Source organism: Rhodococcus sp. JS3073 (genome assembly GCF_026810085.1).
In the GTDB taxonomy this organism is placed as follows: Bacteria; Actinomycetota; Actinomycetes; order Mycobacteriales; family Mycobacteriaceae; genus Rhodococcus_F; species Rhodococcus_F wratislaviensis.
In genome coordinates this window covers 6,053,307-6,168,649 of the sequence record NZ_CP113951.1, presented here as the reverse complement: position 1 = coordinate 6,168,649, position 115,343 = coordinate 6,053,307, and the positions used below count along the sequence as shown (strand labels likewise).

Genomic DNA, 115,343 nt, shown 5'->3' with positions numbered 1-115,343 from the left:
AACACGAGCATCGAGCCGGGCGCGACGTCGGGCATGGCCGCGTATTCGTCGACGGTGAAGTACCGGAGTTCGGCGATCTCGCTCGTCGGCCGCGGCTCGGCGCTCAGTTCGGCGAGGAAGCAGGTCATGTGCAGGTCGGTACCCTCGGGATGTCCGTACGCGGGCGCCTCGAAGACCCCCAGATGTTCGAGCGTCCCGTCGACGATTCCGGCGTCGAGTTCCTCCCGGATCTCGCGGTGCAGAGCCTGTTCGGCGTTCTCGCCCGGATCGATCTTCCCGCCGGCCATGTAGAACGCGGTCTTCCCCACCGATCGGGTCTGAAGGAGTTTCCGGTCGCGGATGTGGGCGAGCGCGGCGGTTCGGATCTCGGCAGGCACCGTCACAAGATAGAACAGTCAGGCCGGCCGCCCATAACACAATGCGCCCCATTAGTCCGATTTGCCGCGATTGTGAGTCCGAATAACCGACCCAGTAGGATGTACCCCGTAGCCCAGTTCGCTAGCTAAGCGAACGGTCTACACGACTCGGTTCGTTTCGTTCCGACACCCCGCCGCCCGCTGACCCCCGACGGAGTGCCTTTTGCTTGCTGTTCTGCTCGCCCATGCCGTTGCCGCCGTTCTGGCTCCGCTTGTGGTGCGCAAGTTCGGCCGCAACGGTTTCTACCCTCTCTCCCTCGTCCCGCTGGCGTCACTCGGATGGGTGATCGCGAACTGGGGCACCGAACAGACCCTGTCCATCGTGTGGGCTCCGGGCCTGTCGATGGACCTCGACTTCTGGTTCGATCCGCTCGCCGCGATCATGTCGGTGCTCGTGCTGGGTATCGGCACGCTGATCCTGGTCTACTGCGCGCGCTACTTCACCGACGACGAACCCCGGCTCGGCATCTTCGCCGCCGAGATGGTGGCCTTCGCCGGGGCCATGTTCGGCCTCGTCGCCAGCGACAACATGTTGCTGCTGTACATATTCTGGGAACTGACGACGGTCCTGTCGTTCCTGCTGGTCGGGCATTACGCCGAACGCGCGTCGAGTCGCCGGGCCGCGACGCAGGCACTGCTCGTCACCACCGCGGGTGGTCTGGCCATGCTGGTCGGCATCATCATCCTCGGCCAGGTGAGTGGCACGTACAACCTGTCCGAACTGATCGAGATCGCACCTCGCGGCTGGCTCGCCGGCGTCGCCGTCGTGCTGGTCCTCATCGGTGCCCTGTCGAAATCCGCGATCGTCCCACTGCACTTCTGGCTGCCCGGAGCGATGGCCGCCCCGACCCCGGTCAGCGGTTATCTGCACGCCGCGGCCATGGTGAAGGCCGGCATCTACCTCGTGGCCAGACTGTCGCCCGGGTTCGCCGATTCGGCGCCCTGGCGGTTCACGATCATCACGCTCGGCCTGCTGACGATGGTCCTCGCCGGGTGGCGGGCGATGCGCGCCTTCGACCTCAAACTGGTGCTCGCGTTCGGCACCGTCAGCCAGCTCGGTTTCATGATGGTGCTCGTCGGCCTCGGCACCCGCGACGCCGCGCTCGCCGGCATGACGATGGTTGTCGCGCACGCGATGTTCAAGGCCGCGCTGTTCATGGTGGTCGGCATCATCGACCACACGACGGGCACCCGCGACATCCGCAAACTCGCGCACCTCGGTGACCGCGCACCCGCGCTCACGGTCGTCGCCGCGCTGGCCGCGGCGAGCATGGCCGGGCTTCCCCCGTTCCTCGGGTTCGTCGGCAAGGAAGCCGCATTCGACTCCCTGCTGAGCACGACGGTCCTCGCCGACCCGGCGCGGATCGTCACCGTCGGCGTCGTGGTGCTCGGTTCGATCCTGACGCTCGCCTACAGCGTGCGGTTCATGTGGGGCGCCTTCGGTCGCAAGCGGCTCGCGCGGCCGAGCCCGGCCGTGCAGGGCATGCACGCACCCGGACCGTTGTTCCTCGCCGCGCCCGCCGTGCTCTCGGTACTGAGCCTGGCGGCGGGACTCGTGGCGCCGCAGCTCGAGAAGCTCCTGACGCCGTACTCGCAGACCCTGCCCGCCGAGGGTGTCTCCGACTATCACCTCGCACTGTGGCACGGCGTGAACACCGCCCTGCTGCTCACCCTGCTGGTGTTCGCTGTCGGCACCGCGCTCTTCGTGGCGCAGCGCTGGGTCAACCGGTTGCGGTTCGAGCATCCGCCGCTCGGCAACGCCGACCGCATCTACGACGCGACGCTGCGCGGCATGGACGCCCTGTCGATGCGGCTGACCGGCGCCACCCAGCGCGGTTCGCTCCCGCTGACGCAGGCGACCATCCTCGGCACCCTGGTGGTGGTGCCGCTGGTGCTGCTCGTCGTCGGCACGAATACGGGCGCCGACGTCCGGTTGTGGGATTCGCCGGTGCAGTTCGTGATCGGGCTGATGATGGTCGCGGCCGCGCTTGCCGCGACGGTGATGCGCAACCGTCTGGCCAGCGTGATCCTCGTCGGTCTCAGCGGCTACGGCTGTGGTGTGCTGTTCGCCCTCCACGGAGCCCCCGACCTCGCGCTCACCCAGTTCCTGGTGGAGACGCTGACCCTCGTCATCTTCGTCCTCGTGTTCCGGAAGCTGCCCGCCGAGGTGGACGAGCGCAGGGCCATCGGCTTCAAGATTCCGCGGGCACTGCTGGCGGTCGCGGTCGGTGCCACCATCACCACGATCGGCGCGTACGCCATCAATGCGCGGAACTCGGTGCCGATCTACGAGCGACTCCCCGACGCGGCGTACTACCTCGGCAACGGCAAGAACGTCGTCAACGTCCTGCTCGTCGACATCCGTGCCTGGGACACGCTCGGTGAGATCTCGGTGCTGCTGGTGGCGGCCACGGGTGTCGCGAGCCTGGTGTTCCGCAACCGTCGCTTCGGCAGCGCACCCCGGGTGTCCGACGCTCCCGCGGTCACGGCCGATTCGTCGGCGTCGCATTCCGAGACCACGTGGCTGCTCGGCGGCGAGCTCATCGATCCGAAACACCGGTCACTGGTCCTCGAGGTGACGACCCGGCTGATCTTCCCCACCATCATGGTGTTGTCGGTCTACTTCTTCTTCGCCGGTCACAACGCGCCCGGTGGCGGGTTCGCCGGCGGCCTCACGGCCGGTCTCGCGCTGGTCCTGCGGTACCTGGCGGGCGGACGGTACGAACTCGGCGAAACCGTCCCGATCGACGCGGGCAAGATCCTGGGCCTCGGACTCACGCTTGCCGCGGGCACCGCGCTGGCGTCGCTGTTCCTCGGCGCCCCGGCGCTGTCCTCCGCGGTGTTCGAGGTGACGCTGCCGCTGGTCGGCCACGTCAAGATGGTCACCGCCCTGTTCTTCGACCTGGGTGTGTATCTCATCGTGGTCGGGCTCGTACTCGACGTGCTCCGCAGTCTCGGGGCGCGTCTCGACGCACAGATCGAGGTGAACCAGCGATGAGCGCGAACATCGGATTTCTCGTCATCATCGGCGTCCTGGTGTCGGCCGGCGTCTACCTGCTCATCGAACGCAGCATCACCCGCATGCTGCTGGGACTGCTGCTGTTCGGCAACGGCATCAACCTCCTGATCCTCACGTCCGGCGGTACGGACGGCAATCCGCCCATCGTCGGCCGCGAGTCCATCCACGAGTCGATGGCCGACCCGCTGGCTCAGGCGATGATTCTGACGGCGATCGTCATCACGATGGGCATCGCCGGCTTCGTGCTGGCGCTCGCGTACCGGTCGTTCAAGATCACCACGCAGGACGCCGTCGAGAACGACCCCGAGGACACCAAGGTCCTGCGGCGCCGGTCGCCCGCCGAGGCCCCCGACCGCGACCGCTCCGACGACCCGGTCACCGGCGAGCCGAGTTTCAGCGGCGACGCATTCGACAAGGACGGAAACCCCATTCCCCTGGAAGAGCTGAAGAACCTCGAAGACCTCGAATGCTACGAAGACCTGCACGAGGGTGACTTCGACGACGAGGACTCCGACAAGGCCGGGATCGGGGAGAAGTCGTGACCATATCCCCGCACATCATCACGGCCCTCGCGCCGCTGCCGGTCCTCGTGCCGATGCTCGCCGCCGCGGCCACGCTGGTGCTCGGCCGGCGTCCGCGAGCTCAGCGGATCATCACGCTCGTCGCGTTGATCGGCGTTCTCGTCGTGTCGGGACTACTGCTGTACCTGGCCGACCGCGACGGGACGACGGCCATTCAGGTGGGTGGCTGGGATTCGCCGATCGGCATCACGCTGGTAGTCGACCGGCTGTCGGCGATGATGCTGGTGGTCTCGTCGATCGTGCTGCTCGCCGTCATGGCCTACGCCGTGGGTCAGGGTATCCGCGACGGCAGTGAGGACCAGCCCGTCTCGATCTTCCTGCCGACGTATCTGGCGCTGACGGCGGGCATCTCCAACGCATTCCTCGCGGGCGACCTGTTCAATCTGTACGTCGGCTTCGAGGTGCTCCTCGCCGCCAGCTTCGTGCTGCTGACGCTCGGTGCGAGCGCCGACCGTGTCCGTGCCGGTGTGTCGTACGTGATGGTGTCGATGGTGTCGTCGCTGATCTTCCTTGCGGGCATCGCATTCGCCTACGCGGCCACCGGAACCCTCAACCTCGCCGACATGGCCACCCGCCTCGACGGCATCCCGTCCGGCACGCGCACGGCCATCTTCGGTGTGCTGCTCGTGGCGTTCGGTATCAAGGCGGCGGTGTTCCCGCTGTCGACGTGGCTGCCCGACTCCTACCCCACCGCGCCCGCACCGGTCACCGCCGTGTTCGCCGGCCTGCTCACCAAGGTGGGTGTGTACGCGATCATCCGCGCGCACACGCTGCTCTTCCCGGAGGGCGAACTCGACAACGTGCTGATGGTGTGCGGCCTCCTGACGATGCTCGTCGGCATCCTCGGTGCGATCGCGCAGAGCGACATCAAACGTCTGCTGTCCTTCACGCTGGTCAGCCACATCGGGTACATGGTGTTCGGTGTCGCGCTGTCGACGCAGTCGGGGCTCTCGGGTGCCATCTACTACGTGGCCCACCACATTCTGGTGCAGACCACGCTGTTCCTGGTGGTCGGTCTGATCGAACGCCAGGCCGGGTCGTCGTCGTTGCGACGTCTCGGCGGGCTCGCCGCGGCGAGCCCCGTCCTGGCCGTCGTGTTCCTCGTCCCGGCCCTCAACCTCGGTGGCATTCCCCCGTTCTCCGGGTTCATCGGCAAGGTCGCGCTGCTGCAGGCCGGCTCGGCCGACGCGAGCGTGCTGGCGTGGATCCTCGTCGCAGGCGGAACCCTCACCAGCCTCCTCACGCTGTACGTCGTCGCACGCGTCTGGACCAAGGCGTTCTGGCGGGCCCGCGCCGACGCCCCCGAGGGTGATCTCGCGGACGTCAGCCCGTCGGCGCTGCTCGACGAGTCCGAGGCCGACATCTCGTTCGACGACCGCGCCGACGTGGGCCGTATCCCCGCGATGATGCTCGTCCCCACCGTCGCCCTCGTCGCCGTGGGGCTGGCGATGACGGTGTTCGCCGGCCAGATCATCCAGATCAGCGATCGCGCGGCGAGCGACCTGCAGAACCGGTCCATCTACATCGACGCCGTCCTCGGCGGGCATCCCGGCGGCGAAGCGCAGGAGGCACCGCGATGAAACGCGAGAGACTTCTCCAGTTCGGCGCGCTGCTGTGGCTGATGGCGGTGTGGATCCTGTTGTGGGGCAACGTCAGCTGGGGCAACATCCTCGGTGGGCTCGCCGTCGGCGCGCTCATCATGGTGCTCATGCCGCTGCCGCGGGTGCCCGTGGAGGGCCGGGTGCACGTCCTGCCGCTGCTCCGGCTGGCCGTGATGTTCGTGTACTACTCGCTCCAGTCGAGCCTCCAGATCGCGTGGCTCGCGCTCCGGCCCGGCCCGCCGCCCGTCACCGGGGTCCTGCGCTACCAGCTGGGGATCAAGTCGGACCTCGTCCTGACCCTGTGCATCGACGTCCTGAACCTCATTCCGGGCACCATGGTCCTCGAGATCGACCAGGTCCGGCGGATCGTCTACGTGCACGTCCTGGACATGGGCTCGCAGAAGGCGGTCAGCCAGTTCTACCGCACGGTCGCGCAATTGGAACGGCTGTTCATCGAGGCGTTCGAACGCGACTCCGACTGGAAACCGAGCCCCTGGCACAACCGCGACCTGCACTACGAAGACCCCACCCAGGAGGGCAGCTCATGACGGTCGTCTCGGTCATATCCGGAATCATCCTGGTCATCGCCGGGGTCCTGACGACGTTCCGGCTGCTCGACGGACCCAACTCGCTGGACCGTCTCGTCGCCCTCGACACCCTGATCGCGCTCGCGATGTGCGGGCTCGCCGTGTGGGCCGCGTACACCGGCGACACGACGATCGTGCCCGCCATCGTCGCGCTGTCGTTGGTGGGATTCATCGGCTCGGTGTCGGTGGCCCGGTTCCGGGTGAGTGACAAGTCGTGACCACCGCGCTGAACGTCATCGGGGCCACGCTCATGCTGTGCGGCTCGCTGCTCGCACTGACGGCCGCCATCGCCATCGTCCGGTTCCCGGACACCCTGCGCCGCATGCACGCCGCCACCAAACCGCAGGTGGTCGGTCTCATCATGGTTCTCGCAGGCGCCGTCCTCGAACTGCGCGGCAACGTCGACATCTGGATGCTGATCCTCGTCGGCATCTTCACCCTGTTCACCGCGCCCGTCATCGCGCACAGCGTCGGCCGGGTGGCGTACCGCGAGCAGCGAGATCAGGACGGGCTGTTGATGATCAACGAGTTGGAGCCGCCAGAACGTCGGTGACTGCCGCCTTCGCGCCGCTGCCCCACCGCGCGAGTGCGGTGTCGGGCCGGGCGAAGAACGTCGCGTAGAACCCGAGGCTGATCGCGGCGAGGGCGCCGAGCACGAGCGGTCCGGACACCTCGGGGAATCGGCCCATCGGCACCGCGAGGTAGCGGTAGCTGAGCAGCAGTCCGGCGAGCACCAGCGCGCCGCCTCCGACGAGGCGGACCCGGAACCAGCCCCACCCCCGCTCGGGGTCGCGCAACGCGGATTCGATGGTCAGGCACAGGACGGCTCCGGCGACCAGGTCGACGCCGTAGTGGTAGCCGAATCCGAGGGTCGCCGTCAGCGTGCACACCAGCCAGAACGTGCCGCCGAGGCGCAGCCACCAGGCACCCTGCCGGGAGTGGATGAACAGGGCGAGGGCCCACGCCGTGTGCAGGCTCGGCATGCAGTTGCGGGGGGTCACCGAATCGAACGACATCGGTTCGGGTGCGAAGTCGGGTGTCGGGACGAGGTTGGGCCAGTAGTCGCTGACCTGGAACCCCTGGCCTTCGGTGCCGAACGCGAAGATCGGACCGACCACCGGGAACAGCACGTAGAACACGGGACCGACGAGACCGATCAGCAGGAACGTGCGCACCAGGTAGTGCGACGGCCAGCCGTTCCGCAGTTGGTAGACGGCCACCGCGATGGCCGCGACCGGCAGTTCGATGTAGACCCAGTGGAGGATGCCGTACCCGACGGGACCGAGAGCGTCGACGAACTGCCCCAGGTGCCACGACGGGCTGCCCAGCGCATGATCGGCCAGTTGGGCGTACTCGTCGAGCACCATCGGCCCGGCCATGATCGTGACCTGCAGCCAGGCGTCGCCGAATTTGGTCGCGAGTATCAGCAGCGCACCGAGACCGACGCCTTGGAGGGCGCTGCGCCGCTGGTCGCCGGTCCAGCGGACCGCCGCGTACACGCCCACCGCCGTGAGTACCCAGGTCGCGCCGTTTCCGACGGTCAGCGGGCCGCCCGACAGGTAGCGTGCCGCAGCGACCACGACGTCGATGCCTGCTGCGGCGGAGAGTGCGACGACGCGCTGGCGATTGGTGAGCCCGACCATCGCGAGCGCGAGGCCGGCCCACGGGACGGACGCCGACTTGGGGGTCAGGACGTAGTCGTGGAACAAGCTTTCGAGGGGGCCCTGGAAACCCTGGGTGGACGCAACCACTTGGACCACCACCAGCAGGATCGCCACACCGAGCGCCCCGCTCGCGACGAACATGCGGTAACGATCGACGGGCCCACCCGGCCGCATAACGGCAACATCGTCGATCGACACCCGCCAAGTGTAAACAACACGTGAACGGGAAGTGGACGAGTGTCCTGCCCGAGACCGTCTTTCAGGTCCCGAGCTCCTTCACCAGCGCATCGACCACAGCCACCAGGTCACCGCCGGTCGCCTCCGCGACCTGACGTTGCCGCTGGTAGGACGCACCCCGGCGGGGAATCTCCGCGACCGCGGCCAGTTCGTCCGCGCAGCCGAGACGCACGGCGGTCGGGGCCAGCTTCTCGAGCAGGTCGTTCAGGTCGTCGGTGACGAGCCGCTCGTTGCTGTCCTCGTCGAGGATGATCTCGGCGTCGAGCCCGTACCGCGCGGCCCGCCACTTGTTCTCCTTCACGTGCCACGGCTGCAGGTTGGGCAGGTTCTCGCCCGCCTCGAAACGCCGGTCCAGGTCGACGATCAGGCAGTGCACGAGCGCGACGAGGGAACTGAGTTCGGCGCGGGTGGAGATGCCGTCGAAGACGCGGACCTCGATGGTGCCCCACCGCGGCGCCGGCCGGATGTCCCAGTGCATCCCGCCGATCTTGGTGATCACACCGGTCTTCATCTGGTCGCTGATGAAGTCCTCGTACTGCCCCCAATTCGCGAACTGGTACGGCAACCCCGCGGTGGGGAGTTGCTGGAACATCAGCGCACGGTTACTCGCGTACCCGGTGTTGACGCCGGCCCACATCGGCGAGGACGCGGACAGCGCGAGCAGATGCGGGTACCGCTGCAACAGCGCATTGAGGATCGGGAACACCTTCTGCGGCGAGGACACACCGACGTGGACGTGCACACCCCAGATGAGCATCTGACGGCCCCACCACTGGGTGCGTTCGATCAGCTCGTCGTAATCCGGTGTGCGCGTCACCAATTGGGTCGACCACTGCGCAAACGGGTGGGTGCCCGCGCAGATGAGATCGACGCCGAGCGGGTTCGCCGCCCGCCGCAGCAGGTCGAGCGACTCGTCGAGGTCGTCCATCGCCTCACCGACGGTGGAGTGGATCCCGGTGACCAGTTCGACGGTGTTGCGCAGCAACTCCTTGGTGATCCTCGGATCCTCGGGACCGGCGAGACTCGCCACCGCGTCGAACACTTCCGCGGCCGTGTTGGAGAGATCCCGCGTGACCCTGTCGACCAGCGCGATCTCCCACTCGACACCCAGCGTCGGCCGCGGCGAACCGGGAAAGGGAACTACCACGGTTTCGATCCAACCACAGGCCGCAGTGCGCGGCAGCGCACCGACATCCCGGCCGAAGCCGGGATGTCACGCGGCTCAGCTGGCGCCGATGACACCGCAGGCCACGCGCGAGCCTGCGTCCCCGGTGTTCAGGGTTTCCTGATCGGGGGCGGGTGCGTAACGAGTGGGGATGTTGGCGAAATTGTCGGAACCCGAGTGGATCATGACCGCGGTGCCGCTGTCGCCGTTCTTCAGGTCCTCGACCGTGAAGGCGTCGGTGGTGGTGACCAACTCGGCCGTGCCGTCGGCCAGAACCTGCAGCGAGGTGAGGTCGCCACTCGCGGGGTGGCCCGAGTGACCTTCGGCCTGGAAGTGCCCGCCCGCGGACAGGAAGTTTCCGGGCGCACCGCCGGTGGGTGCCACGGAGTTCGTCTCACACTTTCCGACGGAGTGCACGTGGAAACCGTGGAAGCCGGGCGTCTGATCCTTGACGGAAACGGTGACCTCGACGTGACTGCCTGCCTGCTTGAACGTGGCGGTACCCACGTCCTCGCCCTCGGCGTTCTTCAGCGCCGCGCTGACCGCGCCGCTCTCGGCGGATTCACCCGAACCGCTCTCGGCGTCGCCGGGAACGCCTGCGGCGCTGGGATCGGCGGCGCCGGTCCAGACGGGAGGAGTGGTGCCGGGAACGTCGGTCGGCTCCTCGTTGTTACTGCAGGCGGTCAGTCCGAGTGCTGCAATGGCCACCACCGGGGTGACAATGCGCCAGGACATCCGACGGGTAGAACTCGAGGCCATCAAACCGCTCCTTTGAGGTGGCGAAGAAGTGCATCTGATCATAACCGCGGCGATGGTGCACCGACCGTCCGGTCTACTGCGCGGAGGTGACGATCACGATCACACCCGCAGACGAATTCGCGATACCCGGGAACCGCGGCTGGGCCGACACCCCGAGCTGCGCGGCGATCTCCGTTGCCGCTTCCTTCTCAGCGGCGGAAGTCCCGTAGTACACCGTGGTTTCGGAGATGGTGCCGTCGCTGTAGTTACCCGTTTCCGACACCGTCCACCCCGAGGACATCAGTTCGGTGGCCGTCTGGCTCGCGAGACCGGTGACGTTGCTGTTGTTGAGCACCCGCACCGGGACCGACGCCGCGTCGGCGGACTTCGAGGTGCTCGAGGCGCCGGACGTGGTGCTCGCCGCGGAAGCCGAGGTGGCGCCCGCTGCTCCGGCGGCCGTCGTCGGGCGCGCGGCGGCGGTGGTCGTGGCGGCCGCCGTGGTCGTGACGGTGGCGGCGGTCTCCTCCGAGTCCGAGCCTCCCAGGGAGGCGAACCCGAGACCCGCGAACAGAATCGCGAGGGCGATCAGCACCATCGCGAGGGCACGTAACGGCGGGCCGGACGATTCGGGTTTCGGAGTACTCACGATGTCGACCTTAGCCACCGGGTGCTACGTGACGTCGAACCCGAGGCGACGGGCGGCGCGGGCCTTCTGCCTGCTTGCGCGCAGCCGTCGCAGCCGCTTCACGAGCATCGGGTCGGCGGCGAGCGCCTCCGGCCGGTCCACCAGCGCGTTGAGAACCTGGTAGTACCTGGTGGCGGACATGTCGAACAGCTCTTTGATCGCTTCTTCCTTCGCGCCGGCGTACTTCCACCATTGGCGTTCGAAGGACAGGATGTCGTGCTCCCGACGCGAGAGGCCGTCGTCGCCGACGTCCTTGACCCCCGCCGAGTTGTCGCCGTCGATGCGCTCGGACTGGTTCCGACTACGCGCTGTTGCGCCGTCCATCTCACTCCTCGACTACTAGCTCTCGCTCGACCTCAGCGAAACCACGTTCCCCCGGCTCCTCGATCGCGTGGCCGACCGAGCAACGAATTACACCGCTGTTCTTCAGCGACTATTCAACCATGACGAACGCCGCGGGCAGTGCGAACGGCTCGGGCGCGCCGCACTATCCTTGACGACCATGGCCATCCTCCCCATCCGGATCGTGGGCGACCCGGTATTGCACGAACCGACCGAGGCAGTGTCCCAGTCACCTGCGGAACTCGCTGAGATCATCGCCGACATGTACGACACGATGGACGCCGCCAACGGCGTCGGGCTCGCCGCCAACCAGGTCGGCCTGCCGCTGCGGTTGTTCGTCTACGACTGCCCCGACATCGACGGAGACGGCACGGCGCTCCGCCGCCGGGGTTGCGTCGTCAACCCGGTCCTCGAAACATCGGAACGACCCGAGACCATGCCGGACCCGGACGACGACGTCGAGGGTTGCCTGTCGGTTCCGGGCGAGCAGTTCCCCACCGGACGGGCCGAATGGGCGAAGGTCACCGGCACCGACGCCGACGGCAACGCCGTCGAGATCGAGGGACGCGGCTTCTTCGCCCGCATGCTGCAGCACGAGGTCGGTCACCTCGACGGCTTCCTCTACGTCGACATGCTGATCGGCCGCAACGCGCGCGCCGCCAAGAAGACCATCAAGCGCGCCGGCTGGGGAGTGCCCGGTCTCAGCTGGGTGCCGGGAACGGTCGAAGACCCGTTCGGGCATGACGACTGACATTCCGCTGGGAAGCCGGGTGGTGCTGCGATATCAGCTGCCGCCCGGCCACAGCCATCCGATGACCGATGTCATCGGGGTGCTGGAGAGCGTCGAACCGGTGGTGGTCGTCCGCGCCGCGGACGGCTCCGTCGTCGAGGTGGATCCGGAGCGGGTGATCGCGCTGAAGGCCGTCCCCGCACGGCCGGTGCGCGCGAGCGAGATCCGATCCCTCGAACTGGCCTCGGCCGACGGCTGGCCGGGTGTCGAGCACACGTGGATCGACGGGTGGCTCGCCCGCTACGGTCACGGCTTCACCGGACGCGCCAACTCGGCGGCCCCGCTCGGCGACCGTGGGTCGGTCGGCAGTCTGGACGATCTCTCCCCCGGCGGCACGCTCGACCGCCTGCGCGAGTGGTACGCCGAGCGCGACCGCCCGCTGCGGTTGCTGATCCCCGACCGGCTGGGCGAGGTACCGCTCGGCTGGAACGTCAGCGACGAAGTGGTCGTGATGGCGGCCGACATCGACAACCTGGCCCTGCCCGAGGGCCCACGAACCACCACCGTCACCGATCACCCCGACCCGGACTGGCTCGCCCTCTACCGCTACCGCGGGTCCGCGCTCCCCGACTTCGCGGTCGACGTGCTGGACTCGGTCCGCGGCGGCACCCTCGGGTTCGGCCGGATCGGCGCCGCCGACTCGACGCTCCTCGCCGTCGCCCGCGGATCCGTCACGTCCGCCCCCGACGACCGCCGGTGGGTCGGGCTCACCGCGGTCGAGGTCGCGGAGGCTCACCGCCGCCACGGGATCGGCAGCCTCATCTGCGGCGACATGATCAACTGGGGACGCGAACAGGGCGCGACCCACGCGTGCCTGCAGGTCGCCGTCGAGAACGAGGGTGCGCAGGCGATGTACCGCAACCTCGGCTTCGTGGCGCACCACCGGTACCGCTACGCCACCGAACCTGTCGGCTGACAACCTGTCGGCGACGGCCGCTAGGGTGGCTGCCGTGCGCATCGCAACCTGGAACGTGAACTCTGTTCGTGCCCGTACCGACCGGATCCTGGACTGGCTCCAGCGGTCCGACGTCGACGTGCTGGCGATGCAGGAAACCAAGTGCAAGGACGAGCAGTTCCCGTACGAGCGTTTCCGCGAACTGGGCTACGAGATCGCGCACGTGGGCCTCAGCCAGTGGAACGGGGTCGCGATCGCGTCCCGCGTCGGTCTCGACGACGTACAGATCGGGTTCGAGGATCAGCCCGGTTTCCACAAGGACCCGGAGGTCGCGCCCGCGCAGGAAGCCCGCGCCATCGGCGCCACGTGCAACGGCGTCCGCATCTGGAGCCTGTACGTCCCCAACGGCCGTGAGCTGACCGATCCGCACTACACGTACAAGCTCGACTGGCTGGCGAAGTTGCACACCGACGCGGTCGGGTGGCTGGAGCAGAACCCGGACGCGCAGATCGCGCTGGTCGGCGATTGGAACGTGGCCCCCACCGACGAGGACGTCTGGGATCCGGCGCTGTTCGAGGGCAAGACCCACACGTCCGCCCCCGAGCGTGAGGCCTTCCAGGCCTTCGTCGAATCGGGGTTCGCCGACGTCGTCCGGCCGCACACCCCGGGGCCGGGTGTCTACACCTACTGGGATTACACCCAGTTGCGGTTCCCGAAGAAGCAGGGAATGCGCATCGACTTCGTCCTGGGATCGCCTGCCCTCGCCGGCCGCGTCGACAAGGCCGAGATCGACCGCAACGAACGCAAGGGCAAGGGCGCCAGCGATCATGCACCGGTCATCGTCGACCTCGGCGACTGAGAACGCAGCACACCGAGCGCCACGACCGCGCACCCGAACCCGATGAGCACTCCGTGCCCGATGCGCAGTGGGGCGTCGACGTAGAACTGCGGGATGAACAGCGCGAACCCCACTGCCATCGGGATCCCCGCCCACCCGGCGAGCAGTCGGGATCGGGCGATCGCGACGGCGGCCGCGCCAGCGCCGACCGCGACGAGTAACAGTCCTGCGGCGAACAGCGTCGCCTGGGCCGCGCCCATCCGCACGCTCTCGGCGAGGGTCGTGACGGCCCCCTCGTCCAGGCTGCTGCCGCCCAGGGCGTACAGCGCGAACGTTTCGGCACCGTAGTAGGGCAGCGTCAGCCCGATCCCGATCCACGACGCCGCCAAGGAGACCACCGCCGCTCGTTCGCCACCCGTCCCCTTCAGCAGGCCGCTGAGCGCGACGAGCGCAAGACCGAACGCGATGAATCCACCGACGGCGGCGAGGTGGGCGACGAGCCACCACGGTGAGGCGAACTCGGCCCGTCCGTCGGGGGCCCCGCCCGCCGCGTAGGGACGCACCACGGGGTAGACGACGAACAAGGCGCCGGCCACGGCGAACAGCACTGCGGCGCAGGTCCCTGCGACCCCGGTACGACTCTCGATCCGATCCGACACGGTCATGACGACTCCTTCGAGCGTGAGCACTGCTCTCTATACAGAGCAGTATTCACAGCGGAGCCGCAGATGGCAAGAGCAGTGCTCTCGAAAGCGGGGCTACCCGGCAATCAGCACGTCGAGATGCTGCGGATTCAGCGCCAGGTAACGCTGGACATACGTGCAGATGGGACGGACCTTCCATCCTCGCCGACGTGCCGAGTCCAACGCCTCGCCCACGAGGAACGCGGCCAGTCCGCGCCCACCGAACTCTTCCTTGACGACCGTGTGCATGAATGCGACCACCTCGCCGGGCTTGGCGGTGAATCCGGGGATGTCGTCCTCGTCCCGATAGCCGAGGATGCCGACCAACTCGTCCCCCAGCCACAGATCGAATCGTTCGTGGGCAGGGTTGTCGAGCACGCGAGCATCAGCGGCCGCGATGTTCCCCGGCGACTCGGAACTGTTCGAAATGTGATCCATGCCACTCATGGAATCAGTAAGGCGGCATCCTCGCGAGCGGAATCGCCGCCCCCGCAACCGTTTCGTTGCCGACGAGTGCTCGATTCGTGCCCCGACCGCCGTCAGCCCTCCACCGGGACGACGAGGTCGCGGTACTCGGGGTGCGCCGAGACGAAGCGCTGCACGTACGTGCACACGGGCCGCACCTTCCAGCCGTACCCGCGGGCGAGGTCGAGGGAGCGACCCACCATGAGGGCGGCGAGTCCGCGGTGACCGAAGTCCTCCACGATCACCGTGTGCATGAACGAGACCACGGGTGCCTGCCGCCCCCGGCTCTTCGGGCCCGGCGGCCGGGCGGCCACCACTCCCACGCCGGCACCGGCGCCGGGCGGCGTGTCCGCGAGGTCGAAATACCCGAGGATGCCGACCAGGTCACCACTCAGTCGTAACTCGAATCGGTTCTGATCGGCGTTGTCGATCACGTCCACAACCTGCGCGTCCGTCAGCATGGCTATCTCCTGGGGGTATGTGTCGTAATCGAAATGTGATGTTCATCACCCTTTATACCGATGCCGGGAACCGCTGTCCAAGTTTCACCCGAATGTTTACTCAGAGAGATCTCGGTTACAGTTTGCGGGACAACTACACATCCACGGGGGCTCGCACCAGCGGGCTGAGAGGACGGCTAGGGCCGTCGACCGTCGAACCTGTCCGGGTAATGCCGGCGTAGGGAGCATCATCGATGAGCACAAACGTATCTACAGCCACGTCCGTCACCACGGGACCGATCGAGGGCAGCACCAAGCAGTACCTGCTGTCGGGCGACGACGTCCGGGTGCCGGTCCGGCGCGTCCACCTCACCAACGGTGAGCACCTCGACGTGTACGACACGTCGGGTCCGTACACCGATGCGGACGCCACCATCGACCTGGAAGCGGGACTGCCGCATCTGCGCGCGCCGTGGATCGCCGACCGCGAAGGCACCCAACTCGACGCCGCCCGCGCCGGCGTCGTCACCCCTGAGATGCAGTATTGCGCTGCACGCGAGGGCGTTTCATCCGAAACCGTGCGCACCGAGGTCGCGGCGGGACGCGCCGTGATCCCCGCCAACCGCTGCCATCCCGAACTCGAGCCGATGATCATCGGCAAGGCTTTCGGGGTGAAGATCAACGCGAACATCGGCAACAGCGCGGTCACGTCGTCGATCGCGGAAGAGGTCGAGAAGATGGTGTGGGCGACGCGGTGGGGCGCGGACACCATCATGGACCTGTCCACCGGCAAGAACATCCACGAGACACGGGAATGGATTCTGCGTAATTCGCCTGTGCCCGTGGGAACGGTGCCGATCTATCAGGCGCTCGAGAAGGTCGGCGGCGACCCGACCGCGCTCACGTGGGAGATCTACCGCGACACCGTGATCGAACAGTGCGAGCAGGGCGTCGACTACATGACGGTCCACGCCGGTGTGCTGCTCCGCTACATTCCACTGACCGCGCGCCGCGTCACCGGCATCGTCTCCCGTGGTGGGTCGATCATGGCGGCCTGGTGCCTGGCCCACCACCGGGAGTCGTTCCTGTACACCCACTTCGACGAGCTGTGCGAGATCCTCCACCGCTACGACGTCACGTTCTCGCTCGGTGACGGTCTGCGCCCCGGCTCCATCGCGGACGCCAACGACGAGGCCCAGTTCGCGGAATTGCGCACCCTCGGCGAGCTCACGGGGATCGCGAAATCGCATGGGGTGCAGGTGATGATCGAAGGCCCTGGGCACGTGCCGATGCACAAGATCGTCGAGAACGTGCGCCTCGAGGAGGAGTTGTGCGAGGAGGCGCCGTTCTACACCCTCGGGCCGCTCGCCACCGACATCGCGCCGGCGTACGACCACATCACGTCCGCGATCGGCGCGGCGATGATCGCGCAGGCGGGCACCGCGATGCTCTGCTACGTGACCCCCAAGGAACACCTCGGACTGCCGAATCGGGACGACGTCAAGACCGGGGTCATCACGTACAAGATCGCGGCGCACGCCGCGGACCTCGCGAAGCAGCATCCTCGGGCGCAGGAGCGCGACGACGCGCTGTCGAAGGCCCGGTTCGAATTCCGCTGGCACGACCAGTTCGCGCTGTCCCTCGACCCGGATACCGCGCGGGAGTTCCACGACGAGACGCTGCCGGCCGAACCGGCGAAGACGGCCCACTTCTGCTCGATGTGCGGCCCGAAGTTCTGTTCGATGCGGATCTCCGCCGACGTGCGTGAGTACGCGCAGCAACACGGACTCGATTCGGTCGAAGCCATCGAGGCGGGAATGGCCGAGAAGTCGAGCGAGTTCGTCGACGCAGGTGGTCGCGTGTATCTGCCCGTCGAATCCGTCACCTCAGAGAATCGGTAAGGTCCCCTTCGTGAAGCTGCTGCCCCTGACCCCCGACGGCCAGACCCCCGTCCGAGTCCTCACCATCGCCGGCACCGATTCCGGCGGCGGCGCCGGGATCCAGGCCGACTCGCGGACGATGGCGCTGTGCGGCGTCCACGCATGCGTCGCGGTCGCCGCGGTGACGGTGCAGAACTCGGTGGGCGTCAGCGGTTTCCACGAGATTCCGCCGGAGACGGTGGCCGCGCAGGTGCGGTGCGTCGTCGACGACATCGGGGTCGGGGCAGCGAAGACGGGCATGCTGGCGTCGACGGCCATCATCGAGGCCGTCGCCGCCGTGTGCACCGAGGTCGGGATCGGCCGCGACCAACCGGTCCCGCTGGTCGTCGACCCGGTGTGCGCGTCGATGCACGGAGATCCGCTCCTGCACGCCGAGGCGCTGGACGCCGTGCGGAACACGCTGATCCCGATCGCCACGGTGGTCACCCCGAACCTCGACGAGATCCGATTGATCACCGGCATCGAGGTGGTGGACGACGCGACCGCGCGCCGGGCCGCCGAGGCGCTGCACGCGCTCGGGGCCCAGTGGTCGATCGTGAAGGGCGGGCATCTCCGGACGTCGGCGTCGAGCACCGATCTGCTGTTCGACGGCGACACGTTCCGCGAGTTCAGCAGTCCCCGCATCGACACCGGCAACGACCACGGCGGCGGCGACACCCTCGCGGCCGCCATCGCGAGCGCTCTCGCCCACGGGTGGTCCGTGCCCGATGCGGTGGCGTTCGGCAAGGAATGGGTCACCAAGTGCCTGGAGGCGTCGTACGACCTGGGCGCCGGTCACGGCCCCGTCTCCCCCCTGTGGCGGCTCCGTCACTCGTGAGTACTTCTTAACGTCCGGCGGTTGAGAAGTACTCACGGGCGGCGGAGCCGCAACCGCCAGATACCGAGGTCGGAGGGCACCCCGTTGGGCGCGGGGGCGAAGAAGGCGCGTCGCCACGGTTTGACGCCGACACCCAGTTCGTCGAGGGTGCCCGGCTGCAGACTCTCCAGCGTGGCGGACGACGCCATCACGTTGCCGTCGCCGCCCAGTTCCATCATGCGCGCCGCGATCGTCACGTCCACGCCGAGCCAGTCGCTGCCGATCTGCCGGGGAACACCGGTGTGGATGCCGACGCGCATGCGGGGGCGGTAGCCGTCCACCTCCACGTCCGCGAGCGCTTCCCGTGCGGCGAAGACGGCGTCGATCGCGCGGTCCGGGCTGGGAAAGACGGCCATCACACCGTCCCCCAGGCGTTTCACCACATGTCCGCCCCGGTCGACGATGGGGGTCTCGACAGCACGGGCGACGTCGCGCAGCAGGGCGAGGGTGGCGCTGTCGCCGGCGGGCAGCGACCAACTGGAGAACCCGACCAGGTCGGTGAAGACGATGGTCACCTCCTGCGTTCCCCGACCGCGTCCGGTGCGCTCGAGCAGTGCCTGCCACACCTGCAGCGCCCCGAGGCTCATCTCGCGGGACGCACCCGGCTGGTGGTCGAGGAAGCGATCCGCGACGCGGGCGATGGCCCGTGCGCTTCCGGGTCCTGCCGTCGACAGTGGGTCGCCGAACGCGGGATCCCCGGGCAGGGCGCGACGGACCCTCCGCAGCCCCTCGATCAGCTGCGGCTGACGGTTCACCGATCCCACCCAGCCCAGAACCTTGTCGCCTCGTTTCGGTGTTTGCGCAGCGTCGAGTTCGGCACTGTTCTCGTCGGCCGGGTCGTCGCTCACGAGAGTAAGGGTAACCCAGCGTCACATGCACAAACCCGTGACGAATCGGACATCACTCCGCCGCCCGCGCCTTCTCCCGGTCCGCCCCGGTGGGGACGCCGTTCGGTCCGGCGAGGGACTCCGCGTACACCCCGACGGCGTATGCGACCGCGGCGGCATTCTCGGCGAGCGCAGCCCGGTTCACGTTCTCGAGGGTGTCGGTCGCACTGTGGTAGTTCTCGTCGTACACCACACCCGGGGTGCCGCCCCACTTCTGCGCCTGCTCCGGCGTCTTCGTTTCGTCGGCGCCGCTGAACACGCCGCCCGACGGGATGCCGTGCTCGATGAACGGACCGTAGTCGGATCGGCCGTCGAAGTCCGTGCCGTCCGCGGCGACGCCCTTGCTCTGCAGGAACTCGGTGAACGTGCGTTCGATGCCCGCGGAGCCTTCGGGTCCGGGCCCCTCGCCGACGTTGTCGGAGTTGTCGCCGTCATACGCCAGGTAGCCGGCATTCACGGAACCGAGCATGTCGAAGTTGAGGTACAGCGCGATGTCGTTCCGCTGGTCCTCACTGAGGCTGTTCACGTAGGCCTCCGAACCGAGCAGACCCAGTTCCTCGGCGCCCCAGAACGCGAAGCGCACCGCGTTGTCGATGTCGGGGGAACCGCCGAGTTGTACGGCCGTTTCGAGGGTCGCGGCGACGCCGGTGCCGTTGTCGTTGATGCCGGGACCGTCCGGGACGCTGTCCAGGTGGGCGCCGACCATCACGACGTCCTCGGCCGAGCCGGTCTTCGTCTGGGCGATGACGTTGCGAGCGGTGCTCGACTCGGTGGTGGTGTCGAGTGTGAGGGTGACGTCACCCCCGGCCTGCTCGAGTGCGGCCCCGTCCGCCTTGCTCACCCCGCCAGTGGGCACCTTGCCCACGTCCGGGTCGCCGAGGGTTCCGCCGCTCATCGGTCCGTCCTCGTTGTTGACGACGATCACGCCGGCCGCGCCGCGCTCGGAGGCCAACTGTTGCTTGGCGGCGAACGGGCACACCCCGCGGTTCACGAGGACGATCGCCCCGGTCACGTCGAGGCCGTCGTAATCGGTGACCTCGCATCCCGGACTCTCGTCCTTGGGTGCGGGCACCAGGCGGGCGGTGATCCCCTCCGGACCGGTGGACGGTGAGTACGACAGTGCACGCACCTCGAAGTCACGGTCGCCGGACCTGAGGGCCTCCGTCCGGACGTCGAACTTGTGGAACTCGAATTCCGGGGTCTGGACGTCGAAGCCCTTGTCTTCCAGCACCTGTGCGACGTAGTCGACACTGGCGTCGTAGCCGGAGGTTCCGGCCGCGCGGTTACCGTTGTTGTTCTCGGCGATCGTCTGCAGTTGCTCCAGGTGCCCCACCACGCCGCCCTCGGTGACCGAGGCGGCGAGAGCGCTCGCGTCGACCGGCGGCGAATCGGGTTCGCTCGTCGACGAGCACCCGGCCAAGATCATCGCACCGGCCACTCCGACTGTGAATGCTCCCCGTAGTCGCATGTCGGGAGCCTAACGCAGAAGCACCTGTGGGCCGGCGCGAATGGATTTCGCACCGGCCCACAGGCTCCCGCCCCGCTGTCACCCTCAGCCAGGTCTCCCGACGATCACCTGGCGGAGGAGCGAGGCGAAAGTACTGTATCGGGTGTCAGGCGTCGCGCTTGTTGACGACCACCAGGCCGGCCCCGAAGATCACGAAGACGAACACCGCGAAGTACACGAGGCTGCCCCACGGGCCCCAGTGGAATTCGACCCCCTGCGGCGCCCCCAGGAAGTTGTTGGCGTTGAGGAACGGCAGGAAGGGCATGATCTTCTCGCCGAACGAGCCGAACAGGTTGAACAGGCTCTCGATCAGCAGCGGCCACAGCAGCAGCAGGGCGATCGCGCCCGCCGACTGACGCAGCAGCGTGCCGACACCCACGGCGAGAACCACGCACAGGAACGCGTAGATCGGGACACCGTAGATCGACCGCCACGCGTCGTCACCCGACAAGGTGAGCGCCGCTCCGGCCTCGTCACCCGCGGTCGCCTTGGCGATGGCGTACGCGCCGAAGGTGAGTACGAACGTCAGCACGGCGCCGAACGCGCCGATCAGGCCGGCCTTCGCGACAAGGACGGACGCGCGGTTCGGGATGGCCTGGAACGTGGTGCGGATGACGCCGAACCGGTATTCGCTGGTCACGGCGAGCGCCGCGAGGATCATCAGGACCAGCACGCCGAATCCGGAGACACCGCCGACCGCGTCCGACATCTGCGGCAGGAACGGATCGAAATCCGGTTGCTTACCGTCGGCGATCTGGTTGTTGAAGGAGTTGATGCTGGCCTTCGCGCTCAGCCCGATGACCGCGGCGAGACCGAGACCCAGCACGATGATGATGACCGTGCACCACCACGGCGACCTCGTCGACGTGATCTTGATCCGTTCGGCATTGAGAACAGCCATTACAGTGCACCCCTCATCACATCTTCGACGCCCTCTGCGTGGTACTGCACGTCGTCTCCGGTCAACTTCATGAAGGCGTCCTCCAGCGATCCGCGCTGAGATGCCAACTCGTGCAGGACGATGCCCTGCGAACCGGCGATCCCGCCGACGACGTCCGTCGACGAATCCACCACGACGAGCGCCTGCTGCCCGTCGGATCCGTCCTCGCGCACGGTGAGCCCGTTGGACGTCAGCGCGCTCCGCAGCGCGTCCAGCTGTGGGCTCCGCACGCGCACCGTCGATTCCGAGGACTTGCTGACGAACTCGGACACGGTGGTGTCGGCGATCAGACGCCCCCGGCCGATGACCACCAGATGTTCGGCGGTGAGCGCCATCTCGGACAGCAGGTGGCTCGACACCAGCACCGTGCGCCCCTCCGCGGCGAGGCGCTGCATGAACTTCCGGATCCAGACGATGCCCTCCGGGTCGAGCCCGTTCACCGGCTCGTCGAACAGCAGCACCTTCGGGTCGCCGAGGAGCGTGGCGGCCAGGCCCAGTCGCTGGGACATGCCCAGCGAGAACCCGCCTGCCTTCTTCCCGGCCACCTCGGTGAGCCCGACGAGGTGCAGCACCTCGTCGACCCGGCTCTTCGGCAGCGAGTTGGACGCCGCCATCCACTGCAGATGGGCGCGGGCCGAGCGGTTGGGGTGCACCCATTTAGCGTCGAGCAGAGCCCCCACCGTCCGCAGCGGCTGCACCAGGTCGCTGTACGGTTTGCCGTCGATCAACGCGCTGCCCGCCGTGGGGCGGTCCAGCCCGAGGATCATGCGCATCGTCGTCGATTTGCCTGCACCGTTCGGGCCGAGGAAGCCGGTGACCATACCCGGCTTCACGTTGAACGTCAGGTTGTCCACCGCCTTCGTCGCACCGAAGGTCTTTGAAAGTCCCCTCACTTCAATCATGGTGAGAAGGATGCCGGAACCTGCGGCCGGCGCGCATCGGCCGCAGGTCTACACCCGACTCGTCCCCTGGTACCGGTCGGACCCTGAGCGGGACCCCGACGCGACCCCGTGGACTACGACGACGCCTGCGCCCAGAACCGCTTGGGAATGCGGCCCGCGTGACGCGCCTCGTAGCCCGCCACCACGGCCCCGCGCATCGCCGACGCCATGAGTGCCGGGTCCTTCGCCCTGGTCACAGCCGTGGCCAGCAGCACGGCATCGCAGCCGAGTTCCATCGCGAGGGTCGCGTCGCTGGCCGTCCCGATGCCGGCGTCGAGGATGACGGGTACCCCCGCACCGTCCACGATCATCTCGATGTTGTGCGGGTTCGCGATACCGAGCCCGGTGCCGATCGGCGAACCCAGCGGCATCACGGCCACGCAGCCTACGTCCTCGAGCCTGCGGGCCAGAACCGGGTCGTCGGTGGTGTACGGCAGGACGATGAAACCATCGTCGACCAGTTGCTCTGCAGCGCTGACCAACTCGATGGCGTCGGGCATCAGGGTGCGTTCGTCGGCGATGACCTCGAGCTTCACCCAGTCGGTCTCGAGCGCCTCGCGGGCGAGTTGCGCCGTCAGCACCGCCTCGGCAGCACCGCGACACCCGGCGGTGTTGGGCAGCGGCGCGATGTCGAGCCGGCGCAGCAGGTCCAGCACACCGGTGCCGCCGACGGCGTCGACGCGGCGCATCGCGACCGTGGTCAGCTCGGTGCCGGACGCGACGAGCGCCTCTTCGAGCACCGTGAGGTTGGCTGCGCCGCCGGTGCCCATGATCAACCGTGAACCGAACGTGCGGCCCGCGATCGTGAGGCCCTTCTGCACGCCGGGCGTCGCGTCAGCCACCCTGCACCGCCGTGAGGATCTCGATCTCCCAGCCCCGGACCACGAGCTCGTCCCACCGGGCGCGCGGGAACACGGCGCCGTTCACGGCCACCGCGATGCCCTTGGTGGGCAGGTTCAGCACCTCCAGCAGCCCGGCGACGGTCAACGGTTCCGTGAACTCGTGGTCCTCACCGTTGACGCTGATGCCGATCGGCACCACTACTTGCTGCTCACTCATCTCTACCTCGCTACTTTCTCGAAACGTTCGGGGTCGGCGGCTTTCGCCTCGACCAGTGCCGAGCCCTCCAACAATGCCACCGTCGCGTCGGCGGTCACCGGGGTGAGCAGGATGCCGTTACGGCCGTGTCCCGTCGCCACCACGACCCGATCGGACACCCGGCCGATCAGCGGCAGGTTGTCCGGGGTCATCGGACGCAGACCCGCCGAGGTCTCCCGCAGTTCGTACTCGCCGATGGCGGGCATCAGCGCCTCGGCGTCCGCGATCAGGTCCCGCACACCGGCCACCGTGACCTGCGTGTCGTTGCCCGACTCGTACTGGGTGGCACCGACGACGATGCCGTCGGCTCGCGGAACCAGGTAGGCGGGCCTGCCGTGCACACTGCCGCGGATGGTGCGGCCCGGTGCGGGAGTCACCCCCGGACGCGAGCGCAACCGCAGGATCTCGCCCTTCACCGGGCGCACCGGAAGCCCGGGCCACAGGGCCGGGGACGCGATGCCCGCGGTGACGACGATCTGGTCCGTGTCGAGCCGGTCGAGGCTGTGCACGGCCTCCCCGATCAGCTCCACTCCGGCGTCGACGGCGCACCGCTGCAACGCCTGCAACAGCAACCTGTTGTCCACGGCCAGTTCGTCGACGGCCAAGAGTCCCAATCGGACTCCGCGCCCCAGCATCGGCTCGAGGGCGCGCACTTCGGCACGGTTCAGGATCTGCAGTTCCCGCCCCTGGGCACCCACCCATTCGGCGATGGTCCGCAGGTCCTCCGCGTCGGCGCCGTCCAGCGCGACGGTGAGCGAACTCTCCGACGTGAACAGCTCGACGCCGGCTCCGGCCTCGAGTTCCTTCCCGAATTCGGGCCACCGGTCGAGCGACGCGCTCCCCAGTTCGAGGACGCTCTCCTCGCCGGGCCAGCCCTCGGACAACGGGGCGAGCATGCCGCCCGCCACCCAGGACGCCCCCGAACCGATCGACGGGTCGTACAGCTTCACCGACCAGCCGTTGCGGGCTGCTCGCCACGCAATGGACAGGCCGATCACTCCGCCTCCGACGACGGATACCGATCTCGCCATTGAACTCCACCTCACTTCCTGCGCCGGCATGATCCGGGTCAGGTATGACGGTCGGGCTCGGCGTGAGCCCCTCTCAGCCCCACGTTCCCCGGGACTCCCGTGTTGCACTTTCACCGTAGAGGCTACCGTCATGCCGTGACCACCTCGCATCACAGCAACCTCACGGACCGTCGGCGCCGCCTCGGAACAGCACGTTTGTATTTGTGCACCGATGCTCGGCGCGAGAAGGGCGACCTGGCGCAGTTCGCCGAGGCCGCGCTGTCCGGCGGCGTCGACATCATCCAGCTCCGCGACAAGGGCTCGGCCGGAGAGAAGAAGTTCGGCACGATGGACGCCCGGGACGAACTGGCGGCGCTGTCGGTGCTCGCGGCCGCGGCCAGGCGTCACGGAGCGCTGCTCGCGGTCAACGACCGCGCCGACATGGCGCTGGCGGCCGGGGCCGACGTGCTGCACCTCGGCCAGGGCGACCTGCCCGTCCCGTACGCACGGACCGTGGTGGGTTCCGACGTCCTGATCGGCCGCTCCACCCACAGCCGCGCGCAGGCCAGCCTCGCGGCGATCGAGGACGGCGTCGACTACTTCTGCACCGGACCGGTGTGGGCCACCCCCACCAAGCCCGGGCGGACCGCGTCGGGCATCGATCTGGTGCGATCGACCGCCGACTCCGAGCCGAACCGCCCGTGGTTCGCGATCGGCGGCATCGACGAGGCCCGGGTTCCGGAGATCCTCGCCGCGGGAGCCTCCCGCATCGTCGTCGTGCGGGCCATCACCGAGGCCCGCGACCCGCAGGCCGCCGCGCGCTCGCTGTCCGCCCTGTTGCAGCAGAACGCGTAGTTACGGCTGATCCAGCCAGTTCAGCACCGTGGCGGGCGGCAGGACCACGACGGTGGCCGGCAACTGTTCGATCAGGTCGGGGTCGGTGGTGACGACCGCCGTCATCGTTCCCAACGTGGTGCCGTGGCCGGCCGGTTCGGCGAGGCGACCGACTGCGTCCGGGGCCTCGAGCACCTCGACGCGCGGCAGCCACCCGTACGTGCCGTCCGGCAGGTGCACCGTGCGGGGCAGAGCCTTCGACAACTGCGCCAGCGCGCCGCGTTCGCCCAGCACGTCGTGCCGGTCGAGCAGCAATCGCACCTCGGTGGTGCGCAGTTGCGGCCACCCCGCTTCGAATCCCGGGTGCAGCGGGAGCCCGGCGACGTCGGTTTCCCGCACCCACCGCAGTTCGGTGCTCTCGCCGTTCGCGACGGTGGGTAGCGGGCGCTCGGCGTCGGCGATCACGGTGGTGTAACTCCAGCCGCTCGCGGCCTTCATCGTGACGACCTCGGTGCGGACGCGGATCGCTGCACTCTCGATGCCGGCTTCCTCGTGCGCCTCGCGTACCGCGGCGTGGGTGGTGGTCTCGTGGCTGTCCCGGGCACCGCCGGGCAACGCCCAGGTGCCGCCCTGGTGACTCCAGGCCGCACGGTGCTGCAGAAGCACGGCCGGCGTCTCGTCCGGGAGCGGCGCACGCAGCAACAACCCGGCCGCACCGTGCTTGCCCCAATGACGACTGCCGTCCGGCCCGGTTGCCCAGCCGTCACCGTCACCACGCATCGACTACCCCTGTCCGACCTGATGGGTCTCCCTGCAGTTCCCTCACACTAACGGTTTCTTCCGGAACTGCCCGTCGGCAGTCGGGAACCGACCGCTGCTTATATGCTCCCCACAAAGTGCGGCCATGACACGGGAGGGGTGCGAGGTGGTTCTGCGGGAGGCACCGTCGATCGAACCCCGGGGCAGCCGCGCATTGTCCGCCGCCGCGGACGACGACGTCGACCCCGCGGTGGCACGCCGCAAGGAACTGCGCGCGTTCCTGGTGTCGACTCCCGCCAAACTCACCGCCCTCGGCGCCCTCCTGGTCCTGCTCACCCTGACCGCCGGCCTCCTGGCCGCCTCGACGGTGAACAGCAGGGAGGCCACCCTCGACACTGTCCTCGCCGAGACGGAACCGCTGTCGTTCTCGGCGCAGAACCTGTACAGCGCCCTGTCGGTGGCGGACGCCGCGGCCACGACGGCGTTCATCTCCGGCGGTCTCGAACCTCCCGAACTCCGGGACACGTACACGCAGGCGATCGGCACGGCCTCCGCCGACCTCGTGTACGCGTCCGGCGGGCTCGCGGCGAGCGACGTGGACAGCCGGCGCCTGCTCGCCTCCATCTCCACCGACCTCAGCGTCTACTCCGGTCTCGTCGAGACCGCGCGCGCCAACAACCGCACCGGTCATCCCGTCGGCGCGGCCTACCTCAGCGAGGCGTCCACGCTGATGCAGACGAGCATGCTGCCGATGGCGCAGCAGTTGCACGCCCAGCAGGAATCCAACGTCGCGGACACGCAACGGGACTACTCCCGTCCGCCCTGGCTGGCGCTGATCCTGATCCTCGTTGCCCTCGTCGCGCTGCTCGTCGCCCAGATCGTCATCGCGAGGCTCAGTCGGCGCACGTTCAACCTCGGGTTGATCGTGGCGTCGTCGTGCACGGCGATCCTCCTGGTGTGGATGCTGGTCGCCGGGTTGGTCTCCTCCCTCGACACCAAGCGGGCACTGACCGAGGGCGCCCGCCCGATGCACGAGTTGACCGCCGCCCGCATCCTGGCCCAGCAGGCGCGCACCGAGGAGACCCTCAAACTGGTCCGCCGTGACTCGAACGGTGACTACGACGCCGTCTTCGAAGACAAGTCCGGTCAGCTCGACACCCTGCTGTCGAGCTACCCCCACGACGGCGACCGCGCCGTCGGCCACGACGAGGTGGCACGGGCGCAGGAGGCGTGGACGCGCTGGTCCGCGGCACACGACCGCATGAACGAGATCCTCGCCAAGGGCGACTTCGTCTCGGCGGCAATGGTCGCCATCGGACCGGGACCGTCGGATTCCGCGGCTCAGTTCACCGCCGTCGACGACGCGCTCACCGACGGAATCGGCGCCGCACGCGACCGGTTGCGGTCGAATGTCGAATCCGCGGCCCGGGTGCTGACCGCGCTCGGTTCCGGTGCCCTCGTCCTGACGCTGATCGCGTTCGGCGGAATTATCATCGGGTTGTGGCCTCGATTGCGGGAGTACCAGTGAGGCGGCGCCGGATCGCGCTGGTGCTGGTGGCGGCCACGTTGCTGATCGGCGGGTGCGCCGAGTCGAGTCCGGAGCACGTCGGATCGCCGAGCGTGTCGTACACCGAGCCCCCGCTTCCCGCGGCCGCGATGCCGGCGCCCGAAACCAGCGCTGCGCCGCCGACTCCCGAGAAGGACTGCGGCGATCCCACCGCGAGCCTTCGCCCGTTCCCCGACACCGACGCCGCGCCGCCGATGCCGACCGTCGACGCCATCCGCGCGCGGGGCCGTCTCGTCGTCGGCCTCGACACGGGCAGCAATCTGATGAGTTTCCGCGACCCGGCCACCGGTGCCGTCCAGGGCTTCGACGTCGACATCGCCCGGGAGATCGCGCGGGACCTGTTCGGCGACCCGGACCGACTCGAGTACCGCATCCTCACGTCCGCGAATCGTGAGAAGGCACTGCAGGAATCGATGGTCGACATCGTGGCCAAGACGATGACCATCACCTGCGACCGAAAGGAACGGGTGGCGTTCTCCTCCGAATACTTCGAGGCGCAGCAACGGGTTCTCGTCGTGAAGGGCTCCCCGATCCGCAGCGCCGCCGACCTGGACGGGAAGCGGGTCTGCGTCGTCCGCGGCACCACGTCGCTGACACGGTTGCAGCAGGTGGCGCCCACCGCGGACATCCTGACGGTCCCCATGTGGTCGGATTGCCTGGTGGTCCTGCAACAGCGGCAGGTCGATGCGGTGAGCACCGACGACACGATCCTCGCCGGTCTGGCGTCCCAGGACCCGTATCTCGAGATCGTCGGAGACAGCATGGGCGCCGAGCCGTACGGCGTCGGCATCACCAAGTCGAACGAGGACCTGGTGCGGTTCGTCAACGGCACGCTCGAACGCATCCGCCGTGACGGTACCTGGACCAGGATGTACGACCAGTGGCTGTCGATGCTGGGGCCGTCCCCCGCCCCGCCGTCCGCCGTGTACCAGGACTGAGGGGACGCATGCCGCACCATCCGAAGAATCCCGAGTCCACCGACCCGGACATCGCCACCCAGGCCGCCGTACGGGAGCCGGAAGAGGACGCTACGCAGGCCGCGGTTCGGGAAGAACCGGACGAGGGTCCGGCCACCCAGGCGGCACCGACGTCCCGGCCGTCCGGCGCGTCCGGCACCGGCCGCTCGACGCGCTCACCGCGCACCCGGTCCGGGCAGCGCCTGCGTCTCGGCGGCGGTCTCGTCGAGGTTCCCGTCGTGAAGACACTCGACCCGGCGTCCGCCGTGATGACCGACCCGAAAGTCCCCGAGAGCAAGCGCTTCTGCTGGAAATGCAACAAGCCGGTGGGCCGCACCAGCGCCACCTCCGAGGGCTCCGAATTCGGTCTGTGCCCCAAGTGCGGAGCCACCTACGACTTCCGGCCGCTGCTCGGCCCGAACGAGCTGATCGGCGGCCAGTACGAGGTGCAGGGCTGCATCGCGCACGGCGGCCTCGGCTGGATCTATCTGGCCATCGATCGCAATGTCAGCGACCGGTGGGTGGTCCTCAAGGGTCTGTTGCACTTCGGCGACGCCGAGGCTCAGGCCGTGGCGGTCGCCGAACGCCAGTTCCTCGCCGAGGTGGCCCACCCGAGCATCGTCAAGATCTTCAACTTCGTGGAGCATCCCCGGTCGGACGGGACCCCGATGGGTTACATCGTCATGGAGTACGTGGGCGGTCACTCGCTGCGGGACGTCCTGTCGACGCACGCGAAGCCCGAGCGCATGCCGGTCGAGCAGGCCATCGCCTACGTGCTCGAAATTCTTCCCGCACTGGCGTATCTGCACTCCACCGGCCTGGTGTACAACGACCTCAAACCCGACAACGTGATGGTCACCGAGGACGCCCTCAAATTGATCGACCTCGGGGCCGTCGCCGGCATCGAGGACTACGGCTACCTGTACGGCACGCCCGGGTTTCAGGCGCCGGAGATCGTCAAGACCGGCCCGACCGTGGCGTCCGACATCTACACGGTGGGGCGCACACTCGCCGTCCTGACGCTCGACATGCCGTCCGACAAGGGGCGGTACCTCGACGGGATCCCGTCCCCCGAGCAGGCGCCGCTCCTCGCGGAATACGAGTTCTTCCACCGACTCCTGTTGCGCGCCACCGACCCCGATCCGAGCAGGCGTTTCGCGTCGGCCGAGGAGATGGCGGGTCAGCTCACGGCGGTACTGCGGGAGGTGCTCGCGCAGCAGACCGGCGAGGAGCATCCCGGACTGTCGACCGTGTTCAGCAAGCAGAGAACGACGTTCGGCACGGATGAGGCCGTCGAGCAGACCGATGTGTACGTCGACGGCGTCGACCGGGACGAGAACCTCGATCCGCAGTCCGTGGCGCAGGCGTTGGCGGTGCCCCTGATCGACCCGACCGATCCCAACGCCCCGCTCCTGGCCGCCGCGGTGCACAGCGAACCGCAGCAGACACTGGATTCCATTCGGCACGCGCGCGAGAACGGTATCGAACGGGTCGTCGGCGACCTCGACGTGTCGTTCTCCCGGGAACTCACACTCGCCGAGATCAAGGCGCACCTCGATCTCGGTGACGCCGCCACCGCCACCGGACTCCTCCGCGACGTGGAGGGAGACATGGGCGGGAACTGGCGCGTCGACTGGTACGCCGGACTCGCGACGCTCATCGACGGCGAGTACGAGACGGCGTTCTCCCGCTTCGAATTCGTGCTGAAGGCGATGCCCGGCGAGACGGCTCCCAAGCTTGCGCTCGCCGCCACCGCCGAACTGATTCTGCAGCACTGGGAAAGTTCCGATCCCCACCAGTGGAGGGCGTTCGCCGAGAAGTACTACCGAACGGTGTGGCGGACCGACCACAGCATGGTGAGTGCGGCATTCGGGCTGGCGCGGCAACTCACCGAACGCGGCGACCTGCCCGGTGCCATCGCCGCCCTGGACCAGGTTCCCGCGACGTCCCGGCACTTCACCATGGCCCGGATGACGAGTGTGCTGATGCTGTTGTCCTGCAAACCGATCGAGGAGATCGACGAAGCAGCCCTCCGGGAGGCTGCACTCCGCGTCGCCGCGCTCGCACCCGAGGAGAGCCGGGCACTGCAGATGCGCACGCTCGTACTGGGCACCGCACTGGACTGGATGCGTGCCGGTCACACGTCGGCGACGGAACTCGAGCAGATCCTCGGTGTGCCGTTCACCGAACGGGGCCTCCGCAAGGGCGCCGAGGCCGGCCTGCGGGCCCTTGCCCGCAACGCCCCCGAGCGCACTCACCGGTACACGCTGGTGGATCTCGCCAACGCCATCCGGCCCAAGAGCCTGCTGTAACGCTCAGGCCCCGATCAGGTCCGCCGCCGCACGGGCGATCGCGAACTCCTCGTTGGTGGGCACGACCAGCACCTGCACGTCGGAGTCGTCCGCCGAGATACGGCGTGCGTCCCGGGAATCCGCGCCGTTGCGGTCGTCGTCGACGACGATGCCGAGGCGCCCCAGCCCGGCCAGGCTGTCGCGGCGGACGTCGACATTGTTCTCGCCGACTCCCCCGGTGAACGTGATGACGTCGACGCCGCCCAGTTCCACCAGGTAGGCGCCGATGTACTTGCGGAGTCGGTGCACGTACACGTCGTACGCCAACGCCGCGGCCTCGTCGCCCTCGCCGACGAGCGTCAGGAGCGCCCGGAAGTCGTTGACACCCGACAGGCCCTTGAGTCCGGAGTGCCGGTTCAGGAGGTCGTCGATCTGATCGACACCCATCCCGCTGCGGTGCAGGTGCAGGATGACACCCGGATCGACGTCCCCGGACCGCGTGCCCATGACAAGACCCTCGAGCGGGGTCAGCCCCATGCTCGTGTCTACGGCCAGTCCCCCGCGGATCGCGGACGCCGAGGCACCGTTCCCCAGATGCAGCACGATCTGGTTCAGCTCGGACAGGTCCCTGCCGAGGAAGTCGGCCGCCTGCGCCGACACGTACTGGTGTGACGTGCCGTGGAAACCGTACCGCCGGATGGAGTGCTCCCTCGCGACCTGCCGGTCGATCGCATACGTCGACGCCTCCGCGGGCAGGGTGTGGAAGAACGCGGTGTCGAACACCGCGACGTGCGGGATGTCCGGCAGTTCCTCCCGCGCCACCTCGATCCCGATCACGTTCGCCGGATTGTGCAGCGGCGCAAGGGCCGAAAGGTCCGAGATGGACTGCACCACCGCGTCGTCGATGATCGTGGGTTCGAAGAACACGTCGCCGCCGTGGACGATGCGATGACCGACCGCGACGATCCCCGCCTCCCTCAGCGGTCGGCCCACCTCGGCGACGATGTCCGACACCATCTTCAGCCCGGCCCGGTGGTCGGCGATGTGCACGTGGCGCTCCGCCAAACCGGTGCGGTGGTGATAGACGATGCGCCCCTCGGGTTCCCCGATCCTCTCGATGAGACCGGACGCCGAGGACTTACCGGTGTCCGGGTGGATCAGCTGGAACTTGATCGACGACGAACCGGAATTGACTACCAGTACGGACCCCTCGGTCACTGCTCTGCTCCCTGCGCCTGGATCGCGGTGATGGCCACGGTGTTCACGATGTCCTCGACCAGCGCCCCTCGCGACAGGTCGTTGACGGGCTTGTTGAGGCCCTGCAACACCGGACCGACGGCGATCGCACCGGCACTGCGCTGCACCGCCTTGTACGTGTTGTTCCCGGTGTTGAGGTCGGGGAAGATGAAGACCGTCGCCTTGCCGGCCACTTCCGAATCGGGCATCTTCTTGTCGGCCACGCTCTGCTCGATGGCAGCGTCGTACTGAATGGGGCCCTCCACCAACAGGTCCGGGCGACGCTCGCGAACAAGTTTCGTCCCAGAGCGCACCTTGTCGACGTCCGCACCGCTGCCGGAGTCACCGGTCGAGTACGACAGCATCGCGATGCGCGGATCGATGCCGAACTGGGACGCCGTCTGCGCCGAGGAGATCGCGATGTCGGCCAGCTGTTCGGCCGTGGGGTCGGGCACCACCGCACAGTCCCCGTACGCGAGCACCCGATCGGACAGGCACATCAGGAACACGCTCGACACCGTGGACACCCCCGGTTGCGTCTTGATGATCTCGAACGACGGCCGGATGGTGTGCGCCGTGGTGTGCGCGGCACCGGAGACCATGCCGTCCGCGATTCCCAAGTGCACCATCATGGTTCCGAAGTACGAGATGTCGGCCATCACCTCGCGGGCCCGCTCCACGGTCATGCCCTTGTGGGCGCGGAGCCGCGCGTACTCCTCGGCGAACGGACCGGCGTGGTCGGACGTCCGGGGGTCCAGCACCTGCGCGTCTCCGAGGTCGACGCCGAGTTCCGCCGCGCGGCGCCGCACCTGCACCTCGTCGCCGAGAATGGTCAGCGCCGCCACCTGTCGTTGCAACAGTCTCCCCGCCGCGCGGAGGATGCGGTCGTCGTCGCCCTCCGGCAGCACGATGTGCTTGCGGTCGCGGCGGGCGCGGTCGATCAGCTGGTATTCGAACATCTGCGGAGTCACCACCGAGGGGATCGGCAGCTTCAACCGCTCCAGCAGCGTGGGTGCGTCCACCCGCAGTTCCATGACGCTCAGGGCGGTGTCGATCTTGCGCTGCGAACCGACCGCCACCCGGCCACGGGTCTGCGCTGCTGCGCTGGCCGTGTCGAACGTGCCCAGTTCGGTGGTGAGGATCGGCAACCGCGGCTTCAGGCCGGCCATCAGCTTCGCGATCGCCGGGTGCGGCATCAGCCCACCGTTCATGACGATCCCCGCCAGTGATGGGAATCCCTCGGCCTCATGCGCGTTCACCATCGCCAGCAGCACGTCGGAACGGTCGGCCGGGGCGATCACCACCGTGCCCTCCGTCAGCCGTTCGAGAATGTGCTCTGCCGTCATTCCGCCCACCATCACGCGCAGCGCCTCGCGGTGGAGAAGCTCAGGGTCGCCACTGAACAGGCTGCCGTCGATCGACTCGAGAAGTTCGGCCATGGTCGGTGCGACCAGCAGCGGGATCTCGGGCAGACTCCACGCAGGCACACCGGTCGACGCCAACGCGGCGGTGACCGCATCGAGCTGATCCGGGTCACAGCGATTCGCGACCACGGCCAGCGGATGGGCGTGGTGAGAAGTTAGTTCACCGATCGCGAGATGGGCGAGTTGCGCGACCTCCTCGGGGGTGCGCCGGGCTCCCTTCACGGCGAGCAGCACCGGTGCGCCCAGGTTGGCGGCGATCCTCGCGTTGTAGCCGAGTTCGCTCGGGCTCGCCACGTCGGTGTAATCGCTGCCGATCACGACGACGGCGTCGCACTGCGCCGCCACCTGGTGATACCGGGAAACGATCTCGCTGAGCGCCCCGTCGGGATCGGCGTGGACCTGCTCGTACGTGACCCCGAGGGACTCCTCGTAGCCGACGTCGGCCGTCGTGTGTTCGAGGAGCAACTCGAGAATGTAGTCGGTTTCCTGCGTCGATCGGGCAATCGGACGGAAGACGCCCACCCTCGCCGCCGACGCACACAGCATCTGCAGGACACCCAGCGCGATGGTGGACTTGCCGGTGTCCCCCTCCGGTGAGGCGATGTAGACGCTCGACGGCTGGGGACGGGCGGGCGGATTCACGGGTGAGGGTGTCGCTGGCGCAGCCATGGCCATAGCGTATCCGGCCACCACCGCTCGGCGATTGACACCGCACCCGCCGGGCGGTCAGATGACCTATGGCCGAATCACCCTTCCCTGACGTCCGGTGGGGCAGCGAGAACAGCTTCCTCCGCGAGCCCGCAGCTAAATTTGCCGCCACTCGACCTGGATCGTGGGTGATCCGGAATCTCGCCGGAGTCGACCGCCGGCTCCTCCAGAAGAGCAGGGGACGCTTCACGATCCTCGGTCCGATCGCCGCACCGGTTGTCCTGCTGACGACGACGGGTCGTAAATCGGGGGCGCCGCGGACGAGCCCGCTGCTGTACTACCGCGAGGGTGAGCAGATCTTCGTCGTGGGCAGCAACTTCGGGCAGGATCACCACCCGGCGTGGTCGGGGAACCTCCTCACCGAGCCGAATGCGAAGGTCACGATCGGCGGGAAGGACATCCCCGTCACCGCGACCCTCCTCACCGAACCGGAGCGGACGCGGATCTATCGCGAATTCGACGAGATGGTGCGCGTCTACGGCGTCTACGAGCACCGAACGAACCGCACGATGCGGGTATTCGCTCTCACCGCCGCGTGACCCGACCGTCATGCCGCGCCCGGGAGCGGCGGCGCCGCCGAGCGGTAGTGGTGCCCGGTCGGGGTGCCGAGGTCGATGAGGTGGGTGCCGCCGGGGTTGTGTACCGGTCGGGCGGTCCAGCCGTCGCCTTCCTTCGCGTAGTTGCAGGCCTCGCACAGCCCGGACCCGTTGTCCGCCGTCGTGGCGCCGGATTCTCGGCGTGAGCGGATGTGGTCGTGATGCCGGATCGGCGCATCGCACCACGGGGTGCGGCACGTGCGGTCCCGGAGGTCGATCAGCTGTCTCAGGCTTTTCGGGAATGTGCGCGACGGCGATTCCATCGCCGTCAACGCACCCGACTGCGGGCACGAATACACCCGTCGCAACGACGTCTCCACGTCACCATCAAGGGCGTCCGCCACGAGTTGCCGGGCGATTCCGGCCGGTACCGGTCCGAACCCCTGCAGCTGTGCGGCCTCGTGCCCGCCGGCCAGGAGTGTCTCGTCGGAGAGCACGAGGTTCACCGCCACCGGAACACCCGATGCCACTGATGCTCCGGTGCCGCGATTGAACAACAGGTCCACCATCAGCTGATTGCGGGTGCGGCCGCCACTGTTGCCGGTGGCGATCAGGCTGTCCGCATCCCGGCCGAGCGTGGCCTGCAGGCACACCGCCTGCTCGACCGGCATCAGCACGCTCAGATAGGCCATCGAATCCGGCGCCGGACGGGTCGTCACCCGACGCTCGGACACAGCCTTCCGATGCCGCCGCATCACGGCCGCGGCGTCGAGTTCCACCGCCAACGCTTTCGCCTGCGCGATCAGCCCGCGGTCGCCGACCCCGTCGAGAGTGGCCGGGTCCGAGCACAACCGGCGGTCCACGTTTCCCCGCTCCGCGGCCGACAGGCACGCCGTTTCGCGCACCAGCAACGTGGCGCGCCATTCGTTCAACCGGCCCGACCGCAACAGGGCCAGGGTGTGCGGCATCTCGTGCACCAGGGCCTGCGCGAAATCGAGATGCCGACCGCCGCGGTTCGGGGATTCCCTGCGCGCCAACGCAATCTGCGACGCGATCCCGCGGCCCCAGTCCGCCCGCGGCAACCCCCGAGCCCTCCGATCGGCACGAATACTCGTCGCGACACCATCGGTGATCACCGCCTGCACCGCACACCCGACCGACTTCAACGCCTCGATCGCATCGAGCCACTCGATCCCCAACCCCGCATCCCCGTCGGCGGAAACCTCTCGCAGCCGTGCCGCGAACACACGCAACTCGGCCAGATCCGGCGCAATCACATCCCCCACGACCAACCTCCCCCAAGGTTCGAATGCACGTTCGACTCTAGCAACAGCACCTGAACAATGGCAATAGTCGGCCCTCGTAAAGCGCGTGCAGCGCAGCGCCGTACGGCGCTATACAAGAGATCGCGCACACCTGCGCCCGAGGGAATGGAGACACAATTGCCCACGAATGCCGCACCGGATCCGATGACCCTGCACCCAGTTTCGGGTCAGCCTCGGGTGGTCCTGCTCAAACCGCTGATCGAGAACCCGCTGATCGAGGTCGGGGAGTACAGCTACTACGACGATCCCGAGTTCGCGGACGAGTTCGAAACGCGCAATGTTCTGCACCATTACGGGCCGGACCGGCTGATCATCGGCAAGTTCTGCGCCTTCGCGACCGGGACGACGTTCATCATGAACGGCGCGAATCATCGGATGAGCGGAGTGTCGACCTTCCCGTTTCCGATCATGGGAGGGTCGTGGGCCCAGCATTCCGATCTGCTCGCCGATCTACCGTCGCGCGGCGACACCGTCGTCGGCAACGACGTGTGGATCGGAGGCAACGCGACGATCATGCCCGGGGTGCGTATCGGGCACGGCGCGATCGTGTCGACCGGTTCGGTGGTGACGCGGGACGTGCCGGACTATGCCGTCGTGGGCGGGAATCCGGCCGTCCACATCAAATACCGCTACTCGGAATCCGAGATCGCCGCGCTGATGCGGATCGCGTGGGGGACTGGCCGATTTCGGTCGTCACCGAACATGTGCGGACCATCGCCGCAGGTACTGTCGAGCAACTCCAGGATGTCGCCGACGGACTCGGCTGAATCAGCCGAGCGCCGCCTGCGGTGCGTCGGTGTCGAGGTCGAGTTCGCCGTCGTCGGCGAACACGAGGCGTCCGTCGTCGAGAGCGACGGCCCAGCGGTGCACGGGCGCCCAATCACGTCCGAGGAGTCCCTCCGACTGGGACAGGTCCGCGAAATCCTCGATCACGACACCGGGTGCGGGAGCGTCGGAGTCGCGACGGACCCGAACGCGGGCGCCGACGACGACGTCGTGGCTGTGGGGCTGTGCGGCACTCTTCTGATCAGACATGGGTTCATTCCGCTTTCTGCAGGGTGATGCCAGGGCAAGGGATCATCCGGGCCCGCTGCCGAGAACTCACTACAGACGATCGGCAAATTTTGAGCAAGCCTCGAGTCGGAGTTGTGGGGATCATCACCGAGGCCTTGACGCCCGAGGACCTACCTATTCTTTGTCCACTGTTTGTACACCAGAGGCATTGACGTCAAGGATCTTCTTCGACATGATTAGGTGTAACTGCTAGACACACTGACATGGAGGATCTCATGGCACGCTCGACGCTCGCTATCCGCAATCCGAAGATCACGGATCGCCAGGACACCGGCGCCCGGCTTCTCCAGTCCTCCGCACGCATGTCGTACGACCCGACCGTCGAGGTCGACTGGGACGCGCCCGTCCCCGACGACCTGTACGGCCTCACACCCGAGTGGTCCACGCTGTACGGCACGCCGATGTGGGACGAGATGACGTTCGAACAGCAGATCACGCTGACGAAGCACGAGGTGTCCTCGATCATGGGCACCGGAATCTGGTTCGAGATGATCCTCCAGCAGATGGTCATCCGGGACATGTACGCCACGGACGCGTCGCAGGCCCATTTCCAGTTCGCGCTGACCGAGGTGGCCGACGAGTGCAGGCACTCGGTGATGTTCGCGCGCACCGCCGAGAAGTTCGGGTGCCCCTCCTATGTTCCGCGCAAGTCGGTGGTGACGCTGGGTCGCGGGTTCAAGGCGCTCGCCTCGGGAGAGGTCGCGTACGCCGGCATTCTCGTCGCCGAGGAGATCCTCGACGTCATGCAGCGCGACTGGATGAAGGACACACGCGTCCAGCCGATCGTCCGCGTCACCAGCAAGATTCACGTGGTCGAAGAAGCGCGGCACATGCGCTTCGCCCGGGAGGAGACGCTGCGACGGGCTCAGGGCATGAGCAAGGCACACCGTGCGGCGAGCCGCGCGTGCATCGCGATCGCGTCGAACCTGATCGTCTCCAGCATGATCAACCCCGCCGTCTACGCGGCAGCCGGGCTGGACACCGAACGCGCGTTGCGCGAGGCGAAGAACAACCGGTTCCGGGCCGAGAAGATCCGTGAGAGTTCGCAGCCGCTCATGCGGTTCCTGGACGATGCCGATCTGCTCGGCGGTCCGTCCCGCCATCTCTACAAGCGCGTGAACATGCTCTGAGGCGCTCCGCGCCCGTGAGTGGTTGACGAGTCACTGCACTCGTTAACCACGCACGGGCGGCGAAGCCGCCTATCCCCGCAACCGCGGCGCGAGATCCCGCTCGAAGAGTTCCAGGAACCGCTTCTGATCGTGGCCGGGAGCGTGGAACACCAGGTGGTTCAACCCCGCATCGAGATACGGGCGGATCTGCGCCACCGCCTCATCCGGATCCGACGCCACGATCCACCGCTTCGCCACCTGCTCGATCGGCAACGCATCGGCTGCCTTCTCCATCTCGATCGGATCGTCGATCGAGTGCTTCTGCTCCGGCGTCAACGACAACGGCGCCCAGAACCTCGTGTTCTCCAGCGCCAACTCGGGATCCGTGTCGTACGAAATCTTGATCTCGATCATCTTGTCGATCTCCGCCACATCACGGTCCGCCTTCTCCGCCCCCTCCGCGACGGCAGGCATCAACTTCTCCGTGTACAGCTCCATGCCCTTACCGGACGTGCAGATGAACCCGTCACCGCTACGACCGGCGTACCGGGCCACCACCGGACCACCGGCGGCGATGTACACCGGAATCCCTCCCTCGGGCACGTCGTAGATCGACGCCCCCTTCGTGGTGAAGTACTCCCCCTCGAAATCGACCCGGTCGCCGAGCCACAGTTCGCGCATCAACCGGACCGCCTCCCGCAGCCGCGCGAACCGCTCCTTGAACTCCGGCCACTGACCCGCGAAGCCTGTCGCGATCTCGTTGAGCGCCTCCCCGGTGCCCACCCCGAGCATGATCCGCCCCGGGTACAGACACCCCATCGTCGCGAACGCCTGCGCCACCACCGCCGGGTTGTACCGGAACGTCGGCGTCATCACCGACGTCCCCAACTGCAACCGTGACGTGCGCTCCCCGACCGCCGTCATCCACGCCAACGAGAACGGCGCATGACCACCCTCGTGCCGCCACGGCTGGAAATGATCCGACACCGTCGCCGAATCCATACCGTGTGCCTCCGCCAGAACACCCAGCTCCACCAACTCCCGCGGACCGAACTGCTCCGCGGACGCCTTGTAACCGAGCTTGAGTTCGTGGGCCACCGTGTACTCCTTCGTCTTCACGTCCGGTTCGCGAGATGCAAACCTCTTCTGCAGGTTAGAGCGCGGCCACCAGGCTGGCGAGCGCCGCTCCCAGTGCCACCACCGTCAGTGTCACCGCGAACAGCCACAACTCGTGGGGCGGCGGCATCGGTGATCCGTCGCGCAGGGCCTTCTCGACCTGCGACCACCGCCGCATGCCGACGAGGGCCGCGGCTGCGGCGAGACCGATCAGGATCAGGCCGAGGGTCGTCCGCACCCACCCGGTGCTGAATTCGGGGACCAGGTGGATCATCGCGATGCCACCGGCCAGAAGTGCGAGCGAACTTCGCATCCAGGCGAGGAACGTCCGCTCGCTTGCGAGGGTGAAACGCTCGTCGGGCCGGTCGTTGTCGGTCACCGAATCATCTTTACACCGGTTCGCTGGAACCGCACCAAGCAGGTACCCCGCAGTCCTAGATTGGAAGGGCAGGCCACAGCCAGGGGGCGTCCATGCGACCGTTCGAAGCTCTGCGATCCGCGTTCTCTCTGCGTGTACTGGCGGTGATGCTGCTGGTCGTATCCGGGTGGGCGGTGCTCGGTCCGCCGGCGGCGTCGGCGGAGCCCCGCATCGCCAGGGTGGACGTGTATTCGGAGTCGATGGGCCGGTGGGTGGCCAACGACGTCATCTCTCCCGCATCGGGCGGTTCGGCGCCCACCTTCTACCTGCTCACCGGGATCGGCGGCGGGTCGGACGGGATCTCCTGGTTCAACAACACCGGTGTGCGGGACTTCTTCGCCGACAAGCACGTCAACGTGGTAATGCCGATCGGCGGCCAGTACAGCATGTACACCGACTGGGATGCCGACGATCCGGTCCTCGGCCGGAACAAGTGGCAGACCTACCTGACGAGCGAACTCCCCGCAGCCATCGACGGCCGGTTCGCGACCACCGGGGCGAACGCGATCGGCGGGGTGTCGATGGCGGGCGGCGCGGTACTCGATCTCGCCATTCAGGCTCCGGGTTTCTATCGTGCCGTCGGCTCGTACAGCGGGTGTGCCGCGACGAGTGGGCTGCTAGGTCAGGCGATGGTGCGGTCGATGGTGGAATTGCGGGGCGGCGGCAATGCGGCCAACATGTGGGGCTCTGCCGTGGACCCGCGGTGGCGGGTGCACGACCCGATGCTGAATGCCGAACGTCTGCGCGGCACAGAAGTGTTCGTCTCGAGCGGCAACGGACTTCCCGGCAGCATCGACAACCACGACCCCGTGCTGGTGGTGCCCCAGACGATCGGCGGCAGCGTCGTCGAGATGGTGACCAACGCGTGTGCGGCCGCGTTCCAGTCGCGGCTGCACTCGCTGGGGATTCCCGCCACGTTCACGTATCTCTCGCAGGGCACGCATTCGTGGGGGCTGTTCGAGACCGAGTTACGGGAGTCCTGGCCCGTCATCGGCGGTGCGATCGGGGCGTGACGCCAGAGACCGCTCCAGGATCGGCCCGATGACCGCGAGGGCTTCCGGTGTGGTCATCCGCAGGTGGTCACACTCCACCTTGTGCTCGACGATCACGCCGGTGACCGCGGGCTGCCAGACGCTCGGCGACGGCCGTTCGCCTTCCTCCCCGGCGGCGGACTGCCCGGCGCTGAAGAACAGCAGGTCGCCGTCGAACACCCGCGGCCTGTATCCGGTGGAGATCTGCTTCGAGTTCTCCAGGCCGGTGCTGATGCGTCCGAGGAGGGTCGACGCGAACGCGGGGTCGCGGCCGAAGGACCGTCCGAGCATCTCGACCAATTGCTCGCGGTATGACGTGCCGGTGTCGCCCTCGCCCTCGAACTCGACACCCAGCCCGTGCAGCCACTCCTCGGCGTTCACCTCGAGGTCACCGAAGTTTTCGCCCTCCGCGACGTAGCTGTCCATCATCGCGAGGGTGCCGACCTCGGCGCCGGACTCACGGAGTTCGACGGCTATGGCCTGGGCGATGACACCGCCGAGGGACCAGCCCAGCAGGTGGTAGGGACCCTGGGGCTGCACCGCACGCATCTCGACGACGTAGCGGTGGGCGAGTTGCGCCATCGACTCGAACGTCGTTCCGCCGCTGAGGATCGGCAGTTGCAGTCCGTACACCGGACGGTCGGGCGAGACGTACTTCATCAGTCCGGCGTATCCCAGCGCGAGTCCGCCTGCCGGGTGCACGCAGAACAGCGCGGGTTGTGCGCCGGACGCCCGGAACGGCACGACGACGTTCAGCACGTCGTCGGCCGGCATGCTTCCGAGCACCGACGGGTCGACGATGCGGCGAGCCAGGCCTTCCGGGGTGGGGTTGCGGAAGATCCACTGCAGGACGACGTCGGTGCCGAGCCGGTCGCGGAGCGCGGACGCCACCCGGGTCGCGACGAGAGAGTTCCCGCCCAGCTCGAAGAAGTCGTCGTCGGCCCCGACGCGGTCGATTCCCAGGATGTCGGCGAAGACTTCCGCCACCGCCTCCTCGATTGCGGTGGCGGGCGCCCGGAACTCTCGTGGCGCGAGAATCGGTGCGGGTAGCGCTCGCCGGTCCAGCTTGCCGGTGCGGCCGACGGGCAGCCGGTCGAGCACCACCAGCTGGGCGGGCACCATGTAGGGCGCGAGGTGGGATCCGGCGTACCGGAGTACCTCGGCGGTGTCGATGCTCGCACCGGCTTCGGCCGTCACGTATCCCACCAGCCGGTCGCCGGTGCCGCTGTGCACGGTGACCGCCGCGCGGCCGACGCCGTCGCAGCGGGCCAGCACCGACTCGATCTCGCCGAGTTCCACCCGCTGGCCACGGATCTTCACCTGGAAGTCGTTGCGTCCCACATACTCCAGCCTGCCGATCTCACTCCACCGGACGAGGTCGCCGGTCCGGTACATGCGGGAGCCGGGTTCGCCGAACGGGTTCGCCACGAAGGACGCCGCCGTCAGCGCGGACCGCCGGTGGTAGCCGCGCGCCAGGCCCGGCCCGGCGACGTACAGTTCCCCGATCACGCCCACCGGAACGGGCTGCAACCACGCGTTCACCACGATCACGTCGACGCCCCGCCCCGGGCCTCCGACGTTCACCGGTTCGTCGGGCGAGAGCACCTCGCTGACCGTGGTCTGCACCGTCGCCTCGGTGGGTCCGTATCCGTTGAAGACGAATCGTCCCGGGGTCCAGCGGTCGGCCAGTTCGGGTGGGAACCGCTCGCCCGCGACGGCGAGAATCCGCAGGGACGGAACGTCCTCGGGGCGGAGGGTGTCCAGGATCGTGGGTGTGAAGAATGCGTGCGAGACGTGTTCGCTGGTGAGGAGTTCGGCCAGTTCCCGCCCCCCGAGGACCGTCGGTGGCACGACGACCAGTGTCGCGCCGACGGCGAACGCCATCAGCAGTTCGAACAACGACGCGTCGAAGCTCGGTGACGCCAGATGCGACACCCGCGCACCGTGCATGGATGCGAACCGTTCCCGTTCCTCGACTGCGAGATTCGCGAGTCCGCCGTGCGTGAGCACGACCCCCTTCGGTGTTCCCGTCGATCCCGACGTATAGAGCAGGAACGCGGCGTGGTCGACTCTCAGCGGACGCAGCCGGTCGGCGTCGGTCACCGCGTCGCCGGAGTATTCGCTCGCCACCGCGGGATCGTCGAGCAACAACCACGGGACCACTCCCGGTAGCCGGTCACGGTGCGCCGTCGCCGTCAACCCGAGCACCGCACCCGAATCCTCGAGCATGCCGCCGGTGCGCGCGGGCGGCAGGGCGGGATCGACCGGCACGTACGCCGCCCCCGATTTCGCGACCGCCCACACCGACAGCACCCATTCGATCGATCGCGGCACGCCGATCGCGACGAATGCGTCCGGGCCGGCACCCCGACGGATCAGAGCCCTGGCCAGTCGGTTCGACCGCTCGTCGAGTTCCCGGTACGACACGGTGACGCCTTCGCACGACACTGCGGTCGCCCCCGGTGCGAGCGCGGCGCCCGCGGTGAGGACGTCCGGGAGTGTGCGCTCCGCGGCCGCGGGAAAGCCGCGCATGGGCACGAGTTCGTCCCGTTCGAGGGCGTCGAGGATCTCGAGGTCGCCGACCCTGATCGACGGGTCGGTGACGGCGGTGTCGAGCATCCGGACGAACCGGTCGGCCAGGCCTGCGACGGTTTCGGCGTCGAAAAGGTCGGTGGCGTAGGTGAAACCGGCCGTGATGCCTGCCGGTGTTCCGTCGTCCGTGTACTCCTCGGACAACGTCAGCTGCAGGTCGAACCTGGCGATCGTCGCACCGAGATCGATACCGCCCACCTCGACGCCGGGCAGCGAGAGGTCGGGGCGCTCCACGTTCTGGAACTCGAGCAGCACCTGGAACAGCGGTGAATGTGCCGTCGAGCGGGGCGGATCCAGCGCTTCCACGACCTTCTCGAACGGCACCTCCGCGTGGGCGTACGCACCGAGATCGACGTCGCGCACCTGCTCGAGCAGTTCGGAGAACCGGCTCGCGTCGGCGACGACGGTCCGCAGCACCACGGTGTTGACGAACATCCCGACGACGTCGTCGAGGGCGGCCTCGCCGCGACCGGCGACCGGGGTGCCGACGGCGATGTCCTCGGTACCGGACATCCTCGCGAGGAACGCGGCCAGGGCGGCGTGCGCGACCATGAACACGGTCGACTGGTGCGTGGACGCCGTCGCCAGCAGCCGGCGGTGCAGACCGGCGTCGATCTCGAATCCGACCCTGCTCCCGTCGGGCGTGCGTTGCATCGACCGCGGGCGGTCGGCGGGCAGGTCCAGGGCGGCGGGGAGACCGGCCAGTGTGGTGCGCCAGTAGTCCAGTTGCTGCGACACCATCGACTGCGGATCGTCTTCCGACCCGAGGAGTTGGCGCTGCCAGAGCGTGAAATCGGCGTACTGGACCGTCGGCGGGCGCCACTCCGGGGCGTGCCCCGCCGCCCGCGCGGTGTATGCCACCATCATGTCGCGCGCGAGCGGGACCATCGACACGCCGTCCGCGACGATGTGGTGGACCACCACCAGCAGCACGCGGTCGGTGTCGGAGGTCTCGAACACGGCTGCCCGCACCGGGATCTGCTCTGTGACGTCGAACCCCTCCGCGACCGCCGCCGACAGCCGTTCCCGCAACTCCGCTTCGCTCGACACGGACGTGACGGGCAGGTCCGGCACCGAATCAGCGGCCGAGAGGATCACCTGCACCGGTTCTTCGCCGGCCATCGGGAATCGGGTGCGGAGCGATTCGTGACGCTCCACCACATCGGACACCGCAGCCCGCAGCGCACCGAGGTCGAGTGCGCCGGTGAGCCGGAACGCCATGGCGATGTTGTAGGCGGGTGACGAGGTGTCGAACTGGTTGAGGAACCACATGCGGGTCTGGGCCAGGGACAGGGGAATACGCTCGGGGCGCGGCGCTGCCCGCAACTCCGGCCGATGTGTCAGCACACCTGCTTTCGCCGCGCGCTCCGCGAACCCGGCCACGGTGGGCGCCTCGAACAGGGCGTGTACGCCGACGTCGGCGCCGAGAGCGGCATCGACCCGTGCGACGACCCGGGTGGCCGACAGCGAATCTCCGCCCAACCGGAAGAAGTCGTCGTCGGCACCGACGTGGTCGACACCGAGGACGTCGCCGTACACCGCGGCGACGACGGCCTCGAACGGGGTGGCCGGAGCCCGGAATCGGCGCACCGGAGCGTCCGGTGCGGGGAGTGCGGCACGATCCACCTTCCCACTCGCCGTCACCGGCAACTCCCCCAACACCACCACCACCGACGGCACCACACCCCCCGGCAACACCGACCCCGCAAACTCCACCACCACACCCGGATCCACCCGCACCCCCACCTCCGGCACCACATACCCCACCAACCGACCACCCTCACCCACCACCACCACAGCCGCCCCCACCCCCGGACACGACACCAACACCGACTCCACCTCCCCCAACTCCACCCGCTGACCCCGCACCTTCACCTGAAAATCAGCACGCCCCACAAACACCAACGACCCCAACCCATCCCACCGAACCAAATCCCCCGTCCGATACAACCGCGACCCCACCACCCCAAACGGATTCGCCACAAACGACCCCGCCGTCAACCCCGCCCGCCCCAGATACCCCCGCGCCAACCCCGCACCCCCCACATACAACTCCCCCACCACACCCACCGGCACCGGACGCAACCACCCATCCAGCACCACCACCTCCACACCCACCGCCGGACCACCCACCGTCACCACACCCCCCGCCACCAACGCATCACTGACCGTCGCCTGCACCGTCACCTCCGTCGGCCCATACGCATCGAAAAACTCCCGCCCCGGCGCCCACCGCGCCACCAACTCCGGCCCACACACCTCCCCCGCCACCACCAACACCCGCACCGACCCCAAACCCCCCGACTCCACCGTCGCCAACACCGACGGCGTCACAAAACAATGCGTCACCCCCTCCACCGACAACCACTCCCCCAACGCCGCACCCCCGAACACCCCCGGCGGCGCCACCACCAACCGCGCCCCCACCGAAAACGCCATCAACCACTCGTACACCGACGCATCAAAACTCGGCGACGCCACATGCGACACCACACACCCCGACCACAACCCGAACCGAACCCGCACCTCCTCAACCAAATTCGCCAACCCCCCATGCGTCACCACCACCCCCTTCGGCCGCCCCGTCGACCCCGACGTATACATCACATACGCCGCATCCCCCACCACCAACCGCCGCACCCGATCCCCATCCGACACCCCCGCACCCGACACCCCCTCCACCACCACCACATCATCAACCCGCAACCACTCCACCACCGACGGCAACACCACCCCCGACACCGACAACCCCACCACCGCACCCGAATCCACCAACAACTCCCGCACCCGCACCACCGGCAACCCCGGATCCACCGGCACAAACGCCGCCCCCGACTTCACCACCGCCCACACCGCCACCAACAACTCCACCGACCGCGGCACCGCCACCCCCACCACCAACCCCGGACCCACACCCCGCCCGATCAACACCCGCGCCCACCGATTCGACCACTCATCCAACTCCCCATACGACAACTCCACACCCCCACACGAGACCGCCACACCACCCCGATTCGCCGCAACACCCCCCGCCACAATCTCCGGCAACAACCGCACCCCCACACCCACCCCACCCCGCACCGGCACCAACAACCCACGCTCCACCACACCCAACACATCCACACCAGCCAACGGCGTATCCGGATCGGAGGCCATCACCTCGAGCACCCGGGTCACCCGGCCTGCGATCGCGTCGACGGTGCCCCGGTCTACCAGGTCGGGTCGGTGGTGAAACGTCATGCGCAGCTGCGTGTCCACCGAGAAGGCGACGCTCAGCGGATAATGCGTGGCGTCGACGCCACGCACGTCGACCACCCGGATGCCGGCGAGGTCGGTGTCCTCGGTCAGGCCTCCCCGATCGATCGGGTACGACTCGAAGACGGTCGCCGTGTCGAAACCGATGTCGGGGCCGGCTGCTCGCTGGATGTCGGCGAGCCCGAGGTGATGGTGGTCGAGGAGGGCTGCCTGTTCCGCTTGTGTCCGGTCGAGCAGCCGGCCCAGCGTTTCCCGGGGGTTCAGCGTGATGCGGGTGGGCACGGTGTTGACGAACAACCCGATCATCGATTCGACACCGGACAGGTGCGGTGACCGGCCGGACACGGTGCTCCCGAACGTCACGTCGTGGCGGGAGGTTGCTGCGCCGAGCACGATGCCCCACGCCACCTGCGTCACCGTGTTCAGTGTCGTGTTGCGGGTGCGCGCGAGTCTCGTGAGGTCGGCGGTCAGTTCCTCGGACACAGTGAACCGGGCACTCTCGGGAGGAGCCGACAGCGGCCGTCCCTGTGCGTCGGGCACGAGCAGCGTCGGACCGTCGACGCCGGCGAGCGCGGTCGCCCACGCCGCTCGCGAGTCCGCCGGGTCTCGGCGATGCAGCCACGACAGGAAGTCTCGGTAGGGCCGGGAGCGTGGCAGCGCCGACACGTCCTCGTCTCCGGCCACATAGAGCGCGAGCAGCTCGCGGATCGCCGGCGGCATCGACCATCCGTCGAGAAGGGTGTGATGATTGGTCCACACGAGCCGCGATTCGCGGCTGCCGGTCGTCACGAGCAGGAACCGCACCAGAGGGGCCCGGGACGTGTCGAACGGCTCGGCGCGGTCGGCGGTGAGGACCCGGTCCAGTTCGGCGGTGCGCACGGCCTCGGGTAGATCCGTGAGGTCGATCTCGCGGAACGGTACGTCGACCGCCGCGGGAACCACCTGGACGAATGTTCCGTCTCGGGCGGGAACGAACGCCACCCGCAGATTCGCGTGCCTCTCCAGCAATGCCTGTGCGGCGCGGCGCATCCGGTCCGGGTCGACGGCGCCTTTCAGGTGCAGTTCCACCTGCACCGTGTATGCGTCGATCGACGATTTCGCCAGCAGCGCGTGGAACAGCAACCCGGCCTGCAATGGTGCGGGCGGCCACACGTCGGTGAGCACGCCGAAGCGCCGCTCCCATGTGTCGAGGTCGCTCTGGGTGACGTCGACGAGCGGAACGTCCGACGGTGTGAGTCCGCCTGCGTCCCCACTGCGAGCGTGGGACACCAAGGCGAACACCGTTTCCCGCCATCGTGCTGCCAGCCGCTCCACGTCGGCGTGCGCGAGCAGGGTGTCCGGGAAACCGAACCCGACCCGGAGTCGTCCGCCGATCACGATCGCGTTGACCTCGACGGCGGCAGACGCCGGCATGTCGGGGTCCGGGACGTACCGCAGGTCGCCGAACCCGTCGGCGGGACTCCAGCCGACCGCGGAGTTGCCGTCCGCCGAATCCGGCACCTGACCGAGATAGTTGAAGCTGATCTGCCCCGGTTCCGTTCTCGGCAGGCTGCCTGCGGTGTCCGCGTTCAGGTACCGGAGCAGACCGTAGCCGATGCCCATGTCGGGCACTGCCCTGAGTTGTTCTTTCACGCGTTTCACGGCGCTGCCCATGTCGTGGCCGCCGGCCAGTGCGTTGTCGAGGTCGATGCCCCGGAGATCGACGCGGACGGGGAAGACCGTCGTGAACCAGCCGACGGTGCGGGACAGGTCGGCACCGGGCACCACCTGTTGCTCCCGGCCGTGCCCTTCCAACCGGATCAGAGTCGACGTTCCCGGTATCCCCCGCTCCGCTCGCCACCTCGACGACGCCACCACCAGCGCCGTCAGCAGGACGTCGAGGACGCCCCCGTGATACAGCTCCGGCAGGCGTGTGAGCAGAGCGGACGTGTCGTCGCGGGACGTCTCGACACTCACGTCCTGCAGCGCGGTCGCGAGGTCCAGGCCCGGATCGAGGGGGCGGTCGGTGATCGGAGGATCCGGTCCTTCGACGACGTCTTGCCACCACACCAGCTCTGCGGCTCGCTCGCTGCGGGCAGCTTCCTCGGCCAGCGCGTGCGCCCAGCGGCGCATCGACGTCGCCGGTTCCGGGAGGTCCGGCGCGGCCCCCGTGCTGATCTGGGACCAGGCAGTTGCGAAGTCGGGCAGCAGAATCCGCCACGACACCCCGTCGACCGCGAGGTGGTGGGCCACCACGATCAATCGGCCTGCCCGGGCCGGGGGTGTGGCGGCAGGCTCCGGGTCGAGCCACACGAACTGGACGACCACCCCGTCGGACGGCCGCAATCTGTTCACGGCCGCTTGGTGCTCGGCGGCGATCAGGTCTGCCACCGTGCCGGGATCGGTCGCCGGGTCGAAGGCGATCCGCCGGACCAATGCGTCGGTGTCGATCTCTGTCGCGGCACGAGTCTCCATCTGCCACTGCCCGTTCGCGCCCTGATAGAGCCGCGACCGCAGCATGTCGTGTCGTGCGAGCACCGCGGTGATGGTCTCGAGGAGCCGGTCCGAGTCGATGCCGCCCGGGAGGTCGAGCAGCACGCTCTGGCTGAACCGCTCGAAGTGTCCGCCGCGCTCGATCAGGTACCGGACCACCGGCGTGGGCGGGAACGTGCCGATTCCGCCGCCCGCGAGTTCGGCGAGCGCAACCGTGGTCTCACCATCCGTGATCTCCGACTCCGCGGCCAGCGCGGCCACCGTCCGGTGCTCGAACACCTGCTGTGGCGTGAACACGAGACCTCGTGCCTTGGCACGGGATACGAGCCGGATCGACAGGATGCTGTCGCCGCCCAGCGCGAAGAACGACTCGTCCAAGCCGACCTGGTCGACGCCGAGCACTTCGGCGAACACCGACGCCAGCGTTTCTTCCGTCGCTGTCCGCGGCGCGCGGTGTGGACCACGCGCCACGTCCGGTGCGGGGAGTGCGGCACGATCCACCTTCCCACTCGCCGTCACCGGCAACTCCCCCAACACCACCACCACCGACGGCACCACACCCCCCGGCAACACCGACCCCGCAAACTCCACCACCACACCCGGATCCACCCGCACCCCCACCTCCGGCACCACATACCCCACCAACCGACCACCCTCACCCACCACCACCACAGCCGCCCCCACCCCCGGACACGACACCAACACCGACTCCACCTCCCCCAACTCCACCCGCTGACCCCGCACCTTCACCTGAAAATCAGCACGCCCCACAAACACCAACGACCCCAACCCATCCCACCGAACCAAATCCCCCGTCCGATACAACCGCGACCCCACCACCCCAAACGGATTCGCCACAAACGACCCCGCCGTCAACCCCGCCCGCCCCAGATACCCCCGCGCCAACCCCGCACCCCCCACATACAACTCCCCCACCACACCCACCGGCACCGGACGCAACCACCCATCCAGCACCACCACCTCCACACCCACCGCCGGACCACCCACCGTCACCACACCCCCCGCCACCAACGCATCACTGACCGTCGCCTGCACCGTCACCTCCGTCGGCCCATACGCATCGAAAAACTCCCGCCCCGGCGCCCACCGCGCCACCAACTCCGGCCCACACACCTCCCCCGCCACCACCAACACCCGCACCGACCCCAAACCCCCCGACTCCACCGTCGCCAACACCGACGGCGTCACAAAACAATGCGTCACCCCCTCCACCGACAACCACTCCCCCAACGCCGCACCCCCGAACACCCCCGGCGGCGCCACCACCAACCGCGCCCCCACCGAAAACGCCATCAACCACTCGTACACCGACGCATCAAAACTCGGCGACGCCACATGCGACACCACACACCCCGACCACAACCCGAACCGAACCCGCACCTCCTCAACCAAATTCGCCAACCCCCCATGCGTCACCACCACCCCCTTCGGCCGCCCCGTCGACCCCGACGTATACATCACATACGCCGCATCCCCCACCACCAACCGCCGCACCCGATCCCCATCCGACACCCCCGCACCCGACACCCCCTCCACCACCACCACATCATCAACCCGCAACCACTCCACCACCGACGGCAACACCACCCCCGACACCGACAACCCCACCACCGCACCCGAATCCACCAACAACTCCCGCACCCGCACCACCGGCAACCCCGGATCCACCGGCACAAACGCCGCCCCCGACTTCACCACCGCCCACACCGCCACCAACAACTCCACCGACCGCGGCACCGCCACCCCCACCACCAACCCCGGACCCACACCCCGCCCGATCAACACCCGCGCCCACCGATTCGACCACTCATCCAACTCCCCATACGACAACTCCACACCCCCACACGAGACCGCCACACCACCCCGATTCGCCGCAACACCCCCCGCCACAATCTCCGGCAACAACCGCACCCCCACACCCACCCCACCCCGCACCGGCACCAACAACCCACGCTCCACCACACCCAACACATCCACACCAGCCAACGGCGTATCCGGTGCCGCGACCGCGGCGTCGAGAATGTGGGCGAGGCGCTGGGCGTCACCGGGGCCGTGCACGTCGACGGTCCAGGAACCGTCTCGGTCGTCGACTTCCACGAACACCCCGCCGCCGGTGGAGTCCCACCGCTTCACGACGGCGACGGCACCCTCACCGATGCGCTCGACGCCGAGGTGTTCGCGCATTCCGCCTGCCACCGGCCACGATTCCACCGGACCATCTGCGGACGCGAGGAACCGGTGTCTCCGGGATCTCCGGAGTTGCAATCCCACGTTCCGTGTCAGCGCGTCGAACGTGAGTTGCGGTGCGAGGGACAGCCTCACGGGCGTGGTGGACCCGTGCGACCGGTGCCCGACCAGCACGTCCTCGACGCCGGTGCGGCTGTGCCGGTACACCGCCAGCGCCGCGAGCAGGACGGCGGCGGAACCACCACCACTGCGCCGTGCGAGCCGCACGAGCGCGCCGTCGGCGGGAATGGTGAACGGGCCTGGATTCCCCTCTTCGGCGATCGGTCCGGGCGGGGTCTCATGGCGCGGCGCTCCGGCGAGCAGGTGCTCCCAGTAGCGGCGATCGTCCGCCCAGGAGTCGCTCTCGCGGTATCGCGCATCGGAGGTCAACGGGACGGAGGGCGGCACGAACGGCCGGGACTCCGGCGGCGAGGTGGGAGCGGCTTCCCCCGTCTCGTAGGCCTCGGCGGTGCGGCGGACGATCGCCGTCATGCCCGGTTCGTCGTTCACCAGGCGGTGGTAGCGCTGGAACAACCCGTATCGGCCGTGCGGAAGCCGGAACAGGACGTGCACGTACAGCGGTCCGGTTCCGGGGTCCATCGGCCGGTTCAGCTCGTGGTCGATCCACGTCGTCACGAGCCGGCCGGGATCGTCGGACGCGGCGGCGTCGAGGACGTCCGGGCCGGTCACCGCGGCGCCGGCGACCTGTCCGGGTTCCGGGCCGTCGAGCACGAAAGTGGTGTGCAGGCCGTGGCATTCGGCCAGCGTCTGCTGCAGTGCCCGGCAGAACCGGTCTTCGTCGAGCGGCCCTTCGAGTTCGAGATACTGTCCGAAGGAGGAATCGGGCAGGTCGGCGCGGAGCACCGCGAGCTGATCGTAGGTGAGGGGCAGCACCTCACCGGTACTCATGAAATCCTCGCCCGGTCTTACGTCCGAGATGACCGGCCTCGACCAGGGCGACGAGCGCTTCGGGCGGGCGGTAGTGGTCGTCGCCGGTCAACTCGCGCAGCGCGGTCATCGTGTCGTGGACGTTGTCCAGGCCGATCAGGTCCGCGGTCCGCAGTGGTCCCATCGGGTGGCCGAGGCAGCCTTCGAACAACGCGTCGGTGGTGTCCGCGTCGGCGATACCGTCGCCGAGCGCGGTTGCCGCCTCGGCGATACACAGCATGAGGACACGGTTCAGCAGGAATCCGGGACCGTCGCCGACGACGATGCCGGTCTTGTTCAGTGAGGCGAGGAGCGCCAGCGCACGGTCCAGCGACTGCGGCGACGTCCGCGGCCCCCGCACCACCTCGACGGTGTCCTTGAGCGGCGCGGGGTTCATGAAATGCAGTCCGACCACCTGTTCCGGTCTCGTCGTACTGTCCGCGAGACGGTCGACGGGGATGCCGGAGGTGCACGACGCGAGTAGCGCGGCGGGTGCGCACACACGGTCCAGTTCGGCGAAGACCTTCTCCTTGAGGTCGATTCGCTCGGGAACGCATTCGATGACGACGGCGGCGTCCCGCAGATCGGTCATCTGCCCGGTCCAGTGCACCCGCGCGGTGACCTCGGCGGGTTTCGGACCACCGGCCCGGCCGAGGAGTATCGCGAGCCGCAGCGAGTCGCGCATCCGAGACCGGGCCCGCTCGACAGCCTGTGGGTCGGGGTCGACGACGATCACGTCGTGGCCGGCCTGCGCGAGACATTCGGCCACCCCGGCGCCCATGGTCCCCGCCCCCACCACACCGACGCTCATCGCACTGCCTTCACTCATCGCGCCGCCTCCGTCGAAAAGCCTGTGTCGTCCTGTTGCACGTACTCCATCGCCACCTCCTGGGTGGGCAGGTCGGGATGAGCCTCGAGTCCGGCGAGCAGCCGCCGGAGGTCGGTGAGCATCGCGGTAGCGGTGCTCCGGTCGAAGAGGTCGGTGGCGTAGTCGAGTTCGAGGGTGAGTGCCGTGGGACCGCGGGTCCACGACAGTCCGAGTTCGATGGGCGACGGGTCGGCCCGATCGTCACCGCCGTCGCGCTCCCCGTCGCAGCGCACCGGGAAGTGCTGCACCGCCGAGTCGGCCGCGCGAGGGTCCGAGGACAGCTCCCCGCGTACGGTCTCCACCAGCTCCGGGTAGGTGGGTTCTCCGGACAGGTCCACGGCGACGAGTCGCGGCGGTGTCCCCGGCCCCGGGACGGTGCCCACCGCCACCTCGTCCTGCGCCGTGTACCAGGCGAGGAGCGTGAGCCAGGCGGCGAGCAGTTCCGGGTGACCCGGCTGTCCGTCGAGCGTCGCCGTCACCCGTGCGGTCGAGTAGCTCGGCGGTTCCGCGCCGGTCGAGGGCTGCCGGGGCCGGTCGGCCGGGACCAGGGGCGGTGCCACCAGTCGCGCCGCCGGCGTTGGGGCTGCGTCGGTCAGGAACACGGAAATAGGTTGTGTGCGGGGCGCTTCCGCGACACCGTCGAGGATGCGGACGTACTCGGCGCACAGCGCGGCGGCAGTCCGCTCGGTGAACAGTTCCGTGCTGAACTCGAGCCCGGCCGCCATGCCGTCCTCGCCGCCCCGCTCCGTGGTGACGAGGGTGAGATCGAACTTGGCCGTGCCGGACGGCACCCCGCCGAACGCGATGGCCGCGGGGTCCTCCTGGTCGAACAGCGTCTCCGTGAGCCCTTGCTGCGACTGCAGCGCCGGCAGTTCCTGGTGGACGTGGCAGACGTCGAACAGGGGTGTCCGGCTCAGGTCCCGGTCGCCGGTGAGTGCGGTGACGACGCGGTCGAACGGGATCTCCTGGTGCTCGAGGGCGCCCAGCACGACATCGCGCACGCGGGCGCACAGCTCGGTGATGCTCGGGTCCCCGGACAGGTCGGCGCGCAGTGCCACCGTGCTGTTGAAGTACCCGATCATGCCGGACAGTTCCGGCCGGTTACGCCCGGTCGTCGGTGTCCCGACCACGAGGTCGCGCTGGCGGCTGCGGCTCGCCATGAGGAGGTAGAACGCGGAGAGCAGCACCACGAACAGCGACACGGACTCCCTCCGCGCCACGGCCCGCAGGCTCCGTGTCAGGTCCTCGGAGACGGTGAACGTGTGGAACGCGCCGGTGAAGTTCTTCCGTTCCGGGCGCGGGTGGTCGGTGGGCAGCCGGAGCACCGGCACATCCTCCAGAACGGTTCTCCAGTATTCGAGTTCGGAGTCGAGCGCGGCACTCGCGATCAGTTCCCGCTGCCACAGGGCGTAGTCCCAGTACTCGACGGGGAGCGGGGCGAGGTCGGCGCGGCGACCGGCTCGGCGTGCCGCGTACAGGGCGGGCAGTTCCTGTTCAAAGATCCTCGGCGAACCCCCGTCGTTGACGGAATGGTGGGTGGTGACCTGCAGGACGTGCTCGTCGGTGCCGATCCTGATGAGCAGAGCCCGCACGAGCGGGTCGGTGGCCAGGTCGAACGGTGCCACGGCGGCCTCGTGGACGAGGGCCCGGGCCGCGGCCACCGGATCCGGTTCGCCCGACACGTCGGCGGTGCGGAAGAAGTCGCCGAGGGATTCGCGGATCCGCAGTTCCGGCTCCCCGTCGACCTCGACGTAGTTGGACAGCAGCACCCGATGCCGCGCGGCGAGGTCGTCCCACATTCCCCGGACGGCGGATTCGTCGATCGGCCCGTGCAATTCGCTGACCATCGGGAGGTTGTAGATGGTCGTGACGGCGTCGAGTTGATGATGGAACCACATGCGTACCTGACCGAACGACATCACGTGCCGCCCCCGCGGCACGATCGGGGGTAGCCCACCGGACGCGGACGTGCCGTCCGCGAGGAGTGCGGCGAAGTCTGCGACCTTCGGCCGCTCGTAGAGGTCGATGAGTTTGGGCCGGACCCCGTACCGGTCCGACACCCGGTCGACGAGTTGCATGCCGATGAGCGAGTTTCCGCCGAGGTCGAAATAGTCGTCGTCGGCGCCGACATCCCTCTCGCTGTGGAGCAACTCGCGCAGTGTCGTCTGCAACCAGTCGAGGCTGTCTTCCGGCGCGGCCGTCACCGAGCGGGGGGTCGGTTCCGCCGAGGGATTGTCCGGCGCGTCGGCCCAGTCGGGTTGGCCCGGGAGGTCGAACCAGCACCGCGAGCCGCGCATCGGGTGGCCGGGAAGTCGCACTCGCCAGGCGGAGTCGTCACCGCGGTCGACGGCCGCCCAGTCGAGGTCGATTCCCCGCTCGTACAGCCCGGCGAGGAGGTGTGTGACCGCGTCGGACGTGTCCGGCGCGCGGAGTATTTCGGCGTCCGGCGTGTCGCGGAGAGCGTCGGCGAGCAGCGCGCCGAGGCGTCCCTCCGGGCTCGGCTCCACGAAGACGACGGGGCCGTCCGCGAGCATTCCCTTCGCGACCGCGACGAGCCGGTCCGTGTCGATCGAGGGGTCCACGGCCGCGGCGGCGATGTCAGCAGCCTCCACCGCCGACATCATGTCCCGCAGATACCGGGCCGCGTACCGGGACACGCCGCCGCTGAGGACGGCGTCGACGGTGACTCCCGCGGCACGAAGTTCGCGGTGGACGGCGATCTGGCCGGCGAGGAGGTCCGCATCGGCGCCGGTGGCGGGAAGCTCCGACGGCAGGGTGCGGCCGCGCAGTGCGGGCGGCATCCGATCGGGCGACAGCAGCAACGCCACGGCGGGGCGTTGCCGGGTGAGCGGTGCGGAGTCCTCGCCGCGGGCGTCGAGTTCGGCGGCGCGGGCGGCGAGCGACTGCGAGAGTTCGGCAATGCTGCGTGCGTGCACCGCCACCCGGTGGTCGTGGTGCGGGCGGCCGCGGTTGAGGGTGAAGACCACATCGTCGAGGTCGTGCCCGCGGATGGCAGTCGCCAGTTCGGCACACAGCGTGGCGAGGGCGCCCACGCTCTTCGCCGACACCCCGACCAATCGAGTCGTAGTGCCTGCGCGGGATCCGGCGGCACGCTCCGGCGGCTGTTCCACCACGCAGTGTGCGTTGATGCCGCCGAGGCTGAACGAACTCACCCCCGCCCGCCGGGGTCCGGTCTCGTCGCTCCACGTCCGGGCCTCGGTGACCACCTCGATTCCGTTGTCCGCGAGGTCGACTCCACCGGTGGGTCGTTCGAAGTGCAGCGACGGGTACAACTCGCCGTGCTCGACGGCCAGGATCGCCTTCACGAGGCCGGACACCCCGGCGGCGTGGTCGAGGTGACCGATGTTGGTCTTCACCGAACCGATCGGCAGTACGCCGGGACGGCCCCGGAACGCGGACGTGATCCCTTCGAGTTCGACCGCGTCGCCCAGTGGGGTTCCCGATCCGTGGGCCTCGAGGTACCCGGCATCGTCCGGGGTGAGACCCGCCTTCTGCCAGGCCCGGGAGATGACGGCCACCTGCGCCCGGGCGCTCGGGGAGCTGATCGTCGCGGACGAATGCCCGCTGGACACCGTTGCGGTGCCACGGATCACGGCGTGGACCGGGACGCGATCGGCGCGGGCGCGGGCCATCGTGGTGAGGAGAAGCGCCGCCCCACCCTCCCCGACCGCGGTGCCGTCCGCGTCCGCGTCGAACGCGCGGCAACGCCCGCCGGGTGACATCAGTTCCGCGGATCCTTCGGCCATGTCCGCGCGGAGGCCGTTCACCCGGAGACTGACTCCGCCCGCGAGGGCGAAGTCGGCGTCACCCGACCGCAGCTCCCGGCAGGCGTGGTGCACCGCGATGAGCGACCCGTTGCACCCCGAATCGACGGCATAGCAGGGTCCGGTGAGGCCGAGCTGGTACGCGATCCGGGCCGGTACGGCGAACGGAACGTTGCCCAGGGTGCTCAGCACTCCCGGTTCCGCCCACATCGCCGGATACGTCGAGGTGGCGGCGCTGAACACCACTGCCGTCGCACTGTCGCGGAACTCCGCCACCGAGTAGCCGGCGTCCTCGACCGCCTGATACGCGAGGACGAGTGCCAGACGCTGCTGCGGGTCGATCAGCGACGCTTCCCGTTTCGACAGGGTGAAGAAGGCGTAGTCGAACGTGGAGATGTCCTCGACGAAACCCATCGCGTGGTAGTGGGAGGGAGGTCCCAGCCCGGTCTCCTTCGCCCGTGACCGCGACAGCGGACGTACCGAATCCCGGCCCGCCGCGAGGTTGGCGCGGAACTCCGCCAGGTCCGCGGCCTCGGGGTAGCGCGCGGCGATGCCGACCACGGCGATGTCGTCGTCGCCCGGCGTGGGATGTCGCATGGTAATGCCTCCTCCCGGCTGCTCAGAACTCGTAGGTGGCGGGCGCGGGCGCCTCGCCCGTGTCGGTGGACTGCGAAATCGCCTCGGCCTGCGCCGCCACAGTGACGAGGTCGAACAGCTGGCCCACCCGCAGCGCTCCGGGCCACCGCTCGTCGAGACGACGCTGCAGTTCCACGACGCGATGCGAGTTGCCGCCGACGTCGAAGAACCCGTCTTCGGGACCGAAGTCGTCGTGCCCCAGCACCGCCGCCCAGTGCTCGGCGACCGACCGTTGCAGCGCGGTCCAGCGTTGCCGCGACTCGCCGGGCGCAGGCTCGGCCTCGGAGACGAGTGCGCGCAGCGCGTTCTCGTCCACCTCGCCGTCCGCCGTTCGCGGGACCGCACCGAGTGCGACGAACCGCGTCGGAACCGATCGGGCGTCGAGCCGCCCGGCGCTGAACGCCCGCAGGTCCTCCGCCATCGGTAGCACGGCTGCCGCGGCCGCCGGGACCCAGAAGGCGGTGACGCCGGCCGCGGTCGTGAGGACAACCGCCTCGCGGACCGCCGGGTGGCTCTCCACGACGTCCGTGACCGACCGCGCCGGAGACCCGGTGGCGCCGACGCTCAGCAGTTGTCCGGACCGGTTCCACCGCGCGAGCGTTCCCGTCCGGACCATCCGGGAGCCCGGGGCGCCGAACGGATTCGCCACGAACGTCGTGGCCGCCGCCCGCGCCGAGGTGTGGTGCTCCCGCGTATCGGCCACGTACACGGCGCCGGTCACGCCTTCGGGGATGAGCTGCAACCGGGGATCGAGCACGACGGTCTCGGCCGCGGCACTCCATTCGCGTATCCGGGTGCGCTCGTCCGGGGCCAGCACGTCGACGTCTCCGACGGCGACACCCGGATCCGCGACGAATGCCGCGAGGATCCTGGTGAAACGATCGGCCAGGGACTGCACGGTCGCCGCATCGAAGAGGTCGGTGGCGTAGGTGAATCCTGCCGTCATCCCTTCCGGTGTTCCGGAGTCGTCGTACTTCTCGCGCACCGTCAGCTGCAGGTCGAAGAGCGACACCTCGACGTCGGGTTCGAGGACTTCGGCCTCCAGGTGCGGGAGCGCGAGATCGGGGTGCTCGGTGTTCCGGAACTCGAGCAACACCTGGAACAGGGGTGAATGCGACTGGGACCGAGGCGGGTTCAGCGCCTCGACGACCCGCTCGAACGGCACGTCCGAGTGGGCGTAGGCCGCGAGGTCGGTCTCGCGGACCCGTGCGAGCAGCTCCTCGAAAGTCCCCGACACGCCGGTCCGCAGGACGAGCGTGTTGACGAACATCCCCACCACGTCGTCGAGGACGGCCTCGCCGCGGCCGGCGACCGGCGACCCGATCACCACGTCGCCGGTACCGCCCGAGCGGGCCAGCAACACGGCGAGGGCCGCGTGCACGACCATGAACACGGTGCACCGCCGGGTCCGCGCCAACGCCACCGCGTCCCGGTGCACGTCGGCTCCGATCGCGAACGTCACCCGGTCGCCGGACACAGAGCGCCGCGGCGGGCGGTCACGGTCCGTCGGCAACGCGGTCACGGCCGGCGCGTCGGAAAGGGTGGATCGCCAGTAGTCCAGTTGGCGCGACAGCAGGGAGTCCGCATCGTCCGCCGAGCCGAGGAGTTCCCGCTGCCACACGGTGTAGTCGGGGTATTGCACCGGCAGCGGCTCCCATCCCGGCGTGCAGCCCTCGGTCCGCGCGGTGTAGGCCGTCATCACGTCGCGGGCGAGCGGAACCATGGAGAACCCGTCGGCCGCGATGTGGTGCACCACCACGACGAGGACGTGCTCCCGGTCGCCGAGTGGGAACAGCCTGGCCCGCATCGGGACTTCGATGGCGACGTCGAAGCCCGCGGACACGAGTTCCGAGATCTGTTCGCGTACCGGATCGCCGGACGTCGACACGGTGAGCTGCGCGACGTGGCCCGCACCGACGATCACCTGAGTGGGTCCCGAATCGCCGTAGGGGTACCGGGTGCGGAGCGATTCGTGCCGCTCCACCACGTCGGCGAGCGCGGCGGTCAGTGCGTCGACGTCGAGGTCACCCGACAACCGGACGATCATCGCGACGTTGTACGCGGGCGAGGACGGGTCGAACTGATTGAGGAGCCACATCCGGTGCTGCGCCCACGACAGCGGCACCGGGTCGGGGCGCCGGGGCACCGCCACGGCGGGCCGGGCCTCGCCGCCCGCGGTCTCGCGCGCGATCCGCGCCGCGAGCGCCCGCACGGTCGGGGTCTCGAACACGTCCCGCACACCGACATCCGTGTCGAGCGCGGAGTTGATCCGCGCGACCACCTGCGTCGCGGTCAGCGAGTTGCCACCGGACGCGAAGAAGTCGTCGTCGGCACCGACGACACCGCCCCCGAGGACCTCGGCGAACACGTCGGCCACCGCGGACTCGAACGGTGTGCCGGGTGCACGGAAGATGCGGGGCGCGAATTCGGGGTCCGGCAGCGCGTGCCGGTCGACCTTGCCGTTGGCCCCCAGCGGCAGCCGGTCGAGGACCGTCACCGAGGCCGGCACCATGAAGGGTGCGAGCACGGATCCGGCGAACCGCAGCACCTCGGTGGTGTCGAGGTCCGCGCCGTCCTCCGCCGTGACGTATCCGGCGAGGACCGCCTCCGCAGCGGGCGTGCGGCGGACGACGACCACCGCCTGCGCGACACCGGGGCAGCGGGTGAGCGCCGCCTCCACCTCCCCCGGCTCGACCCGCTGGCCGCGCAACTTGACCTGGAAATCGTTGCGGCCCAGATATTCCAGCCGTCCTTCCTTCGTCCACCGCATCAGGTCGCCGGTGCGGTACATGCGGGAGCCGGGGTGGTCGAACGGGTTCGCCACGAACGAGGCGGCGGTCGCTCCTGCCCGCCGGTGGTAGCCGCGCGCCAGCCCCTCCCCCAGCACGTACAGCTCACCGACCACACCGACCGGCACCGGACGCAGCCACTCGTCGAGGACGAGTTCGCGGACACCGCGCATCGGGTGGCCGATCCGCACGGGGTCGCCGGGTGTCATCGGGTCGCCGATGTTCGACATCACCGTCGTCTCCGTCGGACCGTAACCGACGAGCAGGGTGCGCCCGGACGCCCAGCGAGCCAGCAACTCCGGCGGGCAGCGTTCGCCGCCGACGACGAGCGTGCGGAGCAGGCGCAGTCCTCGCGGGTCGATCGTGGCCAGGACCGCCGGGGTGGTGAACGCGTGCGTGATCCGCTCTGCCGCCAGCAGCTCCGTCAGGGCGGCGCCGCCGTACACCTGGGGCGCCGCGATCACCAGTCGCGCACCGGCGCCGAACGCCATCAGGTATTCGAGCATCGTCGCGTCGAACCCGGGTGACGCGAGATTCAGGACGCGCGAGGCGTTCGTCGTCGCGTACCGGGCGCGCTGATCGATCGTGAAGTTCTGCAACCCCGCATGGGGGATCACGACGCCCTTCGGTGCCCCCGTCGACCCGGACGTGTACATCAGATACGCCGGATGGCCCGGTCGCAGCGGCACGACCCGGTCGTCGTCGGCGATCGGACGGGACTCCCAACGCCGTGTCGGACCCGGGTAGTCCAGGAGCAGCCATTCCACGCCGTCCGGCATCCGGTCGCGCTGTTCGGCGACGGTGAGTCCCGCGACCGCCCCGCAGTCGGCGAGGATGTCGGCGATCCTCCCCGGCGGCAGACTCGGATCCACCGGCACGAACGACGCACCCGACTTCGCCACCGCCCACACCGACACCACCAGTTCCACGGACCGGACGAGCCCGATCGCCACGTGGTCCTCCGGTCCGATTCCGCGGCGGATCAACACCCAGGCCAGGCGGTTCGACCAGTCGTCGAGTTCGCGATACGACATCACCGCGTTGCCGTACGACAGCGCGACGGCGTGCGGGTCCCGGGCGGCCGCGGCGGAGAGGATCTCCGGCAGCAGCCGGGTCGTGCCGGTGGGCCGCCCGCGCACCGGGACGAGTGCCTCGCGTTCGCCGGGGGACAGCAGATCGAAGTGGGCCAGCGGAACGTCGGGGTCGGCGACCATCGCGTCGAGGAGCCGCACGTATCGTTCGGCGAACTTGCGGACGGTCGCGGTGTCGAAGATGTCGGTGGCATAGGTGAATCCCGCGCTGATCCCGGCGGGTTCCCCGTCCTCGCCGAATCGTTCGGCCAGGGTCAGCTGCAGGTCGAACGTGGAGACGGAGACACCGAGGTCGATTTCCTCCACATCCAGTTCCGGCAGGCTCGGGGTGGGCCGCACGACGTCCTGGAATTCGAACAGCACCTGGAACAACGGCGCGTGGGCCGTGGTGCGCGGCAGAGCGAGTGCCTCGACCACCCGCTCGAACGGCACCTCCGCATGCGCGAACGCCTCCAGATCGCGGTCCCGCACGGCGGCGAGCAGCGCGGCGAACGAGTCGGCGCCGTGCACGGGGGTGCGCAGTGCCAGGGTGTTGACGAACATCCCCACCAGGTCGTCGAGCACGGCCTCACCGCGGCCCGCCACCGCGGATCCGATCACCACGTCGGTGGTGCTTCCCAAGCGGGACACCAGTACCGCGAACACCGCGTGCGTCACCATGAACACGGTCGCATCGTGTTCTCGCGCAAGGGCTACCACCTTCCGGTGGAGGCGCTCCCCGATGTCGAACGACTCCCGCGCGCCGGCGAGCGACCGGTGTTCGGGACGTGCGCGATCCATCGGCAGGTCCGTCACGACCGGCGCATCGGCGAGCGCGGAACGCCAGTACCCGAGCTGGCGGGACATCAGGGAGCCGGGATCGTCCTCCGATCCGAGCAGTGCCCGCTGCCAGATGCTGTAATCGGCGTACTGCACCGGAAGCGGCACCCAGTCCGGCGCGTGTCCCCGCGCCCGGGCGGTGTACGCGGACGTGATGTCCCGGGCGAGCGGGCCCAGCGACAGCGCGTCCGCCGCGATGTGATGGACCACCAGGGCCAGGGCGTGATCGTGTGGTCCGGCCTCGAACAGGTGCGCCCGCAACGGAACCTGCGCGGTCACCTCGAAGCCCGCCGACAGCGCCGCCGCGAGCCGGTCCCGCAGGTCGCTCTCCCCCGACACCGTGACCGCGCGGAGACCGGGCACCGCGTCCGCCGCCGGGATCACCGACTGCACGGGCGTGTCGCCCCGCATGGGGAAGATCGTCCGCAACGCCTCGTGCCGGTCCACGACGTCGGTCAGCGCCTTGTGCAGCGCCGCGACGTCGAGGGGGCCGCGCAACCGGAAGGCCGCGGCGATGTTGTAGGCGGGCGACGTCGTGTCGAACTGGTCGAGGAACCACATCCGCGTCTGGGCAAGGGACACCGGCGCCGCCGCGGATCGGTCCGTCGCCACGAGCGGCGGCCGGTCGGCCGAGTCCGCCCGGCTCACCCGAGTCGCCAGCGACCGCACCGTCCGCGCCTCGAAGACGTCGCGCACTCCCACACCCGCACCGAGCACACCCTGGATCCGCGCCACGACCTTCGCCGCGATCAGCGAGTTGCCGCCGAGCGCGAAGAAGTCGTCGTCGACGCCGACCCCGGGCACGCCGAGCAGCGCGGCGAAAATGACCGTGAGCGACTCCTCGACGGGAGTGCCCGGTGCCACGAATTCGGCGCGAGAATCCGTGACGGGCGCCGGAAGTGCCGCCCGGTCCACCTTCCCGTTGACGGTCAGCGGCAGCCGCTCGAGGACCGTCACCGAGGCCGGGACCATGTACGACGGCAGCGCGCCTCCGGCGAATTCCAGCACGGCCTCCGGGTCGACGATCGCACCCGCCTCGGGCACCACGTACGCCGCGGGCGCCGGGCCCGTCACCGGATCCTCGTGCAGGGTCACCACTGCCTGCGCGACCCCGGCACACCGGCCCAGCACCCATTCCAGTTCGCCGAGTTCCACCCGGAACCCGCGGATCTCGACCTGGAAGTCGTCGCGTCCGAGGTAGTCGAGACCCCCGTCGCGTCGCCACCGCACGACGTCCCCGGTCCGGTACATCCGGGCACCCGACGCATCCGCGACGAAGCGGGACGCCGTGAGCCCGGCGCGGCCCAGGTAGCCGCGCGCGACCTGCGGTCCCGCCACGTACAGTTCGCCCGCCACACCGACCGGCACCGGATGCAGCCGCGCGTCCAGCACCGACACCCGGAATCCGGGAATCGGCCGCCCGACCCTGCTCGTCCACGCGGCCGCGGCGAGCCCGCGACCGAGCGGGAGGTGCGTGACGTGCACCGTCGTCTCGGTGATGCCGTACATGTTCACGAGCACGGGCGCACCCTCGTCGCGGCGGGAGTACCAGCGTTCGAGTTGCCCGAAGTCGAGCGCTTCGCCACCGAGCACGACGTACCGCAGCGGCGGTGTGCCCGCGCCGTCCTCCGCATCGGCGACGTCGATCAACTGCGAGAACGCCGTCGGGGTCTGGCTCAGCACCGTCACCCGCTCGCGGCGCAGCAGCGCGAGGAACGCGGCGGGCGACCGGGTGGTGTCGAAGTCGACGACGACGAGCGTCCCGCCGTGCAGAAGGGCGCCCCACAGCTCCCAGACCGAGAAGTCGAATGCCGGGGAGTGGAACATCGTCCACACGTCGGTGTCCCCGAACCGGAACAGATCCCGGGTGCTCGTGAAGAGCGAGACCACGTTGCGGTGTGACACCGCAACGCCTTTCGGCCGGCCCGTCGATCCCGACGTGTAGACGACGTAGGCCACCGAGTCCGGATCGATCGGTGTCCGTTCCGAATCGGTCAGCGGGTCGGCGGAGCCGCCGCCGAGATCCGGGTCCGTCGGATCGAGGAGCAGGACGGGGACGTCCGATGCCGGCAGCGCGGTCGCGGTGTCGCGGGTGGCCAGAATGCACATCGGGTGGGCGTCGTCGAGGACGAGCGCCGAGCGCTCACCGGGATGGTCCGCGTCGATGGGGAGGTACGCGGCCCCGGCCTTGACGACCGCCAGGAGCGCGACGACGAGCGCCGCCGACCGCGGCATCGCGACCGCGACCGACGACTCCGGACCCACCCCCAGCGAGAGCAGGCGCCGCGCAAGGCGGTTCGAGCGGGCATCGAGGTCGCCGTAACTCATGCGTTCGCCACCCGACACGACTGCCGCGGCGTCGGGCCTCCGCGCCGCCCGGGCGCCGAACAGCGCACCGAGTGTCGTCTCGTCGGCGGCATCCGCGGGCCGGGACGACCAGTCCCGCAGCAGGGCGCGTTCGGCCGGTTCGACCAGGTCGATGTCCCCGATCACGGCCGACGGATCCGCGGCGGCGGCCTCGGCGGTCCGCACGAACCGCCGAGCGATTCCCTCCACGGTGGCGGCGTCGAACAGGTCGGTCGCGTACGTGAATCGGGCCGTCGTGTCCGACACCGTCACCCGCAGATCGAGGTCGCCGAGTTCCCCGCCCTGTTCCGAGAATTCGAGTAGCACCTGGAAGAGCGGTGCGTGCGACCCGGACCGCAGCCGGTCGAGCGCGTCTGTGATTCGGAGGGCGGGCACACCGCGGTGTGCGAACGCCTCCGCGGCCGCGACCCGCACCGTGTCGACGTACTCGCCGAAGCGGTCCGAACCGCGCACGTGGGTCCGCACCACCACCGGGTCGGTGTCCGTCCGCCTGCCGATGACGACGTCGTCGGTCCGGGCCGATCGTGCCAGCACCAGCGCCAGCATCGCATGGATCACGGTGGCGGCGTCCGTGCGGTGTGCGGCCGCCCACGCTTCCAGGCTGCGCCGCAGATCCGGGTCGAGTGCGACGTCGACGGCGGCGCTGCGATGGGACGGCCGTGCGGGCCGCGGACGGTCGGTAGGCAGGTCCAGCACCGGGGGCGCGTCCGCCAGTGTGCGCGTCCAGAAGTCGAGCCAGGCCGTCTCCTCGTGGACGGTGCTGAGCGCGGTGTCCGCGTCGGCTGCGACGAAATCGCCCAGCAGTCCCAGGAATTGCCGGTGATGCGCGTCGACCTCGTCGGCGTCGTACCGGTTGGGGTTGGCCAGGAAGTGAACGAAGGTCCGGACCGGCGTGCCGCTCCGGTACACGTTGACGAGCAGGTCCTCGACCGGCCCGGACGTGACGATGTGGTATTCGCCGACGAGCGGCCCGAGAGCGAGTTCCTGGTGGAAGAGCATGACGTTGACCATCGGACCCGACAGTGTCTCCGCCGCACCGGCGCCCGCGTCGCGCCGGATGTCGCCGAGCCCGAAACGCTGGTGTCGCAGCGCGCCCATCAGATCGAGTTGCACCCGCTCCACCAGCTGCCCCACCGTGTCCTCGGGGCGGATCTGCACGGGAAGCGGCACGACACCGGCCACCATTCCGCCGGACCGTCGCAGGGTCGCGGTGGTGCGCGCCGACACCGGGACCTTCACGAGCACGTCCCGGCGTCCGGTCGTCCTCGACAGGTAGCAGGCGAACGCGGCGATGATCTTCGCGGTCCCGTGGGCGCCGGCGTCGCCGAGCGCACGCTCCGCCGAGTCCGGAAGGGGCGCGGTCACGTCGGTGCTCGTGGCAACCGCGGGCCCGGTCCGCCGGGCCAGGGTCGACCCGGGTGCGAGGCCGCCGACCCGTTCGGCCCAGAACTGCCGGTCCGCGGCGAAGCGGCTCGACGACCGGTACTGCTGGTCGGCGTCGTACAGATGCCGGGGGTCCACGGCCTCGTTGGGCGGCAGTTCCCGGTCGAGCACCTCAGCGGTGTAGCGGGACGCGATGCGGTTGAGCATCGTCATCGCACCGTAGCCGTCCAGGGCGACGTGGTGAATCTTGCTGTACCACAAGTAGTGCGCGTCGCCGACGCGAAGAACCGACGATTCGACGAGGCGGTCGCGAGTCGGATCCAGTGGGGTCTCGCAGTCGGCGCGGATCCATCGACGGGCGGCCTCCACCGGTTCGGCGTCCCCGCGGAAGTCCATCAGGCCGATCGACCGGTCCGCCGACGGATCGACCAGTTGGAACGGCTGACCGCCCCTGTCGATCAACCGGAGAAAGGGCGACCCGAATTCGTCGGCGGTCGCGACGGTGGCCTCGCGCAGCAGGTCGACGTCCAGGTCGCCGTGCACCTCGACGTACTGGGCGATGCACAACGGCACGTCGGGGGCCAGTTGCTGGGCCAGCCACGCCTCGTATTGGGCCGAAGACAGCGGGAACGGTGCGTCCGCGCGGCCTGCGGCCTCGGTATGGTGCTCACGCAACGCCACCACCTCCGCTGGGCAGCAGCCGGCGCAACGCCGCCTCGTCCACCTTGCTGCTCGGTGCGAGCGGAAGGGCACCGAGCGCGAGGAAGCGGTCGGGCACCGCCTGCGCGACGAGCCGCTCGGCGCAGTGCGCGATCAGGTCGCGCGGTGTGGGCAGTACGGTCGCCGCGGCCGCGGGCACCCAGAACGCGGTCAATACCGTCTCCCCGTGTTCGTCGGCGGTCGCGAGAACCACGGCCTGGTGTATCGCGGGATGACTCTCCAGGACCGCCTCCACCGCGTGTCTCTCGACCCGGGCGCCGCGCACTTTCACCTGTCCGTCGAACCGGCCGCGGAATTCGATGTCGCCGTGCGGATCGACGCGCGCGAGGTCACCCGTGTGATACATCCGGGCACCCGGCCGCGCCGCGAAGGGGTCGGCGACGAAGCGGGCCGCGGTGGCGGCCGGGCGGGACGCGTACCCCTCGGAAATCTGCGGACCGCCGATGTACAGGTCCCCGACCGCTCCGTACGGCACCTCGACCAGTTTCGCGTCGAGGACGTACGCCGTGCTCGCCCCCAGTGGTCTGCCGATCGGCGCGATCGAGGCGGGCACGTCGCGCACCGGATGAGCCAGACAGCTGACGGTCGTCTCGGTCGGACCGTACTCGTTGCTCAGCGGGACCCCGGACAGCACCGCTCGATGCTGTTCGACGAGCGTGCCCGGAAGGGCTTCTCCCGCAAGCGTCACCAACCGCAGACGTTCGCGCAGCGGGGTGAGATGCGGCAGCAGCAGCCGGTAGAAGGAGGGGGTCGCGACCAGGTGGGTGGTCCGCCACGTCCGGGCGAGCGCGGCGACGGCCTCGGCGTCCATCAGTTCGCGGGCGTCCGGGAGCACACTGGTGCCGCCGGTGCACAACGCCCACAGGGTTTTCAGCAGGGAGCCGTCCCACGTGAGGCGGAACGCGGAGAACGTGACGAGGTCGCCGTCGTCGAAGTCGTAGTTGCGACCGTCGACCATGCTCGCGAGGTTGGCGCGGCTCGCGACGACGGCCTTGGGGACGCCGGTCGACCCGGACGTGGTGATCACGTAGGCGGCGGCGCCCGCGGGCACGTCCTCGGGAAGATCGGCCCGTTCGGCGACGGGCGGGTGGTCGGCGTCCCGGTCGTGCAGTGCGGGAACACGTCCGCCCGCACTCCGGGCGAGTTCCCGGACCGACTCCGGCGACGTCTTCGGATCCGCGGACCCGAAGACGATGGCACCGCAGTCGATGTCGCCGAGGAGCGCGCGGAGTTGACCCACCGGATGGCCGGGCTCGATGACGCACCACGCCGCACCCAGCCGCAGCGCGGCGATCATCCCCACCACCGTCTCGACGCTCTGCCGCTGGTGGATCAGCACCACCCGGCCCGGCCGCACGCCCAGGGCGGCGAGTTGCCGCGCCAGTGCCTCGCTCACCGAATCGAGTTCGCGATACGTCAGCGTCCGGTCGCCCACCACGATCGCGATCCGGTCGGGAACCCGCGCGCACTGGCGGAGGATCCCGGACATCACCCCACCGTTCGCGACCACGTCCGTCATGGCGCCACGTCTCCCGAGAGGACCGCGACGTGATCGGCGTTCGGTGCGCCGGCGCTGCGAACGTCATTGCACAGCAGCAGCATCCGATCGGGGGTTGGGTCGACCACGTCGAAGCCCGCGAATCGCAGGGTCACCAGCATCACCCGGTTGACGTCCGTCGGCACGAACTCGGCGAGCGCCCGCCTGCCATGGGTGCGTGCCCGCTCGACGACGTGCCGGATCAGCGCGGTCCCGACCCCGCGGGACATCACCCGGCACGACATCAGCAGCAGTTGCAGGACGGAATCGTCGCCGCGGATCTCCGAGACCGCGAGACCGATCGTGCCGTACCCGCCGAATCGGTCGCCGAGCGACGCGACGAGCACCTCGTGGTCGTCCGAGGCGCACAGCCGGCGCAGTTCGTCGATGCCGAAAGTCCGGCCCGTCGTGTTGAGTTGATGAGACCGCACGGTCAGTTCGTGGGCGCGTTCGAGGTCGTCCTCGGTCGCCCGGCGGACCGTCATGACCAGTTCGAGCGAGGCCAGGAATTCGGAGTTGGACCCGCGGAATTCCTGTTCGCTCACCTGACGGATCCGTTCGGCGCGGTACAGCGACCTCCGCTGCCTCGCCTCCTCGGTGACGGCGGGCGGCGTCAACTCGGGAAGGTCGGGGAACGACGCGATCTGCTCGGCCGGATAGCAACGCACCGGGGGAAGCGCCTCGGACACCTCGGCCCGCTCGACGGGATCGTTGTCGACGAACGCGATGGTGTCCAGACCCAGATTCAGTGTCTCCGCGATGCGGCGCACGGCCTCCGACTTCGGGCCCCAGCCGACGTCGACGGCGCAGAACAGTTCCTCGATGCCGTGCATGCGCAGGTGCGCGGCTGCGGGTTCGTATTCGCCGCGGCTCGCCACGGCGTGCAGGATGCCGCGGCGGTCGAGCACGTCCAGGGCGCGGAGGGCGTCCGCTTTCGGCACCGGGGCATCCTGTTCGAGGACGACGCCGTCCCAGATGGTGTCGTCGAGATCCCAGACCATGCACTTGACCGTCTGCGCCATCGCGATCACTTCCCGTGCCCGGGTCGATCCGGCAGGCGCCGGAGCAGTGCGCTGCTCCACGCCGCGACCGGGCTGCTGTTCATGATCACGCAGTAGTCGCCGGGCGCCTGTGCGGACGCCGCGCGCTCGAGGTTCGCCGCGACGTCGACCGATCCGAGGTGGCCGAATCGGGCCAGGTTGTCGCGGCAGACGGGATCGATGGTGACATCGAGCGCCTCCTGCCAGAACGCGAACGCACCGAGCGACAGGTTCTGCATCAGGAATACGCCGATCGCGTCCTGCTGCAGCCCGTTCCGGGCCAGCAGGTCCGCGTTGATCTCCGTGAACCTCTTCCGGCTCTCGACCGCGAGGCGGAACGAGTACGTGGGTTCGTCGGCGCATTCCTCGACCCAGTCGGCTTCGCGGACGTCGCGGTAGTCGATGTGGAACAGGTCGGCGTACTTTCCGTCGCTGCGGATCATCTGGTCGACGAGTTCGTAACGCCCGGTCCCCGACGTCGTCAGCAGGACCGCGGCGGCGCCGTCGCCCAGGAGAGTCATCGGCGACCGGTACCGTGACCGGGTCGGTGTCTTCGCCGCCGCGACGACGAGGACGTTCTGGCAACGGGGGTCGCCGCGGAGCAACGCCGACGCGAGCGCGAACGCCGCCGAGACGGACACGCACCCGAGGTCCCCCACACTTGTGGTGAACGCCTGGGTCGCGCCGAGCCGGTGCTGCAGCCGGGTCGCCTCGGATGCGAGCAGATACTGCGGAACCCGGCCCTGGACGAGCAGCAGCGCATCGAGCTGGGTGGCGTCGAGGCCCGCCGTCCGGAGCGCCTCGTCGGCCGCGGCGTGCGCCAGATCCACCTCGGAGAGCCCGATTCCGATCCGCACCGTGTCGATGCCCAGAGACAAGGCGTGCTCGCGCTGAGCGATCGGCAGTTCGTCGAGCTCGGGCAGGCCTGCCACGGTCACCTCGTCGTCCGGGAACCAGAGCGCGACCGAATCGATCGTGACCGGTCTGTCAGCGGTCATCGCGCACCTCCCCCCAGCACGTACTCACCGATCTGGAGTTCGGCGACCTCCGTCGCGCCCTCGATGATCTGCATGACCTTGGCGTCGCGGAAGAAGCGACCCACCCTGCTGCCGGGGGCGCATCCCGCGGCCCCGAGCACCTGGACCGCCTGCTGGCTCACCGACGCGGCGACCCGGGCCGCGGCGTACTTCGCGGCGATCGTCGTGAACAGCGCGCTCGGCTCGTGGGCATCGCGTTGTTCGGCGGCCCGTTCGCACAGCGCGCGGGCGCCGGCGGCATCGACCCAGCTGCGACCGACGATCGCGCGGACCGAGTCGTGCTCGGACAGCACGGCGCTGCCCTGCACCCGGGTGGAGGCGTGCGCGACGGCGTCGGCGATACACCCGCGCGCCATCCCGGCGCACCCCCAGGCGATGGTGTACCGGCCGTGGTCCAGGGCGGTGCCGACGACGTGGGACAGTCCGAATCCGGGCGGTGCGATCAGGTGGTCCGCGGGGACGACGACGCCGTCCAACGCGATGTGTGCGATCCGGGCGCCGCGCATACCCAGCTGTCCGTGGACCGGTTCGACGGACACTCCGGGTGAGTCCGTTTCGACCAGCGCGGTCGTCAGCCCGGCCTGCGACCGGCCGAGGACGAGCAGTACGTCCGCGACCTCGCCGAACGTGACCCACAGTTTCCGTCCGGAGATCCGGTGATCCGAGCCGTGCTCGTCGAAACTGGTAGTCACAGAGGAGAGGTCGCTGCCGGCGCCGGATTCGGTGGCGGCGAATCCGGCGAGGAGTTCGCCGGTCGCCAGGGCCGGCACCCACTGTGCCCGCTGTTCGGCGGTGCCCCACCGATCGAGGGCGGCGTTCACCATCCCCTGCACGGTCAGCAGCGAGCGCAACGACGTGCAGACCGCCCCGAGTCTTTCTGCGACCGAGCCGAGTTCGGCCGCGTTCAGGCCGAGTCCCCGGCAGTCCGTCGTCCGGTCCAGCCCGAGGACTCCCGCCCGCGCGGCGGCCTCGATGACGTCGACCGGCAGTCCGGTCTCGTCCCAGCTGCCGGCGTCGGTCTCGGCGGAGGCGACAAGTGTGTCGATTCCGATCACGGCGACGCCCCGTCCGTCGCACGAAGCTGCTCGCCCCGCTTTCTCCGAATGAAGCCCGCCACCCGCGTTGCGGTACGGAAGTTGTCGAGATCGAGATCCTCCACCTCGACCACGACGTCGTGGGAGCCCTCGATGTACGTGACGATCTCCAGGGCCCGCAACGAACTCACCAATCCCAGGGTGAAGTAGTCGTCGTCGGGACCGAGTTCCGTCGACGTGATCGAGCTCAGGTACTTCCGTAACTGCTCGACCAGCTCGTCATGGGACCCGGGCACAGGGGCATTTGCTGTGTCCATGCGCCTGGGATTCCCATTTGGACCAGCGTTCAATCATCGTGCTCTCAGGCGGCCAGCAGACCCGGCAGTCCCCACTCCGCCGCGAGCAGCTCGTAGGAGCGCAACCGGTCGCCGTGATCGTGGGTGACGCTGGTGATCACCAGTTCGTCGGCGTCGGTGAGCCTTCGCAGACTGTCGAGTCGGTCCGCGACGGTGGCTGGTGCCCCCACGAACTGGGTGATCAGCCGGTCCTCGACCGCCGCGCGTTCCGTCTCGCCGATCGGTGCCGTGTGCGCCGGGTCGGGATACGGGATCGCACCGTGCCCGCTGCGGATGCTGTGCGTCCAGTGTGCGAACGTCGACGCCAGTTCCTTCGCGGTCGCGTCGTCCTCCGCCACGACCGCGTCGGCGGAGACGACGACGTACGGCTTCTGCAGGTTCGACGACGGGCGGAACGCGGCGCGGTAGGCCTCGACCGCCTCGAGGGTCGTCGACGGGCTCACGTGGTAGTTCGCCCCGAAGGGCAACCCCAGCCGGCCGGCCAGTTCGGCGCTGGGCCCCGCGCTGCTGCCGAATACCCACACCTCGACGTCGGCGCCTTCGCCGGGGCTGGCGTGGAGCTCGATCCCGTCCGGGGTGCGGTACGTGCCGCCGAGCAGTGCCAGGATGTCGTCGACCTGCTGGTCGAATGCGGGCGACAGCGCGCCCGGTTGCTGGAGTACCGACTGGGCCGCCGAGAGCCGCGGAGACAGCAGGAGCCCGGACGGATCGAACGGTGCCGGGATCACGACGCCGTCGCGGATCTCCGTCTCCCGGCGGGGCGGGGCCGGCTGGTTGTTGCGCTCCGCAACGGCTTTCAGCGCCTCGGCCCGCCGCTGACCCGACCTCCCGAGCCCGAGGTCCAGGCGACCCGGATACAGCGCGTCGACGGTGCCGAACGCCTCGACCACGGCCGCTGCGGTGGTGTGGCCCAACTGCACCGCGGCGGCGCCGACCCGGAGCGTGCTGGTCGCCGCGGCCAGGATCCCGACGAGCACGGCCGGCGACGAACTGGCGACGCCCACGAAGTGGTGTTCGGCAACCCAGTACCGCTTGTATCCCCACGCTTCGGCGTGCCGGGCCAGGTCGACGGTGTTCCGCAGCGCGGTGCGGGCGGTGGCGCCCTCGCTGACGGGCGACAGATCGAGGACGGACAACGGAGTGGTCATGAGGGCACCTTCTGGAGAGAGCGGGGATTGACAGCGCGATGGCTGCGCGGGGCACCGAGTCCGAGGTGCTGCCGCAGCGTGGCGGTGGTGTATTCGGTGCGCAGAACGCCGCGGTCCCGGAGCAACGGCACCACTGTGTCGACGAACAGGTCGAGTTCGCCCGGGGTGAGGTGGGAGGGCAGGACGAACCCGTCCGCTGCGTCCTCCCGGACCCACCGGACGATCCGGTCCGCGACGGACGTGGCGGTGCCTGCGAACGTCGCGGCGGAGAGAACCTTCACCGCACCGGCGGGCCTGCCGGCTTCGACCGTGCGGCGCGCGAGGTCGTCGTAGAACGCGCGACCGGCCTCGAACGTGCCGAGCGGCGCGATGATCACGTCGCCGTGCCGGGCGGCGAGATCCCGGGCCTGCGGGCCGTCGCCCGACACGATCACCACCGGTTGCGCCTGCGGGCTCCGCGGGACGGTGAAGCGTCCCCCGATGTCGAAGTGCCTGCCCCGGTGGTAGAACGCCCCGGCGGTGGGGTCCGAGACGAATCGTCCCGCGCCGCGGTCGACCGTCACGACCCCCTCGGCCCAGGAATCCCACAGCGTGCGGGCGGTGTCGACGAACTCCGCGGCCCGCTCGTCGCCGGGAGCCGGTGTGTTCCACGCCGCACGGCCGCCCGACAGGTGATCGAGTGAGGCCAGCCGGCGGGCCACGTCGTACGGTTCGGCGGAGGTCGTGTCCAGCGTCGCCGCGAGCCCGACCGCGTCGGTGAACCCGGCCAGCGCGTTCGCCGCGGTGACGCCGTCGGCGAGGAAGAAGTCGAATCTCCCCCGCTCCGCGGTGCGGGCGGCATGCGCGAGGACGGCGAAGTCCGTCCGGCCCGCGGGTGCCGCCGCCCCGAGCACGACCTGCTTCTCGGCCATGCCTACCGCGGGTTCTTCTCGCCGGCCTCGACCGCGAGCGTCAGCCGGTTCTCGGCGGGCGCGACCGGGCAGGTGGCGTAGTCGGTGAATGCGCACGGCAGGTTGGCCGCCCGGTTGAAATCGAGGACCACCCGGCCGTCGGCGGCGGGGGCGACCACGGCCAGTGACCGCGCCGCGGGGTACGTGCTGACCCCGCTGGTGGCATCGGTGAACAAAACGTGCAGGCCACCGTCCTTGCCGGCGAACGCGACGAGTTCGTGTGCGGCGCCGTCGTAGTCGAATGCCAGCGTCCCCAGCGCCGTGTGGTGGTGCTCGAGTCCCTCGACGACCGCACCCGTCGTCACGACGCGAGACTGCGGGAACGGGGTGAACGTTCCCGGCACGGCCCACTGCCGCGCAGGCAGGAACGTCGGGATTCCGGTGAACGCGGCGAGGGTGCCTGCCTCGGGGTCGTGGATCCGCAGGGCGACGTCACCGGTTCTGCGGATCACCTCGATGTTGCGGCTCCCGTGCCGGACGAGCAGACCGGGTGCACCCTCCAGAGGTGCGAGGGTCTCCGTGCCGTCGACCGCTTCGCCGTCGACCTCGAGACCCGCGTCGGCGGTGGCCGTGATCACCACCCCGTCCGCATCGGCCCGCCACTTCCCGGGCAGGTCGGGGAACGTCGTGTCCGTCTCGACGAGCCAGTGCAGGGCCGTGAGACTCAGCCATCCCAGCGGGTCGCGGAACGACTCCTCCCGCGCCGAATGCCAGTCCTGCCAGCCCTGCTCGAATGTCGCGCCTGCGGTGACTGCGGTCATGATGCCCGAACTCCTTCTGTCTGGTGATGCGGATGGCGCAGTCCGAGATGGCTGCGCAGGGTCGTCCCCGAGTACTCGGAGCGGAAACTGCCGCGGTTCTGCAACTCCGGGACCACCGTCTCGACGAACTCGTCGAGCCCGGCCGGAGTGAGGTGCGGTACCAGGATGAAGCCGTCGCACGCGTCCGCCTGCACGTAGCGGTCGATCTCCTCGGCCACCTGCGCGGCGGTGCCGACGAACTGCTGGCGGGTGGTGACCGCGATGATCAGTTCACGGATGCTGAGCTTCTCGGCTTCCGCCTTCGCCCGCCACGCGGCGGCGATCTCGCGTGGGTCCTTCGCGTGCCGGACCCGGCCGCGGGTGATGTTCGTGTCGTCGGCCGGTTCGACGTCCGGTAGCGGACCGTCCGGGTCGTACGCGGAAAGGTCACGGCCCCACACCTGTTCGAGAAACGCGATCGCCGTCTGTGGGCCCACCTGCTGGTGCCGGATGTGATCGGCGCGCTCGGCCGCGTCCGCCGCGGAGTCGCCCAGCACGAAGGTCGCCGCGGGCAGCACCTTGAGGTCGCCGTGGCCGCGCCCGTACTTCGCCAGCCTGCCCTTGACGTCCGTATAGAACTTCTGACCGTCCTCGAGCGATCCGTGAATGGTGAAGATCGCATCCGCTTGGGCGGCGCCGAATTCGCGGCCCTCATCGGAGTCACCGGCCTGCAGCAGCACCGGATGCCCCTGCGGGCTCCGGGGAATCGTGAACCGTCCCCGGATGTCGAACTGGGAGCCGGAGTGGGTGACGTCGCGAATCGCGTTGTCCGCGGCGAACACTCCCCGGGCGCGGTCGATCTGCAGCGCATCCTGATCCCAGCTGTCCCAGAACTTGCGGGCGCCCTCGATCAGTTCGCCTGCGCGGACGTACCGGTCGGCCTTGTCGAGGTATCCCCCGCGCCGGAAATTCTCCCCCGTGAACGCGTCCGAGGACGTCACCATGTTCCACGCGGCGCGGCCGTCGGACAGGTGGTCGAGCGAGGCGAATTGCCGTGCCAGCTCGTACGGTTCGTTGAACGTGGTGTTGATCGTCCCCGCCAGGCCCAGATGTGCGGTGACTCCGGCGAGCGCGCCGAGCACCGTCAACGTGTCGGGCCGGCCCACCACGTCGAGGTCGTGGATCTGTCCTCGGTGCTCACGCAGGCGCAGGCCCTCGGCGAGGAAGAAGAAGTCGAACAACCCGCGTTCGGCGGTCTCCGCGAGGTGCACGAACGAGTCGAAGTCGATCTGACTCTTCGACTCGGGGTCGCTCCACACGGTGGTGTTGTTGACGCCGGGAAAGTGCGCGGCGAGATGAATCTGCTTGCGCTGGTTGCTCATGATGTCAGTCCTGCCCGGCGAAGTGATTGACGGGACGGGTGAAGCCGAGCCGCTCCCGGAGCACTCCGCTGTCGGGCGCTCGGTCGCCCGGGCGCAGCAGCGGCAGGACGCGCTCGGTGATCTCGTTCAGGCCGGACGTCAGCGCCAGCGGCCGGAGGGTCACGCCGTCGACGCCCCCGGCGCCCACCACGTCGGTGATCAGGCGGGAGAGTCCCGGCGCGTCGCCGCGGTGGAGAATCGACGCCGGCTCGTATCGGCTGCCGGACCAGTTCTCGAGCTGGGCGAGGTCGCGTTCCGCCGCGTCGGCGGTCTCGGCGATCACCACCTCGACGTCCAGCAGGATCCGCAGCGAGGCGGAGTCCCGGCCCGCCTCGGCGGCGGCACGTCGCACCCGGTCCGCGGCGTCACGTGCTGCGTCCACGGTGGGCGCGCCGATGCGGATCACGTCGGCGCGCGCCGCGGCGACCCGGGTGGAGTGCTCGTCCCGCGCACCGATCACGATCAGCGACTGCCCCTGCGGCGATCGCGGCGTGATCGAGGGACCCTTCACGGAGAAGTGCGTGCCCTCGAAATCGATGTAGTGCAGCTTGTCCCGGTCGATGAAGCGGCCGGTGCGCACGTCGCGGATCTCGGCGTCGTCCTCCCAGCTGTCCCACAGCAGGCTGACGACCTCGATCGCGTCGGCCGCCTCCGCCCACAGGCTCTCGACATCCTGTGCGTCCCTGCGCCCGAACAGATTCGCCTGCGCCTGACCGGCCGACACGTCCACCTGCCATCCGGCGCGGCCGAGCGACGCGTGGTCGAGGCTCGCGATGGCCTTGGACACGTGGAACGGTTCGGTGTGGGTGACGGTCACCGTCGGAACCAGACCGATCCGCTCGGTGGACGCGACGGCCCGTGCGGCGATCGCCACGGCGTCCAGTTGTCCACGCTGATCGGCGTGTCCCGTCGTGGCGATCGCGAAGGTATCGCCGACGAACGCGAGGTCCACTCCGGCGGAGTCGGCCTGCCCGAGCAGGCCGGTCCAGTAGCCGGCGGTGAAGAGGTCCTCGGCGCGCGAGTCCTGACGACGCCAGGACTGCGGATGGATCCCCGTGCCGTACAGATCGACGGCGACGAGCGGGTCGTGTGGCTCAGGCATGAATCGATTCCTCCAGCTGTGCAGAACGTGAACGCACGACGGACCGTCCCGGGATGGCGTCGAGCAACTGCCGGGTGTAGTCGTGGCGGGGATTGTCGAATATTTCTGCCGCGGCGCCCGATTCGACGATGCGGCCGGACCGCATCACCGCGACCGTGTCGCTGATCTGCCGGACCACGGCGAGGTCGTGTGAGATGAAGAGGTAGCTGAGCCCGAGGTCCCGTTGCAGGCTCTCGAGCAGCCCGAGGATCTGCGACTGCACCGAGACGTCCAGCGCCGACACCGGTTCGTCGAGCACGACGAGTTCGGGGTGCAGCGCGAGCGCGCGGGCGATGGCGACCCGCTGCCGTTGGCCGCCGGACAACTCGGCCGGTCGGCGTTCGAGGTAGGTGCGCGGCAACGCGACCTGCTCGAGCAGTTCGGCGACTCGCGCCTCCCGTTCCGCCCGGGTGCCGACACCGAACGCACCGAGCGGTTCCGCCACGATATCCGCAACGGCCAGCTTCGGATCGAGGGAAGCATAGGGGTTCTGGTACACGATCTGCACTCGGCGGCGCAGGGCGCGCAGCGCGCCGCCGCGCAGGGTGGTGATGTCCCGGCCGTCGAACTCGACGCGGCCTCCGGTGGGAGACTCCAACCGGATCGCGATCCGGGCCACCGTGGACTTGCCGGACCCCGACTCCCCCACCAGCGACAGGGTGCGCCCGCGCGGGACCTCGAACGACACGTCCTGGACGGCGTCGATGGCCGTGCGCCGATCGATCCGGAACGTCTTGGACACCCCGGACACCCGCAGCAGGACATCGGGTTCGGCTCCGGCCGCCTCCGCGGCGCGGCTGGGCCCCCGTCCCACCGAGAGACTCGGCGCCGCGCCCAGCAGGGTGCGGGTGTACTCGTGCTGGGGGTTCTCGAGGATCTCGCGGGTGGGGCCCGTTTCCACCACCTCACCCTGGCTCATCACCACGATCCGGTCGGCGCGGTCGGCTGCGACACCCAGATCGTGCGTGATCAGCAGGACCGCGGTGCCGGATTCGGCGATCCGCGCGTCGAGGTGATCGAGAATCCGGCGCTGCACCGTGACGTCGAGTGCGCTGGTCGGCTCGTCCGCGATCACGAGTTCGGGGCTGCACGCCAGCGCGATCCCGATCAGGACGCGCTGCCGTTGCCCGCCCGAGAGGTCCTGCGGGTACTGTCTCGCCCGCACCTCGGGCTTGTCGATCCCGGCTTCGGAGAGAATGCGCACCGCCTCGACGGCGGCCGTCCGCCGGTCGGCGAGACCGTGGATCCGGAGCACCTCGGCCACCTGGGCGCCGACCCGCAGGACGGGGTTGAGCGACGTCGTCGGGTCCTGGGGAACCAGGCCGATCCGGGCGCCGCGGACCCGTCCGAGTGCGCGCTCCGACTTGGTGTCGAGACGCCCACCGTCGAATGTGACGGTGCCGGCGACGGCCCGCCCGGATCCGCTGAGCAGTCCGAGGATGGCGTGCGCGGTGGTGGATTTTCCGGAGCCGGACTCGCCGACCACGGCCACCACTTCGCCGCGCGAGACCGTGAGGTCGACGCCCTTCACGGCCACGACGGGATCGCTCACGCTCCCGTACGCCACCCGCAGTCCGGAGACCTGGAGGAGCGGCGCCGTGGTGCCTGCCGCAGCAGTAGTAGTCGAACTCATCGCACTTCCCTCTGTTCGAGTGCATGTCCGAGTCGGTGCGCCGACAGCACGACGGCCACGATCACCAGTCCGGGCAGGGTGGTCATCCACCACGCGGTGGCGAGGTAGTTCCGGCCCTCGGAGATCAGCGAGCCCCATTCCGGGGTGGGCGGCACCGCGCCGAACCCGAGGAAGCTCAGCGACGACACCGCGAGGACCGCCATCCCGAACTCGACGGCGGCGAGTGCCACGACGGGCGCGTACGAATTCCGCAGAACGTGGCGGCGCAGCACCGTGTGCCAGCGGACACCCGACGCGAACGCCGCCTCGACGTACAGCGACCGGCGCACGCGCAGCACCTCCGAACGCATCACGCGGGCGAAGTTCGCGATCAGCGACACGCCTACCGCGATGGCCACGTTGACCGTGCCGAATCCCAGCGCGGTCACCAGAGCGAGCGAGAGCAGCAGGGCGGGGATCGACAGGAGGACGTCGACGACGCGCATCAGGAAGGCGTCCAGCGCACCTCCGACGGCACCGGACAGCAGGCCGATCAGCGAGCCGACGACCAGTGCGATGCCCACGGCCAACAACGTTGCGGTCAGCGACAATCCGGCGCCGTGGACCACGCGGGTATACACGTCGCGGCCGATGTTGTCGGTGCCGAACCAGTGCGCGGCGCTCGGCGCCTGCAGTTTCTGGGCGGGCACTCCGACCAGCGGGTCGCCGCTCGCGAACACCGACGGCGCCACCGCGAATCCGACCGCGACGAGGAGCACGGCGGCCGAGCCCACGAGCACGAGATTGCGACGCAACCACGTCACCACGCGGCGTCCGCGGCTGTCCGACTCGGACGCGATCACGGGCGGCGGTTCGACCGGCGGAGTGCCGAAACCCTCGGCCTCGTCGATCAGTTCCCTGGTGAGGATGTCAGACATGAACCTTCTCCTCCACATCCGCGCCGCCGCTGCGGTCCGAACTGCGCCTGCCCTCGACGATCCGGGGATCGATCAGCGGGTAGAGCAGATCGACGGCGAGATTGACGAGTACGTAGACGACGGAGCTCAGCACCACGATTCCCTGGACTACCGGAATGTCCTGCGCCATCACGGACGTCTGGGTGAGCCGCCCGACTCCGGCGCGCGAGAACACCGTCTCGACGACGACCGATCCGGCCAGCAGATTCCCCACGAGCACACCGGCGATGGTGAACGCGGGAATGCTCGACAGGCGCAGCGCGTGCCGCGTCTGGATCTGCCAGCGGGACGCGCCCTTCGCCCGTGCGGCTTCGATGAACGGCTGCCGCCACGTGGTCTGCAGACTCGCCGCCAGCACCTGGGCGATCACCGCGCCGGTCGGCAGCGCGAGCGTCACCGCGGGGAGCACCAGCGTCGCGATCCCCTGGTCGCCGAACGCCGGAAAGGCCTTCAGCCGGAACGAGAACAGCTGCAGCAGAATCAGTCCCACCCAGAACGTCGGCACCGCGACACCGAGCGGAGGCAGCGAGAACAGCAGATTCCGCACCCAGTGGACCCTGGTGTAGGTGGCGAGGAACGCGACCGCTGCCCCGAACACGACCGCGAGGAGCAGCGCCGCGGACGCCAGCGCGAGCGTGCTGGGGACCGCGTTCCCGATCGCCTCGGTCACCGATTGCCCGGTGGCGATCGAGTACCCGAAGTCACCGCGGACGGCGTGGCTCAGCGAATTCCAGTACTGCACCCACACCGGCTGGTCGAGGCCGTACCGCGCCTGCAGCTCCGCGACGGCGGCCGCGTCGACCGTCGTTCCGGCGGTCGCCGAGTCGACGGCGATGCTCACCGGGTCGGACGGCAGCAGGAACAGCACGGCGAACGACACGGTGAACGTCGCCCACAGGACGGCGATCGCCTGCAGCACGCGTAGTCCGAGGTAGCGAATCATGGCTCAGCGTCCGCTGATCCAGGTGTCGAAGAACTGGAGCCGGGCCGAGGCCTCGAACTTCAGGTCCTGCACGTTCGGGCCGGCGCCGATCGCCTGCGACAACTCCACCGTGGGGATCCACAGGCCGTTGTCGAGCACCTGCTGCTGGGCGTCGGCGACGAGCGCGCTCCGCTCGGTGGTGTCGGTGGTGGCGAGCTGCTTCGCGAGCACGTCGTCGAGCGCGGGAATCGGTCCGCGGTTGTTCAGGTTGCGGCCCTCGAGCCCGAACTGGGTGCGGAGGATGTCACCGTCGGCGCGGGTGCTGTTGTAATAGGTGGCGTCGAAGTCCTTGGCATTCTGGCGAGCGGTGGCCTCCGGGGTGGACACGAGATTCAGCTGCAGATCTACTCCCACCTCTTTGAGCTGCTGCTGCACCAGTTCGAGGATGGCCTGGTTGCCGGCGAACACGGAGCTGAACAGAACGGGGAAGCTCAGCTTCTGACCGCCCTTCTCCCGGATGCCGTCGGCACCGGGAACCCAGCCCGCCTGGTCGAGGATCGACTTCGCCTTCTCCGGGTCGAATGTCACGTCCGGCAGCGCCACGTAGCCGGGGGTGCGGCTGGCCAGCGTGCTGGTGGCGGGCTTGAAGTTGGGCCCGAGCACGGTGTCGACCAGTTCCTGCCGGTTGATCGCCGGGACCAGCGCACTGCGCACGACCGGATCGACGAGCGGTCCGCGAGTCACGTTGGGCTGGAAACCGAACGGCGTCCCGGGGTTCGACGTGGTGAGCACCTGCCCGCCTGCGCCTTCGATCTGCGGGGCATCCTGCGGCAACGCGTCACTGATCGCATCCAGCTGTCCCGAGGACAGGCTGCCCGTGCGGACACCGGATTCGGGCACGACACTGAACTCGATGGTGTCGAGGTAGGCCTCGCCGTCGTGGCCGAACACGTCCGAACCCCAGTTGTATCCGGCGCGCTTGGCGAGGGTCACCGACTTGTCCTGCTGGTAGTCGGCGTACGTGAACGGTCCGGTGCCCGAGATGTTGCCGGTGCACCGCTCTTCGGCGGACTTCGCGACGGACGCATCGGACAGGATGCCCAGCTGCGGGGTGGACGACGCCTGCAGGAACTGCGCGTTGGGTGCGGCGAAGTCGACCTGCGCGGTCAGCGGGTCGATCACGGTGGTTCCGGTGTACCCGGCGAGGTAGCTGGCACCGAGCGGGGCCTTGGCGCCGGAGAGGGTGTTCACGATGGCGTCGAGATTCTTCTTCACCGACTCCGCGGTGAAAGGCGTTCCGTCACTGAACGTCACCCCCTCCTTCAGGTGGAACGTGAAGGAGGATGCGTCGGCGTCGGTTTCCCAGCTCTCGGCGAGCCACGGCTTCAGTTCGCCCGTCTCCGGGTCCTGGTCGGTGAGCGAGTCCACCACCTGACGAGCCACGTAGATCGTCTGATTCGTGCCCGACTGCGCGGGGTCGGCGCACGTGGGTGCCTGGGAGAGGCCGTAGCGGAGTGTGCCGCCCGGCTGTGCGGGGCCCGCATCCGCGGAGGAACTGCTGGAGCCGCCACCGCAGGCGGTGAGCGCCGTGGCCAGCACGGCGGCGGCGCCGATACCTGCTGCGATGCGGGCACCGCGGTGGGGCGAGGACAAAAGCACTGATGGCACCGAGAACTCCGTGATCTCGAAGAAGTGCCGTGCGCGCTGCCCGTCGTATCGGCAGCGCTCACGCGCACAGGAAGGTGAGGGACACCGGATCCGACGCGGATGCGGTGTGAAGAGCCGGAACCCCGAGGGATCGGGGTATCAGGTCAGCTGTGACAGATCGAGGTGGACAGCCGGCAGAGATCGACGTGCAGGCGCCCCCAGGCGCTCACGAAACCTTCGGTCAACATCGTTCCTCCATCGATCCCGGCGGTAGCACCCGCACCCGCAGGGCGGGGGGTTGCTGCGACGTCAACGAGCCAGGTCTCTCGGTCGCTCTGGATGGTCGTTACCGAGTGTAAGAGATCGCCGGTCGCGGCGCCACACGGACCCCGCTACCCGACCGCCTGCCGGGACTCGACCTCCCGGCGCGACAGGGCGGGCCGGAGCCCGAGGTGCTCACGCAGGGTGGAGCCTTCGTATTCCGTTCGGTACGAACCTCGCTCCTGCAATTCGGGCACCAGCAGGTCGACGATCTCGTCGAGTCCGGTGGGCACCAGATACGGCGAGATGTTAAATCCGTCCGTCGCCCCACTGCGAACCCACCGGGTGAGTTCGTCGGCTACCTGCCCGGGGGTGCCCGCGAAACCGGAGCGCTGGGTGGTCGCGATCGCCACCTGACGCAGCGACAGGTTCTGCGCCTCCGCCAGTGCCCGCCATTCCCTGGCGATGGCGAGCGGATCCTTTCCGTCACGCGCCGCCCCGCGGGTGACGGAGATCGGCGCGGGCACCGGATCGAATTCGGGCAGTGGACCGTCCGGGTCGCGATCGGACAGATCGCGGCCCCACACCTGACCGACCAGAGACAACGCCGTCTGCCCGGTGTACTGGCCCTCGAGAACCCAGCGCACCTTCTCCTCCACCTCGGACGCGTTCTCCGCGAGCACTATCTGCGTGCCCGGCAGAATCTTGACGTCGTCCTCGGGGCGCCCCGCACGACGCACTCTCGCCCTGATGTCCTCGGCGAAGGCGAGCGCCGCGTCGAAATGCGTTCCGTGCCGGGAGAAGATCACGTCGGTGTGCGCGGCCGCGAAGTCCCGGCCCGCCGGTGAGTCACCGGCCTGGAAGATGACGGGGTGTCCCTGGGCGCTGCGCGGCAGCGTGGGGGTGATCGTGACGTCGAACTGCGACGTGCGCCGGGACACCTCCCGCACCCCGTCCGGGGTTGCCCACGACGGCGCGTCGGTCCTCGTCGCGACCGCGCCGTCGGCCCACGCATCCCAGATCGCCCGGGCGGTGTCGAGGAACTGCCCGGCCCGCTCGTACCTGTCCGCGTGATCGAGGAAGCCGCCGCGCCGGAAGTTCTCACCGGTCCAGGCATTGTCCGTGGTGACCGCGTTCCAGCCGGCACGGCCACCGGACAGCAGGTCCAGCCCGGACAGCCGCCTGGCGAGGTCGGCGGGCTCGTTGTAGGTGGTGTTCTGGGTGGCCACCAACCCGATGTGCCGGGTGATGCCGGCGAGCGCCGCGAGCTGGGTGATCGCGTCCGGGCGGCCCACGATGTCGAGATCGAGAATCTTGCCCTCCTGTTCCCGCAGGCGCAGGCCCTCACCGAGGAAGAAGGCGTCGAATAGGCCGCGCTCGGCGGTCAGTGCCACCCGCCGGAACGTCTCGAAGTCGATCTGCGATCCGCTCGACGGATCCGACCAGATCGTCGTGTGGTTGACGCCCTGGAAGAAGACACCGAAGTGCACCTGGGCGCCGGGTCGGGCGTACGAGTTGTCGGTCATGTTCTCCACAACCTTTCAGCGAGAGGAGTGTTCGAGGCGCTCGGCCTGGAATCGGGTGACGGGACGGTCGAGGCCCAGCGTGCCGCGCAGGGTCGAACCGGGAACGGGACGGTGGGCGATGCCGGCACGGAGAAGCGCCGGAACCACGAACCGGGCCAGCACCGGAAGGTCCTCGTCGACGACGGCGGGATGCAGGCGCACGCCGTCGACGTGCGCATCCAGGGTCCGCAACAGGTCCACCAGCCCGGTGGCATCGCCGGCGAACGACACCCGTCCGCTCGGCGGGGCAGGCGGCGACGCGCCGAGCGCGACGTCCAGTTCCGCGAACACCAGTACCGCCCCGCCTGCCTTTGCGCGCACGGCGGCCTCGACGGTGTCCTCGACGGTCGGTCCGGACACCAGCACCACGTCGACCAGCGACGGATCGGTGTCCCCCGCGCGGCCGAACACCACCAGTTGCCCCTGCGGTGGTCGCGGCACGATGGCCGGACCCTTCACCGAGTACGTCTCGCCCTGGAAGTCGAGGTAGTGCACTCGGTCGCGGTCGAGGAAACGTCCGGTGGCGTAGTCGCGGATCACCGCGTCGTCCTCCCACGAATCCCACAGATCCCGGACCACGGTGATCGCGTCCCGTTCCTCCTGCGCGAGATCGGCGGGTGCGGTGACCTCGGCCCGGCCCAGTGCGCTCGCGACCCGCGGGTCGGTGTCGCGTGCTGCGATCCAGCCACCGCGACCGCGCGACGCGTAGTCGAGCGTCGAGAGCTGGGAGGACGTGTGAAACGGCTCGGCATACGTGGTGCCGACGACCGGTACGAGTCCGATCGTGCTGGTGGTCGCGGCGACGAACGCCGCGCGGTTCACCGCGTCGATCCGGCCGACGGGTCCCCCGCCGGCGCCGGGAGGCAGGAGCGAATCATCGAAGGAGGCGAACGTGAAACCCGCGTTCTCGGCCGCCGCGACCCGGTCCGCCACCGTTCGCCCGGTCAGCAACCGGTCGGGTGTGTGCGCGGCTCGGCGCCAGGCTTCGGGATGCGCACCCTCGCCGTCGAGTTCGATGCCCAGAACCAGGCTCATGCGTCTTCCTCCTCGGTGCGGGCCGCGAGGGGGCGGCTCGGAATGGTCTCGCGCAGCGCGGGTGCCACCTCGGCCTGGAACAGCTCCAGGCTCTCGCGGTGCTGCTTGTCGGTGCCGACGCGGTCGGCGCTCAGGTGGATCACCTCGTGGCCGAACTGCTCGTGGTAGCGCTGCACCTTGTCGATCACCTGCTGCGGGCTGCCGATCAGTGCGGAACTGCGTTCGACGAAGTCCTCGACGGTCTCGAACACGACCGGAAGTCCTGCCCTGCGGGCGAAGTCGAGGCGAGCGGCGTGAATGGGACGCCACACGTCGAGCGCGTCCTGCGAGTTCGGAGTCACGTAGAACCCGGCGGTTCCGGCGCCGACGAGGGCGTCGGCGGGATCGTGACCGTAGTGCGTCCACCGTTCGCGGTAGTGCCGGACGAGTTCGGCGTACGAGTCGATGGGATACGTGACGTTCGCCGAGAAGATCGGATCACCGTAGCGGGCCGCGAGATCCACCGATTCCTTGCTCGTCGCGCTGCCGTGCCAGATCCGGATCCGTCGCTGCAGCGGGCGCGGCAGTGCGACAGCGTGCGCGAGCGACGGCCGGAACGCGCCTTCCCAGGTGACGTCCTCACTTTCCCACAACTGCCGGAACAGTTCGTAGCCTTCGCGGTTGCGATCCCACTGGTCGTCCGGGGTGACGTGGAACAGCTCCGCTTGCGCGGTGCCGTTGCCCTTCCCGATGATGAGCTGCAGCCGGCCGCCCGACAGGTTGTCCAGCGTCGAGTAGTCCTCGAACGCGCGGACCGGGTCGAGCAGGCTCAGCGTGGTCACCGCGGTCCACAACTGCAGCGTGCCGGTGCGCGCCGCGATGGCGCTGAGCACCACGGGTGGGGACGAGGACAGGAAAGGATGCTCGTGGCGCTCGCCCACGGCGAACCCGTCGTACCCCAGTTGCTCGGCGAGGACGGCGGACTCCACGACCTCCTGCAGCCTGGCCGCAGTGCTGATCCTCTCCCCGGTCACCGGATCCGGTTGGTGAGTGATCAGGCTCATCAGCAGAAACTTCATACGGACTCGTACTCCTTTGCGGCCCAGGCGGAAGGCAGAGCGTTAGGGGTGTGCAGGACCTTCTCGAATCCGTGGATTCCGACGTCCTGCGGCGGGAGGGAGCGATCGAACAGCGCCGTGTACCCCGCGGCCAGGTACAGGGCCACCGCCTCGGGCTGCCGCGGGCCCGTGGTGAGGAAGATGCGGGAATAGCCGGCCCGGACGATCTCGGCCTCGAGCTCCCGCAGGACGATTCGTCCGAGGCCGCGGCGGCGGTGCGCCGACGAGGTCCAGATCCGTTTGAGTTCGGCCGTCGTGTCGTCGTAGCGGCGGAAGGCCCCGCCCGCCACCGATGTCCCGCCCTCGACGACGACGAGCAACGCGCCACCCGGCGCGGCGAACTCCTCCGCCGGATACGTGCTGAGATCGTCGTAGATCTCGTCGCGGGTGCGCCCGTACCGGGTGCTGTATTCGATCGCCAATTCTTCGAGCAGCGGCGCGGCGAGTGGATCTGCCTGGTCGACGAACACGGTCTGCACGGATTCGGTCCTCTCGGTCACTGGTCCTCCTGTCAGCTGGTCTTCGGGAGTCCGGGCGGGTTGACGACCGACGTGCCGACTGCCTCGCTCGCGATGTTCCAGCGGTCGAGAACCTGTGCGTACGTGCCGTTCTCGATGATGTGGTTGATTGCCTCGTTGACGGCGGTCACCAGGCCGTTGTCCTTCTTGGTGAGCACGGCGATCTCACCCTGGAGGGCGTCGCCCGCCCCCGAGAACGTTCCGGCGATCTCACTCTCCCCCGCCTGCGCCACGTGGAACGACGAGGACGGGTTGGGCCCGAAGTAGGCGTCGATCCGGCCCGACGCGAGTGGCAGGTAGTAGTCGGTGACGTTCTGGTAGTAGGTGATGTCGGTGGGTTCGAGCCCCGCCGCGACGTTCTGCTCACTCCACTTCACCAGCAGCGCTTCCTGATTGGTGCCGGAGGAGACCGCGATCTTCAGGCCCGCGACGTCCTTGGGCTCCTTGATCTGGATGCCGCTGTCCTTCTTCGTCTCGAACGCGACCGTGTCGAGGCGGTACGTCGAGAAGTCGTACTTCTCCTTCCGCTCCTCGGTGACGGTGACGTTGGAAATGAACGCGTCGGCCTCCCCCGAATCGATGCGGACGAAGTTCTGCGCCCAGTCCGCGGCCTGGAGATCGACCTTCAACCCGAGAACGTCGCCGATCAGGTACGCGAAGTCGGTCTCCGAGCCGATGAGTGTCTTGTCGTCGTCGGCGTAGAAGCGCAGGGGCGGGGCGGAACCGGCGCTGCCCGTCACGATGAGCGTGCCGCGGTCGCGGATCTGCTGGGGAACCTTCGCGGCGATCGACTCGACCTCGTCGGTGGTGATGCGGTTCTGGTCTGCGGTGAGGTTGTAACCGGCGGCCGAGGTCGGCCCCGATCCCTCGTCCTCGACGTCGCCGCCCCCGCACGCGGCGGCGAGCAGCGCGACGGTGGTGAGGGCCGAGGCCAGAATCTTCGTACGGAACCGTGCGGTGGACATGTGTGCCTTTCGGGGATCCACACCGAGGTGTGGGAAATCAGAGAACTCGGGAGAGGAATGCTGCGGTGCGGTCGTGCTGCGGGTTGTCGATGACCTGCGAGGGCGGGCCCTGTTCCACGACGACGCCGGCGTCCATGAAGACCGCCGTGTCGGCGACCTCCCGCGCGAAGCCCACCTCGTGGGTGACGATCACGAGGGTCGCGCCGTCTCGTGCCAGTTGCTTGATCACGGCGAGGACCTCGCCGACCAGTTCCGGGTCGAGGGCCGACGTGGGCTCGTCGAACAGGATCACCGCCGGGCGCAGTGCGAGGGCCCGGGCGATCGCGACCCGCTGCTGCTGGCCGCCGGACAGCTGCCGCGGGTACTCGTGGGCCTTCTCACCCACGCCGACCCGTTCCAGCAGCGCAATCGCCTCGGCCTCGACCTCGGCCCGGTCGCGGCCCTGCGCCGACACCGGCGCCTCGATCACGTTCTCCAGCACCGTGAGGTGGGGGAACAGATTGAAATTCTGGAACACGAATCCGATCCGGGAACGCTGCTTCAGGATCTCGCGTTCACGCAGTTCGTGCAGTTTGTTGCCTTTGCGCCGGTAACCGATGAGGTCGCCGTCGATGCGAATGGTGCCGCGGTCGACCTTCTCCAGGTGGTTGAGCGTGCGCAGCAGTGTAGACTTGCCGGAACCCGACGGCCCCAGGATCACCGTCACCTCGCCCTTGCGGACCAGCAGGTCCACACCCTGCAGGACTTCGAGTGCGCCGAAGGACTTGTGGACTCCGCGAACTTCCACCGCGTACTCCGCCGGATGGGCTTCGGTTGTCATTTCGTGGCACCTCTCGGTACGGAGACACCGGCGTCACGGATCTCGGCGAACTTCCGGGTGAGCTTCTGCCACGGAGTCGGCGGCAGTGCCCGAGCCGATCCACGCGCGTAGTGCCGCTCGACGTAGTACTGGCCGATCGACAACAGCGTGGTCAGGATGATGTACCAGATCGTCGCGACCATCAGCAGTGGCACGACGCGGCCGTTGCGGCCGAAGATCACCTGAACCTGATAGAACAGTTCGGCGATCGCCATCGTCGACACGATCGAGGTGCCCTTGAACAGGCTGATCACCTCGTTCGCGGCGTTCGGCAGGATGCCGCGCATCGCCTGGGGCAGAACGATCTTGAAGAACTGGTGACGGCGCGGGATGCCCAGCGACTGCGCCGCCTCGATCTGCCCGTGGTCCACCGAGATGATGCCGGACCGGATGATCTCGGCGGAGTACGCGGCCTGGTGCAGGGCCAGACCGATGACGGCGGCGGTGAAGCCGCTGATGACGCCGTTGACCTCGAACGTGAAGAAGCCCGGACCGAACGGAATACCCAGCGACAGAGTCTGATACAGGTACGTGATGTTGAACCAGAACAGGAGCTGCACGATCAGCGGAATCGACCGGAACGCCCAGATGTACACCCAGGCAATCACCTGCAGCACCGGGTTGTGCGACAAGCGGCTGACCGCCAGCACCACACCGAGTGCGAATCCGAGGATCGTCCCCCACAGCGTCAGCTTCACCGTCATCCACAGGGCCTGCAGCACGGAGCCGGCCGTGAAGTACTTGGCGAACGTGGCCCAGTCCCACCCCGGGTTGGTGGCGAGGCCGTGGACGAACTGGGCGAGTAGTACCAGCACGACGGCGCTGACGATCCACCGCCACGGATGCCACCTCCGCGCCACTTCCAGCGCGGCGTCCCCGTCGCCGGAGGGCACTGACTCGAGGGGCGCGGCCGAACGCGCCCGGACGGGGGCGCTCACGCTCCCTCACCACTTACGACAGACATCACTGAGGCGGCCTTTCACCTGGAACCGGGACGGGAGGAGGGCGCGTCTTCCGCGGGATGCGGGCGCGCGTCAGGCGCTCACCGGGCGAAATGCCCCGGGAGCGTGCTGTGAGACCCCGTCAACAGTGGCAGGAGGTGGTCCGGCACAGGTCGATGTGCCGTCTGCGCCACGCAGGACGCGCGAGGTAGTTCATGTGCTGCCTTCCATCGATCCCGGCGGTAGCACCCGCACCCGAAGAATTCGGAAGGGTTGCTGCGACGTCAACGAGCCAGGTCTCTCGGTCGCTCTGGATGGTTGAAGCGAACACTAGCCGCATTCCCGGGACCCGTCAACACGGGGTATTTCCCTGCGACACAGGGGAAATGGTGAGGATCGCACGCAAGAATCACCGTGCGCAGAAGTACTGACAGACGGAGATCCATGCGGTTGGATGATGCGTGCAGCCCTGCATCTCCACGGTGGCGCGACCCGGCTGCCGGGCCTCCGGAGACCCTTGTAACGTCGCCTCGGTGACACCACTCGAAGTCATCGCGATCCTGATAGCCGGCGTAGGCGCGGGCGCGATCAACGCCATCGTCGGCAGCGGCACGCTCATCACCTTCCCCACCCTGGTGGCATTCGGGTTCCCTCCGGTGACCGCCACGATGTCGAATGCGATCGGCCTGGTTGCCGGCGGCGTGTCCGGCACGTGGGGGTACCGGCGGGAACTGGCCGGGCAGGGACCGCGGCTGCGGTGGCAGATCCCGGCGTCACTGTGCGGTGCGATTCTCGGCTCGTGGCTACTGCTGCACCTGCCCGAAACTGTGTTCGAACTCGTCGTCCCGGTGCTGCTGATCCTCGCCCTGATCCTGGTGGTGCTGCAGCCGAAGATCCAGGCCTGGGCGAAGCAGCGCGGCAGCCACGAGGCGGGCCTGAGCCCGGCGCGCCTCACCCTGCTGACCGTCGGCACGTTCGCGGTGGGCGTGTACGGCGGATACTTCACCGCTGCGCAGGGCATCCTGCTGATGGGCGTGATGGGCGCGATCCTGCCGGAGAGCCTGCAACGGATGAACGGCGCGAAGAACCTGCTCTCGCTCATCGTCAACGTCGTCGCCGCGACCGCGTACACGCTCGTGGCCTTCGACCGGATCAGCTGGGCGGCCGCCGGCCTCATCGCGGTGGGCTCGCTGCTCGGAGGCGTCCTCGGCGCCCGTTACGGCCGCAGGCTGTCGCCCACCGCGTTGCGGGGAACCATCGTCGTCGTCGGCCTCATCGGTCTGTTCCGGCTGCTCGCATAGTCGCGCATGCACCCTGCCACTCCCTCATACTGAGTCGGTGAGCAACGACGTAGAGCACCCGGGCTGGACCTACCTCATGGACATGGACGGCGTTCTCGTCCACGAAGAGCACCTGGTCCCCGGGGCCGACCTGTTCCTGGCTGAACTCCGGGAGTCGGGTACCCCGTTCATCGTGCTGACCAATAATTCGATCAGGACTCCGCGCGACCTCCGCGCCCGTCTGCTCCGCACCGGCCTGGACATTCCCGAGGAATCGATCTGGACGTCCGCCCTGGCCACCGCGACGTTCCTGGCGAGCCAGCGTCCGGGCGGCAGCGCGTACGTCGTCGGCGAATCCGGGCTCACCACCGCGCTGCACGACATCGGGTACGTCCTCACCGAGAACGATCCCGACTACGTGGTCCTCGGCGAGACCCGCACCTACTCCTTCGAGGCCATCACCACCGCAATTCGTCTGGTGGAGAGGGGCGCTCGCTTCATCGCCACCAACCCCGACCCCACCGGGCCGTCCAGGGAGGGTTCCCTTCCGGCCACGGGATCCGTTGCGGCACTGATCAGCAGGGCCACCGGTCGCGACCCGTACTACGTGGGCAAGCCGAATGCGCTGATGATGCGCTCGGCGCTGCGGGCAATCGGCGCGCACTCCGCGAACACATTGATGATCGGCGACCGCATGGACACCGACATCGTCTGCGGGCTCGAGGCCGGGTTGCAGACCATCCTCGTCCTCACCGGAATTTCGACGCGGGATTCGGTGGAACTGTTCCCCTACCGCCCCACCGCGGTGCTCAAATCGGTCGCCGATCTGGTCGGCCGCACGTCGGATCCGTTCGGCGGCGATGCGGCTCCGCCGCCCGTGAGTACTTCTTAACCGCCCGTGGTTTGTTGAGTCTGGGGACATGTGAGACAGATGATGTCTACCCAGATGTGAGACACGCTGCCGTCGACGAGGTGTGAGGCACCTGACTGGTCGTGAACTTGGTTCATGACCGGAACGGATGCCGTCATGGACCTGCTACACGCCCTGCTGGTGCTCGCCCACGCCACCGGCGCCGACATGTTCGACGGGAACTTCGCCCGCTGGTGCGCCGACCACGGGATCTCCCGCGCCACCGCCTACCGACACAAGAAACGGATCGAGGAGGAGGGCCGGTGGACCACCCGGTCCCGCCGGCCCACCTCCTGCCCACACGCCACCCCACTACCGGTCGAGATCGAAATCGTGCGGCTCCGCCTGAACCTGCCCCACCACGAGCGCGGCGCCGACACCATCGCCTACCACCTGCAGGCCGTCGCCGACAAACACGACTGGGCCGCCGAGGGCTGGACCATCCCGTCCCGGGCCACGATCAACACGATCCTCTCCCGCTACGACCTGGTGATCCCGGAACCGAAGAAACGCCCGAAATCGTCGTACCGCCGGTTCTGCTACCGCAACCCCCGCGACTGCTACCAGATCGACGCCACCCAGGTCCGGTTGGCCACCGGCGAGAAGGTCGTCGTCTTCGAGGTCCTCGACGACTGCACCCGCACCCTGGTCGCCACCCGGGTCGCGGACGCCGAGACCGCCGCCGGGGCGATCGCGGCGATCACCGCCGCGTTCACCGGCTTCGGGATCCCGGCGTTGGTGCTCGCCGACAACGGCAGCGCGTTCACCTCCCGCCGCACCAAGGGCGGCATCTCCGGCTTCACCCGGGTCGTGGAGCAGGCCGGGGCCCGGCTGATCCACTCCACCCCGTATCACCCGCAGACCTGCGGGAAGGTCGAACGCCACCACCGCACCTTCAAGCAATGGTTGGCCGCACGGCCCACCACCGCGGCCACCACCGCCGAACTGCAGCAACTGTGCGAGACCTACCAGCGGTTCTACAACACCGAACGCCCGCACAGCGCCGTCAAGATGCCACCGCTGCAGGCCTGGCGGAATGCGGCGATCCACGGTGGGCCACAGCACCTTCCGATCCAACACGACGCCACCGTGCACGCCCTCGTCGTCTCCTCCACCGGCACCGTGTGCGTCGACTCCCGCGCCCGCCTGAGCGTCGGCCGAAAGATGGCCGGACAGACCGTCACCCTGCTGCGCGACGACGACCACGTCACCGCCTACACCACCGACGGCGACGTGATCGGCCACCTACACCTCGACCACACCAAGCGCTACCAAGGCAAACTCCGCCCCGCCTAAAATCTGTCTCACATCTACGTAGACACCCGTGTCTCACATCTACGTAGACAGCACAAACCGCGGGACGTTAACAAGTACTCACGGGTGGCGGCAGCCGGTGATGCCCCTGATGGCCGCTGCCCGGTACGTCCCGAACGTGATCCGGTTCCCGTCCCCACCGGCGAACGTGACGTCGTGGCGTCCGGGTCGATCGGCGTGCACGTCGAGCCGGTCCATTCCGGCGTCGGTGGCGATCGCACGGGCCGCGGCCAGCACGGCGGGCCAGTCGGCGTCGCCGATCGGGTTGTCGGACAGCAATACCTGCGTGGTGACGGAAAGCCCCTCCGTGTACGCAAACGGTCCCGGGCACCCGCCGCCCTGGCTGCGTTCGCGATGCCACCGCCACCGGACGTCCGGTGCTATCGCAGCGACGGCCTCGCTCATCCGCACCAGCGTATCGGTGACGTGCCGCTCGGTGACCGCGAGTGTCGGCCGGCCGCTCAGGCTCTCCGCCGCCGCAGCGATCTCCTCGTCGCTGAAGTTGTACGGGTTGTTCGTCACGCCACCACATCCGCTCGTCAGGATCGCCGCGCCGATCACGGCGACCGCCTTCATTGCCCATTCGCCGCGGACCGTCACCGGATCGCCAGTTCCGGCATGCCCGCGACGATCACCGCCATGTTGTAGCCGGACGTCCGTAACTCTCCGTTGCCGCTCGGCCGTGGATACTCGCTGTGCCCGTTGGCATCTTCCCGCTGCACGCCGTCGGGGGTCGACGCCTCGCGCACCGACAGTTGTTCGAGGTCCGTCTGCACCGGATCGGGGCCGAGCCTGCCGAACCCGTCTGCCACGGTGATGGGGTCGTCGTGTGCGCGCATCACGAACCCGTGCCGGGGTGTCAAACCGAGATCCGATTCGTCGTTCGCGTGGAACCCGGGCGACCCGTAGAACACGGCGTCGTCGACCGGTTGCCGCGGTCCCGCGTTCTGCAGGGCCAGGCCCTGGGTGTACGAACCATACGAATGGCCGAGCGCGGTGATGTGCGGATCGGGCGTCTGCGAGGCGACGTCGAGGCCCTCGTAGAACGCGGCGAGCTTCGGTGCACCCGCGGTCGCGCGGTCGGACTGCCAGGAATCGACGAGCCATCCACGCCCGAGATTCTGGTCGATGAACGGCACATCGAAATTGCCCGGACCGGTGGTGGTCGGCGGTTGATACCCCAGCCACGCGATCGTCGACACCGAATCGCTCGAGCGGCCGGCCAGGTCCAATTGCCGTTCGGTCTCGGCTTTCAGCGCCGCCGCCTCCTCGGTCATCCCGCGCAGCGAGGCGACGGTCGTGTCGATGCCCGGTGTGGTGACGGAGATGTGGTCGGCGGTGTCCGGGTCGCCGAGTGCGAATGCGGTCATCGTCCGCTCACCCGACTGCAGGTCGAGCAGCATCAGCCTGCCGTCCGGGTGATCGCGCACGAGTTCCTCGAGGTTGTCGAGGTCCCGCAACTTCTGCTCGGCGTACCACAGCTCGGCGTCGTCGTCGGTGAATGTTCCACCGAACATGGTGTGGTCCAGCCTGTCCCGGAGTCGGTCTCGTTCCGTCTCCCACCGCGACCGCTCGTCGTCGAACCGGGTCACGTTCGCCTCGTGCCGCACCGCGGACGGGATGCCGTCGCGATTTCCCACCCATTCGGGATGCTGCTCGATCACCTCGCGGCGCTGCGCTGCCGGCAGGGCGTCCCAGTACGCGCGGTTGTCGAGCGGGGAGCCGTCCGGCGGGGGCGCCGGGGCGGACAGTCCGGTGCCCGGGCGATCCGCCTCACCGGGTTCGGTCGCGCCGTCCGCGGCCCGCGTGAGGACGGCGGCCGCGTCGGCGACGAGGTCCTCCGCGTGCAGAATCAGCGCGCGGGCGGCGGCACGGAGTTCTTCACGACGCGCTGCCACTGAGGCGTCGACGGGCGATCCATCGGTGACATCCCCATTGTCGGACAGGGCCATACCGTGGGCGGCAGCCGCTTCCCGGACGCCCTCGAGCTCGGTCTTCAGGTGCGTGACCGCGTCGACCAGGTCGCGGGCCAATTTCTCGACGACGGCGATCGCCGCGGCCTCGCCGCTCAGATCATCCGCGGCGCTCCGGAACCGCCGACGTGCGGCGTCCGCGGCGTCGTCCTGCCATGCCGGCAACCGGCCGATGTCGGCGAGACGGTCCTGCACGAAACGGATCGTCGCCGCCCGCGCGGACAGCGACCGTTGCACGGCGTGCAGCGCGTGGGTGTCCCACTGGGCAATGTCCCTCAGATTCACGATCCCCCCCAGGATGCATAATGCCCGTACCCTAACGGATCGATCGCGTCCGCGGGAGTCCGATCTCGCTCGACCGACACGAAGGATCGATAATGAGCGGTTCCATCCACGTCGACACCGCGGCCCTCCGCGCAGCGGCCGGTCAGCTCGACGTCCTGTTCGACGATGCGTCCTCACAGCTGAACACCACCGACGCGGCCCTGGCCGACTCGGGTGCGGCGTGGCCGGAGGCGGCCGGCGTCGCGTTCGGCCGGTTCACGTCCTACCTCGACGATCGGCGGGAATTGTTGCAGCGGACTGTGGCCGAGATGTCGGCGAGTCTCGCCGGGAGCGCGCGGCGGTACGACACTCAGGACGGGACCACAGCCGGGCACCTCGACGCGGTCACGCCGGCGACGAGCCTCGACCTCTAGGAGCTTCGCACCCGTGCGCCTTTCTGGTTGCTGGAACAACCAGAAGGCGCACGAGCGGCGGAGCCGCCTATGCCAGCGCCTGCTCCAGGTCCGTCAGCAGGTCCGCGGTGTCTTCGAGTCCCACGGACAGCCGGACGACGCCGTCGGTGATGCCCACGGCTGCACGACCTTCCGGGCCCATCGCCCGGTGGGTGGTGGTGGCGGGGTGGGTGATGAGCGACTTGGAGTCGCCGAGGTTGTTGGAGATGTTGACCAACCGCAGGGCGTCGAGGAGTTCGAATGCCCGCTTCTTCGCTTCGCCCTCGGATGCGTTCAGCGCGAACGTGACGACGGTGCCGCCGCCGCTCATCTGTCGCTTCGCGAGTTCGTACTGGGGGTGCGATTCGAGGAACGGGTACTTGACCCAGTCGACAGCGGAGTGGCCCTCGAGGAACTGTGCGATCTCCAGTGCGGACCCGACGGAGTGCCGCACCCGGATCGGCATCGTCTCGAGCCCCTTGAGGAGCGTCCACGCGTTGAACGGGCTCAGCGCCGGCCCGGTGTGGCGCATCAGGTTCTGGACGGGCCCCTCGATGTAGTCCTTCGGTCCGAGGATCGCCCCGCCGAGCACGCGGCCCTGGCCGTCGATGTGCTTGGTGCCGGAGTAGACGACGATGTCGGCACCCAACTCCAGGCTGTGCTGCAGCAGCGGCGTCGCGAACACGTTGTCCAGCACGACCTTTGCGCCGGCGGCGTGCGCGAGTTCCGTCACCCGGGGCACGTCGACGAGCGTCTGCATCGGGTTCGACGGTGTCTCGAAGAACACCGCGGTGGTCGGCTCGGACAGAGCCTTCTCCCACTGGTCGAGGTCTTCACCGTCGACGAACACCGTCTCCACACCCCAGCGGGGCAGGATCTCGTTGCACACCACGAAGCAGGAGCCGAACAGGCTGCGTGCCGCAACCAGCCGGTCGCCGGCCTTCAGCAGCGCACCCAGCGCGGTGAACACCGCGGACATGCCGCTGGCCGTGCCGAAGCACGCTTCCGCGCCCTCGATGAGGCGCAGCCGCTCCTCGAACATCTTCACGGTCGGGTTGCCGTACCGGGAGTAGACGAAGTGGTCGATCTCGCCGGTGAACGACGCCTCGGCCGCTCCCGCGCTCTCGAACACGAAACCGGAGTTCAGGAAGATCGCTTCGGACGTCTCTTCGAAACCGGAGCGGAGGGTTCCTCCGCGCACGCTGATCGTGCCCTGGCCGATGTCGTCCGGCAGCGCCTTCTGAAACGCGCCGCCCTGAGGAATTGCACTCACCACTGCCTCCACGGCAGGCCCAAAGCCCGCCAGCCGACCGCCCCACGATGACCTTCGGCGTCCAGGCCGCCTTCGAAACCGTCGAGCACGTTGTACGACGGGCCGATGCCCGCCGCTGTCGCGGCCTCCGCCGCACCGATGGACCGCTGGCCGGAACGACACAGGAAGATCACCGGGGCATTCTCGCCACCCGCGATCCCCGCCTCCTTCAGCTGGTCCACGAAGTTGTCGTTACGAGTGCCCGTCGGGTAGCTGACCCATTCGATCAGCACGGTCTTCCGCCCGAGCGAGGTGGTGTCGGGCACGCCGACGTACTTCCACTCGGCGTCCGTCCGCACGTCCACGAGCACAGCGTCGGGATTCTCGCGGAGCAGCTCCCAGGCATGCTCCGGCGTTATGTCGCCTGCGTAACTCACCATGTCAGCTTTTCACAACCCTGTTCGGTGCGCCCTTCCGGGCAACGGTCAGTTGCAGACGACCCATGTCTCGCCGTCCCGCGTCAATTGCCATGTATCCGTCGTCTCGCCCTTGCCGTCGTCGGCGCTGACCCGGACCTCCGCGCGGGCACGGTCCCCGTTGACCTCCGACGATTTGACGCCCTTCAGCGTGACCTCGCCTTCCCGGTCCCGGAGCACCGACCGGTCGTCGGACCACGACGCGCAGACCAGCGTCTTCTGCAGATCGGCGTCGTCGTGGTTGTGGGCCTGGATGAAGTCGGCGACCGAACGGTTGATGCGGTCCGCTTCCGTGACGTTCTCGTCGGCGGGCGAGAGCCTGCTGGACACGACGATGGCGACCAGGATGACGACGATGACGGTGACGGCGGCGATGAACGGCACCGCCGTGGTGCGCCGCGGATCCACCGGATCTTCGGTGCCTTCCGCGTCGCGCTGGGGCGATTCGCTCGAACCGGACATGACTTCCCTTCGATCTCGGCGTGGCCACGAGTGTATAGAGCAGCCCCTACAAATCGTGTTTGTGACCCCCCAAGACGAAGGCGACTACCCTCTACAGGCGTGCGTCCCGAGAATGGGCTCTGCCCTGTCTGCCGCACCTCGGCCACCCGATTAGGCTGGGCTTAATTTAAGCTGAGGTTTCGTTGTCCGCCCATCAGAAGGTAGTTCGCTCCAGATGACTGATCAGACACGTCCGTTGCGCGTTGCGATCGTGGGTGCCGGCCCCGCCGGTATCTACGCAGCCGACGCTCTCATGAAATCCGATGCCGCGTCTGACGGCGGGATCAGCATCGACCTCTTCGAGCGGATGCCTGCCCCCTTCGGTCTGATCCGGTACGGCGTCGCACCCGACCACCCGCGCATCAAGGGCATCATCACCGCCCTGCACAAGGTGCTCGACAAGCCGTCGGTGCGCCTGCTGGGCAACATCGACTACGGCAGCGACATCACCCTCGAAGACCTGCACAACTTCTACGACGCGGTGATCTTCTCCACCGGCGCCAACGCCGACCGCGCCCTCAACATCCCGGGCATCGAACTGGACGGCAGCTACGGCGCCGCCGACTTCGTCTCCTGGTACGACGGCCACCCCGACGTCCCGCGCACCTGGCCCCTGGAGGCCGAGAAGGTCGCCGTCCTCGGTGTCGGCAACGTCGCCCTCGACATCGCCCGCGTCCTCGCCAAGACCGGCGACGAACTGCTGCCGACGGAGATCCCCGCCAACGTCTACGAGGGACTCAAGGGCAACAAGGCCGTCGAGGTCCACGTGTTCGGTCGGCGCGGACCCGCGCAGGCCAAGTTCACCCCCCTCGAGCTGCGTGAACTCGACCACTCGCCGACGATCGAGGTCATCGTCGACCCCGAGGACATCGACTACGACGAGGGCTCCGAGCAGGCGCGCCGCAACTCCAAGCAGGTCGACATGGTCGCCAACACCCTGCAGGACTGGGCCATCCGCGACGTGGGCAACCGTCCGCACAAGCTGTTCCTGCACTTCTTCGAATCGCCCACCGAGGTGCTCGGCGAAGACGGCAAGGTGGTCGGTCTGCGCACCGAGCGCACCCAGCTCGACGGCACCGGCAACGTCAAGGGCACCGGCAAGTTCAACGACTGGGACGTGCAGGCCGTGTACCGCGCGGTGGGTTACCTGTCGCAGAACATCGCCAAGCTACCGTTCGACGAGCAGGCAGGCACCGTCCCGAACGAGGCCGGACGCGTCATCGCCGACGACTCCGCCGAGGGCAACGACCGGTTCATGCCCGCCACCTACGTCACCGGCTGGATCAAGCGCGGCCCGGTCGGCCTGATCGGCCACACCAAGGGTGACGCCAACGAGACCGTCGCGAACCTGCTCGAGGACCGGTCCGGTTTCGCCGAGCCCGCCAACCCGTCCGAGGACGCGATCATCGACTTCCTCGAGGGCAAGCAGGTCCCGTACACCACCTGGCAGGGCTGGTACCGCCTCGACGCGCACGAGCGCAGCCTGGGCGAGCCCGAGGGCCGGGAGCGGATCAAGGTCGTCGAGCGCGAAGACATGCTCAAGGCCAGCGAGCCCGACAAGGCCTGATCTTCCGAATCGGTGTGAAGGGAACCTCCTGCGGGAGGTTCCCTTCCGTCGTCTCAGGCCAGGTGTGACGACAGCGCCCGCAACGCCGTGAGCAGTTCCTCGGCCGACATCGCGTGGTCGGGGTCGACCAGCCACTGCTCCGCGACGCCGAGCAGCAGCGCCTGGTACAGCGCGCCCAGCGTGTGCGCCCGGCCCGGCTCGATGCCCGCGTCACCGAAGAGCTCGACCAACCCGTCGCGGGCATCGGCGGTCGACGCCACCAGGTTCTTTCTCAATTCCGGCAGGGAGTCCAGGTGCCCGAGCAGTTCGAACTGCAGCATCCACAACCGACGATGGGCGGTGAACGACTCGATGACACCGGTCCAGATGGCCTCGAACCGTTCCGTGGGACTCATGCCGGGTTCGATCTTCTTCGCGGCGGCCGTCGCGAGGTCGTCACCCCAGCGTGCCATCTCCCGGTACAGCGCGGCGTGGAGCAGCGTCTCCTTGGTCCCGAAGTGGTAGCCGATGGCCGCGAGGCTCACCCCGGATGCCGACGCGATGTCCCGGGCCGTCGTCCGCGAGTATCCCTTTTCGTACAGGCTGCGCGCGGCGCCGTCGATCAGGTCTTCGCGATTTCCCATGACCTCACCCTAATGAGCCTGAGACGTAGGTGTAGGACGCTCGTACCAGCACTCGCGGACCGCTCCGCGACTCGGCGTGTCCCCCGCACAAGGCAGGATGTAAGTCGTGTTTGACGCCCACGTTCACATCATCGACCCCCGGTTCCCGGTGGTCGAGAACCACGGCTACCTCCCGGAGCCGTTCACCATCGCCGACTACCGGGCGCGCACGGAAGGCTTCGGTGTGGACGGCGGCGCCGTCGTCACGGCCTCGTATCAGGGCACCGATCAGAACTACCTGAAGGCGGCGCTCGCGGAGCTCGGCCCCAGCTGGGTGGGCGTCACCCAGATGGAGCCCGACGCCACCGACGAGAGCATCCTCGAACTCGATCGCGCCGGGGTTCGCGCCGTCCGATTCAACCTCCGGCGCAGCGCGACCGACGTGAAACTCCTCACCAAGCAGGCCCTCCGTGCATACGAGCTGGCCGGCTGGCACGCCGAGTTCTACGTGGACGCCACGCTGCTGCTGTCGCTCGAGCCCGTGTTCGCCAAGCTGCCCGCGGTGTGCATCGACCACCTGGGGATGTCGACACGGGGTCTGCCGTACCTGCTCGACCTCGTCGACCGAGGAGTCCGGGTGAAGGCCACCGGGTTCGGGCGAACCACCATCGAGAACGTCGGCGACGTGCTGCGCAGGATCCACGCCGTCAACCCCGAGGCGCTGATGTTCGGTACCGACCTTCCGGGTAGCCGTTCCCGAAGAGTGTTCCAGGACAGCGATATCGACATCGTCGCGGACGCGGTGGGTGACGACTTCGACGCCGTCATGGGCGGCAACGCACGCGCCTGGTACCGCTGCGACACTCCCGGAGGAACCTGCTAGCACGTAGGCCCCTTGTCAACAGCCTTCCATCTGCACACTGTTCATCGACACCATCTCGGCCACCGGCGGCGTCTGCGGTTGCGACACCAGCCACGTGTTGTAGTTGTTCATCTCGTCGCAGTCGAGCTGTTCGCGGCGTTCCTGCCGCCGCTCACGCTGCCGATCGTCCATCTGGTCGTCATTCCGGTCGACGGCGATGCCGCCTGCGGTCGAACCGTTGGCCTGCCGTTCGAGCCCCCGGACGCCGTCGGCGGTCATGATCCAGCCGAGGGTGTAGTCGGCGCCGTCGCGGTTGGTGGTTGCCCGGAACATGCCCTCGTCGGCGCCGGCCGGGTGGGCAACGAACGCCTTGTCGGGCATGCCCGGCGCGCTGACCTGCCCCGTCACGGTGCCGTCACTCATCGACGCGGTGAGGGTCGCTCCGTCCGGCGAGGACAGCGACGCCTTGTCGCCGTCCATGGTGCCGGTCATCCATGTCCACATCTGGTCGCCGTCGCACAGGAAGGCGATCATCTCGTCGCCGGACCTGGCCAGCGCGACGTACGCGTCGGATCCGTCGACCGAACCGACGTAGGTCGGCTCCATCTGCGGGGTCATCACGAAAGGTGACGGAACCTTCTCCATCATGTTCGACGCGGGCGCCGCTTCGCCGCTGCTCGTGGCGGCTGCGCTGGTCGTGCTCGGTGCCGCCGAGTCGGACGAGTCGTCGCCGCAGCCGCTCAGGGAGAGGGCCACGGCGGCGAGGGGCGCCAGGATCCAGGTCGTCTTCTTGTTCACGGCGTATTCCTCCGCTAGCCGGGAAGATCAACATCCGCATTTCATCATCGCAGGTGGAGGACGCTTCTGGATACCCCTCGGCGACGATTTCGAACGACCTACGTCGCGACCACCGCAGCCAGCCACACACCCGAGGCGATCAGGGCGCCGAGCAGTTCGATCAGCATCGACAGTCCGACGGCCTTGCAGGCGTGCCACGTCGACGCCCACGCCCGGTTGTGCGCACGCAACCGGTACAGCTCAGCCACATACGTTCCCGCGATGAAGCCGAGGAACAATCCCACTACGGGAACGACGAAGAACCCCACGATCCCGGCCAGTCCGCCGACGATCAGCGACATGTTGGGAACCCCGGCCGTGCGCATCCGTTTACCGGGCCAGGTGTATTTGACGACGCCGCTGATCACGAGGAACACCGTTGCGACCGCGAACACCGTCCACGCCGTCGCGCCGCCGGTCATGATGGCCCACACCAGGATTGCGGCGAAGATGAGGATGGTGCCGGGCAGGATCGGGATGACGATTCCGACGAGCCCGATGACGACGGCCAGGCCGACGAGGAATTCGGCGACCGGACTCACGCGACGGGCTCGACGCGGGATGCCGCCTCCCGCGCACGGCTGCGCGCGGTCTCGACGTCCGGTCCCGTGGACACGGCGACACCCATCCGTCTGCGCACGAAACTCTCGGGCTTGCCGAACAATCGCAGGTCCGTCTCCGGCACCGCCATCGCGTCGGCGACGCCCTCGAAGCCGATACCCGTGGCGTCGACGCCGCCGTAGATCACCGCGGACGCACCGGGTGTCGTGAGGGTGGTGTCGACGGGCAGGCCGAGGATGGCGCGGGCGTGCAGTTCGAACTCCGAGAGTCGTTGCGTCCGAAGGGTGACCAGCCCCGTGTCGTGCGGGCGCGGACTGACCTCCGAGAAGTACACGTCGTCGCCCTTAACGAACAGTTCCACACCGAAGATCCCGCGGCCGCCCAGCGCCGTGGTCACCTTCTCGGCCACCTCCCGCGACCGGGCGAGTGCCTCGTCGCTCATCGGTTGCGGCTGCCACGACTCCACGTAATCGCCCGAGTCCTGCAGGTGCCCGATGGGCTCGCAGAAGAAGGTGCCCACCTCGCCGTCGGCACCGATCGCCCGGACGGTGAGCTGGGTGATCTCGTAGTCGAAGTCGACGAACCCTTCCACGATGACGCGGCCGTGATTGATGCGGCCGCCCGCGAGCGCGTACTCCCAGGCCGTCTCGACGTCGCCGGCGTCGCGCACCGTGGACTGCCCCTTGCCGGACGACGACATCACCGGCTTGATCACGCAGGGAAAGCCGATGCGTTCGGTGGCCGCCCGGACCTCCTCGAGCGATTCGGCGAACTCGTACGGCGACGTCGGCAGCCCCAGTTCCTCCGCCGCGAGGCGCCGGATCCCCTCACGGTTCATGGTCAGCTGCGTCGCCCGGGCGGTGGGGATGACCACGGCGGTGCCGCGCTCCTCGACCGTGGCCAGCGCGTCGGTGGCGATCGCCTCGATCTCGGGGACCACGAAGTGCGGTCGTTCCTCCTCGACGAGACGCAACAGCGCGTCCGGGTCGCTCATGTCGATCGTGTGCGCGCGGTGCGCCACCTGGTGGCCCGGCGCATTGTCGTAGCGGTCGACGGCGATCACCTCCACCCCCAGCCGTTGGAGGGCGATGATCACTTCCTTGCCCAGCTCACCCGACCCGAGCAGCATCACGCGCGTCGCGCCTGCCGTCAGAGGTGTACCGAACCGTACGGGTGCCTGTTCACGCATGGTCACAACTATATGCGGGCACGGTTTCGCGCCGACGCCTACTTCAGCAGCCGCGACATCCGGCGGTCGGCGAGCACCTTGCCTCCGGTCTGACACGTCGCGCAGTACTGAAAAGACTTCTCCGCGAACGACACTTCCCGGACGGTGTCGCCGCAGACCGGACAGGGGAGGCCGGTCCGGGCGTGAACCCGCATGCCGGATCGCTTCTCCCCCTTCAGCCGCGCCGCATCCTGGCCCAGCGACCTCTGGACGGCATCGCTCAGCACGGACCGCATCGCGTCGTACAGCACGTGCACCTGGTCATCCGGCAGGGTGCGCGACGTGGCGAACGGGGAAATCTTTGCGGTGTGCAGGATTTCGTCGGAGTAGGCATTTCCGACCCCGGCGAGGAGCGACTGGTCGACGAGCGCATTCTTGATCCGCGCCGACGTCGTGGACAGCAGCGCGGCGAACTCGGGTTCGGTGACGGCGAGCGCGTCGGGCCCCAGCCGGGCAATCCCCTCCACCTCCTGAGGGTCGTGCACCACCCACACCGCGAGCCGCTTCTTGGTGCCCGCCTCGGTCAGGTCGAACGCCGGCGTCGCGCCCTCCGGGGTGAAGAAGTGCACTCGCAGCGCCAGCGGGCCCTTCCCCGGCTTCGGCGGCGCCGCCGACGGGTTGTCGGTCCAGCGCAACCAGCCCCCACGCGACAGGTGTGTGACGAGCCACAACCCGGAGCAGTCGAGTGCGAGGTGCTTGCCGAACCGGGCTGCGCCCGTCACGTCGCGACCCTGCAGGTCGGTGATCGGGGGGTCGAAAGTCTTCAGCACGCTCAGGGCCGCCACGTCCACTCGGCCGACGACCGCTCCCACGGCGTGTTCACGCAGGAACTCGGCTAACGCCTCCACCTCGGGCAGCTCGGGCATGGTCCCAGGCTAACGGTAGGTGAGCGCCGAAGTGTGCTCCTCGACGCTTTCGCACTCACCTGCGGAGGAGATAGGTGTCCATGATCCAGCCCTTGCGTTCGCGCAGTTCGGCGCGCACCCGCTGGATCTCGTCCTCGACCTCGCGCAGGCGACCCGAGATCAGCACCTCGTCGGGTGTGCCGAGGTAGGCACCCCACCAGATCTGGACGTTGTCGCCGGGAACCTGGGTGAACGTGCAGTGGGCGTCGAGCATGACCACCGCGTTGTCGACGCCGTCGGGCAGGCCCTCGGCCAGTCGCCTGCCGGTCGTGACGTGCACGGGTTCGCCGATCCGGTTGAGCACGATCCGGTGCTGCGCGGCCAGCGACTGCACGCTGGTGACGCCCGGGATCACCGAGTAGTCGAACGACACGTTGCCGCGCGCGAGCACCCGCTCGACGATCCGCAACGTGCTGTCGTAGAGAGACGGGTCACCCCAGACGAGGATCGCCCCGACCCCCGGCTCGGACGCGAACTCGGCCTCGAACAGTGCCGCCCGGCGCTCGTGCCAGTCGTCCACCACGCCCTCGTAGTCGGACGGCGTGCGGTCGCGGGGCGGATCGACGATGTCGACGACGCGGTACGGGCCGGTGACGTGCTCTTCGAGGATCGTGGTGCGGAGATCGACGAGGTCCTGCTTCTCGTCGCCCTTGCCGATGACGAAGAACACATCGGCCTTGTTCATCGCCTTGATCGCCTGGACCGTCACCTGGTCGGGGTCGCCGGCGCCGATGCCGATCACGAAGAGTTCACGCATGGCGGCAGGCTATCGCTCGTGCGCCTTTCCGGTTGTTCCAGCTACCGAAAAGGCGCACGGGCGGGGAGCGCCTTAAACTGGACGCCGTGACTGTGCCGACCCCGTACGAAGACCTGCTCCGACTCGTCATGGACACGGGCACCCCGAAGGCAGACCGCACCGGGACCGGCACGAAGAGCGTCTTCGGTCATCAGATGCGCTGGAACCTCGCGGACGGGTTTCCGCTGGTCACCACGAAGAAGGTGCACCTCAAGTCGATCGTCTACGAACTGCTGTGGTTCCTGCGCGGCGACTCCAACGTGAAGTGGCTCCAGGACAACGGCGTCACGATCTGGGACGAGTGGGCGGACGCGGACGGCGAACTGGGCCCGGTGTACGGCGTGCAGTGGCGCAGCTGGCCGACCCCGTCGGGCGAGCACATCGACCAGATCACCCAGACCATCGAGACGCTGAAGTCGAACCCGGACTCGCGTCGCATCATCGTGTCGGCGTGGAACGTCGGCGACATCCCGCAGATGGCGCTGGCACCGTGCCACGCGTTCTTCCAGTTCTACGTCGCGGACGGCAAGCTGTCGTGCCAGCTGTACCAGCGCAGCGCCGACCTGTTCCTGGGCGTGCCGTTCAACATCGCGAGCTACGCGCTCCTCACCCACATGGTGGCGCAGCAGGCCGGGCTCGAACCGGGCGACTTCATCTGGACCGGCGGCGACTGCCACATCTACGACAATCACGTCGACCAGGTCACCGAGCAGTTGAGCCGGGAGCCGTTGCCGTACCCCACGCTGAAGTTGAACAAGCGGGACTCGATCTTCGACTACACCTTCGAGGACGTGGAGATCGTCGACTACCGGCACCATCCCGCCATCAAGGCGCCGGTGGCCGTCTAGTGGCGGCGCGTCAGGTCAAGCTGGTCTGGGCCCAGGGCGTCGGCGGCGTCATCGGCCTCGACAACACGATCCCGTGGCACGTCCCCGAGGACATGGCGTATTTCAAGAAGGTGACGCAGGGCCACCCCGTGATCATGGGCCGCAGAACGTGGGACTCGCTGCCCCCGAGATTCCGGCCCCTTCCCGGCCGGCGCAACATCGTGATCAGCCGTCAGCCCGACTGGACCGCGGAGGGGGCCGAGTCCGCCGACGGGATCGACTCGGCGCTCGCGCTCACCGACGAGGACGTCTGCATCATCGGCGGCGCCCAGATCTACACGGCGGCAATGCCGCTCGCCACCCACCTGCTGGTCTCCGAGATCGACGTCACGATCGACGGCGACGCCTGGGCACCCCCGATCGACGACTCCTGGCACGCACAGGACACCGGCGAGTGGCGCACGTCGGAGAAGAACGGCACCCGGTACCGGTGGATCACCTACACCCGGGCATTACCTGCGAGGTAATTGAGAGCATTCGGTTTCGGCCCGAGTCTGAGTGACGTACCCGTTCACTCGTCTCACGTGAGGACCGCCGCCATGATCGCCGCACTCGAAACCCGCACCGCTCTCTCCCCACTGCGCCTCGCCCTCCGCGTCGACGCCGTCGTCACCGGCGCCAACGGGGTCGCCTACCTCGCCGCCGCCACCGTGCTCGACGACGTCCTCGGCCCGACTGCCGGTTTCCTTCGTGCCATCGGCGTCTTCCTGCTCGTCTTCACCGCCGGGGTGTGGGCGGTGAGCGTGCCGGACCGTCCCGCGCCGGCCGCAGTGGACGCCGTCGTCCTCGCGAACGTCGTCTGGGTGGGCGCGAGCGTGGCCCTGGTGCTGACGGAGTGGCAGCACCTCACCACCGTCGGGGTCGTCTGGGTGCTGCTGCAGGCCGTGGTGGTCGGCGCGTTCGCCGCAGCCCAGGGCTGGGCCCTCACCCGGCGCTGACCGGCACCCCCTTTGCCGCCGCACCGTTACCCCATTCGACGGGTGACGGTGCGCGCAGTGGTTCATACTCACCTCATGGACAAGAAGTCACTGACCGCCCTTGCCCGTCAGCAACTGAAGTTGGCAGGCGGGACGTCCAGCGGCCGCAGTTCGCAGACCGTGTACGGCGGGCATCGGCGCAGCCTCCGACAGACTGTCATCGCCTTGGCCGCGGGCCAGAAGATGGCCGAACACGAGAGCCCGGGCGAGGCCACCCTGTTCATTCTCAGCGGCAAACTGAACCTCGTGTCCGGCGAGGACTCGTGGAAGGGTTCCACCGGCGATCTGCTGGTCCTTCCGACCGATCGGCACAGCGTCGAGGCGATCGAGGACGTCGCGTTCCTCCTCACCGTCGCCATGTGACGGTCGTGCTCGACCGTGTCGAAGATTCCGTTCGGAGCTCTGGCGGCTCGTGGGGTACCGCCGCGAGGTCGTCGACGACCTGCCCGATGCGAGTCGCGGATTCGGATTCTTCACGTTCATCGCGGGGACCGACGTGCTCGGCGTGCGCCTGGCGATGGACGGCCACCATACCGTCACCGCGGTGCTGCTCGCCGTCGCGGCACTGACCTGGATCGTGCTCGGCTACGTCGTTCCGTGGACCGCCGTCCTCGGCACCTCGGAACGTCCGGTGGTGGCGCGCGCCGACGGAACCTGGTTCATCTGGGTGGTCGCCGCCCAGTCGGTGGCCGTCGCCGCGCGGATGATGCTGTATCCGCTCCGGCCCCGGGACCTCACGGCGCCGTACTGGGTGTCGATGGGTGCGTGTGCGATCACCGTCCTCGCCGGTGCCCGCATCGTCGAGATGGAGGATGCGCCGATGGTGAACGCCACGCGCGGCCTCATCGGGGGGCTCGCGGTGGTGTTCTGGGCGTTCGCGACGTGGTTGATCCCGGTCCTGGTGGCCGCCGGATGGTGGCGTCACGTCGCGAACAAGGTGCCATTGCGCTACGACGCCACCGTGTGGAGCATCGTGTTCCCGCTCGGCATGTACGCGGTCGCCGGCATCTACCTGGGGCGTGCGGACCATCTTCCGCTCGTCGGTATCGTCGGTAGTGCCGAACTGTGGTGTGCATTCACCGTGTGGTGCGTGGCGTTCGTCGTCATGGTGGTGCATTTCTGGCGGTCGGTGGTTCATGTCGGACCGGCAACAGTGAAGACGCAGGAGAACGCGTGACCGAATCCCAGCCCGTGATCGAGGTGTCTGTCGCTGCGGCGCCGTCGGTGGTGTGGCCTGCCCTGCGCGACCCGGAGTTGATCCGGCGCTGGCACGGCTGGGACTACGCCGGCCTGGCCGACGAGATCAGGGAAATCTACTTCGACGACGTGAAGGAGGACGCCGCCGCCTTCACTCTCGCCCTGAACGGCGCCGACAAGTTCAGTCTCCACGAGCACGAGGGCACCACGCTGGTGCGGATCACCCGCCCGCCCCGCAGCGGCGACCCCGCCGCCGACGACTGGTACGACGACGTCACCGAGGGCTGGACCACGTTCCTGCAGTTCCTCAAGTTCGGCATCGAGCGGCACGGACTCGACGAGCGTCGCACGCTGTTCCTCGAAGGTCCGGTCGCGGAGGGTGATTCGGCGCGGCACCTGCTCGGCCTCGACAAACTCGAGGGCATGACGGTCGGCGATCATTTCACCGTGGTCGCCGAGACGGGCGATCTGCTGCACGGGGTGGTGTGTTTCGTGGGCGAACACCAGACCGCGGTGAGTGTCGACGACCTCGGCCCGGGACTGTTGCAGTTCGGCGAGCAGCCCGTCAACGCGGCACGCCCCAACGGCGGCGCGCAGATCCTGCTGGCGGCCTACGACCTGGACGACGAGGAGTGGGCCGAACTCGAAGAGCGCTGGAGAGAGTGGTGGCAGGCCCGGCCGGGAGCCGAACCTGCCACCTGAGTTCTCGAACGGTCAGGCGAGCACGGTGCCCAGGGTGGGCCACCAGATCGTGCTCTTGACGACGTTCGGTCCCACCTGATGGTTCAGCGAGCCGTACACGGCCGCCACGACGAGACCACTGCCGAGCCCGGCGACCGGCGGCGAGGAGACGACCGTGGGAACCGCGACGTTGTTCTGGTCCAGCTTCACGATGCCGCTGGCACCGGTGGCGAAGCTGTAGTAGACGACGTCCAGTTCGGCGCCGGTCTGGTCGTTCGCGATGACGCCCGGTCCGCCGAAGAATCCGAAGCGGAACTGGTTGCTCATGTTGGTCGCCACGCCCGCGCCGTACAGCTGTCCGAGGACCGGACCGCCCTGCCCGGTGTCGGAGTACGCGGGGATCTGGAAGATCTGGCCGGGGAGGGCGATGTTCGTTGCCGCGGTGTCGGTCGGCGACGCGGCGAGTCGCTCGAGCGCGGCTTCGGCCTCGGGGTTCCCGGCGGCGACGGTGCGCAGCTTCGCGATCGCGGTGGCCGGGTCGACGACGGGGGCGGAATCTGCGGGCTGCGCCGACACGACACCGGTGAACATCATCGTCGCTGCCACTGCAGCGGTCAGACCTGCCGCGACCCGTCGCCCGAAGTGCCGTCGATTCATTCTTCTTCTCCCTCGTCACGTCAATGGGTAAGCATTAGTTCGAATGAGTAAACACTCGAGCCCTTATCGACGCCGCGGTTCGCGGCGTTACGCCGCCCCCGGACCTATGCTGCAGACATGGGATCGGACGGTGGGCACGAGGCGAGGATCAGTGAGTTTCGGGAGGGGCTCGCCGACGTGGTCCCCACCCGCCGAAGTCTGCAGCGCCTGTTCGAGGCGGTCCTCGTGGTCGGGTCGGGACTCGAGCTGGATTCCACCCTGCAGCGCATCGTCACTTCGGCGACGTCCCTGCTCGACGCCCGGTACGGCGCCCTCGGTGTCCACGCCCCCGACGGGGGCCTGTCGGAGTTCGTCTACGAGGGCATCACGCCCGAAGAGCGTGCGGACATGGGCCATCTGCCCGAAGGCCTCGGCCTGCTGGGACTGCTGATCCACGACCCTCGCCCGGTGCGCCTCGCCAATCTGGCCGATCACCCGGGGTCGATCGGCTTCCCGCCCAATCATCCCCCGATGAAGAGCTTCCTGGGCATGCCGATCATGATGCGGGGCAAGGTTTTCGGAAGCATCTATCTCACCGAGAAACTGAGCGGACCCGAGTTCACCGACGAGGACGAGGTGATCCTGCGCGCGCTCGCGACCTCGGCAGGCGTGGCGGTGGAGAATTCGCGGCTGTTCGAGGAATCGCGGACGCGGGAGCGGTGGTTGACGGCCGTCGCGGCGATCACGTCCCGGTTGATGGTCGGCGGATCACTCGACGAAACGCTCCACACACTCGCCGCCGAGGTACGTGAACTGTCCAGCGGCGACGAGGTCTTCATCGTCGTCACGCTCGGCGAGGGCGCGGTGGTCGGGGCGGACAGCACGGTGCGGCCACTGCGCGACACCTTCCGAATCGCCACCCAGGCGGAGCCGTTCGCCGACGTGCTGCGCTCCCGCACTCCCGCACTGCTGACGGGTCTCGGCGGTCTCGCACCGTTCTCCGCCGAGGCGGGCCGGGCCGCGGTGCTGCCGTTGTCGACGGCGTCGGGGGTCGGCGGGATCCTGGTGGTCACGGCCCGGGGCAACACTGCATGGGATCCGGACGAGGTCGCCCGACTCGAATCGGTGGCCGACCTGGCTGCAGTCGCGGTGGAATTCTCCGATCAGCAGAGCAAGCAACGCCTGCTGTCAGTGCTCGCCGACCGCGACCGGATCGCGCGCGACCTGCACGACAACGTCATTCAGCGACTGTTCGCCACCGGCATGAGCCTGCAGAGCACGCACGCGGTCGGGGACGTCCCGGACGGCGTGCGCTCCATCGTGGCCACCGCAGTCGAGCAACTCGATCGCACGGTGCGCGAGATCCGCACCACCATCTTCGATCTGCAGGCCACCGGCATCGCGTCCGCGACCAGTCTGCGCCGTCGCCTCCTCGACGTGATCGGCGACCTCACGTCCCAGTCACCGATCGCGCCGAACGTCCAGTTCTCCGGCGCCATCGACACTCTCGTGCCCAGCCGCATCCACCAGCACGCGGAGGCGGTGCTGCGGGAAGCCCTGAGCAATGCGCTGCGGCACGCGCGGGCCACCACCATCGACATCTCGGTGGCCGCCGGGGACGACCTCACCGTGACGGTCGCGGACGACGGCATCGGGATCGCCGACGGCGCCCGGCGCAGCGGACTGGACAACCTCGATCGGCGCGCCGAGCACTGCGGCGGCATCTGCACCGTCGACGCCGCCGGCGGTGGGACCGTCGTCACCTGGCGGGTTCCGTTGACGTGATGAAGAATTCAGCGCTGGTTGCGTAGTTCGGTGGCCAGCACGGCCGCCTGCGTGCGTCGTTGCATCCCGAGTTTGGACAACAGCCGCGACACGTAGTTCTTGATCGTCTTCTCGGCGAGGAAGAGCCGCTCGGCGATCTCCCGGTTGGTGAGCCCCTCGCCGATCAACTCGAACACGGCGCGTTCCTGCTCGGACAGTTCCGCCAGCGGGTCTTCCCGGCGCGCGGACCTGATCCGGTTCATCAGCGCTGATGTCGCCCTGCTGTCGAGCAGCGAACCGCCCTCCCCCACCGTCCGCACGGCCGCGACCAGGTCGGTGCCGAGGATCTGTTTGAGGACGAATCCGGACGCGCCGGCCATGATGGCGTCGAACAGCGCTTCGTCGTCGGAGTACGACGTGAGCATCAGGCACCGCAGTTCGGGCAGGGCCGCGCGGAGGTCCCGGCACAGCTCGACGCCGTTGCCGTCGGGCAACCGGACGTCGAGCACAGCGACGTCGGCGCCGCTGCCCGGGATCCGTGCCATCGCCTCGCCGACGGACGCGGCCTCCCCGACCACCTCGAGGTCGGGCACGCTGCCGAGTAGGTCGACCAGGCCTCGTCGCACGATCTCGTGGTCGTCGACCAGGAACACCCGCGTGGTCATGTCTGCACCTCCACCGTCTTCTCCTCGAACCGTACCGCGCCGGCGACCGGTGCCCACCCCTCCGGGACCTCTCCCTCACGCATTGGGGACCTTCGACCCAAGCGCAGGCGGCGCGGTGCGCGGAAAACTGAGGTTGCGGGGGAACACCCGGACACCACAAGTGGAGGTCGCGATGAACAGCTGGTCGCTCAGTGACATCGAGGTGGTCTCCCGCGCCATCGTCTCGGCTCCGTCGGTCCACGACACGCAGCCGTGGGATCTGCGGCTGGACGGCAGGTGCGCGGAGGTCACGGAGCGTCGCGGTTTCACGGACACACCGCGTGCCGACCGCGTGATCTCGTGCGGTGCGGGTGTCGCGAACGTGGAACTCGCGCTGCGGGCGCTCGGCAAGACGATCGAGACCGACCTGCTGCCCGATCCGCGCAGGCCCGACCTCGTCGCGACCGTTCGGGCCGTGGGCACAGCTTCCCCGTCGAGCACCGAGCTGAGGCTCTTCTCCGCCATGGCCCGCCGTCGGAGTCATCGAGAAGCATTCGCCGACATACCGGTTCCCGCGGCAACCATCGCCGACATCGTCGCCGCGGCGGAGATGGAGGGCGTCCGTGCTCGGCTGCTCGCCGCGGACGAGGCGCCCGCGCTCGCCGACGTGCTTCTCTATTCCGCCGACCGGGTTCGGCAGGATCCCGGCCACCAGCGCGACCTCTTCCCGTGGACGTCGCACTGGCTGCCGCAGGGCGGTCACGAGTCGGTGGACCCAATCCGGACCGTCGTCACCCGCGGCGTCCCCGATTCGGCACGACTCGCCGCGGCGATCGAGAGAGAGACCGTCCTCGTGTTCGTGTCGGACACGCAGGAGTCGATCGACCTGGTCCGCACCGGAATCTCGGTCGAACGGGCGTGGCTGACCGCCGTCGACGCCCGGCTGGGCGCCTCCGTGCTCTCCCACCCGCTTCGCGTCGACGATTCGGCGCATCGGCTGGCACGTCGACTCGACGTGCCGGGCTATCCACAACTGATCCTGCGAATCGGATACTGACAGAACAGAAACGGAGTGCCCTTGTGAGCCGCGTACTCACGGACCGCGAACTGCTGCACGAACTCGAGGACGTCGCCGAAGACAACGTCAACCGGCACCTCGCCATGGCCAAGGACTGGCATCCCCACGATTACGTCCCGTGGGACGACGGCCGCAACTTCGCCGCGCTGGGCGGCGAGGACTGGGATCCGGAGCAGTCCCGGCTCAGCGACACCGCGCGGGCGGCGATGATCACCAATCTGCTGACCGAGGACAACCTGCCGTCCTACCACCGCGAGATCGCCCAGCACTTCTCACTCGACGGCGCCTGGGGCACGTGGGTGGGCAGGTGGACCGCGGAGGAGAACAAGCATTCGATCGTGATGCGGGACTATCTGGTCGTGACGCGCGGGGTCGACCCGGTAGCGCTCGAGCTGGCCCGGATGGACCACATGACCCAGGGCTTCGATCCCGGCGGTGGGTCCATGCTGGATTCGGTGTCGTACGTGACGTTCCAGGAACTGGCCACCCGGGTGTCGCACCGGAACACGGGTAAGGCGTGCGGTGATCCGATCGCGGACCGGATGCTGGCCCGGGTGGCGGCCGACGAGAACCTGCACATGATGTTCTACCGCAACATCGTCGGTGCCGCCCTGGACGTCGCACCCGATCAGGCGATTGCCGCGATCCACAAGGTGGTGACCAACTTCCAGATGCCCGGCGCGGGAATGCACAACTTCCGCCGCAACGCGGTCCTGATCGCGAAGGGCGGGATCTACGACCTGCGCCAGCACCTCGACGACGTCGTCCTGCCCGTGCTTCGCAAGTGGAACATGTTCGAGCGTAACGATTTCGGACCGGACGGTGAACGCTGCCGCGAGGCACTCGCGGCGTTCCTGCAGAACCTGGAAGCCAAGGCGGCCCGGTTCGAGGAATCCCGGGACCGCGCGCTCGCCCGCGAGGCACGCCGCGGCGAACGCGTGGCAGCCCGCTAACGCACCTCGAAGACCAGCGGGTACCGCGACGCGGCGTCGTCGAGTTCCGGTGCCGGGTCCCCCTTCAGGAAGCGGTCGAACATCCCCGCCACGAGGTCGTTCGTCGTGTCGACCACCTCCTGGCGGGGAGCCGTGCCGAGGCTGAAGCCGGCGGGCACATCCATCCCCGGGGGGTCGGGGATCGCCTGCGGGACGTAGTGCTCGGCGTCGGTGAAGCTGAAGTGCCCGGTGTCCCGCAGTGCGTAGACCTTGCTCCAGGACCGGGGGGTCGCAAAATACTGCCCCCAGAACCTCTCCCGGCCTTCGGGGCTCTCGGCGTGACGCGAGTTGAGCACGCTGAGTAGGGGGGTGCCGGGATCCTGGGAGACGATCGGGCTCGCCGTGTTCGCATACAGGAGCGCTCCGTCGACATTGACTCCGGCGTCGACACGCGGATCGTCGAGGAGGACCTGCGTGGTCGTGGCTCCGCCGATCGAATGACCGAACATCCCGATCCGGTCGGGATCGACGGCCCCGGGAAGACCGTCCGGCAGTAGCCGGCCGATCCCGTCGGGGTCGTCGCCGCGGGACAGGGATTCGACGGTGTCGATGACGAACCTCGCATCCTCCACCCGGGTGTCGAGCGCCTTCTTCTGGGTGTCGGCGGAGTACGGATCGGTGATCTGGGCCGTGACGACGCGGCCGTCCGGGAACACCGTCGCGAGGGCCTCACCCGTGTGATCCATGCTGATCACCACGTAGCCGCGGCTCGCGAGGTCCTCGGCGGCGACCGTGTACAGGGTCCGCGGCACATAGAAGCCCGGCGAGAAGAGGACGACGGGAAGCGAGCGGGTTCCGCCCGCGGCGAATCCGGCGGGATAGGTGACCGTCACCGGGATGGATCGCGCACGGCCCGGCGTCCACGGATCGTCGCGATCGTGATCCACCAGTTCGAGTGTGCTGACGCCGATGTTCGAATCGCTCGCAGGAAAGCGCAGCACCGTGCCGGTGTCGGCACGCGACATAGCCGGCTGGACCGAGGCCACCGCGCCGAAAACCACTGCGCCGAAAACCACTGCGCCGGCGACCAGTCCCCGGAGTGTGCGGGTTGCCTTCACTCGAACCTCCTCTGCGAAGTCGAGCGAAGGCTACCGCACCATCGTCGTGATCGGGGGCGCTAGCTTTCCGGCCTGACGATCATCACCGGGCAGTCCGCGGTGTGGAGCAACGCGTTGCTGGTGGAGCCCAGCAGCATTCCCTTGAAGCCACCCCGGCCACGGCTGCCCACGACGATGAGCTGCGCC

General features: G+C 68.7%; 97 protein-coding genes, 2 pseudogenes and 4 riboswitches (2 of these 103 cut by a window edge). Of the genes and pseudogenes, 34 read left to right on the top strand and 65 right to left on the bottom strand.

The window, feature by feature from the left end; all coding sequences use genetic code 11:
- Positions 1-383, bottom strand: the 5' portion of a protein-coding gene (locus OYT95_RS27860; protein ID WP_005264381.1) for an NUDIX hydrolase. 34 nt of this gene lie to the left of the window's left edge; 383 of the gene's 417 nt are visible here — the first part of the coding sequence; it begins with the start codon at positions 381-383; its stop codon lies off the left edge, out of view.
- 196 nt (positions 384-579) lie between these two features.
- Between OYT95_RS27860 and OYT95_RS27855 the strand changes: the two genes are divergently transcribed.
- Genes OYT95_RS27855 through mnhG form a run of 6 tightly spaced genes read left to right on the top strand, consistent with a single transcriptional unit; the run spans position 580 to position 6,757 of the window.
- Complete coding sequence (locus OYT95_RS27855) at positions 580-3,414, top strand: Na+/H+ antiporter subunit A (RefSeq protein WP_112300900.1); 2,835 nt, start codon at positions 580-582, stop codon at positions 3,412-3,414.
- Entirely contained in the window at positions 3,411-3,977 is a 567-nt protein-coding gene (locus tag OYT95_RS27850; RefSeq protein ID WP_037240643.1) for a Na(+)/H(+) antiporter subunit C, read from the top strand. Before OYT95_RS27855 ends, OYT95_RS27850 begins: the two co-directional genes overlap by 4 nt.
- Entirely contained in the window at positions 3,974-5,596 is a 1,623-nt protein-coding gene (locus OYT95_RS27845) for a Na+/H+ antiporter subunit D (RefSeq protein WP_268789678.1), read from the top strand. The genes OYT95_RS27850 and OYT95_RS27845 overlap by 4 nt, the downstream gene beginning before the upstream one ends.
- Positions 5,593-6,165, top strand: a complete 573-nt coding sequence (locus OYT95_RS27840; protein ID WP_268789677.1) for a Na+/H+ antiporter subunit E — start codon at positions 5,593-5,595, stop codon at positions 6,163-6,165. The genes OYT95_RS27845 and OYT95_RS27840 overlap by 4 nt, the downstream gene beginning before the upstream one ends.
- Positions 6,162-6,422, top strand: a complete 261-nt coding sequence (locus tag OYT95_RS27835) for a monovalent cation/H+ antiporter complex subunit F (RefSeq protein WP_268789676.1) — start codon at positions 6,162-6,164, stop codon at positions 6,420-6,422. The genes OYT95_RS27840 and OYT95_RS27835 overlap by 4 nt, the downstream gene beginning before the upstream one ends.
- Complete coding sequence (mnhG, locus tag OYT95_RS27830) at positions 6,419-6,757, top strand: monovalent cation/H(+) antiporter subunit G (protein ID WP_037240636.1); 339 nt, start codon at positions 6,419-6,421, stop codon at positions 6,755-6,757. Before OYT95_RS27835 ends, mnhG begins: the two co-directional genes overlap by 4 nt.
- Here the strand turns inward: mnhG and OYT95_RS27825 are convergent.
- From OYT95_RS27825 to OYT95_RS27805, 5 genes are all read right to left on the bottom strand, one after another.
- On the bottom strand, positions 6,726-8,009 hold the full coding sequence (locus OYT95_RS27825; protein WP_128641515.1) for a phosphatase PAP2 family protein: 1,284 nt from the start codon (positions 8,007-8,009) through the stop codon (positions 6,726-6,728). The two genes, mnhG and OYT95_RS27825, sit on opposite strands and share 32 nt — an antisense overlap.
- A 118-nt stretch (positions 8,010-8,127) precedes the next feature.
- Positions 8,128-9,252: a glutamate--cysteine ligase gene (locus OYT95_RS27820; RefSeq protein WP_037240630.1), complete on the bottom strand. Its 1,125-nt coding sequence runs from the start codon at positions 9,250-9,252 to the stop codon at positions 8,128-8,130.
- A gap of 75 nt (positions 9,253-9,327) precedes the next feature.
- The gene (sodC, locus tag OYT95_RS27815) at positions 9,328-10,029 is read right to left on the bottom strand and encodes a superoxide dismutase[Cu-Zn] (RefSeq protein ID WP_268789675.1); all 702 of its coding nucleotides are present in this window, start codon (positions 10,027-10,029) and stop codon (positions 9,328-9,330) included.
- 73 nt (positions 10,030-10,102) lie between these two features.
- Complete coding sequence (locus OYT95_RS27810; protein WP_005251740.1) at positions 10,103-10,654, bottom strand: LytR C-terminal domain-containing protein; 552 nt, start codon at positions 10,652-10,654, stop codon at positions 10,103-10,105.
- Between the two features lie 24 nt (positions 10,655-10,678).
- Positions 10,679-11,017, bottom strand: a complete 339-nt coding sequence (locus OYT95_RS27805) for a DUF3263 domain-containing protein (protein ID WP_011594977.1) — start codon at positions 11,015-11,017, stop codon at positions 10,679-10,681.
- A gap of 178 nt (positions 11,018-11,195) precedes the next feature.
- On the opposite strand from OYT95_RS27805, the gene OYT95_RS27800 reads away from it, so the two are divergent.
- Genes OYT95_RS27800 through OYT95_RS27790 form a run of 3 tightly spaced genes read left to right on the top strand, consistent with a single transcriptional unit; the run spans position 11,196 to position 13,579 of the window.
- Positions 11,196-11,786 carry a peptide deformylase gene (locus tag OYT95_RS27800; protein ID WP_037240624.1) on the top strand — a complete coding sequence of 197 codons (591 nt, stop codon included), beginning with the start codon at positions 11,196-11,198 and terminating at the stop codon, positions 11,784-11,786.
- A complete protein-coding gene (locus OYT95_RS27795; RefSeq protein WP_268789674.1) occupies positions 11,776-12,741 on the top strand; it encodes an N-acetylglutamate synthase, CG3035 family in 966 nt (321 codons plus the stop codon). Before OYT95_RS27800 ends, OYT95_RS27795 begins: the two co-directional genes overlap by 11 nt.
- Before the next feature lie 34 nt (positions 12,742-12,775).
- Positions 12,776-13,579 (top strand): exodeoxyribonuclease III, encoded by an 804-nt coding sequence (locus OYT95_RS27790; RefSeq protein ID WP_112300906.1) that lies wholly within the window; start codon positions 12,776-12,778, stop codon positions 13,577-13,579.
- On the opposite strand, the gene OYT95_RS27785 is transcribed toward OYT95_RS27790, so the two are convergent.
- From OYT95_RS27785 to OYT95_RS27775, 3 genes are all read right to left on the bottom strand, one after another.
- Complete coding sequence (locus tag OYT95_RS27785; protein WP_268789673.1) at positions 13,546-14,223, bottom strand: hypothetical protein; 678 nt, start codon at positions 14,221-14,223, stop codon at positions 13,546-13,548. The two genes, OYT95_RS27790 and OYT95_RS27785, sit on opposite strands and share 34 nt — an antisense overlap.
- Before the next feature lie 93 nt (positions 14,224-14,316).
- Positions 14,317-14,679, bottom strand: coding sequence for a GNAT family N-acetyltransferase (locus tag OYT95_RS27780; RefSeq protein WP_112300979.1), 363 nt, complete (start codon positions 14,677-14,679; stop codon positions 14,317-14,319).
- A 101-nt stretch (positions 14,680-14,780) separates the two neighbouring features.
- Entirely contained in the window at positions 14,781-15,167 is a 387-nt protein-coding gene (locus OYT95_RS27775) for a GNAT family N-acetyltransferase (protein WP_037240670.1), read from the bottom strand.
- Between the two features lie 133 nt (positions 15,168-15,300).
- A riboswitch (TPP riboswitch) is annotated at positions 15,301-15,408 on the top strand.
- Here OYT95_RS27775 and thiC point away from each other — a divergent pair.
- Positions 15,401-17,047 (top strand): phosphomethylpyrimidine synthase ThiC, encoded by a 1,647-nt coding sequence (gene thiC / locus OYT95_RS27770; protein ID WP_268789671.1) that lies wholly within the window; start codon positions 15,401-15,403, stop codon positions 17,045-17,047. Its footprint overlaps the riboswitch before it by 8 nt.
- Positions 17,048-17,057: 10 nt before the next feature.
- Positions 17,058-17,903 (top strand): bifunctional hydroxymethylpyrimidine kinase/phosphomethylpyrimidine kinase, encoded by an 846-nt coding sequence (thiD, locus tag OYT95_RS27765; RefSeq protein ID WP_268789670.1) that lies wholly within the window; start codon positions 17,058-17,060, stop codon positions 17,901-17,903.
- Between the two features lie 32 nt (positions 17,904-17,935).
- Here the strand turns inward: thiD and OYT95_RS27760 are convergent, their stop codons facing one another.
- The 7 genes from OYT95_RS27760 to thiO all read right to left on the bottom strand — a co-directional run bounded on the left by OYT95_RS27760 (position 17,936) and on the right by thiO (position 24,346).
- The gene (locus OYT95_RS27760; RefSeq protein WP_268789669.1) at positions 17,936-18,790 is read right to left on the bottom strand and encodes an adenylate/guanylate cyclase domain-containing protein; all 855 of its coding nucleotides are present in this window, start codon (positions 18,788-18,790) and stop codon (positions 17,936-17,938) included.
- Between the two features lie 52 nt (positions 18,791-18,842).
- A complete protein-coding gene (locus OYT95_RS27755; RefSeq protein WP_174484725.1) occupies positions 18,843-20,297 on the bottom strand; it encodes a M20/M25/M40 family metallo-hydrolase in 1,455 nt (484 codons plus the stop codon).
- Between the two features lie 145 nt (positions 20,298-20,442).
- A complete protein-coding gene (locus tag OYT95_RS27750; protein ID WP_037240603.1) occupies positions 20,443-21,237 on the bottom strand; it encodes an ABC transporter permease in 795 nt (264 codons plus the stop codon).
- Positions 21,237-22,178: an ABC transporter ATP-binding protein gene (locus OYT95_RS27745; protein ID WP_011594987.1), complete on the bottom strand. Its 942-nt coding sequence runs from the start codon at positions 22,176-22,178 to the stop codon at positions 21,237-21,239. The genes OYT95_RS27750 and OYT95_RS27745 overlap by 1 nt, the downstream gene beginning before the upstream one ends.
- A gap of 113 nt (positions 22,179-22,291) precedes the next feature.
- Positions 22,292-23,059 (bottom strand): thiazole synthase, encoded by a 768-nt coding sequence (locus OYT95_RS27740; protein ID WP_128641507.1) that lies wholly within the window; start codon positions 23,057-23,059, stop codon positions 22,292-22,294.
- On the bottom strand, positions 23,052-23,276 hold the full coding sequence (gene thiS / locus OYT95_RS27735) for a sulfur carrier protein ThiS (protein WP_037240872.1): 225 nt from the start codon (positions 23,274-23,276) through the stop codon (positions 23,052-23,054). Before thiS ends, OYT95_RS27740 begins: the two co-directional genes overlap by 8 nt.
- 2 nt (positions 23,277-23,278) lie before the next feature.
- Entirely contained in the window at positions 23,279-24,346 is a 1,068-nt protein-coding gene (gene thiO, locus OYT95_RS27730; protein ID WP_037240870.1) for a glycine oxidase ThiO, read from the bottom strand.
- A riboswitch (TPP riboswitch) is annotated at positions 24,345-24,457 on the bottom strand. Its footprint overlaps the gene before it by 2 nt.
- Positions 24,458-24,481: 24 nt before the next feature.
- On the opposite strand from thiO, the gene thiE reads away from it, so the two are divergent.
- Complete coding sequence (thiE, locus tag OYT95_RS27725; protein ID WP_037240867.1) at positions 24,482-25,180, top strand: thiamine phosphate synthase; 699 nt, start codon at positions 24,482-24,484, stop codon at positions 25,178-25,180.
- On the opposite strand, the gene OYT95_RS27720 is transcribed toward thiE, so the two are convergent.
- Positions 25,181-25,939, bottom strand: coding sequence for an NUDIX hydrolase (locus tag OYT95_RS27720; RefSeq protein ID WP_037240864.1), 759 nt, complete (start codon positions 25,937-25,939; stop codon positions 25,181-25,183).
- 124 nt (positions 25,940-26,063) lie between these two features.
- Here OYT95_RS27720 and OYT95_RS27715 point away from each other — a divergent pair, with 124 nt between their 5' ends.
- The 3 genes from OYT95_RS27715 to OYT95_RS27705 are packed head-to-tail and all read left to right on the top strand — an operon-like array spanning position 26,064 to position 30,753.
- Positions 26,064-27,446 carry a hypothetical protein gene (locus OYT95_RS27715; RefSeq protein ID WP_268789668.1) on the top strand — a complete coding sequence of 461 codons (1,383 nt, stop codon included), beginning with the start codon at positions 26,064-26,066 and terminating at the stop codon, positions 27,444-27,446.
- Positions 27,443-28,423: a glutamate ABC transporter substrate-binding protein gene (locus tag OYT95_RS27710; RefSeq protein WP_268789667.1), complete on the top strand. Its 981-nt coding sequence runs from the start codon at positions 27,443-27,445 to the stop codon at positions 28,421-28,423. The genes OYT95_RS27715 and OYT95_RS27710 overlap by 4 nt, the downstream gene beginning before the upstream one ends.
- Before the next feature lie 8 nt (positions 28,424-28,431).
- Complete coding sequence (locus OYT95_RS27705; RefSeq protein ID WP_268789666.1) at positions 28,432-30,753, top strand: serine/threonine-protein kinase; 2,322 nt, start codon at positions 28,432-28,434, stop codon at positions 30,751-30,753.
- A 3-nt stretch (positions 30,754-30,756) separates the two neighbouring features.
- Here OYT95_RS27705 and OYT95_RS27700 read toward each other — a convergent pair whose 3' ends face one another.
- Together OYT95_RS27700 and pta are read right to left on the bottom strand one after the other, a co-directional pair.
- Complete coding sequence (locus OYT95_RS27700) at positions 30,757-31,950, bottom strand: acetate kinase (RefSeq protein ID WP_268789665.1); 1,194 nt, start codon at positions 31,948-31,950, stop codon at positions 30,757-30,759.
- Positions 31,947-34,067 carry a phosphate acetyltransferase gene (pta, locus tag OYT95_RS27695; protein WP_052033627.1) on the bottom strand — a complete coding sequence of 707 codons (2,121 nt, stop codon included), beginning with the start codon at positions 34,065-34,067 and terminating at the stop codon, positions 31,947-31,949. The genes OYT95_RS27700 and pta overlap by 4 nt, the downstream gene beginning before the upstream one ends.
- 62 nt (positions 34,068-34,129) lie before the next feature.
- Here pta and OYT95_RS27690 point away from each other — a divergent pair, with 62 nt between their 5' ends.
- Positions 34,130-34,639 (top strand): nitroreductase/quinone reductase family protein, encoded by a 510-nt coding sequence (locus tag OYT95_RS27690; protein ID WP_268789664.1) that lies wholly within the window; start codon positions 34,130-34,132, stop codon positions 34,637-34,639.
- 8 nt (positions 34,640-34,647) lie between these two features.
- Here OYT95_RS27690 and OYT95_RS27685 read toward each other — a convergent pair whose 3' ends face one another.
- A complete protein-coding gene (locus OYT95_RS27685; RefSeq protein ID WP_268789663.1) occupies positions 34,648-35,922 on the bottom strand; it encodes an HNH endonuclease in 1,275 nt (424 codons plus the stop codon).
- Positions 35,923-36,066: 144 nt separating this feature from the next.
- Here OYT95_RS27685 and OYT95_RS44495 point away from each other — a divergent pair.
- A pseudogene (locus OYT95_RS44495) lies at positions 36,067-36,728 on the top strand (CatB-related O-acetyltransferase).
- Between the two features lies 1 nt (position 36,729).
- On the opposite strand, the gene OYT95_RS27675 reads toward OYT95_RS44495, so the two are convergent.
- The gene (locus tag OYT95_RS27675; protein ID WP_112300919.1) at positions 36,730-36,996 is read right to left on the bottom strand and encodes a hypothetical protein; all 267 of its coding nucleotides are present in this window, start codon (positions 36,994-36,996) and stop codon (positions 36,730-36,732) included.
- Between the two features lie 254 nt (positions 36,997-37,250).
- Here OYT95_RS27675 and OYT95_RS27670 point away from each other — a divergent pair, with 254 nt between their 5' ends.
- Entirely contained in the window at positions 37,251-38,165 is a 915-nt protein-coding gene (locus OYT95_RS27670; RefSeq protein WP_128641500.1) for an AurF N-oxygenase family protein, read from the top strand.
- Positions 38,166-38,234: 69 nt separating this feature from the next.
- Here the strand turns inward: OYT95_RS27670 and fgd are convergent, their stop codons facing one another.
- Complete coding sequence (gene fgd, locus OYT95_RS27665) at positions 38,235-39,242, bottom strand: glucose-6-phosphate dehydrogenase (coenzyme-F420) (protein ID WP_268789662.1); 1,008 nt, start codon at positions 39,240-39,242, stop codon at positions 38,235-38,237.
- A gap of 55 nt (positions 39,243-39,297) precedes the next feature.
- Positions 39,298-39,639, bottom strand: a complete 342-nt coding sequence (locus tag OYT95_RS27660; RefSeq protein WP_037240845.1) for a YidH family protein — start codon at positions 39,637-39,639, stop codon at positions 39,298-39,300.
- Between the two features lie 92 nt (positions 39,640-39,731).
- Between OYT95_RS27660 and OYT95_RS27655 the strand changes: the two genes are divergently transcribed.
- A complete protein-coding gene (locus OYT95_RS27655) occupies positions 39,732-40,691 on the top strand; it encodes an alpha/beta hydrolase (protein ID WP_268789661.1) in 960 nt (319 codons plus the stop codon).
- Here OYT95_RS27655 and OYT95_RS27650 read toward each other — a convergent pair.
- The 27 genes from OYT95_RS27650 to OYT95_RS44725 form a co-directional block, all read right to left on the bottom strand.
- The gene (locus tag OYT95_RS27650) at positions 40,647-52,184 is read right to left on the bottom strand and encodes a non-ribosomal peptide synthetase (protein ID WP_268789660.1); all 11,538 of its coding nucleotides are present in this window, start codon (positions 52,182-52,184) and stop codon (positions 40,647-40,649) included. The genes OYT95_RS27655 and OYT95_RS27650 overlap by 45 nt on opposite strands.
- Positions 52,171-53,031 (bottom strand): 3-hydroxyacyl-CoA dehydrogenase family protein, encoded by an 861-nt coding sequence (locus tag OYT95_RS27645; protein ID WP_268789659.1) that lies wholly within the window; start codon positions 53,029-53,031, stop codon positions 52,171-52,173. Before OYT95_RS27645 ends, OYT95_RS27650 begins: the two co-directional genes overlap by 14 nt.
- Positions 53,028-57,458: a condensation domain-containing protein gene (locus OYT95_RS27640; protein WP_328286568.1), complete on the bottom strand. Its 4,431-nt coding sequence runs from the start codon at positions 57,456-57,458 to the stop codon at positions 53,028-53,030. The genes OYT95_RS27645 and OYT95_RS27640 overlap by 4 nt, the downstream gene beginning before the upstream one ends.
- Before the next feature lie 16 nt (positions 57,459-57,474).
- Positions 57,475-66,621, bottom strand: a complete 9,147-nt coding sequence (locus OYT95_RS27635) for a non-ribosomal peptide synthetase (protein WP_268789657.1) — start codon at positions 66,619-66,621, stop codon at positions 57,475-57,477.
- Entirely contained in the window at positions 66,608-68,179 is a 1,572-nt protein-coding gene (locus tag OYT95_RS27630) for an amino acid adenylation domain-containing protein (RefSeq protein WP_268789656.1), read from the bottom strand. Before OYT95_RS27630 ends, OYT95_RS27635 begins: the two co-directional genes overlap by 14 nt.
- Positions 68,176-69,228, bottom strand: coding sequence for an HAD-IIIC family phosphatase (locus OYT95_RS27625; protein ID WP_328286567.1), 1,053 nt, complete (start codon positions 69,226-69,228; stop codon positions 68,176-68,178). Before OYT95_RS27625 ends, OYT95_RS27630 begins: the two co-directional genes overlap by 4 nt.
- Positions 69,225-70,235: a 3-oxoacyl-ACP synthase gene (locus tag OYT95_RS27620; protein ID WP_268789654.1), complete on the bottom strand. Its 1,011-nt coding sequence runs from the start codon at positions 70,233-70,235 to the stop codon at positions 69,225-69,227. The genes OYT95_RS27625 and OYT95_RS27620 overlap by 4 nt, the downstream gene beginning before the upstream one ends.
- Complete coding sequence (locus OYT95_RS27615) at positions 70,232-71,329, bottom strand: acyl-CoA dehydrogenase family protein (RefSeq protein WP_268789653.1); 1,098 nt, start codon at positions 71,327-71,329, stop codon at positions 70,232-70,234. Before OYT95_RS27615 ends, OYT95_RS27620 begins: the two co-directional genes overlap by 4 nt.
- Entirely contained in the window at positions 71,326-71,625 is a 300-nt protein-coding gene (locus tag OYT95_RS27610; protein ID WP_037230727.1) for an acyl carrier protein, read from the bottom strand. The genes OYT95_RS27615 and OYT95_RS27610 overlap by 4 nt, the downstream gene beginning before the upstream one ends.
- A gap of 44 nt (positions 71,626-71,669) precedes the next feature.
- On the bottom strand, positions 71,670-72,812 hold the full coding sequence (locus tag OYT95_RS27605; protein ID WP_037230728.1) for an LLM class flavin-dependent oxidoreductase: 1,143 nt from the start codon (positions 72,810-72,812) through the stop codon (positions 71,670-71,672).
- On the bottom strand, positions 72,809-73,723 hold the full coding sequence (locus OYT95_RS27600) for an LLM class flavin-dependent oxidoreductase (protein ID WP_268789652.1): 915 nt from the start codon (positions 73,721-73,723) through the stop codon (positions 72,809-72,811). The genes OYT95_RS27605 and OYT95_RS27600 overlap by 4 nt, the downstream gene beginning before the upstream one ends.
- A 2-nt stretch (positions 73,724-73,725) precedes the next feature.
- The gene (locus OYT95_RS27595; RefSeq protein ID WP_268789651.1) at positions 73,726-74,523 is read right to left on the bottom strand and encodes a DUF1684 domain-containing protein; all 798 of its coding nucleotides are present in this window, start codon (positions 74,521-74,523) and stop codon (positions 73,726-73,728) included.
- Complete coding sequence (locus OYT95_RS27590) at positions 74,520-75,884, bottom strand: NtaA/DmoA family FMN-dependent monooxygenase (protein ID WP_268789650.1); 1,365 nt, start codon at positions 75,882-75,884, stop codon at positions 74,520-74,522. Before OYT95_RS27590 ends, OYT95_RS27595 begins: the two co-directional genes overlap by 4 nt.
- Positions 75,885-75,888: 4 nt before the next feature.
- Positions 75,889-77,025, bottom strand: a complete 1,137-nt coding sequence (locus tag OYT95_RS27585; protein WP_268789649.1) for an LLM class flavin-dependent oxidoreductase — start codon at positions 77,023-77,025, stop codon at positions 75,889-75,891.
- A complete protein-coding gene (locus OYT95_RS27580; protein WP_268789648.1) occupies positions 77,018-78,697 on the bottom strand; it encodes a dipeptide ABC transporter ATP-binding protein in 1,680 nt (559 codons plus the stop codon). The genes OYT95_RS27585 and OYT95_RS27580 overlap by 8 nt, the downstream gene beginning before the upstream one ends.
- A complete protein-coding gene (locus tag OYT95_RS27575; protein ID WP_268789647.1) occupies positions 78,694-79,614 on the bottom strand; it encodes an ABC transporter permease in 921 nt (306 codons plus the stop codon). The genes OYT95_RS27580 and OYT95_RS27575 overlap by 4 nt, the downstream gene beginning before the upstream one ends.
- Positions 79,607-80,596: an ABC transporter permease gene (locus OYT95_RS27570; protein WP_037230735.1), complete on the bottom strand. Its 990-nt coding sequence runs from the start codon at positions 80,594-80,596 to the stop codon at positions 79,607-79,609. Before OYT95_RS27570 ends, OYT95_RS27575 begins: the two co-directional genes overlap by 8 nt.
- Positions 80,597-80,599: 3 nt before the next feature.
- A complete protein-coding gene (locus tag OYT95_RS27565) occupies positions 80,600-82,234 on the bottom strand; it encodes an ABC transporter substrate-binding protein (RefSeq protein WP_268792285.1) in 1,635 nt (544 codons plus the stop codon).
- A gap of 152 nt (positions 82,235-82,386) precedes the next feature.
- The gene (locus OYT95_RS44490; RefSeq protein WP_310794466.1) at positions 82,387-82,470 is read right to left on the bottom strand and encodes a putative leader peptide; all 84 of its coding nucleotides are present in this window, start codon (positions 82,468-82,470) and stop codon (positions 82,387-82,389) included.
- 4 nt (positions 82,471-82,474) lie between these two features.
- Positions 82,475-82,568: riboswitch (SAM riboswitch) on the bottom strand.
- 46 nt (positions 82,569-82,614) lie between these two features.
- The gene (locus OYT95_RS27560; RefSeq protein WP_128642364.1) at positions 82,615-84,009 is read right to left on the bottom strand and encodes an NtaA/DmoA family FMN-dependent monooxygenase; all 1,395 of its coding nucleotides are present in this window, start codon (positions 84,007-84,009) and stop codon (positions 82,615-82,617) included.
- A 15-nt stretch (positions 84,010-84,024) separates the two neighbouring features.
- On the bottom strand, positions 84,025-85,083 hold the full coding sequence (locus tag OYT95_RS27555; RefSeq protein WP_037230737.1) for an LLM class flavin-dependent oxidoreductase: 1,059 nt from the start codon (positions 85,081-85,083) through the stop codon (positions 84,025-84,027).
- Positions 85,080-86,141, bottom strand: coding sequence for an LLM class flavin-dependent oxidoreductase (locus tag OYT95_RS27550; RefSeq protein WP_037230738.1), 1,062 nt, complete (start codon positions 86,139-86,141; stop codon positions 85,080-85,082). Before OYT95_RS27550 ends, OYT95_RS27555 begins: the two co-directional genes overlap by 4 nt.
- Entirely contained in the window at positions 86,138-86,680 is a 543-nt protein-coding gene (locus tag OYT95_RS27545; RefSeq protein WP_112300935.1) for a GNAT family N-acetyltransferase, read from the bottom strand. Before OYT95_RS27545 ends, OYT95_RS27550 begins: the two co-directional genes overlap by 4 nt.
- Before the next feature lie 11 nt (positions 86,681-86,691).
- Complete coding sequence (locus OYT95_RS27540) at positions 86,692-87,663, bottom strand: ABC transporter substrate-binding protein (protein WP_037230740.1); 972 nt, start codon at positions 87,661-87,663, stop codon at positions 86,692-86,694.
- Between the two features lie 37 nt (positions 87,664-87,700).
- Positions 87,701-88,483 (bottom strand): amino acid ABC transporter ATP-binding protein, encoded by a 783-nt coding sequence (locus OYT95_RS27535; RefSeq protein WP_112300936.1) that lies wholly within the window; start codon positions 88,481-88,483, stop codon positions 87,701-87,703.
- On the bottom strand, positions 88,480-89,460 hold the full coding sequence (locus OYT95_RS27530; protein WP_442972524.1) for an amino acid ABC transporter permease: 981 nt from the start codon (positions 89,458-89,460) through the stop codon (positions 88,480-88,482). The genes OYT95_RS27535 and OYT95_RS27530 overlap by 4 nt, the downstream gene beginning before the upstream one ends.
- A gap of 145 nt (positions 89,461-89,605) precedes the next feature.
- Entirely contained in the window at positions 89,606-89,680 is a 75-nt protein-coding gene (locus tag OYT95_RS44725; RefSeq protein WP_368681154.1) for a putative leader peptide, read from the bottom strand.
- Positions 89,681-89,687: 7 nt separating this feature from the next.
- Positions 89,688-89,784: riboswitch (SAM riboswitch) on the bottom strand.
- 212 nt (positions 89,785-89,996) lie between these two features.
- Here OYT95_RS44725 and OYT95_RS27525 point away from each other — a divergent pair.
- The 3 genes from OYT95_RS27525 to OYT95_RS27515 all read left to right on the top strand — a co-directional run bounded on the left by OYT95_RS27525 (position 89,997) and on the right by OYT95_RS27515 (position 92,949).
- Positions 89,997-90,764 carry a sulfite exporter TauE/SafE family protein gene (locus tag OYT95_RS27525; RefSeq protein WP_268789646.1) on the top strand — a complete coding sequence of 256 codons (768 nt, stop codon included), beginning with the start codon at positions 89,997-89,999 and terminating at the stop codon, positions 90,762-90,764.
- A 76-nt stretch (positions 90,765-90,840) separates the two neighbouring features.
- Positions 90,841-91,635, top strand: a complete 795-nt coding sequence (locus OYT95_RS27520) for an HAD-IIA family hydrolase (protein WP_052033043.1) — start codon at positions 90,841-90,843, stop codon at positions 91,633-91,635.
- A 114-nt stretch (positions 91,636-91,749) separates the two neighbouring features.
- A complete protein-coding gene (locus OYT95_RS27515; RefSeq protein WP_268789645.1) occupies positions 91,750-92,949 on the top strand; it encodes a DDE-type integrase/transposase/recombinase in 1,200 nt (399 codons plus the stop codon).
- A gap of 78 nt (positions 92,950-93,027) precedes the next feature.
- On the opposite strand, the gene OYT95_RS27510 is transcribed toward OYT95_RS27515, so the two are convergent.
- Both OYT95_RS27510 and OYT95_RS27505 read right to left on the bottom strand, forming a co-directional pair.
- Entirely contained in the window at positions 93,028-93,567 is a 540-nt protein-coding gene (locus OYT95_RS27510; protein WP_328286514.1) for an LppA family lipoprotein, read from the bottom strand.
- Positions 93,564-95,225 carry an alpha/beta hydrolase gene (locus tag OYT95_RS27505; RefSeq protein ID WP_268789643.1) on the bottom strand — a complete coding sequence of 554 codons (1,662 nt, stop codon included), beginning with the start codon at positions 95,223-95,225 and terminating at the stop codon, positions 93,564-93,566. Before OYT95_RS27505 ends, OYT95_RS27510 begins: the two co-directional genes overlap by 4 nt.
- 92 nt (positions 95,226-95,317) lie before the next feature.
- On the opposite strand from OYT95_RS27505, the gene OYT95_RS27500 reads away from it, so the two are divergent.
- Complete coding sequence (locus OYT95_RS27500; protein ID WP_268789642.1) at positions 95,318-95,638, top strand: type VII secretion target; 321 nt, start codon at positions 95,318-95,320, stop codon at positions 95,636-95,638.
- 67 nt (positions 95,639-95,705) lie between these two features.
- Here OYT95_RS27500 and OYT95_RS27495 read toward each other — a convergent pair whose 3' ends face one another.
- The 3 genes from OYT95_RS27495 to OYT95_RS27485 are packed head-to-tail and all read right to left on the bottom strand — an operon-like array spanning position 95,706 to position 97,846.
- Positions 95,706-96,929: an O-succinylhomoserine sulfhydrylase gene (locus OYT95_RS27495; RefSeq protein WP_081792324.1), complete on the bottom strand. Its 1,224-nt coding sequence runs from the start codon at positions 96,927-96,929 to the stop codon at positions 95,706-95,708.
- A complete protein-coding gene (locus OYT95_RS27490) occupies positions 96,926-97,345 on the bottom strand; it encodes a rhodanese-like domain-containing protein (RefSeq protein ID WP_005562410.1) in 420 nt (139 codons plus the stop codon). Before OYT95_RS27490 ends, OYT95_RS27495 begins: the two co-directional genes overlap by 4 nt.
- Positions 97,346-97,393: 48 nt before the next feature.
- Entirely contained in the window at positions 97,394-97,846 is a 453-nt protein-coding gene (locus OYT95_RS27485) for an Rv0361 family membrane protein (RefSeq protein ID WP_268789641.1), read from the bottom strand.
- Between the two features lie 214 nt (positions 97,847-98,060).
- Between OYT95_RS27485 and OYT95_RS27480 the strand changes: the two genes are divergently transcribed.
- The gene (locus OYT95_RS27480; protein ID WP_037230750.1) at positions 98,061-99,452 is read left to right on the top strand and encodes an FAD-dependent oxidoreductase; all 1,392 of its coding nucleotides are present in this window, start codon (positions 98,061-98,063) and stop codon (positions 99,450-99,452) included.
- Positions 99,453-99,505: 53 nt separating this feature from the next.
- Here OYT95_RS27480 and OYT95_RS27475 read toward each other — a convergent pair whose 3' ends face one another.
- On the bottom strand, positions 99,506-100,075 hold the full coding sequence (locus OYT95_RS27475) for a TetR/AcrR family transcriptional regulator (RefSeq protein WP_037230751.1): 570 nt from the start codon (positions 100,073-100,075) through the stop codon (positions 99,506-99,508).
- A gap of 106 nt (positions 100,076-100,181) precedes the next feature.
- Here OYT95_RS27475 and OYT95_RS27470 point away from each other — a divergent pair, with 106 nt between their 5' ends.
- Entirely contained in the window at positions 100,182-100,937 is a 756-nt protein-coding gene (locus OYT95_RS27470; protein WP_112300940.1) for an amidohydrolase family protein, read from the top strand.
- A 15-nt stretch (positions 100,938-100,952) separates the two neighbouring features.
- On the opposite strand, the gene OYT95_RS27465 is transcribed toward OYT95_RS27470, so the two are convergent.
- From OYT95_RS27465 to cobF, 5 genes are all read right to left on the bottom strand, one after another.
- The gene (locus OYT95_RS27465; RefSeq protein ID WP_128641475.1) at positions 100,953-101,714 is read right to left on the bottom strand and encodes a hypothetical protein; all 762 of its coding nucleotides are present in this window, start codon (positions 101,712-101,714) and stop codon (positions 100,953-100,955) included.
- Between the two features lie 98 nt (positions 101,715-101,812).
- A complete protein-coding gene (locus OYT95_RS27460; RefSeq protein WP_128641474.1) occupies positions 101,813-102,295 on the bottom strand; it encodes a DUF456 domain-containing protein in 483 nt (160 codons plus the stop codon).
- Positions 102,292-103,503 carry a formate-dependent phosphoribosylglycinamide formyltransferase gene (gene purT / locus OYT95_RS27455; protein WP_128642363.1) on the bottom strand — a complete coding sequence of 404 codons (1,212 nt, stop codon included), beginning with the start codon at positions 103,501-103,503 and terminating at the stop codon, positions 102,292-102,294. Before purT ends, OYT95_RS27460 begins: the two co-directional genes overlap by 4 nt.
- Positions 103,504-103,541: 38 nt before the next feature.
- A complete protein-coding gene (locus OYT95_RS27450; protein ID WP_037230756.1) occupies positions 103,542-104,408 on the bottom strand; it encodes an Fpg/Nei family DNA glycosylase in 867 nt (288 codons plus the stop codon).
- 55 nt (positions 104,409-104,463) lie between these two features.
- A complete protein-coding gene (gene cobF / locus OYT95_RS27445) occupies positions 104,464-105,204 on the bottom strand; it encodes a precorrin-6A synthase (deacetylating) (RefSeq protein ID WP_037230757.1) in 741 nt (246 codons plus the stop codon).
- Between the two features lie 86 nt (positions 105,205-105,290).
- Between cobF and OYT95_RS27440 the strand changes: the two genes are divergently transcribed.
- From OYT95_RS27440 to OYT95_RS27415, 6 genes and pseudogenes are all read left to right on the top strand, one after another.
- On the top strand, positions 105,291-106,091 hold the full coding sequence (locus OYT95_RS27440; RefSeq protein WP_105415229.1) for a thymidylate synthase: 801 nt from the start codon (positions 105,291-105,293) through the stop codon (positions 106,089-106,091).
- The gene (locus OYT95_RS27435; protein WP_128641473.1) at positions 106,091-106,597 is read left to right on the top strand and encodes a dihydrofolate reductase; all 507 of its coding nucleotides are present in this window, start codon (positions 106,091-106,093) and stop codon (positions 106,595-106,597) included. Before OYT95_RS27440 ends, OYT95_RS27435 begins: the two co-directional genes overlap by 1 nt.
- 72 nt (positions 106,598-106,669) lie before the next feature.
- Positions 106,670-107,068 (top strand): hypothetical protein, encoded by a 399-nt coding sequence (locus OYT95_RS27430; RefSeq protein ID WP_037230760.1) that lies wholly within the window; start codon positions 106,670-106,672, stop codon positions 107,066-107,068.
- Positions 107,069-107,143: 75 nt separating this feature from the next.
- A complete protein-coding gene (locus tag OYT95_RS27425; protein ID WP_005254209.1) occupies positions 107,144-107,470 on the top strand; it encodes a cupin domain-containing protein in 327 nt (108 codons plus the stop codon).
- Between the two features lie 40 nt (positions 107,471-107,510).
- Positions 107,511-108,284 (top strand): annotated as a pseudogene (locus tag OYT95_RS27420) (tellurite resistance/C4-dicarboxylate transporter family protein); the annotation flags it as partial.
- Positions 108,281-109,006, top strand: coding sequence for an SRPBCC family protein (locus OYT95_RS27415; protein ID WP_037230761.1), 726 nt, complete (start codon positions 108,281-108,283; stop codon positions 109,004-109,006). The pseudogene OYT95_RS27420 and the gene OYT95_RS27415, both read left to right, overlap by 4 nt.
- Before the next feature lie 12 nt (positions 109,007-109,018).
- Here OYT95_RS27415 and OYT95_RS27410 read toward each other — a convergent pair whose 3' ends face one another.
- Positions 109,019-109,642, bottom strand: coding sequence for a hypothetical protein (locus tag OYT95_RS27410; protein WP_009474921.1), 624 nt, complete (start codon positions 109,640-109,642; stop codon positions 109,019-109,021).
- A 117-nt stretch (positions 109,643-109,759) separates the two neighbouring features.
- Here OYT95_RS27410 and OYT95_RS27405 point away from each other — a divergent pair, with 117 nt between their 5' ends.
- Positions 109,760-111,406 (top strand): sensor histidine kinase, encoded by a 1,647-nt coding sequence (locus tag OYT95_RS27405; RefSeq protein ID WP_128641472.1) that lies wholly within the window; start codon positions 109,760-109,762, stop codon positions 111,404-111,406.
- 8 nt (positions 111,407-111,414) lie between these two features.
- On the opposite strand, the gene OYT95_RS27400 is transcribed toward OYT95_RS27405, so the two are convergent.
- On the bottom strand, positions 111,415-112,050 hold the full coding sequence (locus tag OYT95_RS27400; RefSeq protein WP_037230763.1) for a response regulator transcription factor: 636 nt from the start codon (positions 112,048-112,050) through the stop codon (positions 111,415-111,417).
- 172 nt (positions 112,051-112,222) lie between these two features.
- On the opposite strand from OYT95_RS27400, the gene OYT95_RS27395 reads away from it, so the two are divergent.
- Positions 112,223-113,086, top strand: coding sequence for a nitroreductase family protein (locus OYT95_RS27395; RefSeq protein ID WP_268789640.1), 864 nt, complete (start codon positions 112,223-112,225; stop codon positions 113,084-113,086).
- A 23-nt stretch (positions 113,087-113,109) separates the two neighbouring features.
- Complete coding sequence (locus OYT95_RS27390) at positions 113,110-114,060, top strand: acyl-ACP desaturase (RefSeq protein WP_268789639.1); 951 nt, start codon at positions 113,110-113,112, stop codon at positions 114,058-114,060.
- On the opposite strand, the gene OYT95_RS27385 is transcribed toward OYT95_RS27390, so the two are convergent.
- Both OYT95_RS27385 and OYT95_RS27380 read right to left on the bottom strand, forming a co-directional pair.
- Positions 114,057-115,157 carry an alpha/beta hydrolase family protein gene (locus OYT95_RS27385; protein WP_268789638.1) on the bottom strand — a complete coding sequence of 367 codons (1,101 nt, stop codon included), beginning with the start codon at positions 115,155-115,157 and terminating at the stop codon, positions 114,057-114,059. The genes OYT95_RS27390 and OYT95_RS27385 overlap by 4 nt on opposite strands.
- Before the next feature lie 59 nt (positions 115,158-115,216).
- Positions 115,217-115,343, bottom strand: the 3' end of a protein-coding gene (locus tag OYT95_RS27380; RefSeq protein ID WP_037230765.1) for a universal stress protein. It continues 764 nt past the right edge of the window; only the last 127 of its 891 coding nucleotides appear in the window; its start codon lies off the right edge, out of view — the gene reads right to left on this strand; the stop codon is at positions 115,217-115,219.

Excerpts from the sequence above, each read along its gene's own strand:
- OYT95_RS27585 (WP_268789649.1), bottom strand. The coding sequence starts at position 77,025 with ATGCCTGAGCCACACGACCCGCTCGTCGCCGTCGATCTGTACGGCACG.
- OYT95_RS27580 (WP_268789648.1), bottom strand. The coding sequence starts at position 78,697 with ATGAGTTCGACTACTACTGCTGCGGCAGGCACCACGGCGCCGCTCCTC.
- OYT95_RS27555 (WP_037230737.1), bottom strand. The coding sequence starts at position 85,083 with ATGAGCCTGGTTCTGGGCATCGAACTCGACGGCGAGGGTGCGCATCCC.
- OYT95_RS27450 (WP_037230756.1), bottom strand. The coding sequence starts at position 104,408 with ATGCCCGAGCTGCCCGAGGTGGAGGCGTTAGCCGAGTTCCTGCGTGAA.
- pta (WP_052033627.1), bottom strand. The coding sequence starts at position 34,067 with ATGGCCATGGCTGCGCCAGCGACACCCTCACCCGTGAATCCGCCCGCC.
- OYT95_RS27535 (WP_112300936.1), bottom strand. The coding sequence starts at position 88,483 with ATGACAACCGAAGCCCATCCGGCGGAGTACGCGGTGGAAGTTCGCGGA.
- OYT95_RS27650 (WP_268789660.1), bottom strand. The coding sequence starts at position 52,184 with ATGAGTACCGGTGAGGTGCTGCCCCTCACCTACGATCAGCTCGCGGTG.
- OYT95_RS27620 (WP_268789654.1), bottom strand. The coding sequence starts at position 70,235 with ATGACCGCTGACAGACCGGTCACGATCGATTCGGTCGCGCTCTGGTTC.
- OYT95_RS27550 (WP_037230738.1), bottom strand. The coding sequence starts at position 86,141 with ATGAAGTTTCTGCTGATGAGCCTGATCACTCACCAACCGGATCCGGTG.
- OYT95_RS27400 (WP_037230763.1), bottom strand. The coding sequence starts at position 112,050 with ATGACCACGCGGGTGTTCCTGGTCGACGACCACGAGATCGTGCGACGA.
- OYT95_RS27780 (WP_112300979.1), bottom strand. The coding sequence starts at position 14,679 with ATGGATCACATTTCGAACAGTTCCGAGTCGCCGGGGAACATCGCGGCC.
- OYT95_RS27795 (WP_268789674.1), top strand. The coding sequence starts at position 11,776 with ATGACGACTGACATTCCGCTGGGAAGCCGGGTGGTGCTGCGATATCAG.
- OYT95_RS27575 (WP_268789647.1), bottom strand. The coding sequence starts at position 79,614 with ATGTCTGACATCCTCACCAGGGAACTGATCGACGAGGCCGAGGGTTTC.
- purT (WP_128642363.1), bottom strand. The coding sequence starts at position 103,503 with ATGCGTGAACAGGCACCCGTACGGTTCGGTACACCTCTGACGGCAGGC.
- OYT95_RS27395 (WP_268789640.1), top strand. The coding sequence starts at position 112,223 with ATGAACAGCTGGTCGCTCAGTGACATCGAGGTGGTCTCCCGCGCCATC.
- OYT95_RS27800 (WP_037240624.1), top strand. The coding sequence starts at position 11,196 with ATGGCCATCCTCCCCATCCGGATCGTGGGCGACCCGGTATTGCACGAA.
- OYT95_RS27690 (WP_268789664.1), top strand. The coding sequence starts at position 34,130 with ATGGCCGAATCACCCTTCCCTGACGTCCGGTGGGGCAGCGAGAACAGC.
- OYT95_RS27805 (WP_011594977.1), bottom strand. The coding sequence starts at position 11,017 with ATGGACGGCGCAACAGCGCGTAGTCGGAACCAGTCCGAGCGCATCGAC.
- OYT95_RS27675 (WP_112300919.1), bottom strand. The coding sequence starts at position 36,996 with ATGTCTGATCAGAAGAGTGCCGCACAGCCCCACAGCCACGACGTCGTC.
- sodC (WP_268789675.1), bottom strand. The coding sequence starts at position 10,029 with ATGGCCTCGAGTTCTACCCGTCGGATGTCCTGGCGCATTGTCACCCCG.
- OYT95_RS27655 (WP_268789661.1), top strand. The coding sequence starts at position 39,732 with ATGCGACCGTTCGAAGCTCTGCGATCCGCGTTCTCTCTGCGTGTACTG.
- OYT95_RS27785 (WP_268789673.1), bottom strand. The coding sequence starts at position 14,223 with ATGACCGTGTCGGATCGGATCGAGAGTCGTACCGGGGTCGCAGGGACC.
- OYT95_RS27430 (WP_037230760.1), top strand. The coding sequence starts at position 106,670 with ATGATCGCCGCACTCGAAACCCGCACCGCTCTCTCCCCACTGCGCCTC.
- OYT95_RS27750 (WP_037240603.1), bottom strand. The coding sequence starts at position 21,237 with ATGGCTGTTCTCAATGCCGAACGGATCAAGATCACGTCGACGAGGTCG.
- OYT95_RS27835 (WP_268789676.1), top strand. The coding sequence starts at position 6,162 with ATGACGGTCGTCTCGGTCATATCCGGAATCATCCTGGTCATCGCCGGG.
- thiO (WP_037240870.1), bottom strand. The coding sequence starts at position 24,346 with ATGGCGAGATCGGTATCCGTCGTCGGAGGCGGAGTGATCGGCCTGTCC.
- OYT95_RS27515 (WP_268789645.1), top strand. The coding sequence starts at position 91,750 with ATGACCGGAACGGATGCCGTCATGGACCTGCTACACGCCCTGCTGGTG.
- OYT95_RS27775 (WP_037240670.1), bottom strand. The coding sequence starts at position 15,167 with ATGCTGACGGACGCGCAGGTTGTGGACGTGATCGACAACGCCGATCAG.
- OYT95_RS27480 (WP_037230750.1), top strand. The coding sequence starts at position 98,061 with ATGACTGATCAGACACGTCCGTTGCGCGTTGCGATCGTGGGTGCCGGC.
- OYT95_RS27630 (WP_268789656.1), bottom strand. The coding sequence starts at position 68,179 with ATGACGGACGTGGTCGCGAACGGTGGGGTGATGTCCGGGATCCTCCGC.
- OYT95_RS27840 (WP_268789677.1), top strand. The coding sequence starts at position 5,593 with ATGAAACGCGAGAGACTTCTCCAGTTCGGCGCGCTGCTGTGGCTGATG.
- OYT95_RS27745 (WP_011594987.1), bottom strand. The coding sequence starts at position 22,178 with ATGATTGAAGTGAGGGGACTTTCAAAGACCTTCGGTGCGACGAAGGCG.
- OYT95_RS27850 (WP_037240643.1), top strand. The coding sequence starts at position 3,411 with ATGAGCGCGAACATCGGATTTCTCGTCATCATCGGCGTCCTGGTGTCG.
- OYT95_RS27485 (WP_268789641.1), bottom strand. The coding sequence starts at position 97,846 with ATGTCCGGTTCGAGCGAATCGCCCCAGCGCGACGCGGAAGGCACCGAA.
- thiS (WP_037240872.1), bottom strand. The coding sequence starts at position 23,276 with ATGAGTGAGCAGCAAGTAGTGGTGCCGATCGGCATCAGCGTCAACGGT.
- OYT95_RS27425 (WP_005254209.1), top strand. The coding sequence starts at position 107,144 with ATGGACAAGAAGTCACTGACCGCCCTTGCCCGTCAGCAACTGAAGTTG.
- cobF (WP_037230757.1), bottom strand. The coding sequence starts at position 105,204 with ATGCGTGAACTCTTCGTGATCGGCATCGGCGCCGGCGACCCCGACCAG.
- OYT95_RS27520 (WP_052033043.1), top strand. The coding sequence starts at position 90,841 with ATGGACATGGACGGCGTTCTCGTCCACGAAGAGCACCTGGTCCCCGGG.
- OYT95_RS27610 (WP_037230727.1), bottom strand. The coding sequence starts at position 71,625 with ATGGACACAGCAAATGCCCCTGTGCCCGGGTCCCATGACGAGCTGGTC.
- OYT95_RS27595 (WP_268789651.1), bottom strand. The coding sequence starts at position 74,523 with ATGACCGCAGTCACCGCAGGCGCGACATTCGAGCAGGGCTGGCAGGAC.
- OYT95_RS27500 (WP_268789642.1), top strand. The coding sequence starts at position 95,318 with ATGAGCGGTTCCATCCACGTCGACACCGCGGCCCTCCGCGCAGCGGCC.
- OYT95_RS27755 (WP_174484725.1), bottom strand. The coding sequence starts at position 20,297 with ATGCGACTACGGGGAGCATTCACAGTCGGAGTGGCCGGTGCGATGATC.
- OYT95_RS27605 (WP_037230728.1), bottom strand. The coding sequence starts at position 72,812 with ATGACCACTCCGTTGTCCGTCCTCGATCTGTCGCCCGTCAGCGAGGGC.
- OYT95_RS27715 (WP_268789668.1), top strand. The coding sequence starts at position 26,064 with ATGACACGGGAGGGGTGCGAGGTGGTTCTGCGGGAGGCACCGTCGATC.
- thiC (WP_268789671.1), top strand. The coding sequence starts at position 15,401 with ATGAGCACAAACGTATCTACAGCCACGTCCGTCACCACGGGACCGATC.
- OYT95_RS27645 (WP_268789659.1), bottom strand. The coding sequence starts at position 53,031 with ATGAGTGAAGGCAGTGCGATGAGCGTCGGTGTGGTGGGGGCGGGGACC.
- OYT95_RS27570 (WP_037230735.1), bottom strand. The coding sequence starts at position 80,596 with ATGATTCGCTACCTCGGACTACGCGTGCTGCAGGCGATCGCCGTCCTG.
- OYT95_RS27825 (WP_128641515.1), bottom strand. The coding sequence starts at position 8,009 with ATGTTCGTCGCGAGCGGGGCGCTCGGTGTGGCGATCCTGCTGGTGGTG.
- OYT95_RS27540 (WP_037230740.1), bottom strand. The coding sequence starts at position 87,663 with ATGTCCACCGCACGGTTCCGTACGAAGATTCTGGCCTCGGCCCTCACC.
- OYT95_RS27590 (WP_268789650.1), bottom strand. The coding sequence starts at position 75,884 with ATGAGCAACCAGCGCAAGCAGATTCATCTCGCCGCGCACTTTCCCGGC.
- OYT95_RS27600 (WP_268789652.1), bottom strand. The coding sequence starts at position 73,723 with ATGGCCGAGAAGCAGGTCGTGCTCGGGGCGGCGGCACCCGCGGGCCGG.
- OYT95_RS27720 (WP_037240864.1), bottom strand. The coding sequence starts at position 25,939 with ATGCGTGGTGACGGTGACGGCTGGGCAACCGGGCCGGACGGCAGTCGT.
- OYT95_RS44490 (WP_310794466.1), bottom strand. The coding sequence starts at position 82,470 with ATGTTGACCGAAGGTTTCGTGAGCGCCTGGGGGCGCCTGCACGTCGAT.
- OYT95_RS27405 (WP_128641472.1), top strand. The coding sequence starts at position 109,760 with ATGGGATCGGACGGTGGGCACGAGGCGAGGATCAGTGAGTTTCGGGAG.
- OYT95_RS27705 (WP_268789666.1), top strand. The coding sequence starts at position 28,432 with ATGCCGCACCATCCGAAGAATCCCGAGTCCACCGACCCGGACATCGCC.
- OYT95_RS27560 (WP_128642364.1), bottom strand. The coding sequence starts at position 84,009 with ATGACCGACAACTCGTACGCCCGACCCGGCGCCCAGGTGCACTTCGGT.
- OYT95_RS27670 (WP_128641500.1), top strand. The coding sequence starts at position 37,251 with ATGGCACGCTCGACGCTCGCTATCCGCAATCCGAAGATCACGGATCGC.
- OYT95_RS27410 (WP_009474921.1), bottom strand. The coding sequence starts at position 109,642 with ATGAATCGACGGCACTTCGGGCGACGGGTCGCGGCAGGTCTGACCGCT.
- OYT95_RS27475 (WP_037230751.1), bottom strand. The coding sequence starts at position 100,075 with ATGGGAAATCGCGAAGACCTGATCGACGGCGCCGCGCGCAGCCTGTAC.